At 39.3% G+C, this 89,689-nt stretch carries 68 protein-coding genes, 1 tRNA gene and 1 pseudogene; 45 read left to right on the top strand and 25 right to left on the bottom strand.

Features of this window, described 5'->3' with window-relative positions:
* Positions 1–253: 253 nt before the first annotated feature.
* From FC093_RS19950 to FC093_RS19960, 3 genes are all read left to right on the top strand, one after another.
* On the top strand, positions 254–607 hold the full coding sequence (locus tag FC093_RS19950) for a DUF2200 domain-containing protein (RefSeq protein WP_240743380.1): 354 nt from the start codon (positions 254–256) through the stop codon (positions 605–607).
* A gap of 885 nt (positions 608–1,492) precedes the next feature.
* Positions 1,493–4,522: a Calx-beta domain-containing protein gene (locus tag FC093_RS19955; RefSeq protein ID WP_137263581.1), complete on the top strand. Its 3,030-nt coding sequence runs from the start codon at positions 1,493–1,495 to the stop codon at positions 4,520–4,522.
* 57 nt (positions 4,523–4,579) lie between these two features.
* A complete protein-coding gene (locus FC093_RS19960) occupies positions 4,580–7,666 on the top strand; it encodes a Calx-beta domain-containing protein (RefSeq protein ID WP_137263582.1) in 3,087 nt (1,028 codons plus the stop codon).
* A 675-nt stretch (positions 7,667–8,341) separates the two neighbouring features.
* Here FC093_RS19960 and FC093_RS19965 read toward each other — a convergent pair.
* Positions 8,342–10,159, bottom strand: a complete 1,818-nt coding sequence (locus FC093_RS19965) for a DUF4091 domain-containing protein (RefSeq protein ID WP_137263583.1) — start codon at positions 10,157–10,159, stop codon at positions 8,342–8,344.
* A 527-nt stretch (positions 10,160–10,686) separates the two neighbouring features.
* Between FC093_RS19965 and FC093_RS19970 the strand changes: the two genes are divergently transcribed.
* The 9 genes from FC093_RS19970 (at position 10,687) to FC093_RS20010 (ending at position 19,362) form a co-directional block, all read left to right on the top strand.
* Positions 10,687–13,218 carry an alpha-L-rhamnosidase-related protein gene (locus FC093_RS19970; RefSeq protein ID WP_137263584.1) on the top strand — a complete coding sequence of 844 codons (2,532 nt, stop codon included), beginning with the start codon at positions 10,687–10,689 and terminating at the stop codon, positions 13,216–13,218.
* A 346-nt stretch (positions 13,219–13,564) separates the two neighbouring features.
* Positions 13,565–15,304 (top strand): tetratricopeptide repeat-containing sensor histidine kinase, encoded by a 1,740-nt coding sequence (locus FC093_RS19975; RefSeq protein ID WP_137263585.1) that lies wholly within the window; start codon positions 13,565–13,567, stop codon positions 15,302–15,304.
* A gap of 46 nt (positions 15,305–15,350) precedes the next feature.
* The gene (locus FC093_RS19980; RefSeq protein WP_137263586.1) at positions 15,351–15,989 is read left to right on the top strand and encodes a response regulator; all 639 of its coding nucleotides are present in this window, start codon (positions 15,351–15,353) and stop codon (positions 15,987–15,989) included.
* A gap of 179 nt (positions 15,990–16,168) precedes the next feature.
* On the top strand, positions 16,169–16,837 hold the full coding sequence (locus FC093_RS19985; protein WP_137263587.1) for a hypothetical protein: 669 nt from the start codon (positions 16,169–16,171) through the stop codon (positions 16,835–16,837).
* Positions 16,838–16,848: 11 nt separating this feature from the next.
* A complete protein-coding gene (locus FC093_RS19990; protein WP_137263588.1) occupies positions 16,849–17,400 on the top strand; it encodes a hypothetical protein in 552 nt (183 codons plus the stop codon).
* A 196-nt stretch (positions 17,401–17,596) separates the two neighbouring features.
* A complete protein-coding gene (locus FC093_RS19995) occupies positions 17,597–18,094 on the top strand; it encodes an ankyrin repeat domain-containing protein (protein WP_137263589.1) in 498 nt (165 codons plus the stop codon).
* Positions 18,082–18,570 (top strand): ankyrin repeat domain-containing protein, encoded by a 489-nt coding sequence (locus FC093_RS20000; RefSeq protein WP_137263590.1) that lies wholly within the window; start codon positions 18,082–18,084, stop codon positions 18,568–18,570. The genes FC093_RS19995 and FC093_RS20000 overlap by 13 nt, the downstream gene beginning before the upstream one ends.
* Positions 18,571–18,606: 36 nt before the next feature.
* The gene (locus tag FC093_RS20005; RefSeq protein WP_137263591.1) at positions 18,607–18,966 is read left to right on the top strand and encodes a hypothetical protein; all 360 of its coding nucleotides are present in this window, start codon (positions 18,607–18,609) and stop codon (positions 18,964–18,966) included.
* A 60-nt stretch (positions 18,967–19,026) separates the two neighbouring features.
* Positions 19,027–19,362, top strand: coding sequence for a hypothetical protein (locus FC093_RS20010; RefSeq protein WP_137263592.1), 336 nt, complete (start codon positions 19,027–19,029; stop codon positions 19,360–19,362).
* On the opposite strand, the gene FC093_RS20015 is transcribed toward FC093_RS20010, so the two are convergent.
* From FC093_RS20015 to FC093_RS20045, 7 genes are all read right to left on the bottom strand, one after another.
* The gene (locus FC093_RS20015; RefSeq protein ID WP_137263593.1) at positions 19,307–20,251 is read right to left on the bottom strand and encodes an SPFH domain-containing protein; all 945 of its coding nucleotides are present in this window, start codon (positions 20,249–20,251) and stop codon (positions 19,307–19,309) included. The two genes, FC093_RS20010 and FC093_RS20015, sit on opposite strands and share 56 nt — an antisense overlap.
* The gene (locus FC093_RS20020) at positions 20,248–20,697 is read right to left on the bottom strand and encodes an NfeD family protein (protein ID WP_137263594.1); all 450 of its coding nucleotides are present in this window, start codon (positions 20,695–20,697) and stop codon (positions 20,248–20,250) included. The genes FC093_RS20015 and FC093_RS20020 overlap by 4 nt, the downstream gene beginning before the upstream one ends.
* Before the next feature lie 267 nt (positions 20,698–20,964).
* Positions 20,965–21,726 (bottom strand): hypothetical protein, encoded by a 762-nt coding sequence (locus FC093_RS20025; protein WP_137263595.1) that lies wholly within the window; start codon positions 21,724–21,726, stop codon positions 20,965–20,967.
* A gap of 197 nt (positions 21,727–21,923) precedes the next feature.
* Positions 21,924–22,310: a hypothetical protein gene (locus FC093_RS20030; protein WP_137263596.1), complete on the bottom strand. Its 387-nt coding sequence runs from the start codon at positions 22,308–22,310 to the stop codon at positions 21,924–21,926.
* A 100-nt stretch (positions 22,311–22,410) separates the two neighbouring features.
* A complete protein-coding gene (locus tag FC093_RS20035) occupies positions 22,411–22,758 on the bottom strand; it encodes a hypothetical protein (protein ID WP_137263597.1) in 348 nt (115 codons plus the stop codon).
* 431 nt (positions 22,759–23,189) lie between these two features.
* Positions 23,190–25,205 carry a M13 family metallopeptidase gene (locus tag FC093_RS20040; RefSeq protein WP_137263598.1) on the bottom strand — a complete coding sequence of 672 codons (2,016 nt, stop codon included), beginning with the start codon at positions 25,203–25,205 and terminating at the stop codon, positions 23,190–23,192.
* Positions 25,206–25,412: 207 nt separating this feature from the next.
* On the bottom strand, positions 25,413–28,103 hold the full coding sequence (locus tag FC093_RS20045; protein WP_137263599.1) for a bifunctional YncE family protein/alkaline phosphatase family protein: 2,691 nt from the start codon (positions 28,101–28,103) through the stop codon (positions 25,413–25,415).
* Positions 28,104–29,118: 1,015 nt separating this feature from the next.
* Here FC093_RS20045 and FC093_RS20050 point away from each other — a divergent pair.
* The 5 genes from FC093_RS20050 (at position 29,119) to FC093_RS20070 (ending at position 36,161) form a co-directional block, all read left to right on the top strand.
* On the top strand, positions 29,119–29,739 hold the full coding sequence (locus FC093_RS20050) for a TetR/AcrR family transcriptional regulator (protein ID WP_137263600.1): 621 nt from the start codon (positions 29,119–29,121) through the stop codon (positions 29,737–29,739).
* Between the two features lie 140 nt (positions 29,740–29,879).
* Complete coding sequence (locus FC093_RS20055; protein WP_137263601.1) at positions 29,880–30,062, top strand: hypothetical protein; 183 nt, start codon at positions 29,880–29,882, stop codon at positions 30,060–30,062.
* Between the two features lie 155 nt (positions 30,063–30,217).
* Complete coding sequence (locus FC093_RS20060; RefSeq protein ID WP_137263602.1) at positions 30,218–31,366, top strand: efflux RND transporter periplasmic adaptor subunit; 1,149 nt, start codon at positions 30,218–30,220, stop codon at positions 31,364–31,366.
* Positions 31,367–31,552: 186 nt separating this feature from the next.
* Entirely contained in the window at positions 31,553–34,723 is a 3,171-nt protein-coding gene (locus FC093_RS20065) for an efflux RND transporter permease subunit (RefSeq protein ID WP_137263603.1), read from the top strand.
* Positions 34,724–34,748: 25 nt separating this feature from the next.
* Positions 34,749–36,161 carry an efflux transporter outer membrane subunit gene (locus FC093_RS20070; protein ID WP_137263604.1) on the top strand — a complete coding sequence of 471 codons (1,413 nt, stop codon included), beginning with the start codon at positions 34,749–34,751 and terminating at the stop codon, positions 36,159–36,161.
* A 257-nt stretch (positions 36,162–36,418) separates the two neighbouring features.
* Here FC093_RS20070 and FC093_RS23850 read toward each other — a convergent pair whose 3' ends face one another.
* A complete protein-coding gene (locus FC093_RS23850) occupies positions 36,419–36,556 on the bottom strand; it encodes a hypothetical protein (protein ID WP_170971165.1) in 138 nt (45 codons plus the stop codon).
* 317 nt (positions 36,557–36,873) lie between these two features.
* On the opposite strand from FC093_RS23850, the gene FC093_RS20080 reads away from it, so the two are divergent.
* Together FC093_RS20080 and FC093_RS20085 are read left to right on the top strand one after the other, a co-directional pair.
* A complete protein-coding gene (locus FC093_RS20080; protein WP_137263606.1) occupies positions 36,874–38,574 on the top strand; it encodes a T9SS type A sorting domain-containing protein in 1,701 nt (566 codons plus the stop codon).
* 1,174 nt (positions 38,575–39,748) lie between these two features.
* Positions 39,749–40,846 carry an SIR2 family protein gene (locus FC093_RS20085; RefSeq protein WP_137263607.1) on the top strand — a complete coding sequence of 366 codons (1,098 nt, stop codon included), beginning with the start codon at positions 39,749–39,751 and terminating at the stop codon, positions 40,844–40,846.
* A 224-nt stretch (positions 40,847–41,070) separates the two neighbouring features.
* Here the strand turns inward: FC093_RS20085 and FC093_RS20090 are convergent, their stop codons facing one another.
* The 3 genes from FC093_RS20090 to FC093_RS20100 form a co-directional block, all read right to left on the bottom strand.
* Positions 41,071–42,702: an alpha-L-fucosidase gene (locus tag FC093_RS20090; protein ID WP_137263608.1), complete on the bottom strand. Its 1,632-nt coding sequence runs from the start codon at positions 42,700–42,702 to the stop codon at positions 41,071–41,073.
* A 476-nt stretch (positions 42,703–43,178) separates the two neighbouring features.
* Positions 43,179–43,805 (bottom strand): IS3 family transposase, encoded by a 627-nt coding sequence (locus tag FC093_RS20095; RefSeq protein ID WP_240743384.1) that lies wholly within the window; start codon positions 43,803–43,805, stop codon positions 43,179–43,181.
* Positions 43,805–43,993, bottom strand: a complete 189-nt coding sequence (locus FC093_RS20100) for a hypothetical protein (protein ID WP_137263610.1) — start codon at positions 43,991–43,993, stop codon at positions 43,805–43,807. Before FC093_RS20100 ends, FC093_RS20095 begins: the two co-directional genes overlap by 1 nt.
* A 70-nt stretch (positions 43,994–44,063) precedes the next feature.
* Between FC093_RS20100 and FC093_RS20105 the strand changes: the two genes are divergently transcribed.
* The 14 genes from FC093_RS20105 to dinB all read left to right on the top strand — a co-directional run bounded on the left by FC093_RS20105 (position 44,064) and on the right by dinB (position 63,651).
* A complete protein-coding gene (locus FC093_RS20105; protein WP_137263611.1) occupies positions 44,064–44,387 on the top strand; it encodes a hypothetical protein in 324 nt (107 codons plus the stop codon).
* 920 nt (positions 44,388–45,307) lie between these two features.
* Complete coding sequence (locus tag FC093_RS20110; RefSeq protein WP_137263612.1) at positions 45,308–46,522, top strand: site-specific integrase; 1,215 nt, start codon at positions 45,308–45,310, stop codon at positions 46,520–46,522.
* A 51-nt stretch (positions 46,523–46,573) separates the two neighbouring features.
* On the top strand, positions 46,574–48,097 hold the full coding sequence (locus FC093_RS20115; protein WP_137263613.1) for a hypothetical protein: 1,524 nt from the start codon (positions 46,574–46,576) through the stop codon (positions 48,095–48,097).
* 195 nt (positions 48,098–48,292) lie between these two features.
* Entirely contained in the window at positions 48,293–48,571 is a 279-nt protein-coding gene (locus FC093_RS20120; RefSeq protein WP_137263614.1) for a helix-turn-helix domain-containing protein, read from the top strand.
* Positions 48,572–48,697: 126 nt separating this feature from the next.
* Positions 48,698–49,171 (top strand): hypothetical protein, encoded by a 474-nt coding sequence (locus FC093_RS20125; RefSeq protein ID WP_137263615.1) that lies wholly within the window; start codon positions 48,698–48,700, stop codon positions 49,169–49,171.
* Positions 49,172–49,296: 125 nt separating this feature from the next.
* Positions 49,297–52,086 carry a class I SAM-dependent DNA methyltransferase gene (locus tag FC093_RS20130; protein ID WP_137263616.1) on the top strand — a complete coding sequence of 930 codons (2,790 nt, stop codon included), beginning with the start codon at positions 49,297–49,299 and terminating at the stop codon, positions 52,084–52,086.
* Positions 52,079–54,010, top strand: a complete 1,932-nt coding sequence (locus tag FC093_RS20135; protein WP_137263617.1) for a DEAD/DEAH box helicase — start codon at positions 52,079–52,081, stop codon at positions 54,008–54,010. Before FC093_RS20130 ends, FC093_RS20135 begins: the two co-directional genes overlap by 8 nt.
* Positions 54,000–55,187, top strand: coding sequence for a GIY-YIG nuclease family protein (locus FC093_RS20140; protein WP_137263618.1), 1,188 nt, complete (start codon positions 54,000–54,002; stop codon positions 55,185–55,187). The genes FC093_RS20135 and FC093_RS20140 overlap by 11 nt, the downstream gene beginning before the upstream one ends.
* 32 nt (positions 55,188–55,219) lie before the next feature.
* Positions 55,220–56,188 carry a HEPN domain-containing protein gene (locus FC093_RS20145; RefSeq protein ID WP_137263619.1) on the top strand — a complete coding sequence of 323 codons (969 nt, stop codon included), beginning with the start codon at positions 55,220–55,222 and terminating at the stop codon, positions 56,186–56,188.
* A 172-nt stretch (positions 56,189–56,360) separates the two neighbouring features.
* Positions 56,361–57,260 (top strand): DUF6731 family protein, encoded by a 900-nt coding sequence (locus FC093_RS20150; RefSeq protein ID WP_137263620.1) that lies wholly within the window; start codon positions 56,361–56,363, stop codon positions 57,258–57,260.
* Positions 57,261–57,838: 578 nt separating this feature from the next.
* Entirely contained in the window at positions 57,839–58,795 is a 957-nt protein-coding gene (locus FC093_RS20155) for a hypothetical protein (protein WP_137263621.1), read from the top strand.
* Positions 58,795–59,070 (top strand): hypothetical protein, encoded by a 276-nt coding sequence (locus FC093_RS20160; RefSeq protein WP_137263622.1) that lies wholly within the window; start codon positions 58,795–58,797, stop codon positions 59,068–59,070. Before FC093_RS20155 ends, FC093_RS20160 begins: the two co-directional genes overlap by 1 nt.
* Before the next feature lie 427 nt (positions 59,071–59,497).
* Complete coding sequence (locus FC093_RS20165) at positions 59,498–62,455, top strand: DNA polymerase III subunit alpha (RefSeq protein ID WP_137263623.1); 2,958 nt, start codon at positions 59,498–59,500, stop codon at positions 62,453–62,455.
* A complete protein-coding gene (gene dinB / locus FC093_RS20170) occupies positions 62,455–63,651 on the top strand; it encodes a DNA polymerase IV (protein WP_137263624.1) in 1,197 nt (398 codons plus the stop codon). The genes FC093_RS20165 and dinB overlap by 1 nt, the downstream gene beginning before the upstream one ends.
* 2 nt (positions 63,652–63,653) lie before the next feature.
* On the opposite strand, the gene FC093_RS20175 is transcribed toward dinB, so the two are convergent.
* The 3 genes from FC093_RS20175 to FC093_RS20185 all read right to left on the bottom strand — a co-directional run bounded on the left by FC093_RS20175 (position 63,654) and on the right by FC093_RS20185 (position 65,533).
* On the bottom strand, positions 63,654–64,463 hold the full coding sequence (locus FC093_RS20175) for an SOS response-associated peptidase (RefSeq protein ID WP_137263625.1): 810 nt from the start codon (positions 64,461–64,463) through the stop codon (positions 63,654–63,656).
* 2 nt (positions 64,464–64,465) lie between these two features.
* Positions 64,466–64,702 carry a hypothetical protein gene (locus FC093_RS20180; protein WP_137263626.1) on the bottom strand — a complete coding sequence of 79 codons (237 nt, stop codon included), beginning with the start codon at positions 64,700–64,702 and terminating at the stop codon, positions 64,466–64,468.
* Positions 64,703–64,858: 156 nt separating this feature from the next.
* Positions 64,859–65,533 (bottom strand): hypothetical protein, encoded by a 675-nt coding sequence (locus FC093_RS20185; protein WP_137263627.1) that lies wholly within the window; start codon positions 65,531–65,533, stop codon positions 64,859–64,861.
* A 194-nt stretch (positions 65,534–65,727) separates the two neighbouring features.
* Between FC093_RS20185 and FC093_RS20190 the strand changes: the two genes are divergently transcribed.
* Entirely contained in the window at positions 65,728–67,599 is a 1,872-nt protein-coding gene (locus FC093_RS20190) for an NERD domain-containing protein (protein WP_137263628.1), read from the top strand.
* Position 67,600: 1 nt separating this feature from the next.
* Here the strand turns inward: FC093_RS20190 and FC093_RS20195 are convergent, their stop codons facing one another.
* Both FC093_RS20195 and FC093_RS20200 read right to left on the bottom strand, forming a co-directional pair.
* The gene (locus FC093_RS20195) at positions 67,601–68,617 is read right to left on the bottom strand and encodes a type II TA system antitoxin MqsA family protein (protein ID WP_137263629.1); all 1,017 of its coding nucleotides are present in this window, start codon (positions 68,615–68,617) and stop codon (positions 67,601–67,603) included.
* On the bottom strand, positions 68,614–68,973 hold the full coding sequence (locus tag FC093_RS20200) for a toxin (RefSeq protein ID WP_137263630.1): 360 nt from the start codon (positions 68,971–68,973) through the stop codon (positions 68,614–68,616). Before FC093_RS20200 ends, FC093_RS20195 begins: the two co-directional genes overlap by 4 nt.
* Before the next feature lie 804 nt (positions 68,974–69,777).
* Between FC093_RS20200 and FC093_RS20205 the strand changes: the two genes are divergently transcribed.
* Both FC093_RS20205 and FC093_RS20210 read left to right on the top strand, forming a co-directional pair.
* Complete coding sequence (locus FC093_RS20205) at positions 69,778–70,032, top strand: hypothetical protein (RefSeq protein ID WP_137263631.1); 255 nt, start codon at positions 69,778–69,780, stop codon at positions 70,030–70,032.
* Between the two features lie 116 nt (positions 70,033–70,148).
* Entirely contained in the window at positions 70,149–71,150 is a 1,002-nt protein-coding gene (locus FC093_RS20210) for a phage exclusion protein Lit family protein (RefSeq protein ID WP_137263632.1), read from the top strand.
* A gap of 755 nt (positions 71,151–71,905) precedes the next feature.
* Here the strand turns inward: FC093_RS20210 and FC093_RS24435 are convergent.
* Positions 71,906–72,028, bottom strand: coding sequence for a hypothetical protein (locus FC093_RS24435; RefSeq protein WP_262711038.1), 123 nt, complete (start codon positions 72,026–72,028; stop codon positions 71,906–71,908).
* 182 nt (positions 72,029–72,210) lie between these two features.
* Positions 72,211–73,017 (bottom strand): hypothetical protein, encoded by an 807-nt coding sequence (locus tag FC093_RS20215; RefSeq protein ID WP_137263633.1) that lies wholly within the window; start codon positions 73,015–73,017, stop codon positions 72,211–72,213.
* A 21-nt stretch (positions 73,018–73,038) separates the two neighbouring features.
* On the opposite strand from FC093_RS20215, the gene FC093_RS20220 reads away from it, so the two are divergent.
* A complete protein-coding gene (locus FC093_RS20220) occupies positions 73,039–73,605 on the top strand; it encodes a thermonuclease family protein (RefSeq protein ID WP_137263634.1) in 567 nt (188 codons plus the stop codon).
* A gap of 81 nt (positions 73,606–73,686) precedes the next feature.
* Here FC093_RS20220 and FC093_RS20225 read toward each other — a convergent pair.
* Positions 73,687–73,759: transfer RNA gene (locus tag FC093_RS20225), tRNA-Lys, on the bottom strand.
* Positions 73,760–73,984: 225 nt separating this feature from the next.
* On the opposite strand from FC093_RS20225, the gene msrB reads away from it, so the two are divergent.
* The 4 genes from msrB (at position 73,985) to FC093_RS20245 (ending at position 79,164) form a co-directional block, all read left to right on the top strand.
* Positions 73,985–74,458: a peptide-methionine (R)-S-oxide reductase MsrB gene (gene msrB / locus FC093_RS20230; protein ID WP_240743381.1), complete on the top strand. Its 474-nt coding sequence runs from the start codon at positions 73,985–73,987 to the stop codon at positions 74,456–74,458.
* A 442-nt stretch (positions 74,459–74,900) separates the two neighbouring features.
* Positions 74,901–76,487 carry a replicative DNA helicase gene (gene dnaB, locus FC093_RS20235; protein WP_170971166.1) on the top strand — a complete coding sequence of 529 codons (1,587 nt, stop codon included), beginning with the start codon at positions 74,901–74,903 and terminating at the stop codon, positions 76,485–76,487.
* Between the two features lie 211 nt (positions 76,488–76,698).
* Positions 76,699–77,508: an RsmE family RNA methyltransferase gene (locus FC093_RS20240; RefSeq protein WP_240743382.1), complete on the top strand. Its 810-nt coding sequence runs from the start codon at positions 76,699–76,701 to the stop codon at positions 77,506–77,508.
* A 15-nt stretch (positions 77,509–77,523) separates the two neighbouring features.
* Positions 77,524–79,164, top strand: a complete 1,641-nt coding sequence (locus FC093_RS20245; protein WP_137263636.1) for a L,D-transpeptidase family protein — start codon at positions 77,524–77,526, stop codon at positions 79,162–79,164.
* A gap of 122 nt (positions 79,165–79,286) precedes the next feature.
* Here the strand turns inward: FC093_RS20245 and metF are convergent, their stop codons facing one another.
* Positions 79,287–80,240: a methylenetetrahydrofolate reductase [NAD(P)H] gene (gene metF / locus FC093_RS20250; protein ID WP_137263637.1), complete on the bottom strand. Its 954-nt coding sequence runs from the start codon at positions 80,238–80,240 to the stop codon at positions 79,287–79,289.
* Between the two features lie 311 nt (positions 80,241–80,551).
* Here metF and lptB point away from each other — a divergent pair, with 311 nt between their 5' ends.
* Together lptB and FC093_RS20260 are read left to right on the top strand one after the other, a co-directional pair.
* A complete protein-coding gene (gene lptB / locus FC093_RS20255; protein WP_137263638.1) occupies positions 80,552–81,334 on the top strand; it encodes an LPS export ABC transporter ATP-binding protein in 783 nt (260 codons plus the stop codon).
* Between the two features lie 67 nt (positions 81,335–81,401).
* Positions 81,402–82,235 (top strand): CvfB family protein, encoded by an 834-nt coding sequence (locus tag FC093_RS20260; protein ID WP_137263639.1) that lies wholly within the window; start codon positions 81,402–81,404, stop codon positions 82,233–82,235.
* Positions 82,236–82,284: 49 nt separating this feature from the next.
* Here the strand turns inward: FC093_RS20260 and metH are convergent, their stop codons facing one another.
* The 4 genes and pseudogenes from metH to recR form a co-directional block, all read right to left on the bottom strand.
* Complete coding sequence (metH, locus tag FC093_RS20265; RefSeq protein ID WP_137263640.1) at positions 82,285–84,969, bottom strand: methionine synthase; 2,685 nt, start codon at positions 84,967–84,969, stop codon at positions 82,285–82,287.
* A gap of 51 nt (positions 84,970–85,020) precedes the next feature.
* A pseudogene (locus FC093_RS20270) lies at positions 85,021–85,427 on the bottom strand (GxxExxY protein).
* A gap of 13 nt (positions 85,428–85,440) precedes the next feature.
* On the bottom strand, positions 85,441–86,538 hold the full coding sequence (locus FC093_RS20275; RefSeq protein WP_137263641.1) for a homocysteine S-methyltransferase family protein: 1,098 nt from the start codon (positions 86,536–86,538) through the stop codon (positions 85,441–85,443).
* A 183-nt stretch (positions 86,539–86,721) separates the two neighbouring features.
* Entirely contained in the window at positions 86,722–87,342 is a 621-nt protein-coding gene (recR, locus tag FC093_RS20280; protein ID WP_137263642.1) for a recombination mediator RecR, read from the bottom strand.
* A gap of 359 nt (positions 87,343–87,701) precedes the next feature.
* Here recR and FC093_RS20285 point away from each other — a divergent pair, with 359 nt between their 5' ends.
* On the top strand, positions 87,702–89,075 hold the full coding sequence (locus FC093_RS20285; protein ID WP_137263643.1) for an exonuclease domain-containing protein: 1,374 nt from the start codon (positions 87,702–87,704) through the stop codon (positions 89,073–89,075).
* Positions 89,076–89,123: 48 nt separating this feature from the next.
* A complete protein-coding gene (locus FC093_RS20290; protein WP_137263644.1) occupies positions 89,124–89,594 on the top strand; it encodes a hypothetical protein in 471 nt (156 codons plus the stop codon).
* The last annotated feature ends 95 nt before the right edge of the window (positions 89,595–89,689 follow it).

Raw genomic sequence — 89,689 nt, forward strand, 5'->3', positions numbered from 1 at the left:
TGTTTTGTTTTCATAGTTTCAACATGTTAGTTTACAACAATTTACTTCATTGCAGCGGGTGCATCAAGTACCACGACTGCTCACCTGTAGCGGAACCTCCTTTTACATATAGACTTGCTGCCATAGCGGCCCGATAAATTTGTGCTGAACATTTGTAATTCTGTTAAACTCTATATCTTTATCCAAACTAACGAATCTTTATTTCCGTTGCGGCTGATTACAGGAAATTAAGTCTGTTTTAATAATAACAATTATGATGAACAAAGAAAGAGTATATGCGCTCGTTTTTGCAAGTGTCTATCCGTTGTATATAAAAAAAGCAATGGCAAAGGGACGCACAAAGGAAGAGGTAGATGCCATTATTTTTTGGCTGACAGGATATGATAATCAAACATTACAACAACAAATCGAAAGGAAGAGTGATTTTGAAACCTTTTTTGCACAAGCACCACAAATAAATCCAAATGTTTCAAAAATTACAGGTGTTATTTGCGGCTATCGTGTAGAAGAAATTGAAGATAAACTCATGCAAAAGATTCGTTATTTAGATAAACTGATTGATGAATTGGCAAAAGGGAAGGCAATGGAGAAAATTTTAAGAAAGTAGAGAGAATGGGCTGCAGGCAACATCCGTTTGGCAATAGGATAGTTGAACGAAAGTACAATCAACAACTTATAGCGTGCGTTTGGTATAGCCTCCTTTTAAGTTTATTCTTTGATAAACATTTTTCAAGGAATCGTTAAGCGCATTATTTGATTTATTAAGTGATTTATCAACATATTCAAGTGTACTGAAGTTATTAAATTTCAAATACCCAACATTTGTAATTCTGTTTTCCGCGTCTTCGAAAATGCTGCTGATAATTCTTTATCCAATCTCTCTTTCTTCCTTTATAAAGGCAACGCTTACCTGGTTTGGCCATGTTGTGGAAAATAACAAATTATAGCAATACCGTTTTATTTATTAGACTAATTTGTACATATGAAGTAGTGTACTCCTGTTTTGACAATAAAATTTCAGTAATCATTTAAAAAGAACTATCTTAGAATTGCTTTATTAGTCTGTCTAAACCTGGAAATAGAAGCTCTATAAATACCTTTGGTGTAGATCTGTTAATCAGGTAATTTCCTGAACATGGCTATTTTCTAACGTATGGACTTGCCACTATCAGAGCTTTGCTTCCCTTTCTCCATTGACCATTACGCACGGATATTATTACTACAGCAGAGCCCTACCAACAATAACAAGCGCATTGGTTTAATCTCTTAAGTCAAGTCTATGAAAAAAGTAACGGTTTGCTTTCATTGATATCCTTTTTCTCCTGCAGAGGTATGGATCCGGCAATTTTCAAAGAATGGATGTGATAATTATTTATTACGGTCAGAATAAAATAGACAGTGTTCTGTCAGAATAGCTATTTCTACAAAAACAGCCACCAAACTGCTAACGGCTTTAAGTAAACCCTATCACAAACAATTAAACTCTATTCCTATGAAAAAGTTATGTTTATCCCTGCTTTTTTATGTTTGTATCTTCAAGATTAGCGGTCAACCAGGCAGCCTTGACTCCTCTTTTGGTAATAATGGTATTCAAACGACTTCTTTTTTTCACAACCTCAACATTTATGATGAAGAAGGGCGTGTAGTACTGACAAGTGCTAACGGAGATTTCTTTGCTGTAATAGGACTTAGTGCTTACACGGCAATTGCCAAATATTTACCTAATGGAAGGCTGGATTCTTCCTATGGCAATGCAGGCTACTCCAAAGCTGTGATACTGAGTAATCCCAGTGCTGTTCTCCGGGGAGATAAGGTCATACTGGCTGGATATACAATTGGTCTTGAAACATACACCAGAGACTTTACCCTTGTCCGCTATACCGCTGATGGAATATTGGATTCATCCTTTGGAGTGGATGGAAGAGTTATAACTGATTTTAATAACTCTGAGGATGAGGCAACTTCCATAGCGCTGCAGGGAGACAGGATTATTGTAGGGGGATATACTACCAGTGATTTTGAATTCGGTGACTTCGACTTTGCCCTTGCCCGTTATACTGCCAATGGAATACTGGACTCTTCCTTTGGAGCGAATGGAATACTAACCACTGATTTTAATAACTCTAACGATGAAGCAAGATCAATAGCAATTCAGGGGAACAAAATCATAGCTGCCGGATCAAATAATGGAGATTTTGCGCTTGCCCGTTATACTGCCAATGGCGTTTTAGATTCTGCCTTTGGCGTGAATGGAATAATAACTGCTGATTTTAATAACTCTGAGGATGAGGCGAATGCAATAGCGGTGCAGGGAAACAGGATTATAGTGGCCGGATATACTTATAATCCTAATAGTAGTAATGACTTTGCCCTTGCCCGCTACACGGCTGATGGTGTTTTAGATGCTTCCTTTGGAGAAAATGGAAAAGCAACAACAGACTTTAATAACTCTTCAGATGATCATGCCAAGGCCGTAGTGCTGCAGGGAGATAAGATTATAGTAACTGGATATACTGGTGATCCTGGTACAAACACCAGTACCTTTGCCCTTATCCGATATATGGATGATGGTGCATTAGATCTTTCCTTTGGAAAGAAAGGAAAAGTAACAACTAATTTCAATAATCAGGATTATGCAAATGCAATAGCGCTACAGGGAGATAAGATTATAGTAGGCGGATCTACTACTAACCTTAAACCCTATTTTACTGACCTTGCACTTGCCCGTTATACGGCGAATGGTGCTTTAGATGCTTCCTTCGGACAGGATGGAAAACTTACAGATTATATTCCTTTAGGCCAAACTTATTTCACAAGTACCGCTATTCAGGGGAGTAAAATTGTAGCAGCTGGATATGCGTTCATTAACAACGATAAAACTGATTTTGTGCTTGCCCGCTACACGGCGGATGGTGTTTTAGATGCTTCTTTTGGAGAGAATGGGAAAGTGATAACAGACTTTAGTGGTTATGCTTTTGCAACTTCAGTAGCTGTTCAGGGAAACAAAATCATAGTGGGTGGATATGCTTTTAACCCTGTCAATCGTAACGAAGATTTTGCGCTTGCCCGATATACTGATGATGGTACATTAGATTCCTCCTTTGGTGTGAATGGAATAATAACCACTGATTTTAATAACTCTGGGGATGTTGCAAATGCAATAGTGCTGCAGGGAGATAAGATTATTTTGGCAGGAAATATTACTAACCCTGATTACACTAACGACTTTGCAATTGCCCGCTACACGGCCGATGGTGTTTTGGATTTTACTTTTGGAGAGCATGGCAAAGTAACTACTGATTTTCATAACCACTCTTATGATATTGCAAATTCAATAACCCTCCAGGGAGACAAAATCTTAGTAGGTGGCACTACTTATTACTATGATGAAAGTACCAATTTTTTTGCCCTTGCCCGCTATACGGCAAATGGGGTTTTAGATGCTTCCTTTGGCGTGAATGGAAAGGTAACAACTAATTTTAATAACTCTTATGGAGGTGTAAATTCAATAGCTACTCAGGGAAATAAGATTATTATAGGTGGATTCAGCGGCGATGACTTTGCCCTTGCCCGCTATACGGCGGATGGTACCCTGGACTCTTCTTTTGGAGGGAAAGGAATCGTAACAACTGATTTTAATAACGCTCAGGATTTAGCTTATTCGATGGTTGTTGAGGGAGATAAGATCATACTCGCCGGATTCAGTAACAATAACTTTGCGCTTGCCCGCTACAAAACAGATGGTGTTCTGGATGCCTCCTTTGGAGAAAATGGGAAAGTAGTAACCCCCTTAGGAGGCTCCGCTTTTATACAAGCGTTTGCCGTGCACCAAAACAGGTTATATGCAGTGGGAAGATTTACCTTCCAGGTAAATGATATCTATGGCATAGTAGCTGCTTACCAACTGGAAGTTCCAGAACCTACCATCAGCATTGCTGATGTGGCGGTACAGGAATCTAAAAGGCTGGCCATTGTAACAGTTCGTCTGTCTGCACTTGTTAACCAGATTGTACGGGTACATTATACTACCCGGGATAAAACGGCTGCACATTCTGAGGATTACCTCTCTGTTAATGGTCCGCTATTGTTTATTCCTCACTTCAATACTACAGCTAAGGTCATCATCCCCATTGTAGATGATAATAAAGAGGAAGGTGATGAGCAGTTTGAAATCGTATTAACGAAACCTTGGAATGCAACTATACAAGACAGTATAGGCGTAGTCACTATCATTGACGATGACAATGCACTCGTAACAAAGCAAAATACTTCCCTTTACATCAATGTTAGTCCTAATCCTGCTAAAAACGCCTTCACTATTCAGCTACAAAGTAGTAATCTCAAGCAGTCAGTCAGTATATTAGTCTATGATGTGAGTGGCAGACTAATAGAAGAAAAAACCAACATCAGGATAGGACAAAGCTTTCGCTTGGGAGAGCAGTATAAAGCAGGCACCTACATCATGGAAGCTGTACAAGGCAATCAAAGAACACAGACCAAAGTAATTAAAACCTATCAGTAAGCCAGTCGCCAAACAGCTATTAATAACTCCTATCATAAACAGTTAAATCTTCCTCTTATGAACAAGGTATGTTTACTGCTGCTTTTTTACTTTTATATGCTCAGGGCCGTTGGTCAGGCAGGCACTCTTGACTCTTCTTTCGGGAATAATGGCATACAAGCTGAGGCTGTTTTTACCAACCTCAACCTTTTAAATGAGCAAGGGCGTGAGGTGTTAACGAGTACTAATGGAGACATTTTTCTTGTGATACAGGTGGAGATACAGAATGATAAGTTTACAAGAATTGTTAAGTACCTACCTGATGGAAGACCAGATCCTTCCTATGGTAATGCAGGCTATTCCAACGCTGTGAACCTGAATGTTACCAGCGCTGCTATGCTGGGAGGAAAGATCGAAGTGGCTGGATACGTTTATAATCTTAATTCTGGTAATTTCGATTATGATATTGCCCTTGCCCGCTTTACTGCCAATGGTAAGTTGGATTCTGCTTTTGGAGAGAATGGTAGAGTAACAACAGATTTTAATGGTTACGCTGATGTTGCAAATTCTGTAACGCTACAGGCAGACAAAATCATAGTGGCCGGATCCAGTAATAACGACTTTGCGCTTGCCCGCTATACAACGGATGGCATTTTAGATTCCACCTTTGGAGTGAATGGTAAAGTAACAACTGATTTTTATTCTTATGAAGATTATGCGAATGCAATAGCACTGCAGGGAAACAAGATCATAGTGGCTGGATATAGTCGTAATACCATTGATTTCTCTTTTGACTTTGCACTTGCCCGGTACACCGCCGATGGTATGGCGGACTCTTCGTTTAGAGAGAATGGTAGAGTAACAGCTAACTTTAAAGAAAATGCTTCTGAGTATGCAAATGCAATAATGCTGCAGGGAGATAAGATTGTAGTGGCCGGAAATACTGATAATGCAAGTGCAAACGATAATGACTTTGCACTTGCCCGTTATACTGCCGATGGTATTTTAGATTCCGTTTTTGGAGAAAATGGAATGGTAACAACTGATTTTAATAGCCTGGATGATGTTGCCTATTCAATAGCTCTTCAGGAAAATAAGGTTGTAGTGGGAGGCGCTAATGGTAATTTTATTCTTGCACGCTATACCATTGATGGCATGTTGGATGCTTCCTTCGGAAAGAATGGAAAAGTAACAACCGGTTTTAATAGCCCTTTTGATGGGGCTAATTCAATTGCCCTTCAGGGTAATAAGATCATAGCGGGTGGATTTACTACTAGTAGTAATTATGACTTTGCCCTTGCCCGTTATGCTGTTGATGGTGTTTTGGATGCTTCTTTTGGAGAGAATGGGAAGCTTACAGGGTATATTGCTTCAACCAAAACTTATTTCACGGCTACTGCTATTCAGGCAAGCAAAATTGTAGCAGCCGGGTACGCAATCAACGCTTATAATAACACTGATTTTGTACTTGCCCGCTATACCCTTGATGGAACTTTAGACTCTTCTTTTGGAGAGAACGGAAGCATAACAACTGATTTTGATAGCTCAGATGAAGAGGCATATTCATTAGTTTTTCAGGAAGATAAGATTATAGTGGTTGGATATAATTATAATGCTAATGCAGGTGATTTTAACTTTGCCCTTGTACGCTATACCAAAGATGGTAAGTTGGATTCTGCCTTTGGAGTGAATGGAAAAGTAACAACTGATTTTTCTTATGGTGATTTTGCAAACTCAGTAGCGCTGCAGGGAGACAAGATCATAGTAGCTGGATATACTTATAATTCCAGTGCAGATGCTTCTGAATTTACTGTTGCCCGCTATAATACTGATGGTGCTTTGGATTCCACCTTTGGACAGAATGGAAAAGTAACAGCTGATTTCATTAATATCTCACGTGCTATAAGAAACTCAGTAGTGCTGCAAGGCGACAAGATTATAGTGGCTGGATATACTTTTAATCCCAAAACATACGATAATAACAACGACTTTGCCCTTATTCGCTATACTGCTGATGGCACTCCGGATTCTTCGTTCGGAGAGAATGGTAGAGTAATAACCGATTTTAATAGCTTATACGATGATGATTTTGCAAATTCAATAACGCTGCAGAGAGACAAGATCATAGTGGCAGGATATACTGTCATTTATGAAGATGAAGGCTATACCACTTCTACTATTGACTTTGCTCTTGCCCGCTATACAGCTAATGGGGTTTTAGATACTTCCTTTGGTGTGAATGGAAGGGTAACAACAGATTTCGACAATACTAAGGATGGTGCAAATTCAGTAGCGCTGCAGGGAGACAAGATCATATCGGGTGGATATACTTTTAATCCTAATGCAAATACTAACGACTTTGCCCTTGTTCGCTATACGGCTGATGGTGCTTTGGATTCCTCCTTTGGCGTGAACGGAAAAATAATAACGCCCTTAGGAGGCTCCGCTTCTGTACAAGCAATTGCCGTGCACCAAAACAGGTTATATGCAGCAGGAAGTCTTACCCTGCTTACAGGTGAGACCTATGGCGTAATAGCTGCTTACCAACTGGAAGCTCCAGAACCTACCATCAGCATTGCCGATGTAGTAGTATCGGAATCTAAAAAGCTGGCTGTTGTAACAGTTCGTCTGTCTGCACCTGTTAACCATATTGTACGGGTACATTTTACCACCCGGGATAAAACGGCTACAGGTAATCAGGATTATATTTCCGTTAATGGTCCTTTATTCTTTATTCCCGGTCTTAACAGAACAGCTAAGGTATTTATCCCTCTTATTGATGACAACCAGCATGAAGGTAATGAAGAGTTCGAGATCGTCTTTACCAATGCTCTGCATGCCACCATTGAGGACAGCATAGGCATAGTCACTATTCTCGATAATGATAATATATTGATAACCAAACAAAGCACTTCCCTTCACATCATTACAAGTTCAAACCCTTCAGCAGATGGATTTACCCTTCAGTTATTGGGTAACAATCTCAAGCAGCCCGTAAGTATATGGGTATATGATGTGAGCGGCAGATTAGTAGAAGAAAGAAAGAAATTATTTATAGGGCAAAGCCTCCGTTTAGGTAATCAATACAATCCTGGCACCTACATCATTGAAGCAGTACAGGGCAGCCAAAGGGCGCTCACTAAAGTAATTAAAACCGGAAAGTAAAAACTGTGGTAAAAGGCTATAAAATAGGTTATAACAATACACGTTAATGCATTAACACAAACCGGTACAAACAAATAATTTCCCGGAGTTTACATCAGATGATTTGCAGCGATACCACAGCAATGAATGGTTTTTAATCATAAACGGTTTTATTGCTTAAGTTCAATGAGGAAACCAGAAAGTAATTAAGTTTTTTGTATAAAAGTTATATATGAAGTGAGTTTATTCTATTCATACTTCCTGTAAGCATCAAACCTTGCAAGCCGGTCCTCACCTAATTTGTAATCGTCAGGACTTCTTCTCACAAAATGAATCAGATTAGTTGCAAGCATCTTACAAAAGTATGTTAGGAAAAGGTGTCAGATTATTTAAATTACAATTGAGTGTCAGGTCAGATGTTGTCTTGGTTATTACACCTAATTGCTGCGGAACAGGTGCATCCGTCCTTTTTCTTTATCGCATAGCTGTTCCCACAAGCCGGCTCTTGCATATGCCTGATGCATTTTTTGCCAGGGTGTACGCATTGGTTTAATCTTTGGCCGGGGTGATTTTATTTTCATTAATCAAAAACTCTGAATTCTTCTTTAATTATTCTATTCATCTGCCTTTACATCTACTTTGCTCAGCCATTGCACGCAATCAGGTTATCAAAGAGTAAGATTTCCTATGATGCTCTTATTTTGCAAGCTTGTTACTTAATTCATTCAACATGGCTTTTCCTTTTGCAATATCATCCTTCAGCTTGTTTTCATTAAAAGTTTTTTCGTTGTTGAATGTTTGCAGATGTTCATCGAATGCCTGCATCATTTTCTTTACTGCCTCATCATTTGATGTCCGCGCCAGTCTTCTGATAATTTTAATTTTTTCAAAATCAACAATACCTTCTCTTAATTTTTCAAAACGTATACAACTATTGCCACCGGGATAAACAAGATAACAATCACCTGCTGCCCATGAGCCATACCGCGCATCGCGCATCGGATCTTCAGGCCACGCATCGTAAGCCCAGCGCAAGAAACCACTGTAGCCATGTGCAGCAGCATACCAGCTTTGCCACCTGCCTTCTATAGGTGGCGAAAACAAAAAGTTATTTGGCTTTGCAGGATTACAACATACATAATATGTTGTGGTTTGCCCTCTGGCAGCTCTTGCTTTTACTTCTTCGACCGATGCTTCATTACCGTACAGAAAGCAATAGTCAGTGAGTAAAGTATCCAATTCCTTATGCCAATTACCGGCATACGTTAATTTCCAGTCTTTTGAATGTGCTTTGACCACTTTGATTGCTGATAGCGTTTGCTCCATAGCATTCTCATTGATGCCGATATATGTTTTGCTGAACCAGCCTTTCTTCTCCAGATGTGTTCGAAAATCAGTAAGAAAGGCATTCCAGTTGGTTTTAAAAGTGTCTGAGGTAGGCAGCCATCGCTCATACGCATAATTGCCTGTGGCTTCATCCATATAACGGAACCTTTCACCCCAGGGAAGCGGTGTGTAAAGAGTAATAGCCTTATCAATACCCAGGCTCATGGCAAGCTCCACATACTGGTCAAAAATGTTGTAATCAAATTTCCATGAACCGTCTTTACGTTTTATCCATTCTATCATTCCACCCTCAATGGCGTATTCATTATCGCCCCACGGAGAATGAACACCATAAGTTGTAATATATGTGCCGCCGGCATCGGCATACAATTGCATATGTTTCTTAAGCAAAGCCTTATGCTCATTTCCCCAGGGTTTTACGTGGTAATAGTTTGCAATTACCCAGGGATTCTGCCAGAGGTCCAGCCGGTAATCCCAGTCATGAGGTTTAGGTAATAATTGATTTTGCACGTTAATAGTTACTTTCAGAGTTGCATGTTCACTTTTCGTATTTATTTCAACCGCTCCGGTATAGCTTCCCGGCTGCGCATTTGAAGGAATGTTTATAGAAAGCCAAACCGGCCTCGTTGTTCTGCCAGGTACATCAAATCTGTCAAAATCTTCAAATCTGTCCGGCATAAGAAAGCCATTTTTGTAAGGCGTCGGGCTGCAATCAGGTTCGTTAGAGCCATAAGGGAAATTGGCAAGTACGTAACACACTTTCTTCAACCAGATGTTGTCTTTGTTTATGACTTGTCCATTTGCATTTTTAAGATCACTTACCGTAAACCTGACCTGCTCTAGCGTATCCGGAGACCACACTACAATCTGGGTATTTAATCTTTCACCTTTCCAGCCTGTTGACTCCCACGTAGTATTGTCATTTGTATGCGGAACTTCTTTTCTGAAATACAGTTCATCCTCCGAACCAAATGCTACATGCATTCCGCGCTTCTCCTTAATCCATGCGTTTGGATCAACCGCAACATCAATATCATATTCAGGAACATAATGTGCGGGTGCAATGGTTGGTAATAATGTAGAATCAATCTGCCCTTTAAAAGGCTGTGAAAAAGTGATGTAAGACAACAAAAAATTTATAATTAAGAAGGCAATTTTTTTTATCATAAACCATTATTTAACGATAAATCGAAAATTATAGTTAGAGGCAATCTAAAAATAAGTAATTGAGACTAAAGAAAAAGGATACAAAATAAAAAAGGAGTTTGAATGGCAGGTAAAGAAGGTAAGTAAAACTTCAGGTAATACAATCTTTATACATACTGTCAGGCGCCCGCCGGGAGGAGATAGGAATAATTATTGAGCCTGAGCGACGCAAGCGCAAGATGAGTTTGCAGATAGTTGTAAGTGGTATTATCTACCTGCTGAACAATATAAGTATAGAAGAGCGGCCATACGATTCGGGGGTGTGAAGCAGATAGTGGAAAGAACACCGGCTTGGCTGAGTAACATTAGACGACTCAGTAAAGATTATGAAAAGTCTGTGGTCATGTCCAAAGCCTTGATCCTGATGAGCTCCATTGTTATAACGCTCAATAAATTATGTACTTAATTTTAGATTACCGCTTAAAAACTTTGCTAAGTTGGCTTCTATCTGTTGAGCGGGTAAACTATTTTTGGGCAAACTAAATGCAATGATGTTCAACAAAGTGTTGCCCCTGTTTAGCATTTTACTTCTAGGCTTTGTAAGTGCGCCCCTAAGGAGCATATCGCAGCAGGTACAGATCCGGAACAATGTAAATGAGAAGTTAGTTGAATTCGGCAACAACAGAATGCAATTGACGCTCGACTATCATAACAAAGCAACTATTGCTTCTCTCTTTGTAAATGGCAGGGAAGTGTTAGCGGGTGATCAAGGTGTTTATTCTTTATTAAACACCAGGGAGGGAACATACTCCAGTCTGCAATTACTGTCTCAACCGATAGTTCATACGGGTCAATATACAATTACTCTTTCCAATATCCAATACGGATTGGCGTCACATCCCATAACGGAAACCTGGAAGTTTACCGTACTGGCTGATTCGGTTCAGTTTACGATTACCAGGAAGCTGCCGGTATCGCTGGTTGCAGAAAAAACAGGCTTGCCGGTCTTTGTTTTTAAAGACACCGCTACCTGGGATGGTGCCTATACCGACTATGGTGGTCTTGCCTGGTTTTACCTTTTTAATAAAAAAAGAGACACCTATGGCGTGCATACCCATGCTTCACAATTCTGGAACAGCAAAACAGGCGATGGGCTGAATATTGCAGTACATGCACCGGGCAATGGCGTAGCAACCGATTATAGCAGAACAGCCGATGACCATATAGCCTGCACGATTGCAGTAGCACCCGGCGAATGGCGCTACCGCTTTGATTCGGGAACCTACCGGCGCCGCTATGTACGCGATACCACCGATGTATGGGCGCCTGTAACACTACCGGCGGGCACTACTACAGCAACAGTAACCCTTTCTTATTTTGATTATAAACAAGCTTCGGATCGCGGACAATTTGCAGGTATCAACGGCAATGAAGTGACATCTGTGTTAAACACCATTGCGAGAATTGGTGTTATAGACAAGCAACATTTTGGCGGTAATAGCTGGCATACACCTTATGGCCCTATTTGCCTGCACGAACAATATATTGCGCAACTCGGGCTTGGCATCAACGACCCTAATTATCTGAAAGGTTATCGGGAATGTCTTAACTTTTACCGGGATAATGCCATTGCAAAGGATGGAAGAGTATGGCCAAGATGGGCATATACCAATGAAGATGCAATGCCGGGTAAATTTACCGATAAAGGATTTTATGAAGCGCAGTGGGGCTACCTGCTGGATGCCAATCCCGACTATGTAAGCAATGTGGCAGACCTGTATAATATGAACGGTGATCTTGCCTGGGTAAAAACACAACAGCCTGCTTGCGAAAAAGCATTGGACTGGATATTAAGGAGAGATAGTAACGGCAATAACCTGGTGGAGATGATGACAGACAGCACGGGCCAAAAACGTGGCAGCGACTGGATTGATATCATCTGGGCGTCGTATGAGAATGCTTTTGTAAACGCCAAACTGTATCATGCGCTGGTACTGTGGGCAAATATTGAGCAGCAACTGGGCAATAGAACAAAAGCAGCCTATTACAGCAGTTTTGCAGCAAAGCTGAAAGAGCGCTTCAATAAGCCAACAACAAACGGCGGGTTTTGGGACGAAGCGAAAAAATGTTATGTGCACTGGCGCGATAAGGATGGCTCCATTCACGGTAACAACATGGTAACACCGGTCAATTTTATGGCGATCGCTTACGGTATTTGCGATGACAGCACAAGAACGAAAACGATACTGGACGATATAGAAACACAGATGGAAAAAGAACAGCTTTTCTTTTGGCCACTCTGTATGTACAGTTATGCAAAGGGAGAGGGCAATGACTGGCAATTTCCTTTTCCTGATTATGAAAATGGTGATATTTTTTTGTCGTGGGGCTCGGTGGCAGTGAAAGCATACGCCTCTTACAAACCCGAACTGGCGTTGAAGTATGTACAAAATGTGTTGAACCAATATGCAAAAGACGGTCTTGCCTTTCAGCGGTATGGTCGTGTAAAACAAGATGGTTTAGGTGATGATATACTATCCGGTAACAGTCTTTCCATTGTTGGTTTGTACCAGGCTATTTATGGCATCAACCCATTATATAACCGTTTTTATCTGGAGCCGCATATAACGGATGCGCTCAATGGCACACAACTAAAATACAACTATCGCAACCGGAAGTTATTAATTGACCTTCATCAAAACAACTATGGGGTTTCGGATGATCAGTTTACCATCCGGTGCAATACGAATTTTGGTTTTTATCATACAGGTGATACGCTGTTGTATTTTAATAAGCATGATGATACCGCTTCTTTACAAGTATCAACAGGTACGGAACAAAAAGTAGCATTGGATATGCAATCATGGACTGCAAATGAAATGCAGTGGAAGCAAGCTGTTGCAAGCCCTGCTGCTACTACAATCAATTACTCGGTTAATCAACTTGAACGGGGTAAATGGTATATTATTTTCATTAATGATCGATTGCTGAAAAAAGTGCAAAGCAATAGCAAAGGCAGTATTGCATTTAGTGCTGATGCTAACGTTAATCCTGTAATGATTGCGGTACGGAGGGAATGAAATAGATGGTGAATTAAATAACCTTACGTTCCTTAGGGTGTTAACATACTGTATTTTGATGTAAGAAAGCACATCTGAAATGTGCTGCTTTATTAGATGAATTTAAATAAAGCAATTTGCTTTCTTAGTATGATAATCTTACATTATAATGAATGATTCATAAGAATCATTTTTATCTTCAACTTCAAAGTGCGCTATCGCTAACACTTTGAAGAACGTGAAAACTTCGCTGAGTTGGAAGAATAATGCCTCCGCTAAACTTATTTTTAATCACCCGTTCGGGTGATAGCACAGTAATCAAATGATGTGTACCTTTAATAAGGTAGCCTGATTGCATACATTAAATATGAAAACAGTAATAATACTTTCTTTTCTATGCTGCACCATGCTGTTTTCATTAACAAGCTACCCTCAATGGTTTGATTCTGTAAAACACGCTGCAGCTACACAGAAAATCGATACCAACAAAGTGCAAACGCTTATCCACTTATGTGAAGCTTATGCTTTCTCGTATCCTGACACTGCATTTTTTTATGGGCAGCAGGCTTATGCACTTTCCGAAAAGCTGGATTATGATAATGGAAGGCTATTCTCAATCATTAACATCAATGCTGCATTATATGCGATGGGCAACTATACATTAGAATTGGATTACGCTTTTAAATTGCTTCCACTGGCAAAAAGAATGAACAATATTTATGCAACAGGTTTTTCTAATGGTGCAGTTGGTGATAGCTACGCGAATCTTGGTGAATACAGTACAGCGATGAAATATTATAGAGAAGTGCTTAAAATAGGCATTAGGGAAAAGCTTCCTGAACTGCATCGTATGTACAGCATGTTAGCTCCCGTGTTTATAGGGATGCAGCAATATGATTCCGCGTTATTTTATGCAAAAAAAGGGTATGCGCTGTTTAAAACAAGTCCCTGTTTTACTTCAAATGATTGGGACACTAAATGGTCAGAAAGTGCTGTGTATACGGAACTGGGTAATGCGTTTGCAGGCAAAGGTATATATGATTCGGCGCTGTTTTATTACCGCAGGAGTATTCCGGTGAGTGAGTATATCGGGATGACGATCAACAAGATAGATGCCTTCAACGGAATGGCGTCCATATTTAGGCAAGTGCACAAGTTTGACTCTGCAAAATGGTATGCACAAAAAGTCCTTATTGAAAAAGGACCAATTCATCCGGCAGGCAAACAAAAAGCAGCCTCCCTTTTAGCTGACATTTATGAGCTGCAGCATAATGCCGATAGCGCGTTAAAGTATTTGCACCTTGCCATTCAATTAAAAGACAGTTTGTACAACCACGAAAAGATGATGGCATTTCAAAATGTGCTTTTGAAACAAAATGAAAAAGAACATGCTGTAGAAGTAGCAACAAGTGCGTTACAAAACCGCTACCGTTTATACTTTGTAATATCGGGATTGATAATAGCATTTACCATAACAGCTATTTTCATAAGAAATAAAAGGCAAAAGCAATTGCAAAACATACGTAATAGCATTGCGCATGATCTGCATGATGATATTGGGTCCACACTAAGCAGCATAAGCATTATGAGTGAACTGGCGAAAGCAAAATCGCCGGATGCCTTGCCGCTGTTGAATTCCATTGGAGAAAGCACTGCCGTAATACAGGAAAATATGAGTGACATTGTGTGGACAGTGAACCCACAAAACGACCAGCTTGAAAATGTAATAAACCGTATGAACTTGTTTGCTTCAGAAATATTGGATGTAAAAAATATAGAACTCCAGTTCACAAGCGATGAAACACTTGCTGCATCAAGATTAACCATGAAACAACGGAAGAACTTATACCTCTTCTTTAAAGAAGCTATTAATAATGTAACAAAATACTCCGAAGCATCAAAGGTTATAGTAAGTATTTCCAGGCAAGACCATCACATCAATATGTGTATCAAAGATGACGGAAAGGGTTTTGATGCTTTAAATGTTGTAAATGGGAACGGGATGAATACCATGCGTAAACGTGCAGAAGAATTGAATGGATATTTCAACATTAGCTCCGAAATAAATGCCGGAACTTCAGTACAGCTAAAATTTAAAATCACCTGAACAGGTGAGGTAATACGTGACATAAAAACTATTTCTTTACAAGTAAATGGAAATTAAAGTAGCCATATTTGAAGACAATAAATTGTTGCGGGAAAGCCTGCAACAGCTGGTAAATAGTGTTGAAGATATGGTATGCAACGGTGCTTTTGCAGATGCCAATAAACTGGAGCGTAATATTCAATCCGCAAATCCTGATGTGGTGATGATGGATATTGACATGCCGGGCGTCTCAGGCATTGAAGCGGTGCAAATCATCAAAGAAAAGTTTCCGCATATACATATTCTCATGCAAACTGTGTTTGAAGAGAATGATAAAATATTTGCTGCTATTTGTGCAGGTGCATCCGGCTACATGCTCAAGAAAACAGCACCGCAAAAAATGATAGAAGCTATTCGCGAAACACATTTTGGCGGTGCACCAATGACGGCTTCTGTTGCAATAAAAGTATTGCAGATGGTTAGGCAGCAATCGCCTACTTCTACTCATGAATTTATAGATCTTTCAGAACGCGAAAATGAAATTTTAGCCCTGCTTGTAAAAGCTAAGTCTTATAAAGCCATTGCATCCACTTGTTTTGTCTCTATAGATACAGTAAAAACACACGTGCGGCACATCTATGAAAAGCTGCATGTGCATTCTAAAAGCGAGGCTGTTGCAAAAGCCATCCATCAAAAGCTTGTATAGATATTTGTTCAGCCTTTTTGATGATCATTTATGTAATTAGCTTTGATACTGCTACCATATTTTGTTGTGGCACTCACTTATACGTTCTAATCGTTAAGCAACAAATCAACCAATAAAATCACCCCTTCTCGCGATTGACTTAAGCCTCTTCATCCCGATACCTTCATATAAATTAGTGAATGATGAAAAATGCCGGCAGATATGCAATTGCAAGTGGTATAATTGGCATTGTAGCATACGCCTTTTTAATTGTTTATCTTTCGATACGCAACCAGGATGCACAAAATGGTTTAGTTCCGGTAAGGATTCATGATTTCTGTGTTATACTTCAATTTCTTTTTTTAATTCCGCTTGTAGTTGTCCTTTTTAAACTTATTAAACAGCACTCGCCCAACACTTCACAGGCATTGCTTTATGTAGGCATCGTTTCTATTTGTTTTACAGTACTGTTCTTATTGCTCAATTTTCCAAAAATTCTTGCCGACGTGTTGTATATGTTCCCGCAAGGTGTTTTTGGTGCATGGATGATAATAGCCTGTTTTCGCACGGGAAGTTTGATTCCTCAATGGCTTAGATGGTTCGGAATAATCGTTGGTGTTGGTCTGGTGCTTGTTGGCACATTTCCGATGGGCTACGCCATCTTTGTTGACAATATAATTCTTCATATACCAGCAGTATCAGACGAAGTAGTAGCAAAAATACCTACTGATACGCCGGCGAATGTCTTCCTGCATCAACTCATTTGGATTGGAACTATAATGGGCGTCTTAACGCTTCCAATCTGGACCATATTGATTGGTGCAAGATTGCTTCGAACGAAAACATTCTTATTCAGCACCGCTCATTAAAAATCATAACAATGAAACAAGTATATTTTTTATTAATAGTAATAATTATTGCAACTACATCTTTTGCGCAAAACACAGAAGATACAACGGATCATCGCTTTCATGATGATCTTCTTGACCATCTTGTTGGTAAATGGAATGTTACCTCAATTGCACATGGAAGCCCTTTTACATCGGTCATTGATGCAAGCTGGATTTTAAATCATCAGTATTTAGTTATTCATCTTAAAAGCAATGAAGTAATTCCGTGGTGGCATGTGCAGATGGAATATTATGAATATATCGGTTACAATCATTATCAAAAAAGATATACCGTTCACGGAATGAGTATAGAAGGTGATGAGGATCTTTCTGAAGGCTTTAGTTACGGCTATCGCAATGGTAATGACTTCAAAACCGTTGCAAAATTTGGTGCTGATGCCAATATCGTTCAACATTTTATCTGGCATCCGGAAACCAATTCATGGAATATTCAGTCAAGACAGGAAATCAACGGCAAAGAAGGAGATATATTTCTCGATATGAAACTCACCGCAGAAGAATCAAAGGCAACTAAGGACTAAACATTTTTTTCACCAATAAATATTCAACCATGCAATTACAATTTCAAACACTCAGAACAATTTGCCTTTTCTTATATATAGCAATAGTATTTGCTGTTGTTTTACTTGCCTTTTTTGCAATACAGAACATTGTCCAGTTTTATATAAGCAATCTCTTAATTCACCTTGTTCCTTCTTACAAATAATCTAATTGAAGATGCTCCATCACACCCGCAATCAACCATTCAAAACATTATATAAGCTGGCTGTAACAGCAACGACAATATTTATCGTTTCTATTAATCAGCTTGACGCGCAACAAAAGAATTTATTTGAAGCTGTTAGAAATAATAATTTAAAAGAAGTAAGCGCATTGCTTAATGAAGGTGCTAACCCAAATGCTTATGATGATGACAGTGACAATGTATTAATTAATGCAGCTATCTATGCATCGGCAAATTGCATGAAATTACTGCTGCAACGCAAGGCGAATCCCAACCTTAAAAACAAGTATGGGCAAACGCCATTAATGCTTTGTACGCATGAACTGGACAAGATGAAATTGCTGCTGCATTATGACGCTGATATAAATGCAAAATCCAATTCTGAAAACACGGCACTCTCTATTGCATGTTCTGAATACGGGTTGTATAAAAACGTAAAATGGCTAATAGACAACGGAGCAGATGCATTGTTTAAAAGATGGGGAGGATAACATCGCTCATGCAGGCAGCAGTGTTTGCAGATACAATGACTATTCGCTTGCTTATTAAAAAAGGTGTTGATGTAAACGCAAAGCCCTGGGGATCTTCCGCCTTAATAAACGCGGCGAGATATGCAAACTGGCCAGTTGTTATATGCCTGCTTAACAATGGTGCTGATGCTGATGTGCAGGACGAAATTAATATGCCTCCAGCCTTGTGGGCTGCAGAATTTAATAATGCGAAAGTGCTGCAATTGTTGCTTCAAAAAACAAAGAATATAAATACTACCGATAGCCTTGCAGGCATGACACCACTGATGTGGGCAACCTATAATGAGCATGATAATCCGCAAATAATACAGATGCTTTTAGATAAAGGCGCATCCATAAATGTAAAAGACAAAAATGGTGAAACAGCACTTTCGTGGGCAATGAAGAAAGGTAACACAGCAACTGTTGCACTACTTAAAAAGGCGGGTGCGGAATAACATTTTTACATAGTAATACAATTCAGCAAAACAGTTATGAAAAAATACGTCATCACCGGCTTTCTTTTTGTATGCATTTTTGCTTTTAGAAAAGCTCCTGATAATGAGAAGTCTGCAGAAATTAACAGCGCCATCGGCAAAAGCCTGGTGTTATTACAAAACAGCAGTCATGAGTTTTTGGAAAATGCTGTAGTTTGTCATTCCTGTCATAACCAAGGCATCGGGGTTGTTGCATTTTCACTTGCAAAAGAAAAAGGATTTGATGTAAGTGATGGCAAAATAAAGGAGGCACTTGACAGTACCCTGAGTTGGTGGAATAGAAGTGCCAATACTCAAACGCTTGCGGAGAACTCTGATCCTGTAGCTATTACTATGACAGGCAATTATGACCTTTGAGCCTTATCAGCGAGTCATTTTGAAACTAACAAAACGCTAGACCTGCTTGCGCGAAATATCATGCGCAAACAAATGTATGATGGTAGTTGGGTAAGTCCCGGCCAGCGTCCACCGCTTGAATATTATTCTTTTACAGCCACTGCATTAACGGTAAAAAATATTCAGTCTTATATGCCTGCTGTTTTGCACGATGAAGTAAAGCAGCGCATTGCAAAAGCACGCACATGGCTTATCAACACTAAACCAGAAGCCAATGAAGAAAAAGTGTTTCAACTACTGTGGCTAACCTGGTGCAAGGCAGAGAGGGAGAAACGCTATCAGTACAATAAGTCTTTGATCATTAAAGTTTGGGAAGAAGTGAAGATTCGGGTTTGGTTTTATTCAACACAGAAGTAATACTGGTAATCACGCCTGCGATATCAGAAAGATCTGCCGGAACAATCATGGTATTATTCAACTTTGCCAACTTACCAAACTCTGTCAGGTATTGCTCTGCAATGCGCAGATTTACAGCATTCATTCCGCCTTCTTCATTTATTGATAAAGCAATTTCCCTGATCCCTTTTGCTGTAGCTACGGCTACCATTTCTATTTCGGCAGCAGTACCGGCAGCTTCATTCATGCGGCGCTGTTTCTCCCCTTCAGACCGTGCAATGGCTTCCTGCTTATCACCTTCCGCCCTGTTTATTTTTGCCTGCTTATCACCTTCCGATTCTGCAATCAAAGCTCTTTTTTCACGCTCGGCACGCATTTGCTTTTCCATGGCATCTTTAATGCTTTGCGGGGGAGAAATGTTTTTTACCTCATAACGCGATACTTTTATACCCCATGAGTCGCTGGCTTTATCCACTGCTTCCACAATACTTCCATTCACGGTTTCCCTTTCTTCAAATGTCTTATCCAGTTCCATTTTACCAATAACACTTCTCATGGTGGTTTGCGATATTTGTATAACGGCAAACTTATAATTATCAATGCCGTAAGACGCTTTTTGCGGATCAATCACCTGCAGGTACAACACACCGTCCACTTCTACGGCAATATTATCTTTAGTGATACATATCTGCGGAGCTACATCAATAGCCTGTTCCTTTTGGTTTTGCTTATAAGCAATCTTATCTATAAAAGGAATAAGGATATGGAAACCTGCTTCCAATGTACGGCTGTATTTACCAAGCCTTTCAACGATGTAAGCCGACCGTTGCGGCACTACTTTAAACGTGGATAGAAACGCAATTAACAGGAAAATTACTAATCCGATAAGTATAATAGTAGATGCCGTCATAATAAAGGTTTTGTTGATTTTACAATCAATTGAATGCTTTCGTTTCCGGTAATAGTTACGTTTTCTCCTTTCTCAATGGTGTCCTCCGACCGGGCATCCCAACTGGTTCCCTTAAAGTGAACCTTACCGTTTTGACCCGGGCCAATAAATGTCTCCGCCTTGCCGGTTTTACCTAAAAATTCGTGCTCCAGTTCGGTGGAATGTTTCTTTGTCCATATTATTTTCTTCACCCACTTTCTGAATAAAAGAATAGTGAGTATGGAACTTGCCAAAAAAAGGATCAACTGCACATTGACACTCATCTCTATAAACAGGGAGAGTATGGCAACGATCCATGCGCCAACAGCAAAAAAGAAAAGGATTAACCCTGGTATTACGAATTCCAGTAAAAAACATAGTAAGCCTATAATGAACCATATCACTGCGGCATTTAAGTAACGCTCCATTTAAATAATGTTTTTATACTGAATAAGTATCAATTTCAAATGTAACTTTAAAATCGCACAGTTTTTCGGCAAGGCTAAAGAAAGAGCGGATTGTGGATAGATATAATAACAACTATTCTTCTTTAGCAAACAACTGCCATATCCCTTACCTATTGCACAAAAGTTCCCGGTGACATTGCGGCAAGATGAGGGATGTGAAGACACAAATCAGCGCAGAATGTTACGAACTTTTTTTGCTGGTGAAGAACACCAGCAAAGGCAGAATACTTATTTTTCTGTTACCTGTCCCGAAAACGCAGCGTTTAAAATGGTTCCGTTTCCGTTATCGCCGGCAAAATCAACATCGCAAAACGCAATTCTTAATTTTCCATTTACGTGTGACACATAGACATCCTGCCCGGCTTTGCTTTTAAAAAAATAGCCGCCGTACTGGCATTGCAGGTAAATAGCATTAGCATCCTGCTGGTCATTAAAAACGGGGACATTTACTGTTTTATAAATGCCATCTTTCGGCTCCACCTGACCATTATAGGAATTGAACAGGAATGTATAAGTTGGATACCCAAAACTACCGGACGCATACATTGACATACAGTTCCATACAGTGCTGTATTCTTTTGTAACGCCCAGCGCCTGTAAGGTAGGAAGCCCGTCTCCATCAATTGTATTATCAACCAAACTACAGGAAGGCGTACCCTGTTGATACTGCACATCTATATAAATACTGTCGGATAAAGCATTGCAGCCTGGTGCCGATACCCTGCAGTAATACCAGCCCGACTGATTGATAGCGATATTGGTAAATTTAATTACGTCTGTGCCATCTTCCTTTTGTTCTGCATAATTGTGTGGTCCGCTCCAGTTATAGATAAGAGCGCCATCATGCGCAAAAATGGTAAGGTTGTCACCAACAGTCGGCTTTGTATTGCTGGCAGTCAATTTCAATGTTGCAGGGCAATAGCCTTCGTCTTTTTTTGCACAGGACACCAACAATAAAATGACAGCTATGCTGTATATCCAAGTCTTCATAAGCATATATTAATGTAAAGTTATAACAGGACGTTTTGGTAATGCTGTAAATATATAAAAGCTGACAATGTATTTTTAGTTTTTATTATATATGGTAAGAAAATAAAAACGATGTACTTAAAGCGGATCAATATCTTATTCCCCTTTAGTACTGTGGGCTATCACTAATGCGGAAACACCTATTATTAAATAGGTATTTACATAGATTTTTTTCTATTCTCCTCCAATGCTTTTATATATGCTCTCATTAGTTTGGAGTATTTTGATGAGCTTGGAGTTGTATAATCTTTTTCCAGCTTTCTGTCTGTAATTGTAAATGTAGCAGACGTTGGAGTAGTTGAATAGTGATAACGGGTAGTTGTATAGCTTAAACTGTTATCAAAAATATACCTGTATTCATCTACCGGGTAATTTTCAATTTCCTTAGAGCTGATAATCTTATAAGGACCGGTATAATTTTCCCGAAAATTCTTTTTTAAGTAATGATTATATCCCCAGTTCTCAGAATGACTAACGACCAATAGTGTGTCCTGGAAAGTATTGAATTCCGGTGGAATCTGCCCGCCACCAGTTGTAAAACTCATATTTTTAACCGAGGTACTTGCAACAGCAAGGAATAAGAAAAACAGGATGGCAAGGAGTGAACACAGATTTCTGAATGGATGGAACATGTGATAAAGATTATTATTTAATAGCTGTGAAATATTTATTTGTTAGTAATGCTATAAAGCCAAAAACAGAATAGGTGAGTATATCCCAACAATCACCTGTCCCCTGGGCAATGTGATAATATTGAAGGGTTTCGAAAACAATAAAAAGAATAAGAGATGCAACTACCCAAACAAAATTGATTACTCTGCTCCAAATGATAAGTATCGTAGACATTAATGCATACGCCCATAAACCATCAGGCAGATAATTGTTTATTATTTTATGAGAACCAAATGGTTCAAATGTTAGGTAAATGAAGCTACCTGCTATAATTGGGAGTGCAATGTTTAATGTTATGTCTTGGTATAATAAAAGTCTCATGAACTAATAACTGTTAAGCTAAGATTTTGCTATTCCATAAGCAGAGCTCAAATGTATTATCCATTAATAATTGTTATTTAAATTCATTCTTTTTTAAGTAAAATATAAGCTCATGATCTTTAAATATCATAAGGCAATAGCATAAAGTTTATTTACCTTGGATATATAAACAGAATAAGTAGTTCGCCTTACGCGCCAGGCAGTTATGAAACAAATTAAATAAGTTAGCGATTATAGACAACTTTACAGATTTATATGCATGTTCTTCAAGGTATTAGCGTAGCGCACCTTGAAGTGAAAGATAAAGGGCAGATCGGAAAAGACCTGCCCTTTATCTTTCACTTGCTGTCCTACCAACCGAAAATATTTAAGACATATTACTAGTAGGTGGAACTCTCCAGTAGGAAAATCGTTTATCGCCCTTCTCCAACTTACCATATCTGCACTCTCTTACTTTCCGGCAAATACATCTTATCTCCCGGCTGTACATTGAATGCATTGTAAAAATGCGGATTGTTCATCAGCGGACTATTTACGCGCCACATAGGCGGGGAGTGCGGGTTATTATTAATCCACAGTCGAAGGAATTCATCTTTCATCTTTACCCGCCAGATGTTGGCAACAGAAATAAAGAATCGTTGATCGGGTGTAAAGCCACCCAGCTTCGCAGTGTCGTGCCCTTCTTTGGTTAGTTTAAAAGCATCATAAGCAATGGCAACACCCCCCACATCTGCCGTGTTTTCGCCAACGGTCATGGCGCCTTTCACATGCACGGTATCCAACACGGTGAACGTATTGTACAGGTCAATGACGCGCTGCGTTTTCCTTTTGAATTGTTCATAATCTTCTTTCGTCCACCAGTTTTGTACATTCCCTTCTTTGTCAAATTGTGCGCCCTGGTCGTCAAAAGCATGCGTCATTTCATGACCGATCACCATGCCAATACCACCATAGTTAAGCGCATCATCCGCATTGTTGTCGAAGTAAGGCGGCTGTAAAATACCTGCGGGAAACACAATTTCATTAGCCGATGGGTTATAATAAGCGGTAACGGTGGAAGGGGTAGTAAACCATTCTGTCCTGTCAACGGGCTTATTTAGTTTTGCCAGTTGAAACTCGTAACTGTTGGCTGCAGCCGATCTTATATTCTGGAAATGTTTGCCCTTTACAATATGTACGTTGCTGTAATCTCTCCACTTATTGGGATAGCCAATTTTTTTGGTGATGGCAAACAGTTTTTCTTTTGCCTTTTGCTTGGTGCTGTCGCTCATCCAATCCAGTTTATCTATTCTTGCAGCAAATGCTTTCTGTAGATTATTTACGAGTTCCAGCATGCGTTTCTTTGCATCTTCCGGAAAATATTTCTTAACATACAATTGCCCGAGCGCCTCACCTAAATATCCATCCACTTCACTGGCCATCATTTCGCCACGTGTTTTTTGCACCGCTTGTCCGGATATGACTTTGCTGAACTCGAATGCTGCATCAACAAAAGGTTTGCTTAGGTCATTTGCATAATTGTTTAACGAATACCCTTTCAGATAAACTTTCCAGTCGTTGATAGGAATCGTTTTTAAAAGGATGTTCAACTTATTATAATAAGCCGGTTGTGCCACATCAATAGAATCGGTCTTTGCACCCAGTTCGGCTAACACATTTGCCCATCCAATGTTGGGTTGTTGTTTTGCAAGGCTTGCAACAGCCATCTTGTTATAGTTAGCAGCCACATCGCGCAACTCAATATTGGTTCTATGTGAAGCGGCCAATTGTTTATCTATGTTATAAACAAGTTCGGCATTTTTGCGTGCTGTTACTGTATCGCTGCCGGTAAGTTGGAACAGTGTAGCCAGGTATGTTTTGTAGGCCTGCTGAATAGCGATACTGGGCGCATCCCCTTTAAAATAATAATCCCGCTCCGGCAATCCAATACCCACCTGGTAAATATGCGCGATATTGATGCTGCTGTTCTTATTATCAGGTCCAACACTAAAAGCTAAAACAGAAAGATTGTATGCCTTTGCTTCATCAGCTATAAACTTCATTACAGCGGCAACATCGCTGATGCTGTCAATGCGGGCAAGAATGGGCTTAACAAGCTCATAGCCAAGCCGGTTAATAGTATTGGTATCCATACCTGAAGCATAAAAGTCGCCCAGCTTTTGTTCAATGCTTCCTGCCGTGTTGCTGGCACGCGCCACACTATCCAGAATACCCTGCAAACGCAGGCGCTGCGGATAGTTCATAAACATGTAGGTGCCCACACCTGCCTGCGACGGTGGTATTTGTGCCGAATCGTACCACTTGCGGTTCACATACATAAAAAAATTATCACCTGGCTTTATGGAAGAATCAATGCCCTGTATAACAACAGCAGTGTTTTTATCCGAGGTGTTTTTGCAAGACGCAAACAGTAGTAATGCTGTAAAAAGAAATAGGCATGTTTTCATAAACAGGTGCTTTGTGCAGGTAAATAATTAAGCCTGTAAAGGCTTTAAATAGTACTATGCGAATATATTTTAAAATAATGCTTATTGCTGCCGAAGTTAATCCGTTCTCACTGTTTTTGGTGCAATTGTATGGCAATTAATGACAATTGAATTCTTGTGTGGCTGATGAATAGTTATAATTAGTATCGGAGCCAAAATACTGCAAGCTTAATCGTCCTCATCTTCTTTTCTTTCTTTTACAGGCAATGTCATCTTTGCCGGATAAGGCGTATCGCCATTTACCGAAAACCAGATAATACGATTTAAAAGCTCATCATTGCCGGCATCAATATGGTCAAACTGGGGTAACGAAGATAGTTTGGCATAATGCTTTGCCTTGCCCCTTAGTAATGCAGTACTTTTATTCATTTCATCCAAAGGAATTTTATTTGAAACAAATTTATAAGGTGTCTTATTGAAGTTGCCGCCAAAGCAGTCAAACATCGGAAGCGCAGTAGCATCAATAGCATTCATAGGCGGAATGCCTAATATTTGTTCAATCGTTCTCACCATACAGGTTTGGTTATAATTGGTATGAATGGTTTTGTTTAATACCGAGTAAGGACTTATAACAAAACCGGTTGTGCGGTATGCAGATACATGGTCCCATCCATCCTGCGAATCATCTTCGGTTACAAACACAGCAGTAGAATCGTAAAAGCGGCTATTGGTTACTGCTTCTATAATTTTACCAAGTGCAAGATCGTTATCCGCAACCATAGCTCTTGGTGTAGGATAACCTTCACGCATGCCCGATGTGTGATCGGATGGAAGCGCAAGAATCATCAACTGCGGCAACTGATCGCCAGGCATATTTTCATAAGCTTTCAAATCTTTAATAAAAGCATCTGCACGGAGCTGATCATTAATTTTATGTCCATCATAGCCGGGATATGTTTGAGATAATATGGGCGCTACCCTCGATATAGTAGTAACATTTTTAAACTGGAATGGTTTGCCTTCGAGGTACAAATTGTAAATATCTTTCCAGGTGTCATTACCCTGCCACTCAGGGATACAAGCTTCTCCATAAATTTTTACACTTTTACCGTGGTCAAGGGCATTGTTCCAGATAAAACCCGGTTGGTTGTAAACCAATGCATCTGTTTGCACATGCGGATAACTTTGAAACCAGGCTCTTACATTCTTTTCAACATAATCCGAAGTCATAGCCGCATCCGTCCACTGGTGCCCTTCAGCAGAAGATTTGCCCGAAGCCATATAATTATCCAGCAAGAGAAAGTTTCTTGCCAGCTTATGTTCGTTAGGTGTAACATTCTCTCCAAATGTGCATAAAGCACTACTGCCATTACCTTCACTCATATCGCCCAACACTTGGTCGTACGTTCTGTTTTCCTTAATGATATAAATAACGTGTTTAAAAACAGAAGGTTCGCCAATGCGTTCAGGTACCGGCTTAGGTGCTATGCCTTGCCTCGGCAGTTGCTGTGCAAGGTTTCTGCGAAAAAGAAGATTGGCATTTTCTACACGGGTAGTATAATGGTGCAATCCGTTGTCATCTGGCAAAGGAATAATGGATATTGTCGCTTCATCGTGATGACTGTTAAATGCACCATCCTTTCCCGGCACATGTGCACCTTCCCCTTCCAGATTGGTTACACAAAGCAGGTGGTCACTTGTAAGTGCTAAACCCGATGGATAAGCACCGGTTGGGATAAAGCCTTTTATCCTGTTATTGCCCTTTCCATTTGCAGATACTTTTGCACCAAGCGCTACAACAGCAACCGCATTATCCATTCCATTAGCAACATATAAGGTAGTTCCTGTACTGTCAATTGCAAGCGCATTTGGAGCATCGCCTATAAAAGGATTTGCCTCTCCATTTAAACGAACAGAGATAGAATCAACTACTACATTGGTATTCGTGCTGATAACAGACACGTTATCACTATTTCCATTAGACACATAAACAAAATGCTTGTCAGGGCTTGCTATGATTGCATTGGGATGTAGCCCAACCTTTACTTCCGTTACTTTATTTCCAGCGTCCAAATCAAACACAGCTACAGTTCCCATAGCCGTTGCGCCGGTACGCGGATCAATATAAACACTGCCAAAAGGGATGCCCGCCGTTTCTCCCGTTCCGGCAACCGGCACCGGGCCTGCCCAGTTGGTTACATAAGCTTTATCGTTGGTAACAGCAATGCCAAAAGGGGCCATGCCGGTAGCAACTGTCCAGATCACTTTTCTATCACGCCACCTGATTTTTACAAGCTGGCTGTTCCCACTTAAGACTACATACAAATACGTTTCGCCCCCTTCGTTGCTGATGGCTATATCGTTGGGTAGAGCCAAAGGTGAAGGCTGTACCGGTTCAAAAGAAATGGAACTATTTATTTTGCCTTTGCTTCCGTCCCATACTGCGTCAAATAAAAAAGAACGCTTTGAGGAAGGATTAGATGCACACCAGAAAACATGTGTTTCATTTCCTTCCTGCAATGCTTTAATGCCGGAATAGGTGCTCATTAAACCTTTATATGCAGCATCACCATTATAATCTAAATGGTAAAGCAACTGATTAGTATGTATATCTATAAAAGCAATGCCATACCTGTCTTCTACTGCTAACACATTGCTGCCGGGCAACAGCACACAATCAAGCGCATGATTTTCTAATGCATCGCTGCCAAAACGAACAATAGTTCCGGCAGGATCAATCAAACGGTTATAAGGCATCCTTATCATCTTCGCATCAAGCGCAGTGTCGGTTATGGAATAATGGCTGACGCCAGTGCTTGCTGAACTTTTATACACTTTTCTTGTACCGCAGGCAAAGAAGAATATGCAGCAAAAAAGCAATACTAATCCCTGGATAGTCTTAAATGAATTCCTTTTCATGGTGGTAAATTAAGAGGCTTAATTTTCTATATCATTTGTGGAAACAGGTGCATGCTGGTAAAAATAAAAAATTCTTATTTGAAGCAAACATCCTGCAGAATGTAGAAAAAAGTCTAAATCTAAAAAACAATAGAAAAAGCAGGAAGATTAGAAGTAAGGCTTACTACTATGGTAAAACGAAATATCAACGTTTTAAACATTATTAGATCAGGCTACAGCAAACATTTCTCAATTAGATGGTTTTTACATAAATGGTTCAGCTATTTAAAAACGTAAAATCATTAGTTCGATTTTCCCAGAAAACTGGCTTTTGACAGATTTGAATATCGAACTGCACAAATCAATGAAGCATTTGATGTATTCAGTATGATTAATAGGAAATTAGATATAAATGAAAACGAGACAAATCAAAACAGAATTGATTGGTCTCGTAAAGATGACCCCGACAATACAAAACTTGAACTATTTAATCCAAGCTTTGAAGTTGATGGCAGATCTCACAAATGAGTATTATCGTTAAAAAGCTGTACATCCTTCATAAGCCTTGGGGATGTCCCCTGTTTGAAAGTGCTGGAGATCATTAGCATCCCACCTGTAACCAGCAATGAGCGCGACGTGCATAGAAAGCAGTGGTATAATTTTCTTTGGACAGTAGAAGGTATCAGCACTTGTTGGGTTCAAGCGTGCACAAAAGAAGCTTAACAGAAACATGGCTGCTGAATAGCTTGTGTGTTTAGGGGGAATATGTTTTGTGTATTGATCTTTAACTTAAAGCATTTTGCTTTGGTGGAAGTTATGTGCGGAGGCTTGTAAGAAAATGCTTTTAGTTGTGTAAAAATACTTACTGATTAGCTCCGTTTATGGCTGAACATGAAGTAATTTTCCTGTTCCAGGATGCACTCCCTTTTGCCGGATTGCTTAAAGTTTTCACAGCGCTGAAAAAAAGATTTGGTAGTATAAAAGTTCTCGTATTATCTTTGCCTAACGGTGTTAAATTATTTTACACCTCTATAAAATGGCAAGTAAGGATCGCATACAAAAATTAAAAGATGACACAAGGTGCAATATCCTTGCTGCCTCCCTTAATATAGTTAAGGAAGAAGGATGGTCATCCTTAAGTATGCGTAAAATTGCTGACAAGATAGACTACACTGCTCCTATCATTTACGAATATTTCAATAATAAGGAGGCTCTGCTAAAGGAACTTACCCGCATAGGTTATATCAAGCTGGCAAATGAGATAGAAGAAGCCAGAGATAAGTTCACTGATGCCGCTGAGCAATTGGAAGCCATGTGGATGGCGTACTGGAATTTTGCTTTTAAAGAAAAGGAGCTATACCAGATAATGTTTGGCATTGAGGCAAACTGCTGTGTTGGAAATCCGTGTAGCGAGGTGCAGCGGGCTAGTAACTTACTATGGGATAAGATAGAAGAAATCGTGCCTGCAGATAAAAGGACAGAAGAATACATAGATACCAAGTATTACACGTTCTGGTCGGTGGTGCATGGTTTGGTATCGATTAATATGACCAGGCAGTTAGCAGCAGGGAATAACGAGCAACAGTGGGGCAAGGACATTAACAAGCAGGTGTTAAAGGACGCATTAGAAGGAATTATCAGTTCTATAAGGCGATAATTTTTTTTACCCTGTAGTTAACGGCGTTAGATAATTTAATAATGTTATAATCTCAAATAATAATAATGTATACAAATGTAACAGTTGGAAAACTGTTTTTTTTAACCTCATTACTTAACACCGTTAAATAATTTATCGCTATGAAAAATTATATCTTTTATGTTGCCTTTCTCTGTTTAACTGCCTGGGCAGGCAATCATCTAAATACAAAGGTTCCGCCACCTTCACCACTTCCTGCTGTAAAATCAGATTCGAGTTCTATTACCAAACTGCAGGAATATCCTGCTGCTGTTTATACCAGAGCTTATATACATCCGCAGTAAATGGCTTTTTCAAAAACAATCAGGAGGATGGCACTCCATCCTATTAAGATCGTGATTGTTTAATCCATAACGTTTTATAAACCAATTCAAAATTTATGTCAGCACTATTTACCTCTGCAAAATTCCCTTTCCTAATAACCAAATTGAATAACATTATGAAAAAGTACTTCTTATACGCAGCAATCCTTTATCTCGCTGGCTGCACCAGTAAAGCCAGTAATTTACCGGCGCCACCCCCACAATCTTTACCTGTTGTAACATTAAATTCAGGTTCTGCTACTACCTGGCAGGAATACCCCGCTACGGTACAGGGAAGCGCGAATATTGAAATCCGCCCACAGGTAAGCGGCTATCTCGAAAAGATATATGTGCAAGATGGTGCATGGGTTACCAAGGGACAGCCCCTGTTTCGCATTAACAGCAAAGAATACAGCCAGTTTAGCAACAGCGCTGCCGCCAATATACAAGCAGCAAAAGCGGCTGTAGAGAAAGCACAGGTAGAAGTGGACAGGCTGCAACCTTTAGTTGATAACAAGGTAATTGCCGACGTGCAGTTAAAGACAGCCCAAGCCATTCTTCACCAGGCACAGGCTTCCTACACTCAGGCAGTCTCCGGTAAAAACAGCGCGGATATTACATTAGGTTTTACGCTGATTACTGCACCGGTAAGCGGCTATATCGGTCACATTAACTTCAAACAGGGCAGCCTTATTGGTAAGGGCGAAACGGACCCGTTAACCGTAGTAAGTGCAATAGATAAGATGCATGCTTATTTTTCAATGAGTGAGGCCGACTTCTTCAGATTCTTTTCAAATGTGCCGGGCAAAACAGCGGAAGAAAAAATCAAAAATATTCCTCCGGTTGACCTTCAACTTGCAGATAACAGCATCTACAACAGCAAGGGTAAAGTGGAACTGGTGGAAGGTCAGTTTGACCCTAACTCCGGCAGTATTAGTTTTAGAGCAGTTTTTCCTAATGCTGATAAATTATTACGTTCCGGTATTACGGGCAGAGTACGTATTCCTTTCTACCAGGAAAATAAATTACTTGTACCGCAACAGGCTACCTACGAGCTGCAGGATAAAGTATATGTATTTGCTTTAAGTGATAGCAACAAAGTGGTGAGTAAGCAAATTACCATAACCGGCAAAAGCGAAGGCAACTACATAGTAGCCAATGGCGTTACCAACGGTGAAACCATTGTGTACAGCGGCTTGCAACGTTTGCGTGATGGTGCGGTGATTACACCACAAAACATTTCACTCGATAGTGTGCTGCATCAGGCAGTGGCTGTCAGAAATTAAAAGGTGAAAGAATTTAAATGATGAATGCTCATTATGAATAGCACTTAATTCATTCTCTTTTAACTACACAACACAATTCTAAGATAGCAAGTTGAACCTATTTTTTTCAGCATACATGCTGACAGGGCATCTTTTGTCCTAAAAATGGCCAAACTCCAATAACAAACTCACACAATAAATCTTTTTATGCTCCAGAAATTTATTGAACGCCCCGTCCTCTCCACCGTTATTTCCATACTGCTGGTATTGATGGGTATTATTTCTCTCACCAGGCTGCCTATTACGCAGTTCCCGGATATTGCGCCGCCGGCAGTGCTGGTAACCGCGGCTTACCCCGGCGCCAGTGCCGAAGTAGTGGCGCGCTCAGTAGCTACGCCGATAGAAGAAGCCATTAACGGCGTGGAGAACATGACCTACATGACCTCCAACTCCAATAACGATGGCACAATGACGCTAAGTGTTTTCTTTAAGGCGGGTACTGATCCGGATATCGCTTCGGTGAACGTGCAGAACCGTGTGGCAAAAGCCAGCAGTCTTATTCCGCCGGAAGTATTACAGGCCGGCATTACCACGCAAAAACAGCAAAACAGCATTATAATGGCTATTGCGCTGTATAGCAAGGATACTGCCTATGATGAAACTTTTTTACAGAACTATGCCAAAATCAACATAGTACCGGAGATACAGCGTGTGCATGGCGTAGGACAAGCTACGATATTTGGCTCTAAAGATTACGCCATGCGTATCTGGCTAAAGCCCGACCGCCTGGCTGCCTACAGTTTGTCTGCACAGGATGTGCTGGCTGCTGTAAAAGAACAAAACCTGGAAGCTGCACCCGGCAAGTTTGGCGAAGGCAGCAAAGAATCTTTTGAGTATGTAATAAAATACAAAGGAAAGCTGAGTAACAACCAGGACTATGAGAACATCATTTTAAAAAGCAATACCGATGGTTCAACGATACGGTTAAAAGATGTTGCAAGGGTTGAATTAGGCTCATTCAACTACAGTGCTGTTGCTTCGGTAGACAAAGGTCCGTCAACAGGTATTCTCATCTATCAAACTGCAGGCTCCAATGCCAACGATATTTTGACGGAAGTAAATTCCATCATGGAAAAGGTAAAGAAGGATTTGCCTAACGGCGTGAATGTGTTTGTGCCCTACTCATCCAAAGAATTTCTGGATGCCTCCATTGAGAAAGTGAAACATACATTGGTGGAAGCTTTTATACTGGTGTTCATCGTAGTGTTTCTTTTTTTACAGAATTTTCGTTCTACACTTATACCGGCAATTGCAGTGCCTGTGGCAATATTGGGTACTTTCTTTTTTATGCAGTTATTTGGTTTCACCATCAACCTGCTTACCTTATTTGCGTTGATACTGGCAATCGGTATTGTGGTAGATGACGCGATTGTGGTGGTAGAAGCAGTGCATACAAAAATGGACAAGGAGCATTTACCCCCAAGAGCGGCTACCATTAAAAGCATGAGTGAAATATCCGGCGCCATTATTTCTATTACGCTGGTGATGGCTGCCGTGTTTGTTCCCGTTGGCTTTATGCAGGGACCAGCCGGTATCTTTTATAAACAGTTTGCCTTTACGCTTGCAATTGCTATTCTGATCTCAGCAATAAATGCGCTGACATTAAGCCCGGCACTGTCTGCCTTATTTTTAAAGAACAATCATCATAGCAATAATGGTGTAAAACCAACAGGTTTTAAGAACAGGTTCTTTCATGGCTTTAATGCAGGTTTTGAAAACCTCACCACCCGGTACAGCCGCAGCCTCCGGTTTTTAATTAAAACAAAATGGGTGGCTTTGACCGGACTTGCAGTCATTACCATTGCCACTGTGATCATGGTGAACAAAACACCAACAGGTTTTATACCAACGGAAGACCAGAGCATTTTCTTGTATTCATTAAACATGCCTGCAGGTGCTTCGCTGGAGCGCACTCAAAAGGTGGTAAAAAGTGTTGATAGTATTATCGGCACCGTTGAAGCGGTAGAAAAATCGTACAGTGTTGCAGGTATGAATATCATTACCAATGCATCGAGCCCAATCAGTGCATTGGCATTTGTAAAACTGAAGAAACCGGGCACCCGCGGGCATACGGAAGACATCAATAAAATACTGGGAGAAGTCAATCAAAAACTGAGTGTTATTTCCGCTGCGGATCTTTTCACCTTTACGTTGCCTACGGTACAAGGCTTTGGTAATACCAATGGCTTTGAACTGATATTGCAGGACAGAACAGGCGGTAAGCTGGAAGACCTGAGCAATACCGCTTATGGCTTTATAGGTGAGCTGATGAAACGTCCCGAGATCATGTATGCCTTTACAACCTTCAATACAGGCAATCCGCAATATAAACTGAATATAGATGAAACAAGAACCAAGCAATTAGGTGTTTCTATCAGTGATTTGCTGCAAACATTACAGGTGTATTATGGTAGTTACCAGGCATCCGACTTTAACCGTTTTGGTAAACAATATAAAGTGATACTGCAATCGGATATTGCTTACCGGATTGATCCTTCCACTTTGAATAACGTACAGGTAAAAAATAATGCAGGGTTAATGGTTCCGGTAAAATCGTTGGTCAGTCTGGAAAAAGTGTATGGTCCGGAAACAGTAACTAGAAATAATTTGTTTAATGCGGTTACAATCACCGGCGTGCCTAAACCGGGCTACAGCTCAGGACAGGCATTAAAAGCAGTACAGGAAGTAGCCGCTAATTATTTGCCGCGTGGCTATAGTTACGAATGGGGTGGACTAACAAGGGAAGAAGAACAGTCTGGTTCACAAACCACCTGGATATTTGTGATGTCACTCATATTTGTGTACTTTTTATTAGCTGCTCAGTACGAAAGTTATATCCTTCCACTGGCAGTGATATTGTCTGTACCAACTGGCTTGTTAGGTGTATTCGCCTTCATCAATATAAGCGGTATTGAAAACAATATTTATGTGCAGGTAGCCATCATCATGCTGATTGGTTTGCTGGCCAAGAATGCTATACTTATTGTAGAATATGCCGTACAAAGAAGAAAAGCAGGACTTACTATAAGGCATGCAGCCATCGAAGCAGCAAGGTTACGCCTCCGCCCCATACTCATGACTTCTTTTGCATTTATTGCAGGACTTATTCCTTTACTTACAGCAACAGGCGCATCAGCAATGGGCAACCGTTCCATTGGTACCGGCGCTGTAGGTGGTATGCTTACCGGCGTGCTGTTGGGAATTTTCATTATTCCCGTACTGTACGTCATCTTCCAAACCTTGCAGGAAAAGATAAGCCCTAAGAAAACTATAAAGCAGGATGAATCAAACATAATGCAACCAGCATATATGAATTAAACAAATACTATTCAATTAATTTACCATGAAATCAGTAATCATAATATACATCACCGCATTAATCATGTTATTTACCACTGGATGCAAAGTTTCAAAGGACGTGAGCCTACCTGCCAATGCAGCACCCGCTGCATACAGGAATTCAAATACGGCAGATACCTCCACCATTGCAGATATCCGGTGGAAACAGTTTTTCAATGAGGAGAATCTTCAGCACCTGATAAATAGCGCTATTACCAATAATTATGATATGCAGGTAGCGGTAAAAAATGTAGAAGCAGCGCAACTAATCGTGAAGCAAAGCAGGTTAGGTTATTTGCCTCAGGCAAGTTTGCAGGTAGCAGGCTCTATCAACCGCCCTTCCGATGCCAGTTTAAATGGGTTAAGTTTGAGCAAGTTCGTTGGTAAATCTTATATAGAAGATTACTCCGCAAGTGCTGTACTTAGCTGGGAGGCGGATATATGGGGTAAGATAAAGAACCAAAAAGACAAAGCATTGGCAGCCTATCTGCAAACAATAGAAGCCAGGAAGGCAATACAAACTGGCTTGGTGGCGTCTGTTGCACAGGGCTATTACAATTTGCTGATGCTGGATGCACAAATAGCTATTGCGAAAAAAAATTTATTACTTAACGATAGTACGCTGAATATTATCAAACTGCAATACAATGCAGGGCAGGTAACAGCGCTCGCTGTAGAACAAGCAACCGCACAGCGTTTGGTAGCAGCACAATTGATTCCGCAAATAGAGCAGGACATAATCATACAGGAAGACGCATTAAGTGTATTAACTGGTGAAATGCCCGCTGCTATTAAGAGAACTGGCACCATCAGTAATATCTCGTTTACAGATCAGTTATCAGCAGGCGTTCCATCATCTTTATTACGCAACCGACCTGATGTAAGGGCAAGAGAGCTGGAACTCACCATTGCCAATGCCAATACCGGTATAGCCAAGGCAAACTTGTATCCCTCCCTGAGCATTACGGCATCCGGTGGCATCAATGCTTTCAAAGTGAGTAACTGGTTTACCATTCCGGCATCTCTGTTCACTGCTGCAGCAGCCGGAATTACGCAACCGCTTTTTCAGCAAAAACAGTTGAAAACACACTATGAACTATCAAAAGTAGAGCGAGAAAAAGCAGTAATACAATTCAGGCAATCGGTTTTGACAGCAGTAGGTGAAGTTGCAGATGCATTAGCAAAAGCAGGCAAGCTACAGGAGCAGCAATCTATTGCAGCAACCAGAGTAAACACATTGCAACAAGCTACAGGTAATGCCAATCTTCTTTTCAAAAATGGTATGGCGGATTATTTAGAAGTAATTACTGCACAGGGCAATGTGTTACAGGCAGAATTGGAACTGACTGTATTAAAGAAGGAACAGCTTGATGCCCGAATAGAGCTATACCGCTCGCTTGGCGGTGGCTGGAAATAAAACAGATGCTAAGGGTTTATGAAAATTATGGACCCACATCAGAACCCGGTAACGAACTTTTTCTTACAGTATTGGAGAAAAACCTGCTAAATGTTAATAGCAAAGAAATGAATACACCTTTCAAACTGTGGAAAAACACACTAAAAGAATACAACGATTTTTATGGTGGGAATCTCACAATCGAAAGACTTTAAAGTTGTGCATAATGTCCCGTAGTTTGCTGGTTTTACTGCCAATAATCAGGTGTATATGACTGGTCATAATGCACCAGGCATATACATCCAATCCTTTATAGCGCTGGCAAGCTTCAAACTATCCACCACAATGTTGTGGTATTTATTTCTGATAAATATATCTATCCAATACACCACTGCAAAGAAGACAAAATAAAACATTGTGTTATCGTAGAATCTGTATCGATCATTCCTGTTTGTAAAAGAGCTTAGCTGATGAAGATAGTTTTGGATACGTACATGTAAGTGGAGGTTGATTATTGGAAGCGAATGTTCCGGTATAGTGGACATAAGCGAGACTCTTGTGCCGGTGAGAGGAATACTAATTATCAATTAGCGTGTTTGCCACCTTTCGCCATTGCGCTTAAGAAATAATCAGGCAACAATGGTTACATTTTGCTAACAGCTACGTACTAATATATTTATGTGAACTTCAATATATCAACCACCTTCATTTATCATTCTTTAAAAAAACATTTATGAAAATCATGTGTTACGCCCTGGCTTTTGTTGCTTTACCTTGTATAGTACAGGCACAAAACAATATTCCACCTTCGCGGCAAAGTATCAGTATCAAATTGCCTTATTGGTCGCTAAAAGGCAATAGCGGCACTAATCCCGCAATCAATTTTTTGGGTACTAAAGATGCGCAGCCGCTCGTGTTCAGAGTTAATAATAAAATATCGGGGTATATAGAGTATGACTCTTTAAAGGGAAATACCTCATTGGGGTATCGGTCTTTGCAGCTCAACACGAGTGTTTATAATACAGCTATGGGATATGGGGCGCTTTCCTTTAACACAAACGGTCAATACAATACGGCTACCGGTGCATTTGCACTGTACGCTAATCAAACAGGGCTAGGCAATGTGGCTAATGGTGCATTTGCACTTAACCAAAATACGTTTGGTAGTTTCAATACGGCTATTGGTCAGGATGCCATGCGGTCTACCACCTTTGGCTCTAACAATATTGCTGTTGGTAACCAGGTACTAACGCAAAACCTGACAGGAAGCAATAATGTGGCAATGGGCTCTCTGGCGCTTTATTTCAACAAAGCATCCGACAATACTGCCATTGGTTCAAATGCACTGTACGATAATACAGATGGAACCGGCAATACAGCTACCGGCGAGTATTCATTATACATCAATACAACCGGCAATAGCAACACCGCGGTAGGCAACGCTTCTCTCTTTTTTAGTTCAACCGGCAACAATAATACGGCTATAGGTAATTCTGCTTTGTTTACGAACCAAACAGGTAGTAATAATACAGCTATCGGGTACAATGCCAATGTAACATCCGGCAATCTTTCCAACGCCACCGCTATCGGCTACGCTGCTTTTGTAGATTCCAGTAATAAGGTGCGGCTCGGCAACAACTTTGTAAGCAGTATTGGCGGCGAAGTAAACTTCACAAATTATGCAGCAGACAATATCAAAAAGGATATAGAAGAAAACGTTCCGGGGTTGAAGTTTATCAATGCACTGCGCCCGGTTACTTACAATTTAAACCTTGTTGGGCAAACGGTGAAAGTAGCAGGTAATATTCCATCTAATAACAGTAAAGTAAGCAGTTTTCTAAAAACGGCAAATAGCATGACCACCGAAGTCAGTAAGCAAATTGGTGAAATCCGGTTTACAGGGTTGCTGGCAAACGAAGTAGCTACTGCTGCCAACGCCTCGGACTATGATTTTAGTGGTATTGATAAGAATGGAACAACTACAGGCTTGCGCTACGCAGAGTTTGTAATGCCGTTGATAAAAGCAGTGCAGGAGTTAAGCAAAAAGAATGATGAAAAAGATGAAAAAATTAATGACCTGCAACAGCAAATTGATGATTTAAAAGCAATGATTACTGCCGGAAACCAGGCTTCTGCCCGCAATACACAACAGCCGGTTGCCGCTACATTAGCAGGAGCTATGCTTCAGCAAAACGCGCCTAATCCATTCGCCAATTCAACGATCATTCATTATACGCTGCCGGCAACTTATTCATCAGCCATTATAAAGGTTACCAATGCTAAAGGAGATGTGGTAAAACAAATCAGGCTTACCGGCAGTGGCAACGGAAACATACAATTAGATGCTTCCTCACTGGCTTCCGGTACTTACCAGTATTCATTGTATATCAATGAACAGCTTATTGGCAGCAGAACAATGATGCTTGTAAAATGAGAAAATGCATGTTAAAATCAGGTTACATGCTGCAGGTGAGGGGGAGATGCTGAAGGCATAATTTAATACTTGCTTTGTTTTATTAACCCTGAAGCTGCGATAAAGAGCTTCGGGGTTTTTTGTTGAATATATAGGCATTTTGAAAATCAGCTTCGCCGCATCTTACAATGCAGTTTATAACTGCTGTTTGCTTTAAACATAAAAGCCTCTGTTTGAAGTTATAAACTGCTAATGAAAAGCTAGCGAAGGGTTCCACTTTGCTGAGTTGGGATCATTTTTTTCTCATTGCTTGGCTACGTATGAAGATGCAAACTGGGTGAAGATGCGGCGAAGCTACAAACCATAAGTGTTCGAAACCTGCGATATTAAGGTTTTCAGCTTGTCATTGCGAACGGAGTGAAGCAATCTGTGAGTTGTAGAAAAATCAAGATGAGCCATCAAGCTTTGATTTACAGCTAAGCATAGACTGCTTCGTAAACCCGCAGTGACGATATTATTCTACTGTCAAACATAAAATTCATGTTTCGAACACTTATGGCTACAAACTTCGCCGAGTTGTAAGATTGCAATCTTCGCTGAGTTGGTACGCAAAGTAACAACGGCATAGTTTTTATTAATACATAGTAAAACATAAATAGCATGAAAAAGTATTCAATAATCGTGGCTATGCTTATGGTAATTGGTGTCTCAATCAGTTCTTGCAGCGCGTCTGCACGAGTAGGTACCAAAAACCATGAGGTAGGTGCCAGTACACATGTTAATTAGCGATTAAATTCAATAGAGACGTGCGTACCAAATAAGTGACGTATTAAAATCAATCCATATGCCGCTAATAACTTTACAAAGCCCACGAAAGCGGGCTTTTGTATTTATAGCATTGCATCCCCCATCTGGCGAGGCTTGCAGCTTCATCGCATCTTTTCAGTAGTTTATAACTGCCCTTATTTATTGTAAAATTCACTTATTTAAACTTATAAACTTTTAATAAAAGCCAGTGAAGTTGCAAACTTCGCTGAGTTGAGGGAATTCATGTTTCGAACACCTATGGTGGAACACTTCGCTGAGTTGGGATTGGACTACACGTAGAGTGTAACATCTTCTAAGAATCCAGTGATTTCTGTTTTATACATAAGGTGTAAATTTGGTTGCATACTTTATTGCAAGTAAAGATTAAATGAATAAACAACAATTAAGAGACATATACAATCGTGTATTTTTTATTGGTGCCGGCGCATCTAAACAGGATAGATTTCCACTTACTAATGAATTAAAGTATGGAGTGGCATGGGCTGTTTGTAAAGAGGAAGCACGATTACAACCACTCAAGAAGCACTTAAGATATTTATATAATGTTCAGGAAAATACATTAAAAGCAGGTAAAGCATTTTGGGATAGGAAGTTGCTGGCAGACAATTCACAACAAGATGACTTAGGTAAATTGCCAGATGTAACTGATCTGCTATCTACCTTAGATTGGATGATTCGTGAGGAAAGCAGCTTTGGTCCCGGATTGAATACAGGCAAATCTGAGGTCAGCAAATCAGCTATTGAGCTTGCATACATAAGGGATCTTATTGTTCAGGCTTTGTGTTATAGTCTGGGTTTATATATGGAATTGAAAGATGCCTCTACTTCTTGTAATTTCATTGAGCATGTCAAGCCCAACGATTCAATTATAACAACAAACTGGGATCTTTTACTTGACGCTGCCAGAGATACAAAATTTGGTTCGAAGCCGGAAGATTATGGAACAACAGGGAATGTAGTTTTGGAAGGTAGCACAATACACCCTTGTAAAAAACGCCCTAAGCTTTTAAAATTACATGGATCATTAAGCTGGCGCTACTGCCCGCGATGTCAGCGTCTTGTGATTGATCCTTTACACCATGTTGCGGGAGAGCGGGAGCAAAATGCAACATGCTTATGTAATTGTGAATATTCAGAGTTAATCGTTACACCAAGCTTTGTACGGGAATATAGGAATGTGCATCTTTTAACCATATGGCGCGAAGCATTAATGACTTTAGCAAGATCTCCGGAATGGGTATTTATTGGTTATTCACTTCCTCCGGATGATATTGGTATCCGAACATTGCTATTAAAAGCTCGTTGTATTCGCAAAGATGCAGGTCTTAAAGATCCTGTTGTAACAATTGTGACCGGCTCAAATAGGCGTGAGGAAACAATCAAACGTTATAATGGTGTTTTTACTAATGCCAAACTGTATGAGAAAGGTGACTTTGGAACTTTTGTAAGTAATGGGCTATTATAAAATGAAAGGAGGGTTAACTATTCTATAAAATTTCTTCCAGGTTAATGCAATTGAAGGTTCGTGACATCACGAATCAAGGCAGCAAATAGTTCGGATGAGCAAATGTAAGTGGGTTTGATAATTGGAAGCGGACGCTTCGGTGTAGCTGGCACAAGCGGTATGCTTGCGCCAGTAGGGAAATTGGAGATTCGTGAAGGCACGAACCAAGGCAACAGGCATTATCATTAAACGATGCCCTCAATTTCAAATACAGAACCAATGCCGGTAGGCATTTTGTCCGGAACGGTAACCAATAATCCATCACTTGTATTTTTCCAGTTGAGCTTATCATTATAACCCATCAGAGCAACACGGGTAGCTGTTTTTCCCGCCAGGGTTTTTATCAGCACTTCTTTTCGCGGAACGCCTAACGTGGTGGCATATAGAAGTCTTTCTTTCTGTGCAAAGCGGATGTCTTCTGCCGTGAATGGTTTTCCTTTTCCTTCGTTAAAACCCTGCGCTGTTAAAGCGGCTGTTTCTTGCATGGCGGGGCCTTCACCTAAAATGGCATACGGATGTGTATCGTAAATGCTGTTACTGTTTACTTTCATCCATGCAGTAATACCCTTCACCACTTCTTTTTCATCACTGTCTATTGTACCGTCACCTTTAACCGGGATGCTTAACAACAGGTTGCCATTTTTGCTTACTACATCTACCAATGTATGAATAACAGTTTCTGCTGTTTTGTACCGGTGGTTTTCGTAAACGCGCTTATCGTAGTGCCAACTTCCGATGCAGGTATCCGTTTGCCAGGTTTCGGGCTCTATGATATTGCTTTGCCCTCTTTCTATATCCCATACCATGCACTTACGCTGCTGCTCGTCTAATATTTTACCATTGATAACGGCCTGTAAAGAACCATGCTTTTTGATGCTGCTGTTGTACATATGTGCAGCTATGCGCAGGCCGGCATCGTTTATGGGCCATAACGGCAATGCAGTATCATCGAAGTACAACAGGTCGGGTTCATATTTATCTATAAGTTCTACGGTTCTGTTGTAAAACTTTTCGCAATACTCCTTTGAAGGGGGTGTTACGCCGTTGCCCCAGTTCCACTGGCGGTGAATTGCTCCATCATCTAAGCTGTGTTCACTCAGCGGGTGATTTTGTGCATACAGGTCCTGGGGATCATAACCAGCCCACCACTTGCCAGCGCCCTGTTCCCTGGTGAGCTTACCATCGTAGGGAACACCTTTTAACGTACCTTCTTTATCGCTGCGTTGCGCTACTTCGTACCAGCTCCAGGCATGTGCCGCATGCACACTTACACCAAAGTGCAGACCATGATTTCTTGCAGCTTTTGCCCAGCCGCCGATCAGGTCTTTTTTCGGTCCCATTCTTACCGCGTTCCAGGGCTGGTAGGTGCTGTTATAATTATCAAAGTTGTCGTGATGGTTAGCCAAAGCTACAAAGTACCGGGCACCTGCTTCTTTGTATAAACGGAGGAGCTCTTCGGGTTTCCAGCTTTCTGCTTTCCATTCGTGAATCACGTCTTTAAAACCGAACCTGGAAGGATGTCCATATGTTTTGAGATGATAGTTATACTGGTCGCTGCCTTCCTGGTACATGCCTCTTGCATACCAGTCGCCATACTCCGGTTGGCATTGCGGTCCCCAGTGCGCCCAGATACCAAACTTGGCATTCTTATACCAGCCAGGAGTCTGGTACTGCTGAAGCGATGTCCAGTTTGGTTTAAAAGGACCATCAGCCATAAACCTATTTGTATTGCCTGATGCTGCATGCAGGTATGCATTCCGAAGCCAGATGGCAGGTACTAAAGCGGCAGCGGTTTTCAATAACTTTCGTCTGTTCATATTACAATAATCTGTTTTTTAGAGACTCACCTGGTAGCCCTTGCCGGTAAAGATAGCTAACCTGGTCTATAGCCTTGGATTATGGCGACAAATGATGCAAATGTAAGCTATGCAAATCGGGAGATTTGATGACGAAGCGATATAGTAGGGAGACTATGCCGAACGGGGAATAGCAAATGCATCTTTAATGGCTGAATTGAACTGCTATCATGCGCACATTATCCTGCTTCGAACACTGGCGGTTTACAAGCTTCGCTGCATTATTCCGGCAGTCTATAACTTTATACCATCTTTCAATGGTGTACTAAAGTAACTTCCAAAATAAGAAGGATTGAAACTAACCTCTTCGCAGGTGTGCAAGGATTGGAGTAAAGTACTCCTCTTTTTTTGGACAGGGTATGTGCTCCTCTAAGAGAGGAGCACATAGTAAAAAGAACAAAAGCCACCAAAGCTTTTTTTCTTTTTACGAGCAATCATCAGGCTGCCCTGGTGCACAAAGTTAAGGGTATTTCATACTTTAGTGACTGGTGCCTCCTTTCACCATTGTAAAATGAAAAATACTGTTGCAATCCTTTGAACAGCGACAGCCCATCTGCATAGACATACAGATAGATGTGCTCGTATTTTACGGTGCGCCACAGCCGTTCACTAAAGATGTTGTCAATAGCTCTGCCTTTACCATCCATGCTGATCTGTATCTTATTTGCTTTTAGTAAAGCCATATATAGCTCAGAGGTAAACTGGCTACCCTGATTACTGTTGAGGATGCCGGGCTTACCATGAACAGCAATGGCATCTTTTACTATTTCGGTGCACCACTCGGCAGTCATGGTGTTGCTGACGCCCCAGCCCACCACATAGCGGGTGTGCACATCAATGATGGCACACAGGTACATAAAACCACTTTTTATCGGAATGTAGGTGATGTCAATAGCCCACGCCTGGTTCTTTGTCTCTATACTCAGTTCTCTAAGCAGGTAAGGATACTTGTAGGCTGTCGGGTCTGTGCGGGTGGTGCGAGCTACGGGATAGAGCGTTTGCCAGCCCTGCAGCTTTATCAGCCGGCGCAGCCGCTTGCGGTTGAGCCGGTAACCGGCGAGCATCAGCAAACCTGCAATTTTTCCACACCATAGAAGGGCGTACGCAGATACTGCTCGCCCAGCAGGCGCATAATCGCCAGATTTTCTTCACTTTCTTTCACCGGCTCGTAATACAACCCGCTGCGGCTGATGCTCAGCAGTTCGCATTGCCTGACTACACTTAAACCCGGATGTGCTTTCTCTACCATCATACGACGTTGTTCCAGCGGCTTTACAGCAATTTTTTTTCAAAAAATCAATGGCTACTTTCTGCTCGCCAATATGGGCATACAAAGACTGTATCAGCTGGCCTTTTTCATCCGCATTGCTGACAGTACCCTCTTTTCAAAGACAACAGATGAATGTTGTAAAAACTCCTTTTTCCAGGTGTTGATTTGCGTGGGATGCACTTCGTATTCCTCCGCCCTCTGGTACAGAGGCAATTATGCTACTTTCAATACCCATTATTTTATGCGTAGCCTTGATCATTCCATGAATACAATGTCTGCCACCTTTTACAGTGCTCCAAGTAAAAGCGGCGGCAGTTTTGGCAGTGGCGGTTCTTCGGGTGGCGGATTTGGGGAAGGTGGAGGTAGTAGTTGGTGAATGTATTTTACAACTGTTGCAAGGGATGTATACATATAGTATAGAGTTGTTGTTTTAACACTCACAAAGAAGTGAGCTTTCTGGTAGATGTAATTAAGAAGGCGCACATAAAAGTCCACCGTAATAAACTTTTCACCTAAAAAAGTAGGATCTAATAAAAACCAGTCGAATAAACATATAGGCTGATAATAGTTGAGAAAATGCTTTAGTCTCGCTTTCCAATAGTGTTTGACATGCACTTGAGTTGTTACAAAATAGTATGTCAATGATAGCTAAACAGTTAATTGTTTTCATTGTGCTGATTGCTTAAAGTTCTCTGTTAAACATACATACAAACGTAAATCATACTTTTAAACTTAGTAATTGGTATTTTACAAGATTTTATAAAAGGTTGTTGAAAGATTTGAAGTGTACTTCTGATTTCCTATATAATCAAAACCGTTTTGTCTTGAGGATATGCATAATAACTTGTTTCGTTATTTTTTGCTACTTAATTGCTGAAGAACCAAGTAATTTAGGTGAAAGTTATTTGATAGACAGAGTGCTTTACGTAAATGAAAAATGGCAACACCTTATAAAAGCATTTTGAAATAGTTGTGTTAAGGAAAGAATGTTAAACTTCGCAAGAACAACAAAGCCTGAATAAGTCTCTGTTTAAGGTCACATTTGTGATCACATAAATAAAACAAGCAGTTAAGTAAAAACTTAACTGCTTGACCTTCAAGTGACCCCGCAGAGACTACTATTCAACACCCTATTTCACCCGTTTGCTCTCAAATGCTTATTTTACAATGCTTTCAGCAAATAGCCGCTGCACGCCAAAGCATATAAAAGCACAAAAAAGTTGAAAATGTTTACCCCATTGTTTACCCCAGTTTGCACTATTTTGCTTATCTTTATACTACCATAAACCAAATACAATGTCCAGTTTATCAATCGTTTATCGTAAAGATAAAATAAACAAAAAAGGGGAAGCACCCATTCACTTCCGTATTATCAAAGATAGAAAAATTAGTTACATAGCCTCTGGCATAATGTTGCCTGTAGAGCATTGGGATGAGGAAAAGCACAAAATCAAATCCAAGCACACCAACAGCCAGCGCCTAAATTCTTTTTTGTCAAACAAGTTTGCCGAACTGCAAGACAATGTTTTTGAGCATGAGACTGTAAGCAAATCGCTAACAAGCAGGATGCTAAAAGAAAAGACCTTTGGAAAAAAGCCGGTTGATTTCTTTGACCTTGCCAATGAAGTCTTACAGTATTACGCCAGTGAAAACAAGATTGGCACGCATGATAAATGCCAGTCCATTTTAAAAAAGTTTGAAGTTTATACAAAAGGGCGCAATATCACTTTTCAGGAAATTACAGTTGATTTTCTCTATAAGTATGAAAACTACCTCCGTAGCGAACTTGGCAATAAAACCAACACTATCCACAAGGATTTAAAGTTTATACGCCGAGTATTCAATGAAGCATACAAACGTGATCTAATAGAGCACCAGGTTAATCCTTTTTTACGGTATAAGTTAAAGCAGGAAAAAACCAGCCGGGAATACCTTACCGAGGATGAACTAAAAACAATAGAGAACTTAATTGTTCGCCCCTTCATGCCAGCAAAATTAGATTTGCACAGAGATATGTTTGTATTCTCTTCTTATGCTGGCGGCTTGCGTGTTTCAGATATTTTGCAACTTAAATGGCAAAATTATGATGGCTCCCATATACATTTCTGTATGAAGAAAACCAAAGAGCAGCTTTCAATCAAATTGCCGGATAGAGCCATTGCCATACTAAACAAGTATAAGCCTAAAAAGGAAAATAAAGAAGCACACATTTTTCCAATGTTGCCCGATGATTTAGATGATAACAACCCAAGAGAATTAGATCAGGCTATTTCATCCGCCACTGCTTATATTAATAAAAACCTTAAAATATTAGCTGAGTTTTGCAAGGTAAATAAGCCATTAAGTTTTCACATCAGCAGGCATACGTTTGCAACCAGAGCATTGTATAAGGGAATGTCAATAGACAAAGTTTCAAAATTGATGGGGCACAGTGCTATAAGAGTTACGCAGATTTACGCAAAAATTGTCAGTTCTGAATTGGATAAAGCAATGGACATTTTCAATGATTAATTTTATTACCTTTAAAACTAATATCTACGCTTAGAAAACTGTCAGTTCAGAATGGATAATATTGACTTTAGCTTATACAATAGCATCATTAACGGCGAACTACGACCACATACCAAACGTCTTTCCGACCCAACTACAATTGAAAGGCTGTACAATAAATACCTGGCGATTTATCGTGTATGCTCCAAAGACGATGCTTTAGACTTATTAGAAAGTATCAATCTGGAAGAGTTAGGTTTAAATCCCTATGATACAGCAAAGGCTACGATTGAAATAGATGGCAATAAAATAAACGTCACAGTAGAAAATGAAGATGAATTAGATGACCTGATTGATTTAGATATTCCACCACCTGCAGATGAAAAATCATCGTTTTATTTAGAACTGATTAAAAAGGAAAATAGCAAACTTGAAAGGGGAATTACCCATTATTTCAATACCTGCAATTCACCCGATGATCTCAGATTTTTTGCAACCAAGAAAATTCAGCAATTAAAGCATCTGGCTACAGAAGCGCACATTTACCATGTTAAACTTAAAAGTAAGAATCAGTTGCCGGAAAATAGCGCAGACACCTATGCTATCAATGTATTGAAAGAATACCTTGTTAGATTAATCGGGCATATTCAATACCTTTTTTATCCTTACTTGCCCAAAGTGCAGCCTTATGAAGATTTACATTTAGAACTTTACAACCACAAAGTAGGAGATGCACTTTTAGATCAACTCAAAGAACTATTTCACGATACGCCTTTGCAATCGCTGCCTGCTGCAATCACCTACATCAATAAAGGCTTATTTCAAATAGAAATGTTTTTACATGGCAGCGTTAAAAAACTACAGTTTTATAATCTCACCTATGCCTTTGACTACTTTTTGAAGGAGTTCATAAAGTTTGAGAACTATACAACAGCCAACCGGAAGCTGTTTTCCAAGTATTGGTTTATCATTCGTGACTTGAATCATAAATACAAAAATGGTTATTACAACCAAGCCATTGACACTACCCAACAACACTTTAAACAATATATTTCTTATCTGAATCAGTTGGAAGAAAAACTACCAGAATACTACCAGCATTTAGATCTTACAGACGAACATAAAAAACATTCTATACTTGATTTAATTGAAGATTCAGAGATAGCAAATACTGACAAAGACACAAAGAATACATCACCACAGGTATCAGAAAATTCAGCCGCACAATGTCCGCATTCCTTCACTTATATTCACTACAACACGCAACCCGGCAACCTTACTGATATATGCAACGCGCTTAAAAAGCACAAGCTCATTTGTGCAAATACACAGCTTACATCATTCAAGAAAATCTTTTCAGGCACCCCGATACAAACACCCATTATTTGGACAGGTAATGCAAGTGATCTATACTATTTTATTACTTTATTGTGTAAGCAAAAAAAGGTAGAAGATTTAAAACAAAAACATTGGGATGTTACTATTAAGTGTTTTGTAGATCAAGCTGGAAATGCCTTTACTAAGAGCCAAATCAAAGGTCTGAAAAAGCCACAAACAACAGCAGCTATTATTGAAAAAGCGGTTAATGTACTATGATTGCACCCTTTTGCACTCTATACCGGCTAATTTCCTTAGCATAACTTTTTTACACGGCTATTACTTAATTTATTGATTTTCAAATGCTGGGTTGATACTCTACACTCTACCCATTACTCCACACTCTTATCAAGGCTTCTATCACCGCCATTCTATTGCACAAATTCGCTTCCAGAAGCACTAAATAGTAGTACAATGGAAGTAATAACAATTCAATCAGAAGCATTTCAACAATTGGTGGGCAAACTGGATGCAATAGACACCCGCCTGACGCAAAAGGAAAAGCAGCCCGAAGTTCAATGGCTGGATAATCAGGAGTTCATGCAGTTGCTTAAAATTTCTAAAAGAACTGCACAAAGCTACCGCGACAACGGCATTATTTCTTTTTCCCAAATCGGCAGCAAAATTTACTACAAGTTGTCCGATGTGGAAGCTTTGTTAAACAAGCATTATGTAAAGGCATTTAAAAAATAAATGCCTTTCCCTTTTTCGGACGTTTTCCCGACGTTTCTCGTCGTTTTTCGGTTGTTTCTGTAGCAGTTAAGCAATTACATTTTACTACAAAATGCTACAATTTCCTACACTTTTTTATTCCTTATCATGCCGAGTATTAAACAGCATACTTGTACTTTAGGTTTTGCCCAAAGCGAAGCCAGCGTTCAGCGTAGTAAGACTTTAATCAGTGCTTACGGAGATTGGCTGAACAGCAAAGCATGGTGCTATTATTGCACCTTTACCACAAGACACAAACTAACGCTGCCGGCAGCACGCCGCGCCATGCAACGCCTGCACAGTTTGCTTTCGCAGACCAGCAGCACTGCACCAACTATCTTTTGGGTGGCAGAGCCATTTGATGCCAAATACGGCTGCCATCTGCACGCTTTAATAGAAGTAAAAGACAGGACGGTAATAACCAAGACAGACGTAAAAAACGCCTGGCAGGTAGTAAGCAAAGGCAGAGGCAAGAAAGAGTACAACAACACGGTCATACAAGACTACGTCACCTCAAAAGGTGCTCACTTTTACTTAGCTAAATACCTGCAGCGGTATGATGCTGATTATGATATTCTGTAGAGCCTTCATGTAAATAATTGATAAATAGGTGCTTGCACCAGTATCAATCAACTCGAAAATTAGTTTTAATCATATATAAACAGTTATTTAAATTGCAATGCTCACTTACCGAAACTTTTGCCAGAATGATTTTAGCCCAAATAGAAAATAACCTTAACCAGCTTGTAGAAAATTTCAACAAACAAACTTTTATCTACGAATTGCTATTGGCTTATAATCATCCGAAAGCTTCTATTACTCGTTTGCAAAAAGGCGGATTGAATCTTTCTAAAATTCCAGGAGAAATTGATTGGAAGAAGAAACTTTTCTTCAAAGAAGTTACCCACGAAGATTTGCACGACGTAATTGATAATGCAGTAACAAATGAGCGGATAATTAAACATGATCCGCGCTTTATAGTTGTCACAGATTTTGAAACGTTGCTTGCAGTTGATAGAAAAACAAAGGACACCTTAGACATTCCAATTTTGGAAATAGCAAAGCACCCTGACTTTTTCCTCCCTTGGGCTGGTATTGAAAAAAGGCAATTGCCAACAGAAAATCCCGCCGATGTAAAGGCTGCCGCTAAAATGGCGAAGCTGTATGATGAAATAAGAAAGGAAAATCCTGCTACTTCACCAGATGATATTCATAGCCTAAACGTATTTCTTTCGCGGCTCTTGTTTTGCTTTTTTGCTGAAGACACGGGAATTTTTGAAAAGAATTTATTTACAAATTCAATAAGCAGTCACACAAGCCAGGATGGAAGCGATTTACATACTTATCTCAATACTTTGTTTGAGATTATGAACACAAATACAAGTCAAAGAAATAATCCTCCGGCTTATTTGGATGCTTTTCCTTTTGTAAATGGTGGACTTTTCCGAAACAATCATCCATCTCCTAAATTTAGTATGAAGAGCAGGCAATTGCTTATAGAATGTGGCAGTTTGCAATGGCGGGATATACATCCTGATATATTTGGTTCGATGATTCAAGCTGTAGTTTCACCAGAGCACCGCGGTGGCTTTGGTATGCACTATACAAGCGTACCAAATATTATGAAGGTTATTGAACCTCTTTTTCTGAATGAATTAAAAGAGGAGTTTGAAGCGGCTAAGTTTGAGCCGAGGCGTTTATTAAAGTTATTAGAACGATTAAGCAAAATTAAAATTTTTGACCCGGCTTGCGGTAGCGGAAATTTCTTGATTATTGCATACAAAGAATTAAGACTTTTAGAAATAGAAATTTTACAACAACTTCAATCTTTACAAAAGGCGGCAACCGGCTTTGAACCTAAACAATTAGAATTAATACCCAAAGCACAATTAACCTTAGCTGCTGCATACCAACCAACATTGTTTTCAAGAATTGAATTGTCACAATTCTATGGAATAGAATTAGATGATTTCGCACATGAAATAGCAATACTATCTCTTTGGCTTGCTCAGCACCAAATGAATGTTAAGTTTAAAGAAGCATTTAACACATGTAATCCCACACTTCCTTTACAAGCAAGTGGAAACATAATACATGGCAATGCAACGAGACTCAATTGGGAAGTTGTATGTTCAAAAGAAGCCGATAATTACATATATATTTTAGGAAATCCTCCATATTTAGGGGCAAAAGAATTAGATAAACAACAAAAGGGCGATATGGATTTAGTTTTTGCAGAATTAGGTAATGTTAAACGCCTTGATTATATATCGTGTTGGTTTAAGATCGCTTCAGATTACATATTTGGTAGTGAGGCAAAATACGCTTTTGTATCTACTAACTCCATTTGTCAAGGAGAGCAGGTGCCTTTGATCTGGCCATACATTTTGCTGAAAAAAGAAGAAATATTCTTTTGTCATCAACCATTTGATTGGGAAAATAATGCTAAATCAAATGCTGGCGTTACCTGTGTGATTGTGGGAGTACAGAATATTAAGAAGGATTGTGGTAAAATTATTTATTATGGAGCCATCAGTAAACAGGTAAAAAATATTAGCCCCTACTTGATTGAAGCTAATTCGATAATAGTACATCAAAGAGTAAATTCCCTTTCAGGTTTTCCCAAAATGATTTTAGGAAGTAGTGGATTCGATGGAGGAAACTTACTGCTTACAGTAAATGAAAGATTATCATTAATAAATTCAAACCCTGAAGCAGAAGTTTACATTAAACGTTTTATGAGCGGTAATGATTTTTTATATGATGACATTCGTTATTGTTTATGGATTGATGATGATCAATTAGAAGAAGCATTGAAAATTCCATATATCAAAGTTAGGATTGAGAAATGTAAAGAATTCAGGCTTAAAGCTGGTAGAGACGCACGCAAGGCTGCAGATGTACCACACCGCTTTTTTTACCAAACACATAGGGATTCCGATGGAATCATTTTTCCAAAAACGACCTCTGGTAAAAGGGAATACGTTCCAACCGATTTTGTCAAGGCAAACACAATTTATAGTAATGCAGTTTTCCTGATATATGATGCAGACCCATACATTTTTGCTATTTTATCGTCCAGAATGCATAAGGTTTGGATGGAAGTAACAAGTGCAAAAATGCGTTCAGACTTCAGGTATTCTGTCAATCTAACCTATAACACTTTTCCATTTCTACCAATTACACACAACCAAAAGCAAGAACTTGAAAGACATGTTTTTACGATTATCTCGGAAAGAGAAAACTTATCAGAAAAGACGCTCGCGGAGTTATATGATCCTAAAAATATGCCCATTAGCTTAAGGGATGCTCACCAAGAACTTGATTTTGCAATAGACAGATGCTACAGGAGTAAGCCATTTACAAGCGATGAGGAGAGATTAGAATATTTATTTAGATTATATGCTCAAATGATTGAAGAAGAAAAACAGAAGAATGGTGAGATAATTTTTGAACAACAAAACACTAAGAAAAAGATAAGAAATAAATATGCCTGACATAGTACATGTAACCTACGCCCAAACAGGACAAAGTTCTAAAACAAATAGCCTTGGTATGCGGGAAATGCAGCAAAAAGCATATCAGGTAAGAGATGCTCAATATATACTCTTAAAAGCGCCACCCGCTTCAGGTAAATCAAGAGCATTAATGTTCATTGCTTTAGATAAACTAATAAACCAAGGCATAAAAAAAGTAATCGTCGCAGTACCGGAAAAATCAATAGGAGGTTCATTTGCTCCAACAAATTTGAGAAGTACAGGCTTTTATGCTGATTGGTTGCCAAATCCTGCCTACAACCTCTGCACACCTGGTGGCGATACCTCAAGAAGTAAAGTGCAGGCATTCAAAAGCTTTTTAGATAATAATGAGCAGATATTGATTTGCACACATGCAACGCTTCGTTTTGCTTACGAGGAAGTAGACGAATCCAAGTTTAATGATACGCTTATCGCAATAGACGAGTTTCACCATGTTTCAGCAGATGGCGATAACAGATTGGGTGAGTTAATACGGTCTATTATGCAAAAAACCAATGCACATATCATTGCAATGACAGGCTCCTATTTTCGTGGTGATAGCGTGCCAGTGTTATTACCGGAGGATGAAGCAAAGTTTACTAAAGTTACTTATAACTATTATGAGCAATTAAATGGCTACACTTACTTAAAATCTTTAGGTATAGGCTATCACTTTTATCAAGGCAAATACACCTATGCTATTAATGAGATTTTAGACACAGATAAAAAGACTATTCTGCATATTCCCAATGTTAATTCAGGTGAATCTACAAAAGATAAACACAACGAAGTTGATACCATACTGGACAGCATTGGCGAAGTAACTAAAGTTGACACGGAAACAGGAATCATTTTCTTAAATAGGCATTCAGACGGCAAAGAGATAAAAGTTGCAGATTTAGTAAACGACAATCCTAAAGACAGGGATAAAATAGTTTCTTTTCTAAGGACCATACAGAATGTAGATGACTTAGATTTAATTATTGCTTTAGGTATGGCAAAAGAAGGTTTTGACTGGCCATATTGTGAACATGCCTTAACTGTTGGTTATCGCGGTTCACTTACCGAAATAATACAAATTATTGGTAGAGCTACACGAGACAGTAGCAATAAGAGCCATGCACAATTTACAAACCTCATTGCTCAACCAGATGCAGCGGATAATGAAGTTAAATTAGCTGTCAATAATATGCTTAAAGCAATCACTGCATCCTTGTTAATGGAACAAGTGCTTGCCCCTAACTTCAAATTTAAAGCTAAACTTTCTGATGAAGATAAAGCCGATGCTGGGGAAATTAAAATAAAGGGATTTAAAACTCCAAGCTCAAAGCGGGTAAAAGATATTATTGAATCAGACCTGAATGATTTAAAAGCTACTATCCTACAGGATGATATAATGTTAAAAGCAATGCCGGGCAATCTTGACCCTGAAGTAATCAACAAGGTCTTAATACCTAAAATCATCCAGGTTAAATATCCTGAACTTACAGAGGATGAAATAGAAGAAATACGCCAGTATGTGGTTGTTGATTCTGTGGTTAAGAATGGCGAAATAAAAGAAGTTGGTGATAAGCGGTTTATTCGCATGGCAGACCAATTTGTAAATATTGATGATTTACATATTGATCTAATAGACCGGATAAACCCCTTTCAAAAGGCGTTTGAAATATTGTCTAAGTCGGTAACTACAAAAGTTCTTAAAGTAATTCAGGAGTGCATTGAAGCAACAAGAATCGTTGTAACAGAAGAAGAAGCTATTATGCTCTGGCCTAAAATAAAAGACTTTTATGCCACTTTCAAAAAAGAACCGAATCTAAATTCTACTGACCCATTAGAGAGGCGAATGGCTGAGGTGCTGGTATATATCAAAGAACAAAAACGCAAACAAACCAATGCAGTCTAAAAAGAAATTAAAAGACATATTTGAAGATGACCCGTTTGGCTTGCTAAATACTAAGCATTCGGCTTCACCTGCAAGGAATGCAAATGAGCGCCTAATTGCCTCTTTTCAAGAGATAGTTGATTTCTATGAAAAGTATAATAGGGAACCGGAGCAGGGCGGCAGTATACAGGAGCACCAGCTATACTCACGGCTTAAAGGAATAAGAGAAAACCGCGAAAAGAAGCAGTTACTCAAAGAATATGATAGGTTTGGTTTGTTAGACTACGAACAAAAACAAATCGCATCATTGAATGATATTTTAAACGATGATACGTTTGGCATCCTTGACGATCCGGCAGAAGAATTATATGAATTAAAGCACATCAAAAGCCCTGATGACAGAACAACTACAGATTTCGTTGCAAAGCGAAAGCCATGCAAGGATTTTAATAAGTATGAAGCGGCATTTAAGGAAGTACAAAAGGACCTGTCTACTGGCAAGCGTAAATTAATTTCATTTAAACAGGACAACTTAAGAGCTGGCGACTTTTATGTTCACAATGGAATATTACTTTTTCTTGAATCAGTAAAGTTTGATGAACACGAACAAAAATATAAGGGAGAGAGCAAAAAGGACGGAAGAACAAGAATAATATTTGAGAATGGCACTGAATCAAACATGCTTTACCGTTCCTTATACAAAGCATTATTAGCAAATGGAAAAGCTGTTTCAGAAAACCAAGACAAGGTAAATGAGGATTTTGCTCAAAAATTCAGCACAGTAAATGAGGATGATATAGAATCTGGATATATCTATATTTTAAAATCCCAAAGTGATAAGCCAGAACTTAAGTCTATTCCTAATTTATACAAAATAGGTTATTCAAAAATGCCTGTAGAGGAAAGAATTAAGAATGCACACCAGGAACCTACTTATCTATTTGCTGATGTTCACCTTATAACATTTTACAAATGCTACAACTTAAACCCGCAAAAGTTTGAACAGCTTATTCATAACTTCTTTGGTGCTGTATGCCTTAATGTTGATGTGTTTGATAGTACAGGCAAAAGATACATTCCCAGGGAATGGTTTGTAGTTCCATTACCTATTATTGAAGAAGCCATAAAGCTTATTACAAGCGGAGAGATAATCAACTACCGCTATGATAACTTAAAAGATGTTATTGTAAGCCGTTAGAAAATTATTTAATCTTTAAACTATAGACAAACTTGGGAACAAAATGCACATTTCTTTGCGGTCTCCACAATATTGAAGTTAATGAGGACTTAGGAGATGGATTTATACTCGTGCCAAATGAAAAGAGTAATAATTTCCCATCTATCAAAATTACCAATAATAAGTCGAAGTTATCTTCACTACTAAATAGAGAACTTGCTGTTCTTATCGGGGCTATAGAGTACAGTCACTTAACGGAGGGATATCCAATTGTTGCATTTGCAGAAAATGAATTTGAATCAGATAAGGTAAGTTCTATTGACCACTTGGACTTACACCTTTATCTACTTAAAGCTTTCTTTTTTTGCTTATGGATGACCAAAGATAATGCTGCTGACTTTGATATAGGATTTTTGCAATTTACTAATTCTGCAGGTATGCAAGAAGTTTCAGCAAACAATATGACCACTACGAACTTTGATGTAAGCGGAAATAGAGCTTCTAATCAGTTTACAATTAAAGAATTAAATACCGCATCCAAATATTTAAAAGAATGCATCCATATACAACATAATAATAGACCGAAGTTAGCAAGTGCATCCTCCTTAGATAGGATTGGCATTGCTAATTACTTTATTCAAAGTGCAACTATTTCTTATGACCTTGGTATTAAAGCAGTAGGCTACTGCTCTGCTTTGGAAACCTTGTTTGCTAATGGTGATAATACGGAACTCTCCCATAAGTTATCAGAACGCGTTTCTAAATTTTTAGAAAAAGAATTAGAACCACGTAAAACCATTTACAAAAATGTAAAAAAAATTTACGATATACGTTCAAAAGTAGTACATGGGGCTACATATAAATCAAATAAAGTTGAAGAACTTAGCGAATCAGTTAAACAAGCAGACGAAATTTGTAGACGTATTATGATTTATGCTTTAACAACCAACGAGGTTGATAATATTTTTGATAAATCAAGAGAGGACTTGGAAACATATTTCTTAGATCTAATCCTTAGATAAAAACTGGAAGAGTCCTGAGATAATGAAATTTCGCTTCGATAATACCCAACTTTAGGTAAAAAATTGATCTCATTTTTAAAACCTAATAGTGGTTATTCTTAATTATAATTTTATCAGTATTATTAATTCTATACCTCCTTTAATTTCAAGTTTTTGTTAAACCCTTGTCTGTATGGCTTATAAGAAGATAAATTTCGATGTTTTTAAACTTAGTGCTTATAACAGTGTAGATGATATAATTGGCTTTGAAACTGTACTATTAAACGTACTCTCATCTTATCGCCCAATACATAAAAATACAGGACCAATTTCTTTATCTGATGCCGTTAAGCAACATGGTAAATTCATCGTCGGTACATTGGCTCATACCCAAATGAATGATCTACCAAACTACAGGAATACTCAAACTGGCGAAACTGGACAATTGCCGCTAAATGACGAACAAGGTCTTGATTATAATACTTCCTTTTTATTTGATAAAGAATTGCAAATGCTTGCACTTGAATCCAAAAAGAATGGTGTAAGCCTTCAACTCTTTTGCAACTTCTTTCAGCATAATTACGACCTGAATAAATTAGAGACTGAAATAGTAATAGATCCAATTGAAATGCAGAAACTGCAACGAATGAGCGTTGTCAAAAAGTTTAAAGTAAAAATAGCAAAAGTTGCAAATGGTGAAATATTTAGCGATGGAGGTAAAAGGCAATCTTTCGGTCAGATTATAGATTCAGCTGACGGCACAAATACCGATACTTTAGAATATGTACTTACTGCAAGTAGGTTAAAATCAGACAGTTTAAATGTAAATAAAATTAAGCAATTTATCCGGGAATTGCTTATATTTAGGGACACAGAAGAAGTGACAAAACTTGAGTTAACCGGGAAAGAAGATGAGGATGCTGCATCATATCCAATCAACTTTATTGGCAGTAGAGTACGGTTCCAGATTGAGGTTGAAAGAAAACGGTTTAGCGAAAGTTTTGCATTGCAAGAGAAATATTCTCTTTTAAAAGAAAGTTATAATAAAATACGTCCCAATTTATTAAAAGCCTACAAGTATAAAGCACCATAATGCGATACTGGTTTGAAAAATATTACCCCTTTGCCATTGCTGTCATAATAACCCTCCTTATTTACAAGTTTGAAGATTATATGGCAGAACTTAAAACTTTAATACCACAGGTTGCACAAAACTCACTTACTATCTCAGGTACCCTTTTAGGATTCCTTTTAACTATCCTCACAATTATCAATACCATCAATACGAGAAGGATGCAATTTGTAAAATCTACAGGTAACTTCGACAGACTTAGCTCTTTTTTAAATTTGGCTATCAAGGCAAATATTTTCCTAATCCTGACTTCATTTTTTATAATCTTTATCAACCCTGATAAGTTCAATAATAATATTCTTCAACTTGTAAACTTCTCATTCATTTTTATAACAGTATTTGCCATTTCCTTAACAATAAGATTTGCTGTAATATTTATTAAGCTTCTAACAGATGGGTAGCTCTACTTATAAACAATATGCGAATTGATTCTGCCGTAATTGATAAGATTAGCTGCCAAGTAAAATTTAAAATAAATTCCCCTTAAAGAGAAAGTAAAAAAATTACTTAAACTCTAATCAATTTACTAATATTGGCTTATGGCTGAAAAGATACCAATTGTGGATTTAAATAATGAGCTTCTTATTCACATTGGGGGTGAAGCTACAAAAAAACACTCTATACCTTGGGATATGCTTCGTAATGTAGGTGATAAGCTGCAAGCACTTCTTATAACTTTAGCAAAATACTCTTTAGATCAAAATGAGGTTGTTAATCTGAATAATGTTACTATAGACTTCACCGGTTTTTATCAAGGTTCTGCAGTTCCATCTTGGTCGTTGAATAGACAACCAGTTCCCACTCTTTTTGATGCTGATGATATCCTTATAAAATCTTTAAGCAAAGATTTTTCACGTCTAATGTATAATGTAGATAAGGGTAATTATCAAGCCATAGCAGATGCCTATAATACTAATGAAGTTAAGAACGAAGTTGTTACTAAAGTATTTGATTTTACAAACGCTGCCGGCACAGCACCTATTCAAATAGTAAGAAGGAAAAAGAACAATAAAGGATTTGCAAAAATCTATAATATACGAAGGTTAAAAAAAGAAGTTTACGAGCAACTTATTGCAAAAGACAAAAACGTAAATCTCGTAGCCAATACTCCTGATCAAACTGCAGTAGGCAAAATCGTTGTAAAAACTACTAAATCGGGTAGACTATCTAAAAAGCCATCTGAAATTTATCCTGAAAAGGAAGCTGTACTGTCATTGAAATTAGAGCAAATTGTTACATTGGAAAGAAAATATTTGTTCAATGCCCCCGTATTTTTCCAATTTTATCCAGAAGGCAAAGGAATTATAATAGAAAATGAACAGCTTGATCTGTTTGCTGCTGGTAAAAGTTTAGAAGAGGCAAAATTTGATTTATTCCAACAATTCGATTTTTCCTACCAGCGCTTTAGTCAATTGGAGGATGAAAAATTAAGTCTCAGGTTAAGGAAGGTCAAAACGTATTATAAATTGATTGTAAAAGATGTAATAAACGGATAATGGCTTCATTAAAAGCAACCAAAGTAACCAAAAGTCTATCAAAGAAGGGTTTTATCAAAGCCGAAGGTGACCACCACTACTATGAGTTTTGGCACAATGATGTTATGATTGCAAGAACCAAAACCAGTCACAATAATCAAGACATCAATGATTACCTTATTTCTGCAATGAGTAAGCAGTGTATCATGGATAAAAACTTTTTTATTGCGTTTGCAAATTGCACTAAAAGTAAAGATGATTATTTAGAACTTTTAAGAAGAAAAGGTGAAATCTAACGATAAAAGTATTTACTTTAAACTCTTTCAATGATTCGCTTTTTACTACTTCTATATTACATGAGCTACATTTACATAATCATTGTACTACTCATAGGTTTGATATTCCTTGCAGTAGCAGGACTGGAAATTACCCGCCAATACTTTATAACTGTTGCTACTAAGTGGTACACAATCCTGGCTTTCATATTTTTTTTGCTTCGCATTATCGCCAGTCTGTTTTTTAAACCAGAATCAACAGATAAAAAGGTTTAATCTTTTAAATTTTTTTCCACATACTTAAACCCTTATCCACACTGCACTTCGCCTAAGAATTAATCAGTGTGCTACCATTAAAACTATAGCTTAATACCACATATCTTTTGTTGGCACAAAATTTTGGCAAATATTTGCTAATATATTTAGCTTAGAAAACCAACTAATCACTATGTACCTCAACTGTAAGACATACTACAGCCTTCGGTTTGGCACGTTCTCAACAGAAGAATTGGTAAACACAGCAGTGGATAAAGGTGTTTCAACTTTAGCATTAACCAATATCAACGGCACATACGACGAATGGGAGTTTTATAAACTATGCTTGGAAGCAGGCATTAAGCCAATACTGGGTGCGGAATTAAGGAATAATGATAAACTGCTTTGTATATTGCTTGCTGCCAACAATTATGGTCTTACCTGCATACATGAATTTCTATCGGAGCACATCATTCCAAATAAACCATTTCCTGAAACGTCGGAAAAACGTCGGGTTTTTACAAATTGCTCAGATGGCTTTATCATTTATCCTTTAGGTGCAAAGCCCCTGGATGAACTATTAGTAAATGAATACATAGGCATTCTGCCATGGGAAACCACCAAACTTATAACGCTTGATTGGAAGAACCATAAAGACAAGTTAGTAGTTCGCCAGCCTGTTACTTTTCAAAACAAAACTTATTTCAACTTACACCGGCTGCTTCGTGCCATTAGCAAGAACTGTTTGCTATCTAAATTGCCAGTAGAAGCACAAGCTTCAGACAAGGAAACCTTTGTGCCGCCAGCTACTATTTTACAGGCTTTCAAAGATTATCCATTTATCATTGTAAATACATACAAGCTAATGGAGGCTTGTAATATTTCCATAGACTTTGAAGAAGACAAAAACAAAAAATGCTTTAGTGCCACCAAAGAAGACGACAGGGTATTATTGTACAAATTAGCACACGATGGCTTTGTAAGAAGGTACGGCAGGCATAACAAAGCAGCATTGGAAAGATTTGAAAAGGAGCTTAAAATCATTAACGATTTAGGTTTTAATGCTTATTTTCTTATCAACAACGACATTGTACAGTATGCCAATGGGAGAGGCTTTTACCATGTAGGACGCGGCAGCGGTGCTAATTCCATAGTAGCCTACTGCCTCGGTATTACAGACGTTGATCCTTTAGAATTGAACCTGTACTTTGAACGGTTCCTAAATCCTGAACGCACCAGCCCGCCCGATTTTGACATAGACTTTAGCTATGCAGACCGCGATGAAATCATGGATTATATTTTTAAAAGGTTTGGCAGGGATCATGTTGCTATATGCGGCTCTTATTCTACCTTCAAGCACGATGCAGCCATACACGAATTAGGCAAAGTGTTCGGATTACCGGAAGAAGAAATCAAAGCACTGCAAAGAGCTATCAACCCCGAAGATAAGATTCAAAAGCTCGTACTGCAATATGCAAATCTGCTTAAAGGCTTCCCCAACATCATGTCCATACATCCTTGCGGTATGCTCATTACGGAAGAAAGAATAAATACCTATACTACTTCTTTTCTACCGCCAAAAGGCTTTACCGGCGTGCAGATGGATATGTTTATTGCGGAGGACATAGGCATTAACAAATTTGATATTCTAAGTCAGCGTGGATTAGGACACATCAAAGAATGTTTGCAGTTAGTCAAAAAAAATAAAGGTGTTGACGTAAACATACATGACTTTGCAACCTTCCGCAATGATGAAAGAATAAAAACGCAAATCCGCGATGCAAATACCATTGGCTGCTTTTACATAGAATCGCCAGCCATGCGTCAGCTACTCAAAAAGCTTCGTTGCGATGATTACATAACTTTAGTTGCAGCCAGCAGCATTATTCGCCCTGGCGTTGCATCTTCTGGCATGATGCGGGAATATATTTACCGCTATCATAACAGAGACAAAATACAATACATACACCCTTTATTTAAAGAGCACCTATCGGAAACTTTCGGCGTTATGGTGTTTCAGGAAGATGTAATAAAAATAGCGCACTACTTTGCCGGTCTTTCGTTGGGAGAAGCGGATATACTACGAAGGGCAATGAGTGGCAAGTATCGCAATCACAACCGCTTCCACCTGATGAAAGCGAAGTTCCTTGACAACTGTAAAGCCATTGGACACCCGGACGAGTTGGCAAATGAAGTGTGGAGGCAAATGGTATCATTTGCAGGCTATAGTTTTAATAAAGCCCATTCTGCAAGTTTTGCTGTAGAAAGTTATATGAGCTTGTATCTGAAGACCCATTATCCAAAGGAATTTATGGTAGCAGTCATTAACAACTTTGGTGGCTTCTATTCAAGAGAACTATACTTTATTGAATTGCTAAAATGTGGCGGCGAAATTGGGGCACCATGCGTAAACTGCAGCTATGAATACACCAACATCAGCGGCAATGAAGTATATGTAGGTTTTATCCACATCAAAGGACTGCAAACTAAATTAGTAGAGACTATTATAGAAGAACGAACAAGCAATGGTCCTTACCTACACCTGCAAGACTTTATAGAGCGTACTAACATTGGGTTAGAACAATTAAATACTTTAATCAGTGTAGGCGCATTCCGCTTTACCGGCAAGTCAAAGAAAAGATTGCTTTGGGAAGCTAATTTTTTACAAAAGAAAAATGTACCGGAGCTACACAAAGGCACGCCATTATTCGGTGATGAACCTTTAGAATTTACTTTGCCCGAACTTATAGACAATCCCTTAGATGATTTATACGACCAGTTAGAAATATTAGGCTTTACCCTTACTAATCCATTTGAGCTTGTTGCAGAAGATGCGGACAAGTACATAAGTGCAAAAGACCTGAAAGACAATGTAGGAAAAATGGTTACCTGCATAGCTTACTTCATTGCACATAAGCACGCTGTTACAAAAAACAATGATATGATGTATTTCGGCTCCTTCTTAGATAAAAATTTAGATTGGATTGATACCGTTCACTTCCCCGATATAGCCGCTAAATATCCTATTCATAATAGCGGTTTTTATAAGATTACCGGCAAGGTAACGGAAGACTTTGGGGTTCACAGCATTGAAGTGTACACTATGTTTAAGGTAGGATATAAGAACCGTAGCTATGTAAACTTAGGTTAATGGTACTATCATCAGCAAGACATATAACGCACATGGATTTAGATACCTTCTTTGTATCGGTGGAATGCTTACGCAATCCCAAGCTCAAAGGCAAACCGGTACTAATTGGTGGCATGAGCGATAGAGGTGTAGTAGCCTCCTGCAGCTATGAAGCAAGAAAGTTCGGTATTCACAGCGGTATGGCAATGAAAATAGCCAAGCGCCTATGCTCTCATGCCCATGTGGTTAAAAGCGACTATGAAGCTTACAGCAAGTATTCCCGTTTGGTTACAGACGTTATAAAAGACAGTGTACCCCTATATGAAAAAGCAAGTATTGACGAGTTCTATATTGATCTTACCGGCATGGATAAATTCTTTGGTTGCCTGAAGTATAGCGATGAACTAAAGAAGAAGATTGTAAAAGAAAGTGGCTTATCTATTTCTTACGCTTTGGCTTCTAACAAGCTGGTAAGCAAAGTTGCAACGAATGAAGTGAAACCTAACGGTCAATTAGAAATTCCATTTGGCAATGAAAAAACATTTCTATCTCCACTAAGCATTATGAAAATACCAGGCATCGGAAAAGAAACAGGTTATAGGCTCTTGAAGATGGGGGTAGAAACGGTAAAGACGTTAAGTGAAATACCTGTGAATATGCTATATAACTTATTAGGTAAATGGGGCATTGAACTGCACCGCAAAGCCAATGGTATAGATGAAACGCCAGTTATTCCTTACCGCGAGCAAAAATCCATTGGCACCGAAGAAACATTTACAACCGACACGATAGATGTAAAACTTTTACATCAGGAGTTGGTTCGCATGACAGAAAAGATTGCTTTTGAACTTCGCTCACAAGAAAAACTAACAGGTTGTGTAGTGGTTAAAATCAGGTACAGCGACTTTCAAACAGAACAAAAGCAAATGACGATTGATTACACCGCTTTTGATGATATTTTAATTCAAAAGGTAAAAGAACTGTTTACGGGCTTATACACCAAAAGGCAGTTAATACGCTTGATAGGTGTTCGCTTTACCGACCTGATTAGCGGCACACACCAGATTGATATGTTTAATGATTCTCAGGAAGCAATAAAACTACATCAAGCAATGGATAGCATTAAAAAGCAATTTGGTCAGCAATACCTAATGCGTGCTTCCGCCTGCATGGATAATAAAAACATTACTCACGCACCAAAACCTTATAAAACCTGAGATTAAACAGCTAATTCCAACGCCGGCAAATCCTCATACATAAACTCTTTGGTAGGTTCCAGTGCTTCCCTGAAACCTTTCTCAATAGAGCAAGCCTGCATTTCTTCCGATGGATATTGTGTAGCAGCTATTTCTAATATTCTTTCTTCACTCAAATCACTAAACAACCACTCATAAGCCAGATCATCATTTAAAATAGCAGGCATTCTTTTCTTGGTATTATGTATTTGCTCCATCAGTTTATTTGCTTTTGTGGTAACAATAGCAAACGATTCCACATACTCACCTGTTTCTTTATCCGTCCACGGTTGCCATATTCCTGCCATATAGAAATAAGACTTATCTTTTAAACTGATATAGTAAGGGTAAGTAATTGCTTTCTTTACCGGCTGACCAGTACGTTTATTAATTGGAAATACATGCCGCCATTCAAAAAATCCGGTAGATAACACAAGACATCTTCTATGCAAGGCTGCATCACGAAATATTTTACCCCCTTTAAGCAGTTCCTCACAAACAGCATTTAGAGTTACCATTGGCGGGCGAAAATTCTTGTCTTTATCATAATAACCATTGCGCATTTGCAGCACGTCGCTACGTGTTTTCATATAATGCGGTATAAAGCCCCACTCCATTTGTACAATGTCAAAATCTTCTTTATCAGGATAACGCTTAAGTACCGCATTCGCACTATAATCAAAACCAATCTGCAAGGGCTTGTTGAGAAAGTCAAAATCTGCAATTGCTTTTTCCAATTGCTTCAATCTGATAAACTCTTCCCTTGTTACTTTTTGTCCATTATAATAGCACATCGTTATTGTTTGGTATTTAAATGTTCAGAAATAAGTTCCCCAATTTCTTCTGCTTCTTTTTGCCGTCCTTCCGGTACAGAAGTCCAGAAATCAGTATAATTATTACGTGTAGCTCTGGTAACAACTAATGGTTTACGGCTATCAGGAAATACAATTCTGAAAACAGTAGTGCCGGCAACAGTATGCTCCTGCACCCTTATCTTACTACCTTTATAATCCAGTTCAAACATAATAGACACAATCAATTGTAATTAAAACGCCATTATACTGAATCAATAAAAATTATTGTGGATTTATTGATGCGGAATTACACTTGTAAACTCCAAAGAATAACCTTAATCCTTAGGGATTAAGCGTAGGAATCTTCATTTATAAATAACCTTAATTCTTAGGGATTAGAAGGATATTTTTCGGATTCCCATTGCTTTACATAAGGCTTTAGGTACACCTGCAGTCCATCTTAAATCGTCCATTTCCCACTGTTTTAAAGACAATTTTTTATACCGTTGTGCCTTTTTAGTCAATATGCCTTTATAGGTTCTTTTACCATTACATGCCTCTTTTTTGATTGCATTTAAGTGCTTGTCTATTCTCCAGTAATTGTCGTTATACTTATTCAGCTTAGAACTTTGTTGACAATCATAATAAAGCCTATTGTTGTAAGATTCCCTGCTTTTAAAAATAGGAGAATCATAAGCCTTATATAATATCCTGCATTTCTTCCCACTTTGCGGACACAAAAAATAAAGCACCTTTCCTTTACCTAAATTACTGTCCACTTCACACAAATACACCTTATAACGGTAGTCAGTTTTAGTGCCATCACTTCTACTTTTCAGAGTATAAATAAGCTCCAAATACATATTCTCCGGCGTATTCAAGTAGCTGCTGATACAAGTTATACTACCTGTAGGATTGTCCCGCTGGTCACACCAGTTCAAACTAAAGTACAACTGACTACCTTTCTTGATGTAGCCCTTCTTAAGCAAGTAAGGCATATCAATTCTTAGGCTTTCATATACTGTCCATGCTCCGGTTGAAGGTCTTCCCATATATTTATGAATAAGCAATATGCCTAATTTACAGAAAATCCCTCACTTCTTAAATTAATTATAATATATTTATGTCAAGAACGCATATTTCTTATATCCTCTCAATTTCAGAAAAACTATACCAGATCTTTAAAGAAACAGCATACCAAACATAAATCCTAACACAATACAAAGCCTTATAATTTCAATGTTAGCAATCTTAACCTCATACTATGACAAATAGACTTTATCCAACTTGGGAACAATTAGCACAACTACATAATCCGTTAACTGTAGGAGAAAAGGCATTTATTACATACTTAGACGCCTATTTACCCAAAGATAATAATTGGAAAAAGGAACATGGATTAGATAACTACAACGGTTGGCTAATTTTCGCACAGCCCTTTCTAAATGGCACAAGACCAGACATAATTATTTTCAATCCTCAGGTCGGAATAGTCATTTATGAAGTTAAAGATTGGAACCTTGATAATTATGAATGGAGAAAAGGAGAAGGACTTTTTGTTAGGGATAGTAGAGGTTTATATCCTGTAAAAAGTCCCATAGACCAGGTTGAATATTATAAAGAAGTACTTATCGGACAGCTTGTTCCAAGTATTGGAGAATCAATAGATAGAAATGAAAAGAACTTTGGTCTCATCAAAACAGGTGTTTATTTTCATAAGGCGTTAACCAATGTTTGCCGGGATAAATTAGGAACAAAAATTAAAGACTATAGATATTTTCCATTTTTTGGTTACGATAGTTTAATTGAAGGCAGGCTTAAGGAAATTGTTCCAGACGTAAATATTACAAGTAGCAGATACTGGAATAAAAAATGGAATGAAGATGTTCTGTTTTGGCTTAATCCACCTTTTCACAGCATAGAACAAGGCACACTATTAAAATTAAAAGGCAACCAAATAAAGTTAGCAGAGCCGAAAAGTGGGCATTACAGGATAAGAGGTGTTGCCGGTAGTGGAAAGACACAAGCGCTGGCATATAGAGCCGGAAAGCTTGCCTCTCAAGGCTATAGCGTATTGATAATTTCTTATAACATTACACTTTGGCATTATATCAAAGATATGATAGCTCGCTCGCCTTTTGCTTTTAGCTGGGCATTATTCACTTTTACTCACTTCCACGGATTTTGCAAAACCAAATTAAATGAGTTCGGCAGAATGTGGCCAAAATCACCTGAGCGAAAAGACTTTACAGATAATGCAGCTTACGAAGCCGCGCTTGAATATTTTTTCAAAGTCACAGTTACAAATACGGTAATAGATGCTATTAAGGGAAAACAATATCAGAGATATGATGCAATACTAATTGATGAAGGACAAGATTATCATTATGAATGGTATTCCATGCTTGATAAGTATTTTCTAAATGTTAGAGATGAAGTAATGATCGTGTGCGATAAAAGGCAAAACATTTTTGACAGAGAACTTGATTGGCTGGATAAACGTGTGACACGCGAAGGACTTGAGAAATTCAAAGACCCTTATATTGATCTCACTATAACTTTCAGATTACCTAAAAAGGTAGCAATGATGTCAAACGAGTTTAGCGAAGTATTTAATCTTAATCAAGAATTGAAAGTTGCTAAGTTTGAAGATACCCCTATATTAGTTCATTCACAGCATATTGTTTGGCTCAATATTCAAGAAACTGAATGGGAGTATTACGTATATAATTCCTTTTTAAGATTAAAGAAAGAAGGATACAGTCCTTCGGATATGGTATTCTTGCTACCTAATCACAAATTAGGCAAATCAGCAGTTAACATATTTCAACAAAAAAGTATTGAAGTAAATCATGTTTTTGAAGAAGATGCAGAAGCGAGATTGCACGTGCATAAAAAAGCGTTCTGGATGGGAGATGGGAGATTGAAAATGTCAACTATACACAGTTTTAAAGGCTGGGAATTATTAAACATTGTTTTATTCATTCCTGAGAAAGCACCTGAAAGTAATAAGAAGCTTGATGCAATTGTTTATACAGCTCTTACCCGGACAAGAGAAAATGTAATTATTCTAAACACCAACAAAAGGTATCACGCATTTGGTAATAAATTTCCGAAAAAATGGAATGAACAATAATTTAAACTCCAATTAGATCAAATGCATATTTCTGGTAACTTATTATACCTTTATTTTCTTGTAAATCTTTCCATCCAATTTCTTCATGACTAATATCAACTAAATCCCAAGATGATGTATTCTTAAATTTACTTATAATTAGATCAATTGTTTCTAATTCAGCTTGCGTATGATACTTTATATCAAATTCTCCGTTTGTTTGAAATAGTTCTCTTCCAGACCCATTGTCTCCTTTTATCCACTTAGAACATATTACACCTTCATTCTCATAAAATGTATAAATATTGTCGTAATAAGTTGGTACAGGTCCATACTGAATAGCTCTATAGGATAAACCAGTTAATGAGAACCCTACTGCCTTATAATGATAAAAATCAACATAAAACAAGAGTTTGTTTAACTTCAATTTATCATTGAATTCAGGCTTACACTTGGAAATAAAGGCTGTTAAGACGTTTGCCAATTTTTCCAAATTTGGTTTTTTATAACCAGTATAATTATTTGCATCGTAATACTGATTAATAGTACAATAAAACGGGCTAAATTCTTTTTCTTTTTGAACTAAATATTCAACTCTCTCTTTTGCTTTTTCATAAGCATTTGGAGTAAATGAATCCTTAGCTTTATGTAATAATGCAAGAAAGACATTTGGATCTGCAATAGTATCTATTAAATTGCCTATTGCAGGTGTAGGAATTTCTCCCTTTTCATAATTACTGTACCCATTCACACCTAAGCCCAAAACCTCACTCATTTTATTTGCAGGCAATTCGTACTTATTTCTAATGGCACAAATATCTTCTATAAAAGGAATGTTATGCTTTTCCCTGTATTGGTTATGAGCTTGAAGTATTGTTATTGTGTCTGTTTCTGTTGTTGTGAATTCTTCCAAACATTTATTGCATTTATAATAATGCGCTACAACCTTAAATGTTTCTTTTCGGTAACTTAATTCCTTATTTTCTTTCCTTATTTCAGCGTTACCGTCACAATATGGACATTCAATTACTTTTTTCATCTCGTTTGTTTTTTATAAGGATAAGTAATTGGTCTTTCAGCTTTATGAAATGACATGCAATCAACCCTTTTATTGGGCAATCCTAAACTTACTTTTATGTAAACCTCTATACCTTTTATACTTACACCAAATTCATAATAATCGGGCTTCGTAAAGTCGTAAGTATCATTTTTAGGTCCATCATAATAATCTTCAACAGTAAGATTTTTTAAATACTCAGTACGCTCAAAAGGAAGTATATCCAACTCAGCTAATGTATTAGTATTTTTATCACGAGGTCTATATGCAACATCAAAAAACCTGATCTTGTCCCGAAGTTGCCTAAGAAACGCTTCCACTTCTTCTTTTGCTGCCATTGGGGACGCAAATTTAGCGCAAGTTCTACACTTTTGTTGACAAAATCAATTTTTTTTTGTTTTTTACAACGAAAAAGTGTATTTACCATACACTGGTGATTTAGAAATTTTGAACCTTTAGCTATACACCCTGAACCTTCTTGATTTAAAATCCAAAATTATTTCCCTGCAAGCTCACGCACATAAGCCCTGATGCAGCCAAATAATTTTGCCTCAACACCCCGCCGCACAAAACATCGCTGCCCTTCCGCACGTTAACCATGCAGCAGCCATGTTTTAGCCAGGCTTCCAACAGCCAAACAGCCGCTCACGCACGAAGGTAACAAGGTCTCTCTCCGGCAGCCGTCCGCAAGCAGATGCGCCAAACCATTGTAGCAGCAGCAATAATGGTTTATATGTCTCTATTGTGGTATTGCTGCAGCTACAATGCCCTTCGGGTGCGCCGCTACGCTCTGCAGTTTTGCACACTGCTTGCAGTTCCTGCTACCTACGTTCGGGCAGCTACTGTGTCCTGCACTGCCACTTCGTTAAATTCCGTTGCTCCGTTCCACTCCATTACACCACGTTCGTAGCCCATACCATTTGTTTCAAGGCATGGCACACTTAACCTGAACACAGCGCCTAAGCACAAGTGATGCACACGCCTTTCCGCAAAGCCAACCCTACAATACTCACTGGGTTCCATTCCGCTACACTACGCGCCTCCATTCACTTCAGTAGCAGCACAGTACACCCGCTGCCAACAATTGTGCTCGCCTTCCGCGCCTGCCCCGGCTTCGGGTTTGTCATTCCTTTTGTAGCCCGATGCACATACGCCCGACCACAAACAAAAACCAATGCCAAACCCTTGCGTATAACGTTGCTGCCTGCCGCAGCTATCGCTGCTTTCTCAGTCAGCACCGGGGCAGGCACTCGCAGCCGTCTTCGTTCCACTCCGGCGGCTTTGACGGCGAAGCCGGCTCACCCTACAGTGCCGTTACTACCGGCACACCTGACGCTTCCTTTTTGCCGCAGGCACTGTTACCTTCCTGCCAAAACACAGTTTGTTTAATTTGGTAAGCTTTATATATAAGGTAGCGCTATGAAAATTGTAATTGACGCCCTTTATTGTATTGTAACATCAATACTTATGTAAATTTGTGTAGTACCTATTACTTTAAATCTAATTTTTGCTAATGAGTTGGTTAAACCAAAGGCAAGGACCTATTAACCATTATAATAAAGATATTCATTTGGGTACGCAACCTGTTCGTGTGATACACCACATGCTAATCTACATGTTTGAGCGTACGAATCCTTATTTTTTCCAAGACTTGATAGAACAAATAAATAACGGCAAATTGAACAATGAGCTAAACTTGATTTTTGGAGAAGAACCAATTAGAATTGGTAATGGTAAATTAAGGACACCCCGCGTTAATCATGAAACGAAAAAAATTGAGTTACACGAAACCTTTTTATCTTACTTGTGGTGTTGTATATATTCCGTGTTTGTCACTTATGTTGAAACTATAGATTACCCAAAAATAAATCATGAAAATGGCAAAGAAATCTACCCTATCAGTCAAGAGAATATAAACAAAGCAAAGGAGGTGTTTAACTACGCAAGATATTTAATTATGAACTTTGAAAGATGGAACAAAGACGAGTTACCTAACCCAGAAGTATATCAAGCGGAAAAAAGGGATTATGTAGAACAAACAAATATTTATTACACAGAAGCTGTAAAATTCATCTTATGCCATGAATTCACACATTTGAAACTTCATGTTGAACAAATTGATAATGAGACTACAGATACTCACTATTTAGCATTTGAGCAAGAAGCAGACAATAATGCTATTGACATGATGAAAAAAGGCATATCCAATTCTAATACTCTATCTGATATAGCACACAATTTAGCTATTGAAATAGGTATTATTTTTGGCATATTATCTATGTTTTTCTTTTATGCCACGACGAAGGGTACTAAGCATCCAAATGACGAAGACAGACTAACAAATGCTCTTGAAAGGTTGGAATTACCCGAAAATCACTACGCTTGGGGTATTGCTTGTGTAGGTCTAAAAATGTGGGATGAGCAGTTTGAACATTACTTCACGTGGCGCAATAATCCAATCTCTTATAAAGACCAATATTATGATATTGTAAGGCAAATCAAAGAATCACAATGATTGATATTTACCGAAGTATTTAATATAATTTGGTTGATACTTTTAAACCTTCGCTCTACAATAATTATTTCTATTCCAATGATAATAAAAGAGTGCAGCTAAGTTAGGCGGCTATCACAGCCCTTAGCTGTATGGCTGCAAAGAAATTCCGCCATAAACACACAAGCCTTCACACAAGGCTATCCTTTATTGCGTTGCTTCTTTGCAGCCCTGCCACGCCGCCTTAAAAGATGCTTTCTTTTTCTTTTTTTCCCTTTTTTCTTTCTCTTTTAAAATATTTTATGCCTGTCCACACAGGCGATTTCACTCCAAAGGCAAACGGACGCAGCACGACACCAATCGCAACCTGTCACAGCACGCAACTATCGTCCGACACTACCGCCCACCTGCTGACCAACTCCGATAGCACGCTCCAAAAAGCCTGCGAGAGCATCCCACTTCCACCGGCTGACAACCGCCACCAGCTTCTGCATAAAGGTGTTTTTTAATAGAGCAAAATTAGCTACGGCAGCCCCACGCGCATGACCTGATGAAAAATCCAAAAGACTACGGCATAAACACAGAACCACCAGCACAGAAGCCTTCTTTTATTCCGTTTCCTTTTGGTTTTTTCGGCTGCCTTCGCTGGCGGATGAAGCTCATAAAAAACTTCACCATTATGCAAAAGCAGCTTCGCATCGTTTCAGCCCGCCGTTTGGCAGTTTGTCCTCTTTGCAGTTCCGTTTTTCCGGTGCCGCCAGTGCCTTCCATCGCTTTCAGCAGGCACTTTCGCAGGCAAGCAGTTTACTGCCGTCCGGCAGCAGGCGTTGCAGTCTACAGCCTCCCTTGCGGCTGGTTTCTCTGGTGCTTTCCATCCGGTCGCCGCCAGCTCTCAGCATTGCCCTTTTAGGGGCTTTGCTGTCTTAGTCTGACGCTACCCCGGACCAAATGCATTCCGTACATAAGCCCACCATAAGGAAAGGATAAACCCACCATGAAGCACCTAAATAGATGAACGAATTAACAGCAATAAAAAAGCCTCTTGAAAAAGAGGCTCGTTACTGGTCGTATTATTAAACGCTTAGAAAATGCTTGCTATTTTCAGCGCATTACCTGAATTGAACAAGTAATACTCTGAATTTACCTGCTGGAAGAACTCAATACCTACACAGAACAACACACTTGCATCTGCAGTAAGTGTAGGAGATCCCGGCAGGGTGGCTGTTACTACCGTTGAAGTAGCGATGGCAGCACTTAAATCCAGATAGCCGGAATAAGCAACGTATGAAAGCTCATTATTGGCTGCATCAATCGGCTCATAGCTGCCGGTCTGGTCATTGTACTCAAAATCAGAAATACAAGCCAGTGCCACAATCAACCGGAAATGCGTTGCACCTGCTGGTGCATTCACCAGGTTGGCAGGATTGAAAGCCGCTACCGTCAAAGTACCGCTATCGCGTGCCGGCGTATTGTTCAGGGTGTAAGGAGCCGTAAACACCCCTTCCAAACTCACGTTGCGGTCAAATGCAAAGCCCGTTAAATACTGGCGCTCCTGGGAAATCAGGATAGCACGGCGACCTCTTTTTTCCGTTTCGTCCTCAATGTTGATTTTCTTGATAATGCCGGTAAGCCTGCCGGTCATTTGCGGGTCGCTCATTTGCTTTATCACCTGGCTCAGACCGGTGCGGATAGATTTACCGGCAGTAGCACAACCACCAAACTCATTCATGTTTTCGCGCGTGCGCTCAAACTCCGGTGCCGTTAAAATCTGATCGCCTGAAGGTCCGCCCACCATACCCGCAAAATCGCCGGACAGTCCTTTTATTTTAAAATGTCTCACTCCGCCCATAGTACCGGAGTATCTCGTTAAGCCTGTTTGCCTTGCCATTTTACTTGCTTTTAATATGAATTGTTTATAAAAAGATGTACCTTCCAAATTTATCAACAATACATTGAAAGCCAATATTTTAAGCAAAGCAATCTAATGCAATTCACAGCATACGCACCGCAAATTATTAAAACACATCAGCACATTACCAAAATCGTTGATGGAGATGGCTTCTTCGTTTGTGATATGTTTGGAAATAACAAAACAGAAATTCGCTTGCTGGGTATAGATGCACCTGAAATAAAAAAGTGCAGAAAGTTATTACAGGACGAAAGAGAGGCGCATTTACCTGGGCAGCTACTCATGGAGCTTGGCAGAATTTCAATGCAATATTTGGCTTCTATTGCGCCAATAGATACAATAGTTAGCTTACTGATAGAAAAGCAAAACAGCGTTGATTTGTATGGAAGAACTTTAGCTTATGCAATCCGGCCAGATGGAAGCTGCTTAAACGAATTAATGATCAATGCAGGCTATGCAAAAGCATTCGGAAAATACTTTTGTCATGTTTTACCCGAATACCAACGCTTAAACATGATAGCAATGCAAGAAAAAAGAGGTCATTACAGTCGGGTAAACAGCTTTTAGCGATTGTTTACCCTATGTTTACCCCAAAAAGAAAAACGCTTTGCAACTTGTTGATTTACAAAGCGTTTTTACATTACTAAGTGACCCCGCAGAGACTCGAACTCTGGGCCCGCTGATTAAGAGTCAGCTGCTCTACCAACTGAGCTACGGAGTCTTAGTGCTCTTGGCATTAAGGGCGGCAAAAATACTGGAAACTGTTTTATCACCCAAGTCACTTTTGCATAATCTTACAAATTCATTCACTACCGTATGCCTATACCTTTTCGTATATTAGTACGATTATTGAATGCAAATGAAAACAGCTTACATTTTATTGATCGTTGCAGCGTTGTACGTCACATGCACAAGCTGCTCACAACAACCCCCAAATACACAGATTATGAATCATACAAACAATCCTGTTTTCTCAAAAACAGATACCGGCAAAGTGGCGCTGAGCAATGATGAATGGAAAAAGATACTCTCGCCCGAAGTATATCATATTGCCCGCGAGAAAGGTACAGAGCGTCCTTACTCCAGCAAATACGAAGAGTTTAACGATATAGGTACATACTACTGCGCGGTATGCGGCAATGCATTATTCCGCAGCGATACCAAGTTTGAAAGTGGCTGCGGCTGGCCCAGTTTTTACGAGCCTATCAGCAAAAGCTCCGTTATTTACGAAGCTGATAACAGCTATGGTATGCGCCGCACTGAAGTGATGTGCGGGCGTTGTAAATCGCATTTAGGCCATGTGTTTGATGACGGGCCAAAGCCAACTGGTTTGCGCTATTGCATTAATGGCGTGGTGCTCGATTTTGAAAAGGCAAAAGAAGCGGAGAAAAAGTACGATGCAGAACATCCGCAGTCGTAAGTTTACTTTGAACTGAAGGAAAGGGCATACCGATTTGGTATGTCCTTTTTTATTTTTACCGCAAAGATGCGAAGGTGCGAGGTTGATTTGTTTGATACCTTTTTCAGTTTAATAGCCCGCAATGGATGTAGTGGATATCAGGATATTTTTATACCAGGCTATTAAACTGAAAAAGGTAGAATATGCTTCGCATCTTTGCGGTTACACATGCCCTGTTTTTCATGTGCAAATGGCTTTCGTTTTTGTGTATAACTTTTATTTTCTGTGCATTTGCGCTTTACATTTTTGGTGATAAAAAAGAAGCTTCAAAAAGTTTGTTTTGTTCGCTTTTGTTATCATTTTCGTTGGCTCTTATCCATTCTTTTTGCTAAAATGCTTAGTTTTTGCTTAGCTTTATGGAGAAGAAAGCCAACAACATTTTACACCAACTAAAACATTCGCTGTGGACTTCAACCTTAATAAAGACCGTAAGAACAGAAGAAAGCCTTCTATTGATGTAAGCTCGATGTTATATGGCAAAGTGCCGCCGCAAGCCAAAGAACTAGAAGAAGCGGTGCTCGGCGCCATCATGCTCGAGAAAACAGCATTCGATACCGTCATCGAAATTTTAAAGCCGGAATGTTTTTATATAGATGCACATCAGCGTATTTACCGGTCTTTTAAAACACTGGCAGATAAATCTATGCCGATAGATCTGCTCACAGTGGTGGAAGAATTGAAGATAAAAGAAGAGCTGGACATGGTGGGTGGGCCTTATTACATTACCAAGCTTACCAATGCGGTAGTTTCCAGCGCCAATATCGAAACACACGCCCGCATTGTATTACAGAAATTTATTCAGCGCGAACTGATACGCATTAGTGGCGAAATTATTGGCGATGCATATGAAGACAGCACCGATGTATTTGACCTGATGGATGATGCGGAAGGCAAAATATTTGAAATCACCAACAACTTCTTAAAGACCGACTACCAGGAAATGAGTAGCGCACTCGCACAAGCTATTAACCGCATAGACGAACTGCGCACCAAAACAGATGATATTTCCGGTGTGCCGAGTGGCTTTCCATCGCTCGACCGCGTTACGTTTGGCTGGCAAAAAACCGACCTTATTATTCTCGCTGCGCGCCCTGCAGTGGGTAAAACTGCTTTTGCGCTCAACCTCGCACGCAATGCAGCACTCAGTCCTACCAAGCCCACGCCGGTTGCCCTTTTTTCTTTAGAAATGAGTGCTGCGCAATTGGTGCAGCGTATCCTCTCTGCCGAGAGCGAGATTATGCTCGAAAAAATTTCACGCGGCAAACTCGAAGATTACGAGTACCAGCAATTGCACGCCAAAGGCATTAAACGCCTTGAACAAGCGCCTATTTTTATAGACGATACGGCTGCACTCAACATTTTTGAGTTTCGTGCAAAAGCCCGCCGTTTGGTGCACAAGCACAAGGTAGGATTGATCATTATAGACTATTTGCAGCTCATGAGTGGCAGCAGCGACCGTAATGGCAACCGCGAGCAGGAAATCAGTACCATCTCGCGTAACCTGAAGGCATTGGCAAAAGAGTTAAATGTACCTATTTTGGCGCTTAGCCAGTTGAGCCGTGCCGTGGAAACCCGCAAAGAAAGCAAGATGCCCCAATTAAGTGACTTGCGTGAATCGGGTGCGATTGAGCAGGATGCCGATATGGTCATGTTTATTTATCGCCCCGAATATTATGAGCAAATGTCTAACGAAAACGGCGAGAGCACGCGCGGCGAAACGCACATCCGCATTGCAAAGCACCGTAATGGTTCGCTCGAAACAATTAAGTTGCGTGCCCTGCTGCACATCCAGAAGTTTGAAGAGTGGGACGAAGGCAACAACTTTGGTGGCGGCTTCTCCGGAGGCGGCAATTGGAAACCGGTTGCACCATCGCCGGCAGATGGCGGTAATAACGGTAACGAAGCCGGCGGACGTTTCTTTATTCAAAAAGGCAGCAAAATGAATAATGGTGAGTTTGATGAAGGCTTTGAAGGAGCTGATCCCTTTTAGAGAAAACAGGTATTTGTGTGATAAGTTTGTAGTTATAATTCAATATAATAAAGACATTCAGCCACGTAAAACATGGCTTTTCTTTTAGAGACGAATTGATGCGCTACCATGAACCTGTGGTGTAGCTGATAATGCTATAAGCGCTGTTACTCACCGTAATACCTGTGCAATATCAGGCAGGGCTTGCAGCCTTTCAGTATAATCAGTCTTAATGCTCAGTAAAACCATGACTATTCACCAACTCAATTATGGTGCCTTAATCTTATATATTTTTGCATCCATTCACTTCATCCATAAATCACATACTTTCTTGACTCAGTTGCCTTATTTTTACGAGCCAAACATCACTTCTACCAACACTTCTTTTGTTCTAAGCGAAGACACCAGCCGCCACTGCGTGCAGGTATTGCGTATGCAGGCAGGCGAGCAGTTGCAACTTACCGATGGTACGGGTAATACATACACCGCCGCCATTACTAAAGCCGATAAAAAGCATTGTGAAGTAAGAATACAAGATACAAGGTTCAAGGGGCAAGTTACAAGGAGGGTATGTATTGCCATTTCACTGTTGAAAAATGCCAGTCGCTTTGAATGGTTTTTAGAAAAAGCAACCGAAATGGGCGTACAGGAAATTATTCCCCTTCTGTGCGGGCGTACCGAACGCCAGCACTTCCGCTACGACCGGATGCAAAGCATTACCATAGCCGCCATGTTGCAAAGTCAGCAATGCTGGCTGCCTCAATTGCATCAGCCAACGCCTTTGCAACAGGTAATTGTTAAAAATGATTATACCGATAAACGCATTGCACATTGCATAGCAGAAGAAGATAAGAGATTCATCAATGACTTTCCCGTACAAAATGATGTGCAAATACTTATTGGCCCTGAAGGCGATTTTACCAGCAAGGAAATTGAACTGGCATTACAGCACGGCTACCTGCCGGTAAGTCTTGGCAATACACGGCTGCGCACCGAAACGGCAGGTGTGCTGGCATCGGCTTTGCTTATGTATTCGCATTAAAATAATAAATAACACATGAGGAAAAGTTTTGTAGCTGTTTTAACCCTGTTTTTGCTGTTTTTATTTGCCTGTAAAAATGGGACACAACAGAAAAAGGAAGTGGAAATTGATAAGTCTATTACCCCTACCAATGCTTTTAACAATCTCTTTTTAGACAGTAATAAAATAAAGGATTTTTTAGCCAATCATCCTGAGTACAGTGCTTTTGGACAGCAATACCAGGATTTTTATAAACAAAGGAATTATGAATATGCCTGGTTTGATACCAGTGGGATAGGCGAGCAGGCAGTCAACTTTGTAAACCTGCTAAACAGTACCATTGTTGACCTGAACGATAGCAGCCTGTACAACAAAAAAATGATGGGTTTATATAATACATTTTTAACCGATTCCACGGTGCATGAAAGAAAGTCATCGCTGGAAACAGAGTTATATCTTACGGGGCAGTTCTTTAAATATGTGGCCAAAGTGTATAACGGCAGCGATTTGGATGCCGAAGAATTGGGTTGGTTTATACCGCGCAAAAAGGTAGATCTTACAGCCATGCTTGATTCCACTATTGCCAACAAAGGCAAAGATGAAGACAGAGTTTTGCCCCTGAATAAACAGTATAAAAAATTGCAGACTGCGCTTACAAAGTATTACAATATAAAAAGCAAGACCACCTGGGATTCTATTCCGGTGCCAGCCAAAAACTATAAAACGGGTGATTCCGCCGCCGCTATTGCGCTGATAAAAAAACGTCTGCAATTATTGGGGGATATGCCGGAAGAAGATACAACCGGCATATATACCGATGACTTAAAAGCTGCCGTACAATCTTTTCAAAGTCGTATGGGGTTGCCTGCAACAGGTATTATTAACGCATCCACCATGCGGGAGCTGAACTACCCGATAGAAGGTCGCATCAAGCAAATACTCATCAACCTGGAGCGCGACCGCTGGATGCCTGCTGAAACAGATTCGAGCTATATTATGGTCAATATTCCGGAGTATAAACTACATGTATATGACGGCGGTAAACTGCAGTTTAGTATGAACGTGATTGTGGGTAAAGCAGGCACCGGTACGGTTATTTTTACCGGCAAGCTTAAGTATATTGTGTTTAGCCCGTACTGGAATGTGCCGAAGAGCATTGTGGAAAAAGAAATTGTTCCCGGCATGGAGCGCAACCCTTACTATTTAGCCGACCACAACATGGAAATAACCGGGCAGGATGATGGCTTGCCGGTAGTACGCCAACTGCCCGGTGATGATAACTCGCTGGGGCATGTAAAATTCCTTTTTCCCAACAGCTATGATATTTACCTGCACGATACACCCAACCGTGATCTTTTCTCTGCTACCAACCGCAGTTTTAGTCACGGCTGCATACGCATACAATATCCCGCAAAAATGGCGCAGTACCTGCTAAGAGATAATCCTGAATGGACACCGGAAAAAATAGATAGCTGTATGAACCTGCCGGAAGAAAAGTGGGTAACGCTCGATAAGCCCGTGCGTGTGTACATTGGCTATTTTACTGCATGGATAGATCAGGATGGTGAGGTTAACTTTCGTAAGGATATTTACGGGCATGATGCAAAGATGGCAGATAAGCTGTTTGCAAATAATCAGGCATCCAATCAGGAGTTTACTACTGTTGAAAAAAAATGATGATTGTATTGATCTGAAGGCTGATTATACTGATGAAAGATAACTTGCCGAGTTTTAAGCTTTACTAAAAAGTAAGTTTGATGTGGTTGCCGATCATCAGTATAATCATTATAAAAAAATCACTATGCCAATTCTTTCACTACATTAAAGATGGTTTTAGCCTTACCGAGTGTATAATAATGTAGCACCGGCACACCAAACTCCTTTAATTCTTTGCATTGCTGTATCAGCCATTCCACACCCACTTTTTCGCAGTCTTCATCGTTCTTGCAGCGCAGTATTTCTTCTGATAATTCGTTAGGAATATCTACATGAAAAATGCGCGGCAGCACGCTCAATTGTTTTCTGGTAGTGATGGGCTTTAAGCCTGGAATAATAGGTACGTTGATACCCATAGCACGGCAGGCTTTTACAAAATCATAGAATTTTTTATTATCAAAAAACATTTGCGTCATAATGTAATTGGCGCCGGTGTCTATCTTTTCTTTTAATCGTTTCATATCCACTTCGAGGTTTGGCGCCTCAAAATGTTTCTCGGGATAGCCGGCTACACCAATGCAAAAATCGGTTTTGCCACCATCGCGTATATCTTCGTCTATATAAATACCATTGTTGAGGTTTACTACCTGTTTCAGCAGGTCCAGACCATAGCGGTGTCCATCGGGTTCAGGTTCAAAAAAGGCCTCATTTTTAGGTGCATCGCCACGCAGTACCAGCACATTATCAATGCCCAAAAAGTTCAGGTCTATCAGCGCATCTTCTGTTTCGCGGCGGGTAAAGCCGCCACAAATGATATGCGGAACGGCATCTATATGGTAATAGTTCATAATGGCGGCGCAAATGCCTACGGTGCCGGGGCGCTTGCGCACTTCTACTTTTTCAAAAGAACCATCTTTCTTTTTCTTAAACATGCTTTCTGCACGGTGGTACGTAACGTTTATCCAGGATGGCTTAAACTCCATCAGCGGATCGAGATGGTCGTATATAGACGTAATGCTTCTGCCTTTTAACGGTGGCAACACCTCAAAAGAAATCAATGTATCGGTTGCCTGCTGAATATGATCGGTAATCTTCATTTACAAAAAATTGTTGCAAGATAGGGGATAGAACACGAATTTTTAAACACGAATGAAATCTAATTACAAGAATTGCACGAATTGTTTGTAACACAGATGGCACAGATTCTTACGCACATATTTTTTGGGATTTTCTTAATGTAGCATGTAAGTATATTTTATTTATTAATTTAATTGGTAGCATTTATCAGTACAATCATTATCCTACATGTTATTATTAACAAAAAATCCAATTAATCCGTGCATGAAATCCACTTCATCCGTGTGCTATACGTGTGCTATAAACTACTTTTGCGTAAAGTAAATTTCCATTGAGTCTTACCATACACACGCAGGAACTTGTAAAGATTTATAAAAACCGCACGGTTGTTAATCATGTATCCATTAATGTACAGCAAGGTGAAATTGTAGGTTTGCTGGGGCCAAACGGCGCCGGTAAAACCACTACCTTTTATATGGTGGTTGGCCTGATAAAGCCCGATGAAGGCAATGTATTTTTAAACGATACCAATATTACCAAATTGCCCATGTATAAGCGGGCTAAGATGGGTATTGGCTACCTGCCCCAGGAAGCATCGGTGTTTCGTAAGCTGAGTGTACAAGACAATATATTGGCAGTGTTGGAAATGACGAACATGACAAAGGCAGAACGCCACCATAAACTGGATGAATTATTGGATGAATTTAACCTTAATCATGTGCGTAAGAATAATGGCGACAGCCTCAGTGGCGGCGAGCGCCGCCGTACAGAGATTGCGCGTGCATTAGCCGTTGATCCAAAATTTATTTTGCTGGACGAGCCATTTGCGGGCGTAGATCCAATTGCAGTGGAAGATATTCAAAGCGTAGTTGCGCGGTTAAAATATAAAAACATTGGCATCCTTATTACCGACCATAATGTAAATGAAACGCTTTCTATTTGCGACCGTGCTTACCTGCTGATAGAAGGCAGCATTTTTAAGCATGGTACTGCGGAAGAACTAGCTGGTAACGAAACGGTGCGCAAGCTGTACCTTGGTACCAACTTCGAGCTGAAGCGTAAAGACTGGATTATAGAAATGGGTAAAAAAGGTGGTGTGGATGTGCTGCCTTAAGCATCTGCAAAGTGCTGCTTTTATATTTAAAGAATGAGCTGTAGTAATCTTCTTGCCTTCTTATTTTATGATACAAGTTGGTCAATACAATACACTTAAAGTAATCCGTAAAACAGATTTTGGCTTTTACCTGGATGATGAAGGCGATGGTATTTTATTGCCTAAACGCTTTGCACCTGCACGGATAAAAGTTGGTGAAGAAATAAAAGTGTTTGTATATCACGATTCAGACAACCGCCTTATTGCTACTACACAACAGCCAAAGGGTGTGGTGGGTGATATTGTAAAACTGGAAGTAGTAGCTGTTACACACCAAGGTGCTTTTATGGATTGGGGGCTGATGAAAGATATTTTTGTGCCCAAATCTCAGCAGGCTTCCTTCATGCGCAAGGGCGGTGAATACCTCGTAAAAATTTATATTGATGCACAAACCGGCCGGGTAGCTGCAACAGAAAGAATAGAACAACAACTCAGTAATGAACAGTTAACTGTAAAGGAAAAAGACAGCGTAGAACTGATTGTTTTTCGCAAAACGGAGATTGGCTATGCCGTTATTATCAACGGTGTGCATACCGGCATGTTGTACTATGGCGATGTATTTACAGATGTAGAGATAGGGGATCACCTGCCCGGATATATAAAAAAGATACGACCGGATAACAAGATAGATGTAATGCCCGGTAAACCTGGCTACCAGAAAGTAGAAGGCGAAACCGAAAAGATATTACGGTTGTTACAGGAAAATGGTGGCTTTTTGCCTTACCACGACAAGTCGGACCCGGATGATATTTACAAGGTATTTGGCATGAGCAAAAAGACTTTTAAAATGACGATTGGTGCGTTGTATAAGCAACAAAAAATTTCGTTTGTGGATGGTGGAATAAAGCTGTTGAACCGCTAAGGTGCTAAGAGGTATTTATAATAATTCTTTGCATCTTCTCGATTAAAACTTACTCCAGCACCGGCCGCAGCCATCTTTTTGCTTCATCATCATCCCAGCCTTTGCGCCGTTTATAATCTTCGTACTGGTCTTCTTTTATTCTGCCAATACCAAAATACCGGCTTTGCGGATGGCTAAAATACCAGCCGCACACCGAGCTTGCAGGATACATTGCCAACGACTCTGTAAGCGTAATACCTGCTTTTTCCGAAGCATTTAATAAATAGAAAAGCTTGTATTTTTCGGTATGGTCGGGGCAGGCAGGATAGCCGGGTGCAGGACGAATACCTACATATTTTTCCTTTATCAACTCTTCATTAGTCAGGTTTTCACTGCTTATATATGCCCAATATTCGGTACGTACTTTTTTGTGCAGCAATTCGGTGAATGCTTCTGCAAGGCGGTCTGCCAGCACCTGCACCATAATTTTATTATAATCATCATACTGCTGCTGAAAGCGTTCTATATGTGGCTCTATACCGTGAATGGAAACAGCAAATGCACCAATATAATCTTGCAGGCCGGTTTCTGCAGGTGCAATAAAATCGGCTAACGAAATATTGGGTTCTGTAGCTGTTTTCTTTACCTGCTGACGTAAAAACTGGAGTGCTGTTTCTTCACCGTTATCATCCACTATCACTGTGTCGGGCGCTATTTTTTTTGCCTTATAAAAACCAAGCACCGCTTTTGGCGTAAGCCACTTTTCGGCAATAATTTTATTCAATAAAACATTGGCATCGTTATACAATTTCGTGGCTTCTTTACCTATCACTTCATCATGCAACAGGTCTGGAAACCTGCCGCCCATTTCCCATGCAATAAAGAAGGGCGCCCAATCTATATATTGCCTTATTTCGTTTAAATCATAATCTTCAAAAGACTTGGTACCCAGGAATGTAGGTGTTGGTGGTATATAAGCCTCCCAGTCAATTTTTACACCATTTGCCTCTGCTGCCGCAAAAGAGATATAGGGCTTTGCAGAACGTTTGTTGCCAAAGTCTTCGCGCAACTTTTTATACTCAGTTGAGATATTATTCAAAAAATTAGACTTCTGCTCTTTGTTTAATAAAGAGCCTGCCACCGTTACACTTCGCGATGCATCTAATACATGCACAATACCATTATCATATTCAGGCGCAATCCTTACAGCGGTATGCATACGGCTGGTAGTAGCGCCACCAATAAGTAGTGGCTGCTGCATGTTGCGCCGTTTCATTTCTCTTGCCACATGCACCATTTCATCTAATGAAGGTGTTATCAATCCGCTTAAACCAATGATGTCAACATCTTCTTTTATAGCTGTATCCAATATCTTATCGCTGGGTACCATTACACCTAAATCAAGAATATCATAGCCATTACACGCAAGCACTACACCTACTATGTTTTTACCAATATCGTGCACATCACCTTTTACGGTTGCCAGCAGTACTTTAGCAGCGCCACCTTGCTGTGCAACAGGGTTATTTTTCTTTTCTTCTTCAATAAAAGGAGTGAGCCACGCCACACTTTTCTTCATTACGCGGGCACTTTTTACTACCTGCGGCAAAAACATTTTACCCGAGCCAAATAAATCGCCTACTACGTTCATACCATCCATCAGCGGGCCTTCAATTACATCCAAAGGCTTAGGATATTGTAGTCTTGCTTCTTCTGAATCTGCCTCTATATAATCGGTAATACCATTAACCAGTGCATGTTTTAAGCGTTCCTGTACCGAAGTGTTTCGCCAGGCATCATCTTTCTTTATTTCTTTACCTTTTGCTTTTACTGTTTCGGCAAACTGGATAAGCTTCTCAGTAGCTTCGTTGTTAGTATTGTTGCGGTTTAAAATAACATCTTCGCACAGTATTCTTAATGCCGGTTCTATCTCATCGTACACCACCAACTGCCCGGCATTTACAATGCCCATATCCATACCTGCTTTGATAGCGTGGTATAAAAACACACTGTGCATGGCTTCGCGCACCGTTTCGTTGCCACGAAAAGAAAAAGATACATTGCTCACCCCACCGCTCACTTTTGCCAGCGGCATTTTTTGTTTGATGATTCGGGTGGCTTCTATAAAATCTACTGCGTAATTATTGTGTTCCTCAATGCCGGTAGCAATGGCAAAAATGTTGGGATCAAAGATGATATCCTGTGGTGCAAAGCCTACTTCATTTACCAATATATCATACGCCTGGGTACAAATGTTTACACGGCGTTCCAACGTGTCTGCCTGCCCTTGCTCGTCAAATGCCATGACCACTACGGCAGCGCCAAAACTTTGGCAGATATATGCCTGCTCTATAAATTTCTCCACGCCTTCTTTCATAGAAATAGAGTTGACAATGCACTTGCCCTGCACGCATTTCAAGCCTGCTTCTATTACCGAAAATTTGGAGGAATCTATCATTACCGGAATCTTGGCAATATCCGGTTCGCTCTGCAACAGATTGATAAAAGTAGTCATTGCCTGCACGCCATCGAGCAGTGCATCGTCCATGTTTACATCTAATACTTGCGCACCGTTTTCTACCTGCTGGCGCGCTACGCTTAAGGCTTCTTCGTATTTATTTTCCCGTATAAGTCTTGCAAATTTTTTGCTACCGGTTACATTGGTGCGTTCTCCAATGTTGATAAAGTTTGTTTCCGGCCTGATGGTTAGCGGCTCCAACCCGCTTAAACGTAGGTAAGGTTTAATAGTATTCATATCTGTTTTTTGAACCACAGCGGCACAGAAGCACAGTGTGGCACAACATAATTATAGAATTAATCTTTTAAAGCCATCTTTCATTAAAGGCACATAAAAATTGATAACATATCCAATTCCTTTTCCGGTAAGTTTTAAATAACTTGTTGTTGAGCTTCCCAAACAGGATGATAATTTTCCTGTGCTTTTAATTCAATGATTAATAAATCATCTACTAAAATATCGAGACGCAAGGCATCTTCTAAGTACAATCCTTTGTAAAGAATTGGTACTTGTTGTTGCCGTAGGAATGGAATACCTCTTGCCTGCAATTCATAGCAGAAGTATTTTTCATACACACTTTCCAGCAAGCCTTGACCAAGCGTTTTATGCAGCAGGAAAGCAATATCAATTACAATTCTGCCTAACTGATTTTCTCTATCGCTTAACGGAAAATGCGCCGTGCTACTCTGTATCATCGTGTCTCTGTGGTTACAAAAGTGCTTCTGCCACCACCGGCAATTTACGTGGCACTATATCTTTTACACTTTCTGCAATATGCCTGATGTGGTCGGGCGTAGTGCCGCAACATCCGCCCACAATATTCACAAAGCCTTCTTTTGCCCAATCTTCTATAAAATGTGCTGTTTCGTGTGGTTGTTCATCATATTCACCCATTGCATTAGGCAAGCCTGCATTGGGATACGCTGACGTGTAACAGGCTGCAATACTGCTCAATTCTTCAATGTGACTGCGCATTTCCTTAGCGCCCAATGCACAGTTCAACCCAACACTCAAGGGCTTTGCATGCATTACCGACACGTAAAATGCTTCCAGCGTTTGTCCGCTTAAGGTTCTTCCACTGGCATCGGTAATAGTGCCACTGATCATAATGGGCAATTGCTGTTGCTTTGTATTACGGAAATATTTTTTGATAGCATAAATAGCAGCCTTAGCATTCAGTGTATCAAAAATGGTTTCTATTAATAGTATATCAACACCGCCATCTACCAGCCCTTTTACCTGTTCGTAGTAAGCATTGGACACCTCATCAAACGATACCGCGCGATAGCCGGGATTGTTTACATCCGGCGAAAGGGATAAAGTTTTGTTTGTTGGACCAATAGCACCGGCAACGAATTTTGGAGTTGACAGTTGATCATTATTAGTTGACAGGTTGTACTCTTCGATAGCTTCTCTGGCGCATTTTGCAGCAGCCACATTTAGCTCGTATGCTAAGGATTGCATATCGTAATCTGCCTGCGCAATAGACGTGCTGGAAAAAGTATTGGTTTCAATAATGTCTGCACCGGCTTTCAGGTATTCTTTATGAATAGCTTTGATAATCTGCGGCTGCGTAATGCACAACAAATCATTATTACCTTTTACATCGGTGTGCCAGTCTTTAAAGCGCTCACCACGGTAATCTGCTTCTGTGAGTTTATAGCGCTGAATCATCGTGCCCATAGCGCCATCGATTATTAAGATGCGTTCTTGCAAAGCAGTGTAAATATCTTTCCCAAAGTCCCCGGCCCCTGAAGGGAAGTTGGGACGATCTTCTTCTAAAAGAGTGTTTAAAAGATTATCCATACGTTTAATCATTATTATATAAATAATAAACACCACAAGAAACTTTCGTATTCTGGTGGCTAAAAATCCAACTGTTATAAACGTATGGGAAACCTAAAAGTGCGGAGTTTCTTGGCGTTTATTAGTTCAGATTTTTTTACAGGCCGAACAATAAACAAATCTACCTGTGGGCGCAAAGATAGGTTATCTGTTGGAAATATAACTACCTACCGGCAAACGGTTGGTAAGACTGCGTGCCAAAGTCAGTTCATCGGCGTATTCCAGCTCGCCCCCAAAGGCAATACCACGCGCAATAGTGGTAATTTTGCAAGGCAGTTGCTGTATCTTTTTTTGAATGTAATAAATAGTGGTATCGCCCTGTATATTGGGGTTGAGGGCGAAAATGAGTTCTTCGGTTTCTTCGGTCTGAATGCGATTAGTTAACGATTCAATATTCAACTGTTCGGGACCAACGCCATCCAGTGGAGAAATAATGCCACCCAATACATGATAAGTGCCGCTGAATTGTTGTGTGTTTTCTATCGCAATTACATCACGGATGTTTTCTACAACGCATATCAAACGTTGGTTACGCAACGGATTAGCGCAGATGGTACAGATAGCTGCATCACTCACATTGCCGCAGCGGTTACAAAATTGTATATCGGTACGCATCTTAGTAATCGTTTCCCCAAAATGCGATACTTCGGCGGTATCTTGTTTTAATAAATGAAGTACTAAACGAAGGGCTGTTTTCTTGCCAATGCCCGGCAATTTTGCAAATTCGTTTACGGCATTTTCCAATAAATTAGAAGCTAATTGCATCTTACAAAGATACAAAATGGGGTAGGGTTTTGCAAGAAAATGAGCAGGTATAATGTGGATGAAAAAAGGGATTAACAAAGTGTTTTTTGGGTTGCCATGAAGGTGAAAAGGTATGAATTATAATGAAGTATATCGACTGATTTACAGTGGATAAGATAGATGTGACTTATGCTATGCGAAGTATCTGACTTTGCATGTTTTATGTTCTTTCGAGTCTGAGACTTGCTGCATAGCAAGGTACAAAGTCTGGAGACTTCGTACAACAAAAGAATTATTTTTATCTTTTACTTAGAGGTGCATTGCGCCAACTCTGAAGAATATTGACTAAAACCTAAAATACATTGTAAAATTAACACACTGTGGAGTATCAATACTATGCTGACAAATATTATGATTTTGGATTAAAGCCAACTTGTTTATCATATTTAAAAACCAAGTTTAATATATCAGAGCAAAATCCCGAAAAAGCTCCTTGTCATTCATGGAGAAGATGGCAGGTAAAAAGACCTTTAAAGGAAGAGATTAATAATTTACCTTGGAATTTCGCTAATGGAGTTGGAACAGTACTTGGTTTATTTCATAGATGTATTGACATAGATAACTGTAATGATGACAATATTCTAAAAGATGCTTTAATTGTACTTGGACTTCCAGAAAATTACGAATGGGCTGTTAAAACACCAAATGGATACCATATTCATTTGTGGGCTGATTACACTTTACCTTTTATAACAAATAAAGAACTTAATGAAGGTGTACTTTCACTTAATCCAAACCTTGAATATAAGAATAAACTGAGTAGAATAGAACTACGATGGGCGAATCATGCTGTTTTGCCTCCAACCAAATTAAATGGAAAATCTTACCATTTTATGTTTGTAGATTTTCCATCGAAGGGACCTTCTTATATTTCACTTTATAACACATTCCGTTATATCACTAAATTTTGTGGTTCTTATGAAAGATATTCTGATTGTGAAATTGGGACATATCAATTAAAAAAGCTTTTGTTCGAATGCACGTCTAATTCTCAATCTTATAATCCTGATTTAGTTATTTATGATGCTTCAAGCGAGGAGAAGCAGATATTATATGAAGGAACAGGCGTAAGAAGTTATTCAGAAAGTGCTCCCTTATTCATTGACATAGAAACGAATGGTTTAATAAAAGACTACCTCGACTATAATTCCTATCCGAACATAATACAAATTTCTTACTGTTTTGGTTTAAGCTCTGAAATAACCTCGCATTATATAAAGCATGATAATATTAGTTTGTCTAAAGAAATACAGAGTTTAACAGGTATAACTGAAGAAAATCTTCTTAAAGAGGGAGTAGACTTTAATTATGCTCTACTTATGTTGACAAGTAGTCGAAGAAATGAAAACATTCCAATAGTATGTCATAATACTGATTTTGATATAGGCGTTTTAGATATTGAGCATTTGCGAATGGTAGGAAGACTTTCTAAAAAATACAACTCATATAGATCTGAAAATCCTTTTCGAAATGGTTGTCAGATTTATTGCACAATGAAGAAATTCTCTCAATTATTCGGTGGAAAGTACCCAAAACTTTATGAAATGTATGAGCAGTTATTTAAGGAAGATGCACCCAAAAACCTACACAATGCCAAAATTGACGTAGAAATCTTAAGAGATTGTTTTTACCTAATGAACTTATATGGTTACATCAAATTTGATGAACATAAAGGTTTAATTGAAAATGCATAATAATTACTGATAAGACCAAATTCCAATAACCAAGTATTACAAGTTGATATGTCAAACACATTTACTAAAGTGTACCGTCACTTATCAGAATTGAAACAATATTTTGACGAGGATATCAAACAGTTACATAATCTTTCTGTTGAAGCTGAAATTGAAGAGCAAAAAAGAACTTATCCTATTTCAACTACAGTAAAAGAGGGTCTCAATGCACCTTATTATCTAGTTATTCCTTGGCCACCAATTCCGAGATGTACAATTCCACAAAGTTTAACCCTTCTTGCAGTTGCTGATTATTTGGGTTTTCTCATTAAAACATCAAATAATGATTATAGAGCAACGGAAGAAAATATAATTACTTTTTTCAGAAAAGCAGAGAGTTATGGAATATGCAACTCTATATCACAAGACCAACTATTACTTCTAAATCGGTGTGCCCGTCAAGGTATGGTCCATAATTATTTACCCAAACTTGATTTAGAAGTTAGTTATCATGTAAGGGTACCCATAATTCGGCAGTAAGGAAATAGGGCGAATTCTTTATTTTTAAACTGTCAAAAACATGAAAAAGAAAACGTTTACAGAAAGCCAGATTGTGGCTGCTATCCAGAAACAGG

The sequence above is a fragment of the Ilyomonas limi genome (assembly GCF_005233845.1).
Lineage (GTDB): Bacteria > Bacteroidota > Bacteroidia > Chitinophagales > Chitinophagaceae > Ilyomonas > Ilyomonas limi.

Bases quoted from the DNA above. Each gene is read 5' to 3' on its own strand.
- FC093_RS19950 (WP_240743380.1), top strand. From the start codon at position 254: ATGATGAACAAAGAAAGAGTATATGCGCTCGTTTTTGCAAGTGTCTAT.
- FC093_RS19955 (WP_137263581.1), top strand. From the start codon at position 1,493: ATGAAAAAGTTATGTTTATCCCTGCTTTTTTATGTTTGTATCTTCAAG.
- FC093_RS19960 (WP_137263582.1), top strand. From the start codon at position 4,580: ATGAACAAGGTATGTTTACTGCTGCTTTTTTACTTTTATATGCTCAGG.
- FC093_RS19965 (WP_137263583.1), bottom strand. From the start codon at position 10,159: ATGATAAAAAAAATTGCCTTCTTAATTATAAATTTTTTGTTGTCTTAC.
- FC093_RS19970 (WP_137263584.1), top strand. From the start codon at position 10,687: ATGATGTTCAACAAAGTGTTGCCCCTGTTTAGCATTTTACTTCTAGGC.
- FC093_RS19975 (WP_137263585.1), top strand. From the start codon at position 13,565: ATGAAAACAGTAATAATACTTTCTTTTCTATGCTGCACCATGCTGTTT.
- FC093_RS19980 (WP_137263586.1), top strand. From the start codon at position 15,351: ATGGAAATTAAAGTAGCCATATTTGAAGACAATAAATTGTTGCGGGAA.
- FC093_RS19985 (WP_137263587.1), top strand. From the start codon at position 16,169: ATGATGAAAAATGCCGGCAGATATGCAATTGCAAGTGGTATAATTGGC.
- FC093_RS19990 (WP_137263588.1), top strand. From the start codon at position 16,849: ATGAAACAAGTATATTTTTTATTAATAGTAATAATTATTGCAACTACA.
- FC093_RS19995 (WP_137263589.1), top strand. From the start codon at position 17,597: ATGCTCCATCACACCCGCAATCAACCATTCAAAACATTATATAAGCTG.
- FC093_RS20000 (WP_137263590.1), top strand. From the start codon at position 18,082: ATGGGGAGGATAACATCGCTCATGCAGGCAGCAGTGTTTGCAGATACA.
- FC093_RS20005 (WP_137263591.1), top strand. From the start codon at position 18,607: ATGAAAAAATACGTCATCACCGGCTTTCTTTTTGTATGCATTTTTGCT.
- FC093_RS20010 (WP_137263592.1), top strand. From the start codon at position 19,027: ATGCGCAAACAAATGTATGATGGTAGTTGGGTAAGTCCCGGCCAGCGT.
- FC093_RS20015 (WP_137263593.1), bottom strand. From the start codon at position 20,251: ATGACGGCATCTACTATTATACTTATCGGATTAGTAATTTTCCTGTTA.
- FC093_RS20020 (WP_137263594.1), bottom strand. From the start codon at position 20,697: ATGGAGCGTTACTTAAATGCCGCAGTGATATGGTTCATTATAGGCTTA.
- FC093_RS20025 (WP_137263595.1), bottom strand. From the start codon at position 21,726: ATGAAGACTTGGATATACAGCATAGCTGTCATTTTATTGTTGGTGTCC.
- FC093_RS20030 (WP_137263596.1), bottom strand. From the start codon at position 22,310: ATGAGTTTTACAACTGGTGGCGGGCAGATTCCACCGGAATTCAATACT.
- FC093_RS20035 (WP_137263597.1), bottom strand. From the start codon at position 22,758: ATGAGACTTTTATTATACCAAGACATAACATTAAACATTGCACTCCCA.
- FC093_RS20040 (WP_137263598.1), bottom strand. From the start codon at position 25,205: ATGAAAACATGCCTATTTCTTTTTACAGCATTACTACTGTTTGCGTCT.
- FC093_RS20045 (WP_137263599.1), bottom strand. From the start codon at position 28,103: ATGAAAAGGAATTCATTTAAGACTATCCAGGGATTAGTATTGCTTTTT.
- FC093_RS20050 (WP_137263600.1), top strand. From the start codon at position 29,119: ATGGCAAGTAAGGATCGCATACAAAAATTAAAAGATGACACAAGGTGC.
- FC093_RS20055 (WP_137263601.1), top strand. From the start codon at position 29,880: ATGAAAAATTATATCTTTTATGTTGCCTTTCTCTGTTTAACTGCCTGG.
- FC093_RS20060 (WP_137263602.1), top strand. From the start codon at position 30,218: ATGAAAAAGTACTTCTTATACGCAGCAATCCTTTATCTCGCTGGCTGC.
- FC093_RS20065 (WP_137263603.1), top strand. From the start codon at position 31,553: ATGCTCCAGAAATTTATTGAACGCCCCGTCCTCTCCACCGTTATTTCC.
- FC093_RS20070 (WP_137263604.1), top strand. From the start codon at position 34,749: ATGAAATCAGTAATCATAATATACATCACCGCATTAATCATGTTATTT.
- FC093_RS23850 (WP_170971165.1), bottom strand. From the start codon at position 36,556: ATGTTTTATTTTGTCTTCTTTGCAGTGGTGTATTGGATAGATATATTT.
- FC093_RS20080 (WP_137263606.1), top strand. From the start codon at position 36,874: ATGAAAATCATGTGTTACGCCCTGGCTTTTGTTGCTTTACCTTGTATA.
- FC093_RS20085 (WP_137263607.1), top strand. From the start codon at position 39,749: ATGAATAAACAACAATTAAGAGACATATACAATCGTGTATTTTTTATT.
- FC093_RS20090 (WP_137263608.1), bottom strand. From the start codon at position 42,702: ATGAACAGACGAAAGTTATTGAAAACCGCTGCCGCTTTAGTACCTGCC.
- FC093_RS20095 (WP_240743384.1), bottom strand. From the start codon at position 43,805: ATGCTCGCCGGTTACCGGCTCAACCGCAAGCGGCTGCGCCGGCTGATA.
- FC093_RS20100 (WP_137263610.1), bottom strand. From the start codon at position 43,993: ATGATGGTAGAGAAAGCACATCCGGGTTTAAGTGTAGTCAGGCAATGC.
- FC093_RS20105 (WP_137263611.1), top strand. From the start codon at position 44,064: ATGGGCATACAAAGACTGTATCAGCTGGCCTTTTTCATCCGCATTGCT.
- FC093_RS20110 (WP_137263612.1), top strand. From the start codon at position 45,308: ATGTCCAGTTTATCAATCGTTTATCGTAAAGATAAAATAAACAAAAAA.
- FC093_RS20115 (WP_137263613.1), top strand. From the start codon at position 46,574: ATGGATAATATTGACTTTAGCTTATACAATAGCATCATTAACGGCGAA.
- FC093_RS20120 (WP_137263614.1), top strand. From the start codon at position 48,293: ATGGAAGTAATAACAATTCAATCAGAAGCATTTCAACAATTGGTGGGC.
- FC093_RS20125 (WP_137263615.1), top strand. From the start codon at position 48,698: ATGCCGAGTATTAAACAGCATACTTGTACTTTAGGTTTTGCCCAAAGC.
- FC093_RS20130 (WP_137263616.1), top strand. From the start codon at position 49,297: ATGATTTTAGCCCAAATAGAAAATAACCTTAACCAGCTTGTAGAAAAT.
- FC093_RS20135 (WP_137263617.1), top strand. From the start codon at position 52,079: ATGCCTGACATAGTACATGTAACCTACGCCCAAACAGGACAAAGTTCT.
- FC093_RS20140 (WP_137263618.1), top strand. From the start codon at position 54,000: ATGCAGTCTAAAAAGAAATTAAAAGACATATTTGAAGATGACCCGTTT.
- FC093_RS20150 (WP_137263620.1), top strand. From the start codon at position 56,361: ATGGCTTATAAGAAGATAAATTTCGATGTTTTTAAACTTAGTGCTTAT.
- FC093_RS20155 (WP_137263621.1), top strand. From the start codon at position 57,839: ATGGCTGAAAAGATACCAATTGTGGATTTAAATAATGAGCTTCTTATT.
- FC093_RS20160 (WP_137263622.1), top strand. From the start codon at position 58,795: ATGGCTTCATTAAAAGCAACCAAAGTAACCAAAAGTCTATCAAAGAAG.
- FC093_RS20165 (WP_137263623.1), top strand. From the start codon at position 59,498: ATGTACCTCAACTGTAAGACATACTACAGCCTTCGGTTTGGCACGTTC.
- dinB (WP_137263624.1), top strand. From the start codon at position 62,455: ATGGTACTATCATCAGCAAGACATATAACGCACATGGATTTAGATACC.
- FC093_RS20175 (WP_137263625.1), bottom strand. From the start codon at position 64,463: ATGTGCTATTATAATGGACAAAAAGTAACAAGGGAAGAGTTTATCAGA.
- FC093_RS20190 (WP_137263628.1), top strand. From the start codon at position 65,728: ATGACAAATAGACTTTATCCAACTTGGGAACAATTAGCACAACTACAT.
- FC093_RS20195 (WP_137263629.1), bottom strand. From the start codon at position 68,617: ATGAAAAAAGTAATTGAATGTCCATATTGTGACGGTAACGCTGAAATA.
- FC093_RS20200 (WP_137263630.1), bottom strand. From the start codon at position 68,973: ATGGCAGCAAAAGAAGAAGTGGAAGCGTTTCTTAGGCAACTTCGGGAC.
- FC093_RS20205 (WP_137263631.1), top strand. From the start codon at position 69,778: ATGCACATACGCCCGACCACAAACAAAAACCAATGCCAAACCCTTGCG.
- FC093_RS20210 (WP_137263632.1), top strand. From the start codon at position 70,149: ATGAGTTGGTTAAACCAAAGGCAAGGACCTATTAACCATTATAATAAA.
- FC093_RS24435 (WP_262711038.1), bottom strand. From the start codon at position 72,028: ATGCTGAGAGCTGGCGGCGACCGGATGGAAAGCACCAGAGAAACCAGC.
- FC093_RS20215 (WP_137263633.1), bottom strand. From the start codon at position 73,017: ATGGCAAGGCAAACAGGCTTAACGAGATACTCCGGTACTATGGGCGGA.
- msrB (WP_240743381.1), top strand. From the start codon at position 73,985: ATGAATCATACAAACAATCCTGTTTTCTCAAAAACAGATACCGGCAAA.
- FC093_RS20240 (WP_240743382.1), top strand. From the start codon at position 76,699: ATGCTCAGTAAAACCATGACTATTCACCAACTCAATTATGGTGCCTTA.
- FC093_RS20245 (WP_137263636.1), top strand. From the start codon at position 77,524: ATGAGGAAAAGTTTTGTAGCTGTTTTAACCCTGTTTTTGCTGTTTTTA.
- metF (WP_137263637.1), bottom strand. From the start codon at position 80,240: ATGAAGATTACCGATCATATTCAGCAGGCAACCGATACATTGATTTCT.
- FC093_RS20260 (WP_137263639.1), top strand. From the start codon at position 81,402: ATGATACAAGTTGGTCAATACAATACACTTAAAGTAATCCGTAAAACA.
- metH (WP_137263640.1), bottom strand. From the start codon at position 84,969: ATGAATACTATTAAACCTTACCTACGTTTAAGCGGGTTGGAGCCGCTA.
- FC093_RS20275 (WP_137263641.1), bottom strand. From the start codon at position 86,538: ATGGATAATCTTTTAAACACTCTTTTAGAAGAAGATCGTCCCAACTTC.
- recR (WP_137263642.1), bottom strand. From the start codon at position 87,342: ATGCAATTAGCTTCTAATTTATTGGAAAATGCCGTAAACGAATTTGCA.
- FC093_RS20290 (WP_137263644.1), top strand. From the start codon at position 89,124: ATGTCAAACACATTTACTAAAGTGTACCGTCACTTATCAGAATTGAAA.